The 115,343-nt window shown below is 47.7% G+C and carries 118 protein-coding genes, 10 pseudogenes and 2 riboswitches (2 of these 130 only partly in view); of the genes and pseudogenes, 37 read left to right on the top strand and 91 right to left on the bottom strand.

Annotation, left to right across the window (positions count from 1 at the left end; all coding sequences use genetic code 11):
• Both skT53_RS17365 and skT53_RS17360 read right to left on the bottom strand, forming a co-directional pair.
• Positions 1-38: the beginning of a class II fumarate hydratase gene (locus skT53_RS17365; RefSeq protein WP_404828905.1), read on the bottom strand. 1,366 nt of this gene lie to the left of the window's left edge; 38 of the gene's 1,404 nt are visible here — the first part of the coding sequence; its start codon is at positions 36-38; its stop codon lies off the left edge, out of view.
• A 16-nt stretch (positions 39-54) separates the two neighbouring features.
• The gene (locus skT53_RS17360) at positions 55-591 is read right to left on the bottom strand and encodes a D-glycero-alpha-D-manno-heptose-1,7-bisphosphate 7-phosphatase (RefSeq protein WP_200759026.1); all 537 of its coding nucleotides are present in this window, start codon (positions 589-591) and stop codon (positions 55-57) included.
• Between the two features lie 223 nt (positions 592-814).
• Between skT53_RS17360 and skT53_RS17355 the strand changes: the two are divergent.
• Positions 815-1,257, top strand: a pseudogene (locus skT53_RS17355) (Rrf2 family transcriptional regulator).
• Between the two features lie 176 nt (positions 1,258-1,433).
• Entirely contained in the window at positions 1,434-2,126 is a 693-nt protein-coding gene (locus tag skT53_RS17350; protein WP_404828904.1) for an NmrA family NAD(P)-binding protein, read from the top strand.
• A 109-nt stretch (positions 2,127-2,235) separates the two neighbouring features.
• Here skT53_RS17350 and skT53_RS17345 read toward each other — a convergent pair whose 3' ends face one another.
• Together skT53_RS17345 and map are read right to left on the bottom strand one after the other, a co-directional pair.
• Positions 2,236-3,327: a site-2 protease family protein gene (locus skT53_RS17345; protein ID WP_200759025.1), complete on the bottom strand. Its 1,092-nt coding sequence runs from the start codon at positions 3,325-3,327 to the stop codon at positions 2,236-2,238.
• Between the two features lie 75 nt (positions 3,328-3,402).
• A complete protein-coding gene (map, locus tag skT53_RS17340) occupies positions 3,403-4,689 on the bottom strand; it encodes a type I methionyl aminopeptidase (protein WP_200759024.1) in 1,287 nt (428 codons plus the stop codon).
• A 153-nt stretch (positions 4,690-4,842) separates the two neighbouring features.
• On the opposite strand from map, the pseudogene def reads away from it, so the two are divergent.
• The 3 genes and pseudogenes from def to skT53_RS17325 all read left to right on the top strand — a co-directional run.
• Positions 4,843-5,277, top strand: a pseudogene (gene def, locus skT53_RS18685) (peptide deformylase); the annotation flags it as partial.
• Between the two features lie 345 nt (positions 5,278-5,622).
• On the top strand, positions 5,623-6,921 hold the full coding sequence (locus tag skT53_RS17330; RefSeq protein ID WP_200759022.1) for a phytoene desaturase family protein: 1,299 nt from the start codon (positions 5,623-5,625) through the stop codon (positions 6,919-6,921).
• A 498-nt stretch (positions 6,922-7,419) separates the two neighbouring features.
• Positions 7,420-9,129, top strand: a complete 1,710-nt coding sequence (locus skT53_RS17325) for a class I adenylate-forming enzyme family protein (protein WP_200759021.1) — start codon at positions 7,420-7,422, stop codon at positions 9,127-9,129.
• A 4-nt stretch (positions 9,130-9,133) separates the two neighbouring features.
• Here skT53_RS17325 and skT53_RS18930 read toward each other — a convergent pair whose 3' ends face one another.
• The 10 genes and pseudogenes from skT53_RS18930 to skT53_RS17285 form a co-directional block, all read right to left on the bottom strand.
• Positions 9,134-9,526, bottom strand: coding sequence for a beta-ketoacyl-[acyl-carrier-protein] synthase family protein (locus skT53_RS18930; RefSeq protein ID WP_264175980.1), 393 nt, complete (start codon positions 9,524-9,526; stop codon positions 9,134-9,136).
• Between the two features lie 27 nt (positions 9,527-9,553).
• A pseudogene (locus skT53_RS18925) lies at positions 9,554-10,052 on the bottom strand (beta-ketoacyl synthase N-terminal-like domain-containing protein); the annotation flags it as partial.
• 151 nt (positions 10,053-10,203) lie between these two features.
• Positions 10,204-10,356, bottom strand: coding sequence for a hypothetical protein (locus skT53_RS19040; RefSeq protein WP_318978573.1), 153 nt, complete (start codon positions 10,354-10,356; stop codon positions 10,204-10,206).
• Positions 10,357-10,554: 198 nt separating this feature from the next.
• Positions 10,555-10,722 (bottom strand): hypothetical protein, encoded by a 168-nt coding sequence (locus skT53_RS19035; protein WP_318978572.1) that lies wholly within the window; start codon positions 10,720-10,722, stop codon positions 10,555-10,557.
• 100 nt (positions 10,723-10,822) lie between these two features.
• Positions 10,823-12,103 carry an ArsB/NhaD family transporter gene (locus skT53_RS17310; RefSeq protein ID WP_200759020.1) on the bottom strand — a complete coding sequence of 427 codons (1,281 nt, stop codon included), beginning with the start codon at positions 12,101-12,103 and terminating at the stop codon, positions 10,823-10,825.
• A 66-nt stretch (positions 12,104-12,169) separates the two neighbouring features.
• Entirely contained in the window at positions 12,170-12,364 is a 195-nt protein-coding gene (locus skT53_RS17305; RefSeq protein WP_200759019.1) for a hypothetical protein, read from the bottom strand.
• Positions 12,365-12,689: 325 nt separating this feature from the next.
• Complete coding sequence (locus tag skT53_RS17300) at positions 12,690-13,106, bottom strand: MerR family transcriptional regulator (RefSeq protein ID WP_200759018.1); 417 nt, start codon at positions 13,104-13,106, stop codon at positions 12,690-12,692.
• A gap of 152 nt (positions 13,107-13,258) precedes the next feature.
• Positions 13,259-13,501 (bottom strand): NAD(P)-dependent oxidoreductase, encoded by a 243-nt coding sequence (locus tag skT53_RS17295; RefSeq protein WP_226375273.1) that lies wholly within the window; start codon positions 13,499-13,501, stop codon positions 13,259-13,261.
• Between the two features lie 59 nt (positions 13,502-13,560).
• Positions 13,561-14,832: a Rieske 2Fe-2S domain-containing protein gene (locus skT53_RS17290; RefSeq protein WP_200759016.1), complete on the bottom strand. Its 1,272-nt coding sequence runs from the start codon at positions 14,830-14,832 to the stop codon at positions 13,561-13,563.
• Positions 14,833-15,014: 182 nt separating this feature from the next.
• Positions 15,015-15,779, bottom strand: coding sequence for an IclR family transcriptional regulator (locus tag skT53_RS17285; protein WP_200759015.1), 765 nt, complete (start codon positions 15,777-15,779; stop codon positions 15,015-15,017).
• A 147-nt stretch (positions 15,780-15,926) separates the two neighbouring features.
• Between skT53_RS17285 and skT53_RS17280 the strand changes: the two genes are divergently transcribed.
• The gene (locus skT53_RS17280) at positions 15,927-16,865 is read left to right on the top strand and encodes an amidohydrolase family protein (protein WP_200759014.1); all 939 of its coding nucleotides are present in this window, start codon (positions 15,927-15,929) and stop codon (positions 16,863-16,865) included.
• 227 nt (positions 16,866-17,092) lie between these two features.
• On the opposite strand, the gene skT53_RS18680 is transcribed toward skT53_RS17280, so the two are convergent.
• Together skT53_RS18680 and skT53_RS17275 are read right to left on the bottom strand one after the other, a co-directional pair.
• Positions 17,093-17,794 (bottom strand): methyl-accepting chemotaxis protein, encoded by a 702-nt coding sequence (locus tag skT53_RS18680; protein ID WP_226375272.1) that lies wholly within the window; start codon positions 17,792-17,794, stop codon positions 17,093-17,095.
• Positions 17,781-19,265, bottom strand: a complete 1,485-nt coding sequence (locus tag skT53_RS17275; protein WP_226375271.1) for a methyl-accepting chemotaxis protein — start codon at positions 19,263-19,265, stop codon at positions 17,781-17,783. Before skT53_RS17275 ends, skT53_RS18680 begins: the two co-directional genes overlap by 14 nt.
• 293 nt (positions 19,266-19,558) lie before the next feature.
• Between skT53_RS17275 and skT53_RS17270 the strand changes: the two are divergent.
• A pseudogene (locus skT53_RS17270) lies at positions 19,559-20,112 on the top strand (LrgB family protein).
• Positions 20,113-20,241: 129 nt separating this feature from the next.
• On the opposite strand, the pseudogene skT53_RS17265 reads toward skT53_RS17270, so the two are convergent.
• From skT53_RS17265 to skT53_RS17180, 18 genes and pseudogenes are all read right to left on the bottom strand, one after another.
• A pseudogene (locus skT53_RS17265) lies at positions 20,242-20,499 on the bottom strand (DUF3055 domain-containing protein); the annotation flags it as partial.
• Between the two features lie 198 nt (positions 20,500-20,697).
• Positions 20,698-20,829: riboswitch (cyclic di-AMP (ydaO/yuaA leader) on the bottom strand.
• A 129-nt stretch (positions 20,830-20,958) separates the two neighbouring features.
• A pseudogene (locus skT53_RS19285) lies at positions 20,959-21,081 on the bottom strand (SAM-dependent methyltransferase); the annotation flags it as partial.
• Positions 21,033-21,278: an O-methyltransferase gene (locus skT53_RS19280; RefSeq protein WP_404828902.1), complete on the bottom strand. Its 246-nt coding sequence runs from the start codon at positions 21,276-21,278 to the stop codon at positions 21,033-21,035. The gene skT53_RS19280 and the pseudogene skT53_RS19285, both read right to left, overlap by 49 nt.
• A 60-nt stretch (positions 21,279-21,338) precedes the next feature.
• On the bottom strand, positions 21,339-21,533 hold the full coding sequence (locus tag skT53_RS17250) for a 4-oxalocrotonate tautomerase (protein ID WP_200759011.1): 195 nt from the start codon (positions 21,531-21,533) through the stop codon (positions 21,339-21,341).
• 39 nt (positions 21,534-21,572) lie between these two features.
• Complete coding sequence (locus skT53_RS17245; protein WP_200759010.1) at positions 21,573-22,358, bottom strand: 2-keto-4-pentenoate hydratase; 786 nt, start codon at positions 22,356-22,358, stop codon at positions 21,573-21,575.
• 11 nt (positions 22,359-22,369) lie between these two features.
• Entirely contained in the window at positions 22,370-23,398 is a 1,029-nt protein-coding gene (gene dmpG / locus skT53_RS17240; protein WP_200759009.1) for a 4-hydroxy-2-oxovalerate aldolase, read from the bottom strand.
• 21 nt (positions 23,399-23,419) lie between these two features.
• Complete coding sequence (locus skT53_RS17235; protein WP_200759008.1) at positions 23,420-24,304, bottom strand: acetaldehyde dehydrogenase (acetylating); 885 nt, start codon at positions 24,302-24,304, stop codon at positions 23,420-23,422.
• Between the two features lie 29 nt (positions 24,305-24,333).
• Positions 24,334-25,119, bottom strand: coding sequence for a 2-keto-4-pentenoate hydratase (locus skT53_RS17230; protein ID WP_200761045.1), 786 nt, complete (start codon positions 25,117-25,119; stop codon positions 24,334-24,336).
• 25 nt (positions 25,120-25,144) lie between these two features.
• Positions 25,145-26,617 carry an aldehyde dehydrogenase gene (locus skT53_RS17225; RefSeq protein ID WP_200759007.1) on the bottom strand — a complete coding sequence of 491 codons (1,473 nt, stop codon included), beginning with the start codon at positions 26,615-26,617 and terminating at the stop codon, positions 25,145-25,147.
• Positions 26,618-26,763: 146 nt separating this feature from the next.
• Entirely contained in the window at positions 26,764-27,726 is a 963-nt protein-coding gene (locus tag skT53_RS17220; RefSeq protein ID WP_200759006.1) for a DMT family transporter, read from the bottom strand.
• Positions 27,727-27,738: 12 nt separating this feature from the next.
• Positions 27,739-28,056, bottom strand: a complete 318-nt coding sequence (locus tag skT53_RS17215) for an MFS transporter (RefSeq protein WP_200759005.1) — start codon at positions 28,054-28,056, stop codon at positions 27,739-27,741.
• Positions 28,057-28,063: 7 nt separating this feature from the next.
• Positions 28,064-28,648 carry a non-oxidative hydroxyarylic acid decarboxylases subunit B gene (locus skT53_RS17210; protein WP_200759004.1) on the bottom strand — a complete coding sequence of 195 codons (585 nt, stop codon included), beginning with the start codon at positions 28,646-28,648 and terminating at the stop codon, positions 28,064-28,066.
• A gap of 2 nt (positions 28,649-28,650) precedes the next feature.
• On the bottom strand, positions 28,651-28,878 hold the full coding sequence (locus skT53_RS17205) for a non-oxidative hydroxyarylic acid decarboxylases subunit D (RefSeq protein ID WP_200759003.1): 228 nt from the start codon (positions 28,876-28,878) through the stop codon (positions 28,651-28,653).
• A complete protein-coding gene (locus skT53_RS17200) occupies positions 28,875-30,422 on the bottom strand; it encodes a UbiD family decarboxylase (RefSeq protein WP_200759002.1) in 1,548 nt (515 codons plus the stop codon). The genes skT53_RS17205 and skT53_RS17200 overlap by 4 nt, the downstream gene beginning before the upstream one ends.
• Before the next feature lie 28 nt (positions 30,423-30,450).
• A complete protein-coding gene (locus tag skT53_RS17195; protein WP_200759001.1) occupies positions 30,451-31,275 on the bottom strand; it encodes a DODA-type extradiol aromatic ring-opening family dioxygenase in 825 nt (274 codons plus the stop codon).
• A 205-nt stretch (positions 31,276-31,480) separates the two neighbouring features.
• On the bottom strand, positions 31,481-31,732 hold the full coding sequence (locus skT53_RS17190; protein WP_200759000.1) for a hypothetical protein: 252 nt from the start codon (positions 31,730-31,732) through the stop codon (positions 31,481-31,483).
• A gap of 17 nt (positions 31,733-31,749) precedes the next feature.
• On the bottom strand, positions 31,750-32,013 hold the full coding sequence (locus skT53_RS17185; protein ID WP_200758999.1) for a DUF5132 domain-containing protein: 264 nt from the start codon (positions 32,011-32,013) through the stop codon (positions 31,750-31,752).
• A 32-nt stretch (positions 32,014-32,045) separates the two neighbouring features.
• The gene (locus skT53_RS17180; protein WP_200758998.1) at positions 32,046-33,947 is read right to left on the bottom strand and encodes an HMA2 domain-containing protein; all 1,902 of its coding nucleotides are present in this window, start codon (positions 33,945-33,947) and stop codon (positions 32,046-32,048) included.
• 169 nt (positions 33,948-34,116) lie between these two features.
• Between skT53_RS17180 and skT53_RS17175 the strand changes: the two genes are divergently transcribed.
• Together skT53_RS17175 and skT53_RS17170 are read left to right on the top strand one after the other, a co-directional pair.
• Complete coding sequence (locus skT53_RS17175) at positions 34,117-34,311, top strand: hypothetical protein (protein WP_226375270.1); 195 nt, start codon at positions 34,117-34,119, stop codon at positions 34,309-34,311.
• A 225-nt stretch (positions 34,312-34,536) separates the two neighbouring features.
• Positions 34,537-35,856, top strand: a complete 1,320-nt coding sequence (locus skT53_RS17170) for an MFS transporter (RefSeq protein WP_200758997.1) — start codon at positions 34,537-34,539, stop codon at positions 35,854-35,856.
• Here skT53_RS17170 and skT53_RS17165 read toward each other — a convergent pair.
• The 4 genes from skT53_RS17165 to skT53_RS17150 all read right to left on the bottom strand — a co-directional run bounded on the left by skT53_RS17165 (position 35,782) and on the right by skT53_RS17150 (position 45,225).
• Positions 35,782-38,961, bottom strand: a complete 3,180-nt coding sequence (locus skT53_RS17165) for a cation-translocating P-type ATPase (protein ID WP_200758996.1) — start codon at positions 38,959-38,961, stop codon at positions 35,782-35,784. The genes skT53_RS17170 and skT53_RS17165 overlap by 75 nt on opposite strands.
• Positions 38,962-39,003: 42 nt before the next feature.
• Positions 39,004-41,787, bottom strand: a complete 2,784-nt coding sequence (locus skT53_RS17160) for a cation transporting ATPase C-terminal domain-containing protein (RefSeq protein ID WP_200758995.1) — start codon at positions 41,785-41,787, stop codon at positions 39,004-39,006.
• Between the two features lie 89 nt (positions 41,788-41,876).
• Positions 41,877-42,056, bottom strand: coding sequence for a hypothetical protein (locus skT53_RS17155; protein WP_200758994.1), 180 nt, complete (start codon positions 42,054-42,056; stop codon positions 41,877-41,879).
• Between the two features lie 46 nt (positions 42,057-42,102).
• Positions 42,103-45,225 carry a cation-translocating P-type ATPase gene (locus skT53_RS17150; RefSeq protein WP_200758993.1) on the bottom strand — a complete coding sequence of 1,041 codons (3,123 nt, stop codon included), beginning with the start codon at positions 45,223-45,225 and terminating at the stop codon, positions 42,103-42,105.
• A gap of 439 nt (positions 45,226-45,664) precedes the next feature.
• Between skT53_RS17150 and tatA the strand changes: the two genes are divergently transcribed.
• Positions 45,665-45,847, top strand: coding sequence for a twin-arginine translocase TatA/TatE family subunit (gene tatA, locus skT53_RS17145; RefSeq protein WP_200758992.1), 183 nt, complete (start codon positions 45,665-45,667; stop codon positions 45,845-45,847).
• A 43-nt stretch (positions 45,848-45,890) separates the two neighbouring features.
• On the opposite strand, the gene skT53_RS17140 is transcribed toward tatA, so the two are convergent.
• The 3 genes from skT53_RS17140 to skT53_RS17130 all read right to left on the bottom strand — a co-directional run bounded on the left by skT53_RS17140 (position 45,891) and on the right by skT53_RS17130 (position 48,028).
• Positions 45,891-47,057: an RNA-guided endonuclease InsQ/TnpB family protein gene (locus tag skT53_RS17140; protein ID WP_200758991.1), complete on the bottom strand. Its 1,167-nt coding sequence runs from the start codon at positions 47,055-47,057 to the stop codon at positions 45,891-45,893.
• Complete coding sequence (locus skT53_RS17135; protein WP_200758990.1) at positions 47,041-47,670, bottom strand: IS607 family transposase; 630 nt, start codon at positions 47,668-47,670, stop codon at positions 47,041-47,043. The genes skT53_RS17140 and skT53_RS17135 overlap by 17 nt, the downstream gene beginning before the upstream one ends.
• 106 nt (positions 47,671-47,776) lie before the next feature.
• Complete coding sequence (locus tag skT53_RS17130; RefSeq protein WP_200758989.1) at positions 47,777-48,028, bottom strand: hypothetical protein; 252 nt, start codon at positions 48,026-48,028, stop codon at positions 47,777-47,779.
• 508 nt (positions 48,029-48,536) lie between these two features.
• Between skT53_RS17130 and skT53_RS17125 the strand changes: the two genes are divergently transcribed.
• From skT53_RS17125 to skT53_RS17115, 3 genes are all read left to right on the top strand, one after another.
• Positions 48,537-49,163, top strand: coding sequence for an SCO family protein (locus tag skT53_RS17125; protein ID WP_200758988.1), 627 nt, complete (start codon positions 48,537-48,539; stop codon positions 49,161-49,163).
• A gap of 113 nt (positions 49,164-49,276) precedes the next feature.
• Complete coding sequence (locus skT53_RS17120) at positions 49,277-49,447, top strand: hypothetical protein (protein WP_200758987.1); 171 nt, start codon at positions 49,277-49,279, stop codon at positions 49,445-49,447.
• A gap of 243 nt (positions 49,448-49,690) precedes the next feature.
• Positions 49,691-49,993: an EthD family reductase gene (locus skT53_RS17115; protein WP_200758986.1), complete on the top strand. Its 303-nt coding sequence runs from the start codon at positions 49,691-49,693 to the stop codon at positions 49,991-49,993.
• A 251-nt stretch (positions 49,994-50,244) separates the two neighbouring features.
• Here skT53_RS17115 and skT53_RS18670 read toward each other — a convergent pair.
• From skT53_RS18670 to skT53_RS18920, 3 genes and pseudogenes are all read right to left on the bottom strand, one after another.
• Positions 50,245-50,360 (bottom strand): annotated as a pseudogene (locus tag skT53_RS18670) (D-alanyl-D-alanine carboxypeptidase family protein); the annotation flags it as partial.
• 72 nt (positions 50,361-50,432) lie between these two features.
• On the bottom strand, positions 50,433-51,215 hold the full coding sequence (gene lgt, locus skT53_RS17110) for a prolipoprotein diacylglyceryl transferase (RefSeq protein ID WP_200758985.1): 783 nt from the start codon (positions 51,213-51,215) through the stop codon (positions 50,433-50,435).
• 341 nt (positions 51,216-51,556) lie between these two features.
• A complete protein-coding gene (locus tag skT53_RS18920; protein WP_264175978.1) occupies positions 51,557-51,685 on the bottom strand; it encodes a hypothetical protein in 129 nt (42 codons plus the stop codon).
• Positions 51,686-51,872: 187 nt separating this feature from the next.
• Here skT53_RS18920 and skT53_RS17105 point away from each other — a divergent pair, with 187 nt between their 5' ends.
• Complete coding sequence (locus skT53_RS17105; protein WP_318978571.1) at positions 51,873-52,595, top strand: cytochrome c biogenesis CcdA family protein; 723 nt, start codon at positions 51,873-51,875, stop codon at positions 52,593-52,595.
• 323 nt (positions 52,596-52,918) lie between these two features.
• Positions 52,919-53,111: riboswitch (cyclic di-AMP (ydaO/yuaA leader) on the top strand.
• Between the two features lie 2 nt (positions 53,112-53,113).
• Positions 53,114-53,668, top strand: coding sequence for a C40 family peptidase (locus skT53_RS17100; protein ID WP_200758984.1), 555 nt, complete (start codon positions 53,114-53,116; stop codon positions 53,666-53,668).
• 222 nt (positions 53,669-53,890) lie between these two features.
• On the opposite strand, the gene copZ (skT53_RS17095) is transcribed toward skT53_RS17100, so the two are convergent.
• The 10 genes from copZ (skT53_RS17095) to skT53_RS17050 all read right to left on the bottom strand — a co-directional run bounded on the left by copZ (skT53_RS17095) (position 53,891) and on the right by skT53_RS17050 (position 61,593).
• A complete protein-coding gene (gene copZ, locus skT53_RS17095; RefSeq protein WP_200758983.1) occupies positions 53,891-54,097 on the bottom strand; it encodes a copper chaperone CopZ in 207 nt (68 codons plus the stop codon).
• 18 nt (positions 54,098-54,115) lie between these two features.
• Positions 54,116-56,527 (bottom strand): heavy metal translocating P-type ATPase, encoded by a 2,412-nt coding sequence (locus skT53_RS17090; protein WP_200758982.1) that lies wholly within the window; start codon positions 56,525-56,527, stop codon positions 54,116-54,118.
• A 27-nt stretch (positions 56,528-56,554) separates the two neighbouring features.
• Complete coding sequence (locus skT53_RS17085) at positions 56,555-56,833, bottom strand: metal-sensitive transcriptional regulator (RefSeq protein WP_200758981.1); 279 nt, start codon at positions 56,831-56,833, stop codon at positions 56,555-56,557.
• Positions 56,834-56,948: 115 nt separating this feature from the next.
• A complete protein-coding gene (copZ, locus tag skT53_RS17080) occupies positions 56,949-57,167 on the bottom strand; it encodes a copper chaperone CopZ (RefSeq protein WP_264175977.1) in 219 nt (72 codons plus the stop codon).
• A gap of 205 nt (positions 57,168-57,372) precedes the next feature.
• Positions 57,373-57,966, bottom strand: a complete 594-nt coding sequence (locus tag skT53_RS17075; RefSeq protein WP_200758980.1) for a class I SAM-dependent methyltransferase — start codon at positions 57,964-57,966, stop codon at positions 57,373-57,375.
• A 68-nt stretch (positions 57,967-58,034) separates the two neighbouring features.
• On the bottom strand, positions 58,035-58,193 hold the full coding sequence (locus tag skT53_RS17070; RefSeq protein WP_200758979.1) for a hypothetical protein: 159 nt from the start codon (positions 58,191-58,193) through the stop codon (positions 58,035-58,037).
• A 104-nt stretch (positions 58,194-58,297) separates the two neighbouring features.
• Positions 58,298-59,263 (bottom strand): F510_1955 family glycosylhydrolase, encoded by a 966-nt coding sequence (locus skT53_RS17065; RefSeq protein WP_200758978.1) that lies wholly within the window; start codon positions 59,261-59,263, stop codon positions 58,298-58,300.
• Position 59,264: 1 nt separating this feature from the next.
• Positions 59,265-59,459: a hypothetical protein gene (locus skT53_RS17060; RefSeq protein WP_226375468.1), complete on the bottom strand. Its 195-nt coding sequence runs from the start codon at positions 59,457-59,459 to the stop codon at positions 59,265-59,267.
• Between the two features lie 5 nt (positions 59,460-59,464).
• A complete protein-coding gene (locus skT53_RS17055) occupies positions 59,465-60,889 on the bottom strand; it encodes a sensor histidine kinase (protein ID WP_200758976.1) in 1,425 nt (474 codons plus the stop codon).
• Positions 60,886-61,593, bottom strand: a complete 708-nt coding sequence (locus tag skT53_RS17050; protein ID WP_200758975.1) for a response regulator transcription factor — start codon at positions 61,591-61,593, stop codon at positions 60,886-60,888. The genes skT53_RS17055 and skT53_RS17050 overlap by 4 nt, the downstream gene beginning before the upstream one ends.
• Before the next feature lie 413 nt (positions 61,594-62,006).
• Here skT53_RS17050 and skT53_RS17045 point away from each other — a divergent pair, with 413 nt between their 5' ends.
• Both skT53_RS17045 and skT53_RS17040 read left to right on the top strand, forming a co-directional pair.
• A complete protein-coding gene (locus skT53_RS17045) occupies positions 62,007-62,963 on the top strand; it encodes a multicopper oxidase family protein (protein ID WP_200758974.1) in 957 nt (318 codons plus the stop codon).
• Between the two features lie 96 nt (positions 62,964-63,059).
• A complete protein-coding gene (locus skT53_RS17040) occupies positions 63,060-63,407 on the top strand; it encodes a four-helix bundle copper-binding protein (RefSeq protein WP_318978570.1) in 348 nt (115 codons plus the stop codon).
• A gap of 62 nt (positions 63,408-63,469) precedes the next feature.
• Here the strand turns inward: skT53_RS17040 and skT53_RS17035 are convergent, their stop codons facing one another.
• The 6 genes from skT53_RS17035 to skT53_RS17010 form a co-directional block, all read right to left on the bottom strand.
• On the bottom strand, positions 63,470-64,183 hold the full coding sequence (locus tag skT53_RS17035) for a hypothetical protein (protein ID WP_200758973.1): 714 nt from the start codon (positions 64,181-64,183) through the stop codon (positions 63,470-63,472).
• 2 nt (positions 64,184-64,185) lie between these two features.
• Positions 64,186-64,776 (bottom strand): TlpA family protein disulfide reductase, encoded by a 591-nt coding sequence (locus skT53_RS17030; protein ID WP_200758972.1) that lies wholly within the window; start codon positions 64,774-64,776, stop codon positions 64,186-64,188.
• Between the two features lie 14 nt (positions 64,777-64,790).
• Positions 64,791-65,561: an urease accessory protein UreH domain-containing protein gene (locus skT53_RS17025; RefSeq protein ID WP_200758971.1), complete on the bottom strand. Its 771-nt coding sequence runs from the start codon at positions 65,559-65,561 to the stop codon at positions 64,791-64,793.
• 69 nt (positions 65,562-65,630) lie between these two features.
• Positions 65,631-65,879 (bottom strand): hypothetical protein, encoded by a 249-nt coding sequence (locus tag skT53_RS17020; protein WP_200758970.1) that lies wholly within the window; start codon positions 65,877-65,879, stop codon positions 65,631-65,633.
• A 116-nt stretch (positions 65,880-65,995) separates the two neighbouring features.
• Positions 65,996-67,402, bottom strand: coding sequence for a HAMP domain-containing sensor histidine kinase (locus skT53_RS17015; RefSeq protein WP_200758969.1), 1,407 nt, complete (start codon positions 67,400-67,402; stop codon positions 65,996-65,998).
• A complete protein-coding gene (locus skT53_RS17010; protein ID WP_200758968.1) occupies positions 67,399-68,073 on the bottom strand; it encodes a response regulator transcription factor in 675 nt (224 codons plus the stop codon). The genes skT53_RS17015 and skT53_RS17010 overlap by 4 nt, the downstream gene beginning before the upstream one ends.
• Positions 68,074-68,220: 147 nt before the next feature.
• On the opposite strand from skT53_RS17010, the gene skT53_RS17005 reads away from it, so the two are divergent.
• Entirely contained in the window at positions 68,221-69,927 is a 1,707-nt protein-coding gene (locus skT53_RS17005; RefSeq protein ID WP_404828899.1) for a multicopper oxidase family protein, read from the top strand.
• Between the two features lie 228 nt (positions 69,928-70,155).
• On the opposite strand, the gene skT53_RS17000 is transcribed toward skT53_RS17005, so the two are convergent.
• Positions 70,156-70,761 (bottom strand): DedA family protein, encoded by a 606-nt coding sequence (locus skT53_RS17000; protein ID WP_226375268.1) that lies wholly within the window; start codon positions 70,759-70,761, stop codon positions 70,156-70,158.
• Positions 70,762-70,958: 197 nt separating this feature from the next.
• Complete coding sequence (locus skT53_RS16995; protein ID WP_200758966.1) at positions 70,959-71,165, bottom strand: cold shock domain-containing protein; 207 nt, start codon at positions 71,163-71,165, stop codon at positions 70,959-70,961.
• 405 nt (positions 71,166-71,570) lie between these two features.
• Between skT53_RS16995 and skT53_RS18665 the strand changes: the two genes are divergently transcribed.
• Both skT53_RS18665 and skT53_RS16990 read left to right on the top strand, forming a co-directional pair.
• Entirely contained in the window at positions 71,571-71,780 is a 210-nt protein-coding gene (locus skT53_RS18665) for a multicopper oxidase domain-containing protein (protein ID WP_226375466.1), read from the top strand.
• Positions 71,764-72,282: a multicopper oxidase domain-containing protein gene (locus skT53_RS16990; protein WP_226375267.1), complete on the top strand. Its 519-nt coding sequence runs from the start codon at positions 71,764-71,766 to the stop codon at positions 72,280-72,282. The genes skT53_RS18665 and skT53_RS16990 overlap by 17 nt, the downstream gene beginning before the upstream one ends.
• A 194-nt stretch (positions 72,283-72,476) precedes the next feature.
• Here the strand turns inward: skT53_RS16990 and skT53_RS18660 are convergent, their stop codons facing one another.
• Positions 72,477-72,617, bottom strand: coding sequence for a four-helix bundle copper-binding protein (locus skT53_RS18660; RefSeq protein ID WP_226375266.1), 141 nt, complete (start codon positions 72,615-72,617; stop codon positions 72,477-72,479).
• Positions 72,618-73,402: 785 nt separating this feature from the next.
• Here skT53_RS18660 and skT53_RS16980 point away from each other — a divergent pair.
• The 3 genes and pseudogenes from skT53_RS16980 to skT53_RS16970 form a co-directional block, all read left to right on the top strand.
• Entirely contained in the window at positions 73,403-73,822 is a 420-nt protein-coding gene (locus skT53_RS16980; protein ID WP_200758965.1) for a rhodanese-like domain-containing protein, read from the top strand.
• Positions 73,795-74,232 (top strand): zinc-ribbon domain-containing protein, encoded by a 438-nt coding sequence (locus skT53_RS16975; protein WP_200758964.1) that lies wholly within the window; start codon positions 73,795-73,797, stop codon positions 74,230-74,232. The genes skT53_RS16980 and skT53_RS16975 overlap by 28 nt, the downstream gene beginning before the upstream one ends.
• Positions 74,233-74,246: 14 nt before the next feature.
• A pseudogene (locus skT53_RS16970) lies at positions 74,247-74,441 on the top strand (transposase); the annotation flags it as partial.
• A gap of 102 nt (positions 74,442-74,543) precedes the next feature.
• Here the strand turns inward: skT53_RS16970 and skT53_RS16965 are convergent.
• From skT53_RS16965 to skT53_RS16925, 9 genes are all read right to left on the bottom strand, one after another.
• A complete protein-coding gene (locus tag skT53_RS16965; RefSeq protein WP_200758963.1) occupies positions 74,544-75,236 on the bottom strand; it encodes a DUF4247 domain-containing protein in 693 nt (230 codons plus the stop codon).
• Between the two features lie 11 nt (positions 75,237-75,247).
• Positions 75,248-75,754, bottom strand: a complete 507-nt coding sequence (locus skT53_RS16960) for a DUF4178 domain-containing protein (protein ID WP_200758962.1) — start codon at positions 75,752-75,754, stop codon at positions 75,248-75,250.
• 23 nt (positions 75,755-75,777) lie between these two features.
• Positions 75,778-76,182: a DUF350 domain-containing protein gene (locus skT53_RS16955; protein WP_200758961.1), complete on the bottom strand. Its 405-nt coding sequence runs from the start codon at positions 76,180-76,182 to the stop codon at positions 75,778-75,780.
• A gap of 67 nt (positions 76,183-76,249) precedes the next feature.
• Entirely contained in the window at positions 76,250-76,912 is a 663-nt protein-coding gene (locus tag skT53_RS16950) for a PspA/IM30 family protein (protein WP_200758960.1), read from the bottom strand.
• Positions 76,913-77,591: 679 nt separating this feature from the next.
• Positions 77,592-78,425 (bottom strand): M15 family metallopeptidase, encoded by an 834-nt coding sequence (locus tag skT53_RS16945; RefSeq protein WP_200758959.1) that lies wholly within the window; start codon positions 78,423-78,425, stop codon positions 77,592-77,594.
• Between the two features lie 127 nt (positions 78,426-78,552).
• A complete protein-coding gene (locus skT53_RS16940; protein ID WP_226375465.1) occupies positions 78,553-78,774 on the bottom strand; it encodes a metal-sensing transcriptional repressor in 222 nt (73 codons plus the stop codon).
• A gap of 167 nt (positions 78,775-78,941) precedes the next feature.
• On the bottom strand, positions 78,942-82,208 hold the full coding sequence (locus skT53_RS16935) for an efflux RND transporter permease subunit (RefSeq protein WP_200758958.1): 3,267 nt from the start codon (positions 82,206-82,208) through the stop codon (positions 78,942-78,944).
• On the bottom strand, positions 82,208-83,419 hold the full coding sequence (locus skT53_RS16930) for an efflux RND transporter periplasmic adaptor subunit (RefSeq protein ID WP_200758957.1): 1,212 nt from the start codon (positions 83,417-83,419) through the stop codon (positions 82,208-82,210). Before skT53_RS16930 ends, skT53_RS16935 begins: the two co-directional genes overlap by 1 nt.
• 496 nt (positions 83,420-83,915) lie before the next feature.
• The gene (locus skT53_RS16925) at positions 83,916-85,613 is read right to left on the bottom strand and encodes a methyl-accepting chemotaxis protein (RefSeq protein WP_226375265.1); all 1,698 of its coding nucleotides are present in this window, start codon (positions 85,611-85,613) and stop codon (positions 83,916-83,918) included.
• 962 nt (positions 85,614-86,575) lie between these two features.
• Here skT53_RS16925 and skT53_RS16920 point away from each other — a divergent pair.
• Entirely contained in the window at positions 86,576-87,385 is an 810-nt protein-coding gene (locus skT53_RS16920) for a YitT family protein (RefSeq protein ID WP_404828968.1), read from the top strand.
• Positions 87,386-87,479: 94 nt separating this feature from the next.
• Here the strand turns inward: skT53_RS16920 and skT53_RS16915 are convergent.
• Positions 87,480-88,127: pseudogene (locus tag skT53_RS16915) on the bottom strand (oxidoreductase); the annotation flags it as partial.
• 353 nt (positions 88,128-88,480) lie between these two features.
• On the opposite strand from skT53_RS16915, the gene skT53_RS16910 reads away from it, so the two are divergent.
• Positions 88,481-88,939 (top strand): DUF2642 domain-containing protein, encoded by a 459-nt coding sequence (locus skT53_RS16910; protein ID WP_200758955.1) that lies wholly within the window; start codon positions 88,481-88,483, stop codon positions 88,937-88,939.
• A 53-nt stretch (positions 88,940-88,992) separates the two neighbouring features.
• Positions 88,993-89,919 carry a hypothetical protein gene (locus tag skT53_RS16905; protein WP_200758954.1) on the top strand — a complete coding sequence of 309 codons (927 nt, stop codon included), beginning with the start codon at positions 88,993-88,995 and terminating at the stop codon, positions 89,917-89,919.
• Between the two features lie 102 nt (positions 89,920-90,021).
• Here skT53_RS16905 and skT53_RS16900 read toward each other — a convergent pair whose 3' ends face one another.
• The 3 genes from skT53_RS16900 to skT53_RS16890 form a co-directional block, all read right to left on the bottom strand.
• A complete protein-coding gene (locus skT53_RS16900; protein ID WP_200758953.1) occupies positions 90,022-90,693 on the bottom strand; it encodes a DUF2642 domain-containing protein in 672 nt (223 codons plus the stop codon).
• A 49-nt stretch (positions 90,694-90,742) separates the two neighbouring features.
• Complete coding sequence (locus tag skT53_RS16895; protein ID WP_404828897.1) at positions 90,743-92,095, bottom strand: arsenic transporter; 1,353 nt, start codon at positions 92,093-92,095, stop codon at positions 90,743-90,745.
• Positions 92,096-92,441: 346 nt separating this feature from the next.
• Positions 92,442-93,527, bottom strand: a complete 1,086-nt coding sequence (locus skT53_RS16890) for a CotH kinase family protein (RefSeq protein ID WP_200758952.1) — start codon at positions 93,525-93,527, stop codon at positions 92,442-92,444.
• Positions 93,528-93,652: 125 nt separating this feature from the next.
• On the opposite strand from skT53_RS16890, the gene skT53_RS16885 reads away from it, so the two are divergent.
• The 4 genes from skT53_RS16885 to skT53_RS16870 all read left to right on the top strand — a co-directional run bounded on the left by skT53_RS16885 (position 93,653) and on the right by skT53_RS16870 (position 96,984).
• On the top strand, positions 93,653-93,976 hold the full coding sequence (locus skT53_RS16885) for a hypothetical protein (RefSeq protein ID WP_200758951.1): 324 nt from the start codon (positions 93,653-93,655) through the stop codon (positions 93,974-93,976).
• Between the two features lie 216 nt (positions 93,977-94,192).
• Positions 94,193-95,206, top strand: coding sequence for an ABC transporter substrate-binding protein (locus skT53_RS16880; protein WP_200758950.1), 1,014 nt, complete (start codon positions 94,193-94,195; stop codon positions 95,204-95,206).
• A gap of 34 nt (positions 95,207-95,240) precedes the next feature.
• Positions 95,241-96,203 carry an ABC transporter permease gene (locus skT53_RS16875; RefSeq protein WP_200758949.1) on the top strand — a complete coding sequence of 321 codons (963 nt, stop codon included), beginning with the start codon at positions 95,241-95,243 and terminating at the stop codon, positions 96,201-96,203.
• Complete coding sequence (locus tag skT53_RS16870) at positions 96,190-96,984, top strand: ABC transporter ATP-binding protein (RefSeq protein ID WP_200758948.1); 795 nt, start codon at positions 96,190-96,192, stop codon at positions 96,982-96,984. The genes skT53_RS16875 and skT53_RS16870 overlap by 14 nt, the downstream gene beginning before the upstream one ends.
• A 45-nt stretch (positions 96,985-97,029) precedes the next feature.
• Here the strand turns inward: skT53_RS16870 and skT53_RS16865 are convergent, their stop codons facing one another.
• From skT53_RS16865 to skT53_RS16855, 3 genes are read right to left on the bottom strand one after another with little or no spacing between them, the layout of a single operon-like run.
• The gene (locus tag skT53_RS16865; protein ID WP_200758947.1) at positions 97,030-97,821 is read right to left on the bottom strand and encodes an SDR family NAD(P)-dependent oxidoreductase; all 792 of its coding nucleotides are present in this window, start codon (positions 97,819-97,821) and stop codon (positions 97,030-97,032) included.
• 48 nt (positions 97,822-97,869) lie between these two features.
• Entirely contained in the window at positions 97,870-98,628 is a 759-nt protein-coding gene (locus tag skT53_RS16860) for an ABC transporter permease (protein WP_200758946.1), read from the bottom strand.
• Positions 98,625-99,368: an ABC transporter ATP-binding protein gene (locus tag skT53_RS16855; RefSeq protein ID WP_200758945.1), complete on the bottom strand. Its 744-nt coding sequence runs from the start codon at positions 99,366-99,368 to the stop codon at positions 98,625-98,627. Before skT53_RS16855 ends, skT53_RS16860 begins: the two co-directional genes overlap by 4 nt.
• Positions 99,369-99,586: 218 nt before the next feature.
• Here skT53_RS16855 and skT53_RS16850 point away from each other — a divergent pair, with 218 nt between their 5' ends.
• Complete coding sequence (locus tag skT53_RS16850) at positions 99,587-100,000, top strand: hypothetical protein (protein WP_200758944.1); 414 nt, start codon at positions 99,587-99,589, stop codon at positions 99,998-100,000.
• Between the two features lie 310 nt (positions 100,001-100,310).
• Here skT53_RS16850 and skT53_RS16845 read toward each other — a convergent pair.
• From skT53_RS16845 to skT53_RS16835, 3 genes and pseudogenes are all read right to left on the bottom strand, one after another.
• A pseudogene (locus skT53_RS16845) lies at positions 100,311-100,727 on the bottom strand (MOSC domain-containing protein).
• 114 nt (positions 100,728-100,841) lie between these two features.
• Positions 100,842-102,242: an S-layer homology domain-containing protein gene (locus skT53_RS16840; RefSeq protein WP_200758943.1), complete on the bottom strand. Its 1,401-nt coding sequence runs from the start codon at positions 102,240-102,242 to the stop codon at positions 100,842-100,844.
• Positions 102,243-102,405: 163 nt separating this feature from the next.
• Positions 102,406-103,008 (bottom strand): DedA family protein, encoded by a 603-nt coding sequence (locus tag skT53_RS16835; RefSeq protein ID WP_200758942.1) that lies wholly within the window; start codon positions 103,006-103,008, stop codon positions 102,406-102,408.
• Between the two features lie 58 nt (positions 103,009-103,066).
• On the opposite strand from skT53_RS16835, the gene tnpB reads away from it, so the two are divergent.
• Both tnpB and skT53_RS16825 read left to right on the top strand, forming a co-directional pair.
• A complete protein-coding gene (tnpB, locus tag skT53_RS16830; protein WP_200758941.1) occupies positions 103,067-104,164 on the top strand; it encodes an IS200/IS605 family element RNA-guided endonuclease TnpB in 1,098 nt (365 codons plus the stop codon).
• Between the two features lie 260 nt (positions 104,165-104,424).
• Positions 104,425-104,991, top strand: a complete 567-nt coding sequence (locus skT53_RS16825; protein ID WP_200758940.1) for an NAD(P)/FAD-dependent oxidoreductase — start codon at positions 104,425-104,427, stop codon at positions 104,989-104,991.
• Positions 104,992-105,031: 40 nt separating this feature from the next.
• On the opposite strand, the gene skT53_RS16820 is transcribed toward skT53_RS16825, so the two are convergent.
• The gene (locus skT53_RS16820) at positions 105,032-105,889 is read right to left on the bottom strand and encodes a pirin family protein (protein ID WP_200758939.1); all 858 of its coding nucleotides are present in this window, start codon (positions 105,887-105,889) and stop codon (positions 105,032-105,034) included.
• 145 nt (positions 105,890-106,034) lie between these two features.
• Here skT53_RS16820 and skT53_RS16815 point away from each other — a divergent pair, with 145 nt between their 5' ends.
• The 4 genes from skT53_RS16815 (at position 106,035) to cdaS (ending at position 108,428) form a co-directional block, all read left to right on the top strand.
• A complete protein-coding gene (locus skT53_RS16815; protein WP_200758938.1) occupies positions 106,035-106,307 on the top strand; it encodes a hypothetical protein in 273 nt (90 codons plus the stop codon).
• A gap of 51 nt (positions 106,308-106,358) precedes the next feature.
• Complete coding sequence (locus skT53_RS18915; RefSeq protein ID WP_264175976.1) at positions 106,359-106,649, top strand: LysM peptidoglycan-binding domain-containing protein; 291 nt, start codon at positions 106,359-106,361, stop codon at positions 106,647-106,649.
• A gap of 120 nt (positions 106,650-106,769) precedes the next feature.
• Positions 106,770-107,681, top strand: a complete 912-nt coding sequence (locus skT53_RS16810; protein ID WP_226375264.1) for a glycosyl hydrolase family 18 protein — start codon at positions 106,770-106,772, stop codon at positions 107,679-107,681.
• 132 nt (positions 107,682-107,813) lie between these two features.
• The gene (gene cdaS / locus skT53_RS16805; RefSeq protein ID WP_200758937.1) at positions 107,814-108,428 is read left to right on the top strand and encodes a sporulation-specific diadenylate cyclase CdaS; all 615 of its coding nucleotides are present in this window, start codon (positions 107,814-107,816) and stop codon (positions 108,426-108,428) included.
• Positions 108,429-108,494: 66 nt separating this feature from the next.
• Here cdaS and skT53_RS16800 read toward each other — a convergent pair whose 3' ends face one another.
• The 8 genes from skT53_RS16800 to skT53_RS16765 all read right to left on the bottom strand — a co-directional run.
• Positions 108,495-109,130, bottom strand: a complete 636-nt coding sequence (locus tag skT53_RS16800; RefSeq protein ID WP_200758936.1) for an FMN-dependent NADH-azoreductase — start codon at positions 109,128-109,130, stop codon at positions 108,495-108,497.
• Positions 109,131-109,365: 235 nt separating this feature from the next.
• Positions 109,366-110,436: an MmgE/PrpD family protein gene (locus skT53_RS16795; protein ID WP_200758935.1), complete on the bottom strand. Its 1,071-nt coding sequence runs from the start codon at positions 110,434-110,436 to the stop codon at positions 109,366-109,368.
• A 27-nt stretch (positions 110,437-110,463) separates the two neighbouring features.
• Positions 110,464-111,672: an MFS transporter gene (locus tag skT53_RS16790; protein WP_200758934.1), complete on the bottom strand. Its 1,209-nt coding sequence runs from the start codon at positions 111,670-111,672 to the stop codon at positions 110,464-110,466.
• A gap of 174 nt (positions 111,673-111,846) precedes the next feature.
• A complete protein-coding gene (locus skT53_RS16785) occupies positions 111,847-112,824 on the bottom strand; it encodes a 2-hydroxyacid dehydrogenase (RefSeq protein WP_200758933.1) in 978 nt (325 codons plus the stop codon).
• Between the two features lie 103 nt (positions 112,825-112,927).
• On the bottom strand, positions 112,928-113,686 hold the full coding sequence (locus skT53_RS16780; protein ID WP_200758932.1) for a hypothetical protein: 759 nt from the start codon (positions 113,684-113,686) through the stop codon (positions 112,928-112,930).
• A 21-nt stretch (positions 113,687-113,707) separates the two neighbouring features.
• The gene (locus tag skT53_RS16775) at positions 113,708-114,088 is read right to left on the bottom strand and encodes a hypothetical protein (RefSeq protein ID WP_200758931.1); all 381 of its coding nucleotides are present in this window, start codon (positions 114,086-114,088) and stop codon (positions 113,708-113,710) included.
• A gap of 205 nt (positions 114,089-114,293) precedes the next feature.
• On the bottom strand, positions 114,294-115,103 hold the full coding sequence (locus tag skT53_RS16770) for an alpha/beta fold hydrolase (protein WP_200758930.1): 810 nt from the start codon (positions 115,101-115,103) through the stop codon (positions 114,294-114,296).
• Between the two features lie 28 nt (positions 115,104-115,131).
• Positions 115,132-115,343 carry the 3' portion of an LLM class flavin-dependent oxidoreductase gene (locus skT53_RS16765; RefSeq protein WP_200758929.1) on the bottom strand. The gene runs 1,042 nt beyond the window's last position, so 212 of the gene's 1,254 nt are visible here — the last part of the coding sequence; the start codon falls outside the window, past its right edge — the gene reads right to left on this strand; its stop codon occupies positions 115,132-115,134.

Below are 115,343 nucleotides of genomic sequence, written 5' to 3'. Positions count from 1 at the left end.
GAAATGCGTACTTTTGTATCCATAGTGGTCATGACCATCGCAATTCCCTCCAACTTAAATCAATTGCCGTTCCGGAAAAACGGCTCCCTGCAAGATCAGTTCGACTGCATGCGGCAGATCAGGCGCAGTTGCATCTGCATTTCCATGCTTTGGCCCGATAAAAACCGTCCGGGTGCCGGCCCGCCGCCCCGCTTCCATGTCAAAATCCCTGTCCCCCACTATCACACTCTGCGTCAAATCGATCCCGTTTTGTTTTGCCAAATTCAAAATCATTCCCGCTTCCGGTTTACGACAACGGCAACCGGCCTGCGGTTTGTGCGCACAGTAGCGAATATCTTCGATCACCGCACCGTCTTTCGCCAGCTCATGGACCATTTTTTCGTGAACCTGCCGCAAATCCTCTTCCGTCATATACCCCAGCCCGACGCCGCCCTGGTTCGTCACCACATACACATGGAAACCCGCATCATTCAGCCGTTTCACAGCTTTTCCGACACCTGGCAGCAAAACGAAATCATCCGGATTGTTAACCGGTCGTCTGGCGTCATTGATCACGCCATCCCGGTCAAGAAATACCGCCCGCTCCCCCATCCGCGAATCCCCCCTGTTTCCTTTACCTGCTAGTGTGTGCCGACGGTGATGAGATATACTTTACATATTGGACTGCTGTTGTCGGGCAAAGCGGGGTGATCAACGGAGTGTCCCATTCGGAGGCTAATATCATGAACGAGGCAGTGGGCCGGTTTGAAAACAATAGAAGTTAACGGAACAGTCTCGCTGTAACTATGATGATTACATCAAGAGGGTGACGTACATGAAGAAAATCAGCCGTCGCTTTTCCATTGCAGTCCACATCATGTCACTTATAGCGACGAGTAAAGATACACCCTGTACATCGGAATGGATTGCGGAAAGTGTAAACACCAATCCAGTGATTATACGAAAAATCATTGGTAAGCTGAAAAAAGCCGGTTTGGTGAACGTCCGCCCTGGATATGGGGGGCATACCTCCAACAGGGATTGGAAGAAATCACTCTGCTTGACATTTATCAGGCTGTAGAGGTCGTCGAGAAAGAGGACCTTTCAACTTCCATGATCATCCCAATCCGGATTGTCCAGTGAGGGGCTCATATTGAGTCGGTTTTTCGAACCATTCTGCTCCAGGCGCAGTTCGCAATGAAACAAATATTTGCTCAGGTTACGCTAAAACAGTTTGTAACTGAACTGAGTGAGAAAATTGGCTCGTCTAGGAGCTAATTTTTTCAGGCTTGGTGTAATCGGTTCGGTTACACAAATGTTTGTCTATCGGTTGCACCGATCTGGTTACACTAAAATCCTCTTTGTAATTTAACTGATGAAGGAAATGGAGTTGTTATGTCAATCGTTATCACAGGTGCCACAGGTGGGCTGGGCGGTCTTGTTGTTCAACATCGTTGGAGAAAGCTTTTTCCGGAGCATCCAAGCTTCTTCTCATCTCTGGTCCAAGTTATGACAATACCTTGCGTATTCGTCAGCATGCGTCTGCTGTAGAGGCAGCGAAAAAAGCAGGGGTTGGGCATATACTCTACACGGGGTTTGCCTTTGCGGAAAAGTCATCGATGAGTCTCGCCCATGTCCACCTCGCCACGGAACATGCGATTCGTACGACGGGCATTCCGTTTACGTTTTTACGAAATGCCCTTTATACCCATCTGTTTGTCGATCCAGGGCTCAAAGCTGCTGTCGAGCGTGGTGAACTGGTTACCAGTGCGGGAAACGGCAAACTCAATACCGCAACTCGAAACGACTTAGCCTTAGCGGCTGCAACTGTCCTTGCGGAAGAGGGTCATGAGAACAAAACATATGAACTGACTTCCCCACAGTCGTGGACTTTTGATCAACTCGCCCAAATCCTGTCCGAGGTATCTGGCAAGAAAGTAACGCATCGCCATGCTACAGAATCCGATTTTAAGGAATATTTGTTAAAATCCGGATTACCGGAAGACACCGCAAACTTCCTGGTTTTTGGTATGTATCGTCCGATTTCCCGTGGCAAGACGGCAAGTACTTCGGGAGACCTGCAAAAGCTGATAGGCGATTCACTCACTTCATTGCGCGAGAGCGTGAAAGAGGCTCTAAAGAGCTAAAAAATGTCAACGAGTCATGTCGTTCCAGACTAAAACGGAGCCGTTTCTGCGGCTCCGTTTTTCACGTCTCACCACGTCTTTTGGGAACTAAGAAACTCCTGCGTCCTTTTTATCCAACTGGCGGGGCGGCTGTAACAGCCACTGCCGTAAAACGCATCAACCAGCCAAGCAGTCCGGCCAGACCGAAATATGCGATTCCATATCCGATGCGGGTTACCGGTGTAACCTTGTAATAGGCGTCCTCCCGTATCAGGGCGGAGCGGTATTCCGGATACGGCGCATACTGCACCCGCAATCGCATGACCCCTTGCGTTTCCAGCCAGGTGGTCTTGGCCAGTTCCACTTTCTGGATGAGTCCCACCGGGAATTCGAACTCGCCAATCGGACCGACGCCTGGATAGCTTACCGCGCAGATTTCCTGCTGCCCTTCCAATCGGCAAAACTGAACAAAGGGCAGTTCCCGCCGATGGGATTCCTGCGGCAGCAGACCGGTTTCTTCAAACAGGCTTCGATCCACCTTTATCACTGAGCTGGTTTCCGCCTGACCGAGCTTCGGCTTTTTGCGAAAATACGCACTGTACAATTCCCAGGCGAACAGCGCCCATATAAACAAGAAGACGATTGCCTTCAAATACAGGATGATTACAAGTCCCACGATCAGTCCTACCCACCACAGCCAGCGAGAAATGGCGGTCACAATTCGTCCCCCATCGAGCGGATGGATCGGCAGCAGATTGATCAGGTTCAGGAAAAATCCGACTTGTGCAATCGCAAACAACGGTTTATAACCGGTCGCCATACCTGACAGAAGGGCAACCAGAGCACCTGCACTTCCCAAAATCGGCCCCGCAATCGCGATATAGGCTTCCGTTTTCGCATCACTCGGCATTTTTTTCATCGTCACCAACGCCCCCAGAAAGGGAATAAAGGCAGGCGCGGAAACAGGCAGCCCCTTCTGCCTGGCGGCAATCAGATGACCCATTTCATGAATCAGCAACATGAGTACCAACCCGATAGCGAATGTCCAAGGATAAATCAGCGCATACAGACCGATTGTCAGCATCATGCTCCAGATCATTCCGCCGATTTTGCCCAGCTTCAGCAGGGGGATCAGGAATTTCAACTTACCGCCGAAACTGGCCAGCAACAATCCGATCCCGCCGATCGTTCCCCATTTATTGCCGCGTTTTCTTTTGCTCATTCGTATCACATCCCTGAACTGGATATATGTATTGTACCAAATCAGGGGCGCCGGATGGCAGCCAAAACCGCTTTCTTACGAAATCGTTTCTTCATAACAGACCGGTTTTCGCATTCCGGTCGTATTGAAGTAAGGGGCGGAAATCGGCTGAAAACCCAATTTATCATAGAGCCGGTACGCTTTTCGATTGTTGTTTTGCACCCACAATTCAACGGCGGAAAGCGAACGGGTTCGGGCGATTTTCTCACACTCTGCTATGATTCGCGCAGCCAAGCCCTTACCCTGATAGTCACTGTCGATGATCATCGAACTTATATGGATGGCCTGATTCTGCTGCGTATAGATGTAAAATCCGGCCATCCGCCCCGCCTCGTCTTCAATCACCATGGTAATCGAATCGTCAGCGCACACCACTTCGTCTTCCTGTACCGGCCGTCCCCATGCCTCCAATAAAATGGGATTCATGTGTTTTTTCGCCAATTGGAGCAGACGCTCATGATCCGTATCCTTTTTCGGACGAACCCGAAAGGATTCGTTTGCAACCTGCCAGGTCATCAAACCGGACTCCTGGCCGAACCAAGGGTCACCGCCCAACACAGATTCCCTGCCTGTCCCTTGAATACGGGTCAAAATCTCCGCACCCGTTTCCGTTATCAGAATGGTATGTTCAAAATGGACGCTCAACGAATTGTCAACCGTGGCGGTCGTCCACCCATCTGGCAGCGTTTTGACATAAGGGGAACCGTTTGTGATGACCGGTTCGATGGTGAACACCATGCCCGGTCGCATTCTTGGCCCAAGCCCGGCCGGTCCAAATTGGGGAATTTGCGGATCTTCGTGCAGTTTTTGGCCAATTCCATGGCTGAACGCACTTTTTACGACAGTGAAACCACTGGCTTCCACCGTTTGTTGAATCGCATGGGAAATATCCGATAAATGCCGGTTTGGCTCTGCGCAGGAAACCGCCTGCTGAAACGCCTGTTTGCAGGCAGCCACAAGACTTGCGGCGTTCTGCCTGTCATGTCCGACGATGTAAGTGGAAGCGCTGTCGCTGTGATATCCTTTATACTCAACGCCAATATCGATTTTCACGAGGTCTCCGATTTCAATTTTCCGCTCAGAAGGGACTCCATGTCCGACCTGTTGATTGACGGAAATGCAGGCAGGGGCGGGAAATCCATACAGTTGATGGAACGAAGGGGCTCCGCCTTGTTCGACAATCACCCGTTTTATCGTTTCTGCCAATTCTTTCATAGAAATACCAGGTTCCAGAATTTCACTTGCTGCCTGATGGGCCATGGCGTTGATTCGTCCCGCTTCACGCAGGCAGTCGATCTCGGCTGCTGACCGAATTTTGATCATATATGCTCCCCCTGTGATTTCGCTTTCCTATTTTTATATGAAGCGGGGCCACGGAATGGGACGTAACGACCCGGAATTGGTGCATTCGCTGAGTACGATTTTCTGTTTCGAGGCATTTACTGTTATATAAATGTCCTGTAAGGGGGGATTTGGATGGCTATTTGTCCGATTGTAAAGGGAGACGTGCCCATTTTGCGGCAACCATGCAAACCAATCAGTGATTTTGATCAGTCTGTGAGGCAACTGCTCGACGATTTGACAGACACCATGTGCCATCATGCAGGAGTAGGCCTGGCGGCCCCGCAAATTGGTATCAGCCTGCAGGCAGCGGTGGTGGATATCGGTACGGGCCCTCTGGAATTGCTCAACCCGGTGATCAGGAAGGAAGAAGGGACCCAGAGCAGTGTCGAAAGCTGCCTCAGCTTTCCGGGTACAACCCTTAAACTGGAACGGCCGGAAAAAATCTGGGTATCAGCCAAAAACAGCTCGGGCGAAGACATCCGATTGGAGGCGTTCGGATTTCTTGCCCGTGTGATCTGTCATGAGATTGACCATCTGAACGGCGTGTTATTTTTTGATCGAATGACGGAAGAGCAGTTTTTCAGTCAATTGTTTGATCAGATCGGAACAGGCAATTTTTCCTCTTCCACCGAATCCGGCAACACACAACGATCGACCCGTTCGGAAATGGAAGACATCCGGTTAGCGGCTGACTTTTTTGCAGACTCTATCTGGAAACTGGAATTAGGGCTTGATTTGCTGCGAAACCACGCGGCAAACAGGCGGCAAGCGTGGGAGAGACTTCATAAAATAAGCAAGCAGTTGGCACAAGCGGTTCAAAAGTGGGAAAATGATTAAGAAAAGGGAAACTGCGAATCCTACGAAGTAGCATCCCGGTTGTATTTGCAATAGAAAGCAAGGAGAGGATCGCTCTTGAAACAAAAAGTTGCAGTAATTGGCGGCGGATTGGCCGGATTGAGCGCAGCCGCCCGACTTTCGCATTACGGTTTCGATGTAACGCTGCTGGAAAAAGCGCCAAAGCTTGGAGGCCGGGCCATTACCATTCCCGTCAAGGGATTTCACTTCAATTTTGGCGCCCATGCGATTTACGGACGGGATACATCCATTTTGCGAAAGTATGAACATGAATTGGGTCTGAAGGTAGACTGGGCCGATTTTTCACCTAAAAAAGCGCATTATGACCTGGGCACGTTCACCACACCGGTGCCCGCCACGCTGGAAGGGTTGATGCAGACCAAGGTGTTGGATGCGCAGAACAAGCTGCGCTTCGCTTACGATATATTCAAAACCATTTCGACAATGGAACGGGGCGAAGAAGGGATATTGATCGGTGATTATCTGAAAAAGGAGCCGCCGCAGGTACGCGACTTCTTACTGACGCTGGGTTCGTCCAACTTTTTTACGAACGAACCGGAAAAAATACCTTCCCCGCTGTTCTTCCGCTACTATCGAAGGTTGTTTTCGACACGCAAACCGGTCGCTTATATTCGCGGCGGCTGGCAGTCCATCATTGAAGGCCTGGAGTCGATATTGCTCCGGAATGGCGGAAAAATCGTCAGCAAAGAAAAAATCGAATCGGTTGTCGTCGAGAACGGCGCTGTTCGTTCCGTGATCGGCAAGGAAAATCAGTATGACGCCGATCATTTTGTATTCTGTGTACCGCCGAGCGTCCTGGTATCCCTGTTTGAATCGACGCCCTACAGAGAACTGCTTGCCGAATACAATCGGTACGAATCGAATCAGGTTGTGGTTTACGATATCGGATTGCAAAAACGGATTGAAAGCCCGTTTACATATATCTATCACAAAGGGGAAAGGATTTTTATAACCGACATTTCCTATTACGATCCGACTTGCATCCCGGAGGGCGGCCAATTGATGCAAGCAGTCGCTTACCTCAACAAAGAAGAAATAAACGCCAACAAGATGGACGAGAAACTGGAGCATATTGAATTTGTATACGACAAGCATTTTCCTGGTTGGCGGGATCTGTTGGCAGCCAAGCGAATCTCGAAAAAGGCGACAGTACAGGAAATTAAAACGATTGACGATCAACGTTTGATGCCCGTCAAGTTCTACAGCCTGCTGAATGCGTACTTTGCGGGCGACTGGTGTGAAGGAGAAGGGCAGCTTTCCGAACTGTCATTCAGTTCCGCCTATGAAGTCACGAAACGAATTATGGAACAAACTCCGAGTCCCGTTGTGGTCTAACTGTCTACGAAAAAACGCACCCTATATGTAATAAGGGAGGAACCTATTTTGACGAAATTGAACGTTCCGCAATTTGTCGCTGCTTTGTTTCCGTCATACGAAAAGCCCATCAAACAGTTCAACGTCTCTATCAAAAAGGGCTTTCCCAATTTCGACCACCTATGTGGAAGCACAATTTGACCAGACAAACGATGGAGAAGGCGGTTTTTTCCCCGAAAATCCTGTATCGAAACGGGGTGCCGTGCAGGTCCGGCAAACTGAAATCGAAAATCGTTTCACCGAGCGCCATATGTCATCCTTCCTCTCCGATAAAATTGCAAAACGGTCGGTACTTCCATTTCGCAAGTCCTCTTACTGTACCGCATTTTTGCTTAATCCCTCAATTTTTGTAGATCACCTTACAGAATTTTACGAATACATTTCATAATACTAGTAACAGAATAGTATATACGATTTTAAAGAGATATGTGTGATTCGATTTGGGAGGGGAAATTCTATATGATCGCAAGTGCGGAAGAGCGTCGAAAATGGTTGGAATCGGAATTCCCCGTTTGGCCAAGGCGCACGATTGCAAGTCATTTCGCTCATCAATCTGAAAAATACGCCAAGCACCCTCTACTTTTATTACCCGAACGGCAGTATACATACGAAGAAATTTGGCGGCAAGCACGGGCGATTGCAAAATCCCTGCTGGCCGCAGGCGTCGAAAGGCGCGATCACATTGCGGTTTTAATGGCAAATGAGGCAGAGTTTGTTGCTTTGATGATCGCCATCTGGTTGGTGGGAGCCGTTTGCGTACCGCTCAATACGATGCTCCGCCAGGATGAGCTGGCCTATCTGCTGCGCCAATCGGACAGCCGCTACCTGATTATGCATCAGACAGCAGGCGGTATGGATCATAACCGGTCCGTTTCGCGCGTGTATGATCAACTGCTGACGGAACAGGGAAACAAACTGAAAAAGGTGGTTTGTATTCCGAACGGATCAAGCGCAATCGATGATCGGTTTGAACTGTGGGATACATTTTACAGCAGCGGATTGCGGATCACGGATCAGGCATTGGTTGAACGCTGGCGGGCGTCCGAATATCCGGATGAACTTGCTTTTATCATTTACACATCCGGCTCGACCGGTTTGCCGAAAGGTGTGATGCTGTCGCACGACAATTTTTTGCGATGTGCGTATTCCACTTGTTTAAGCCGGGCGATTGAACAGGGACGGCGGATATTTACCCCCCTCCCGCTTTACCATGTATTTGCAATCGAAGAAGGAATTCTGGCCGTTTCGTTTGTCGGCGGTTCCGTCGTGACCAGCCGCGAATTTTCACCGCTTCAGTCACTCCAGTTGATGGAAAAGTATCAAGTCAACGATTTTCTCTGCGTGCCTTCCATGCTGGTCGCACTGGTCAGCCACCCGGAGGCGGCTTCCTTCCGCCTCGACTCGTTATACGCTCTGATGTGTGCGGCAGCGCCAGCCCCGGTTCCGATTTGGCAGCGAGCGATCGATGTGTTTGGCCTGAAAGAGATTTGCACCGGCTATGGCGGCACGGAAGCGACCGCTTCTACCACACATACGGAGGTGGGAGATCCCATCGAAAGAGTGGTTACCCGCGTCGGCCGTATTAAACCGGGCGGCGTCACCGGATTGCCTGAATTTGGCGGCGCGAATGTTCAATACAAAGTGATTGATCCGTATACAGGGGAAAATTTGCCGTACGGTTCGGTCGGAGAACTCACGGTGCGGGGCAATACGGTCACACGCGGATATTACAACAAACCGGAAGAAACAACCTTGACCATTGATAAAGACGGCTGGCTGCGAACAGGAGACCTGGGACGTTTTGACGAAGACGGATATATCGAACTGCTCGGCAGAAGCAAAGAATTGTACCGGGTATCCGGTGAAAATGTGACGCCAAAAGAAGTGGAAGAAGTGATCAGCAAGCATCCGAAAGTGAATCAAGTTTACGTAGTCGGCGTGCCGGACAAATTAACAACGGAAACAGGCGCCGCCTTCATTGAACTGAGACCGGGAGAAACCTGTACCCGACGGGAAATCATCAATTGGTGCCAAGACAAACTGGCACGTTTTAAAGTACCCCGCCATGTGTGGTTCGTTTCTCCCTCCGATTGGCCTATAACCGGCAACGGAAAAATACAAAAATTCCGTTTGCAGGAAATGGCCGCTCAAAAATTGGGCGGAGCCTAATCTTCTACCGATTGGCTTGCCAAATCAGAACGCCGTTCTGGCCGCCAAATCCAAATGAATTGCTGAGTGCCAGACGGATCGGCTGCTGTCGGCTCGTGCCTGCCACTACATCAGGCGGAGCCGCCGGTTCCCGCTCTTGACAATGTAAAGTGGGAGGCAGCCAACCTGTTTCTATCGATTTAATACAAGCGATCGATTCGATGGCACCTGCTGCCCCCAACAAATGGCCTACCGCTCCTTTTATGGAGCTGACAGGCATTTGCTTTAGATGATCTCCAAATACGGCGCGCAATGCGTTTGATTCTGCCATATCTCCGGCAGGAGTGGATGTTGCATGAGCATTGACGTAATCAATGTCTGTCGGTTGCCGCCCAGCCGATTGAAGCGCCCGTTTCATCGCCAGTGCGGCGCCCGCCAAAACTGCATCGACTTCTCCCCTTTGCAGCCAATAGACAGCCTCGCCGATGGAGTTTGCGGAAGAAGCGCAAGCGGTGGCATAGGTCATTACAGGGCCCCGAATTCCAAACTGCAGCGCTATCGATCCAGCCGCTGCATTGGGCATCGCTTTCGTAATCACTCGCGGACCCAAGCGATATGCCTATCCGATCTGGATCGGATTGCGATAAGGCCAATTTTCCGTCCTCTGACAGCAGTCTGGCATCTGCCAGCGCTTCTTTCGCCGCCACCAGAGCCAATTGGGCAAATCGGTCCGTATCGGCGATCTGTTTTCTTGCCAGATGATCTTCCGGTTTAAAATCAAGAGCTTCTGCCACCACGGGGACCCACTGCCGCAACTGCTCATCTGTTGTTTGCCTGACAGCCGACTTATTCGCCAACAAGGAATCCCAGAAAATCGGAACGCCCGTCCCATAAGGAGTTACGGCGCCAAGTCCGGTAACGGCAACACGAAGGGGGAGGGTCATGTGAATAGCTCCTATCCAATCAATCAACTTCGATCACTACTCGTTTATTATATACGTTACAGCTAGCAGATAAGCCAGTCCGATTTTTGACTGTTCAGTTCCTTTGCCAGCGTTCTGACCATTCCATCCAGGCTCGTCTGAATATTATAAACTATTGCAATAAGGAGGAAAACAACCCTTCGTTAAACGCCTGATCGTACATGTAATAAAATCCGTACACGATGCTGACGGCTCCTGTAACGCGGGCAAGTGCCCGGTTTACCTGGATCTGGCCGCTGCTCAACACAAACGGGAGACCGATCAAAGTGGTAAACAACCAAACCGATGAAAACCGATTTTACATACGACTCATCCGAATGTTCATGCTGGTGCACATGCACCTGTTTTTGCCGAAAGCGGTACATGGATGAAAACCGAGATAAACAAGCAGGAGGCCGACGGTAAACTCCATAGAGGTCGCCCATGCGGAGGGGATTTCCCGTTTTAGCACAATCAGCAGGATTCAGACAGTAAACAATGTGAAAGTGTGTCCGATTCCCCAAAACACGCCCGCCAAAGTTTTCTGCTGTGACTGCGATTGTGGAAACGGCATCACATGATCCGGTTCGATGGCATGTTTAATTCCTAAAATAAACTCCATTGCGATCACCGACAGAAAATGAATTTCCATTTTGGACGCCCCCTGTTTCTTGCAGCTCTTGTTCTTACCATACAACAAACTCAGGGCGGCGGCCTTCTTTTGTTCTTATAATCCTTTTGATTCTTCCTCATCACATCAGATATCGAATGTACACATACGCAGAAGAAATTGCGATTGATAAAATCATTAAAGGAAAACCGATCCACATAAATTTCAGAAACGAAATGTGGTGTCCTTCTTTGGCGGCGAGTCCTGCTACGATCACGTTGGCGCTTGCGCCAATCAACGTACCGTTTCCTCCCAAACACGCACCTAAAGACAGGCTCCACCAGAGGGGTTCCAAATGGGTAACCCCCATGTTCCCCATCTCCTGAATCATGGGTATCATCGTAGCGACGAACGGAATGTTATCGACAAACGCTGATGCAAACGCGCTCATCCACAAAATCAGCATTGCAGTCATGGTTAAATCGCCGCCAGTGAGATCGATCGCCTGTGCGGCAAGCTTCGATATAACCCCCGTTTCGACAAGACCTGAAACAAGAACAAACAACCCGATAAAGAAGAAAATCGTAATCCACTCCACCCGTGCCAACGCTTCTTCCAAATAATGCTCTCCGGTAAGAAGCAACAAAACAAACGCGCCCGCCAACGCGACTGTCGCCGATTCCAGGTGTGCGATTTGATGGACAAAAAATCCTCCGATCGTTAATGCGAGAACCGACAAGCATTTTCTGAGAAGTTTTTTGTCAGTGATTTCGTCCTTTTCATCCAACTGCATGATGCCCTGTTTAAGTTCCGTTGATGTTTGCAGTTGTTTTCGGTACCAAACGGCAAGAAGGGCGAGAGTCACGAACAGGATAAAGAACGAAATCGCGGTTAGATTGTTCACAAAAGACAGGAAAGACAATTCCTTAACCGCACTGCCGATCATAATGTTCGGAGGGTCTCCGATGAGCGTGGCCGTTCCGCCAATGTTTGACGCAAAAATTTCCGTAAGCAAATACGGCAGCGGCGACACGCGCAATTGGCGGGTGATACTAAAGGTGACCGGCACCATCAAAAGTACAGTTGTTACATTATCGAGAAACGCGGACGCAACTGCGGTAATAAACCCCAAAACCAAAAGGATTCTAAGCGGATCTCCTTTCGCCTTTTTAGCCGACCAAATGGCTACGTACTTGAAAAGCCCCGTTTCCGCCGTGACAGAAACGATGATCATCATTCCGACAAGAAGACCCAAAGTGTTAAAGTCGATGTGGTGGATCGCCGTTTCCTGGTTCACGATTCCGAACACGATCATCAGGATGCCGCCCAGCATCGCAACCACGGTGCGGTGAATTTTTTCGGAGATGATGAGCGCGTACGTAACTAAAAAGATTCCAATCGCTAATACTGCCTGTTGTTCCATATATTACCTCCTAAAACTAGCCGTTGTGGTTTCGCATCTGGCTATTGTGATGTCATATCCGCCACGTTACTTGTCTTTGGGACGTGTAACAAACCCGAATAAACATGAAATGCCAATCGTAACAATCACAATTGAGATCATAACCAATGATTGTGTCGATACATCTTCGATGTCTTCCATCTTCGCAATCATCCCGATTACGAAGCCCAGGTAAACCAACATGACGATCCATCCGATGAAAAACTTGCAAATTTCCCTCATAAAGCCCCTCCCTTGTAAATGGTTTATAGCGATACAGCGCTTCAACAAAAGTGAAAAAAGACAAAAAGGAGCCCGTGGTGACAGGCTCCTCCATTGTGAAACAAGTATTCAATTTGTCGCCGGACAATTTCTCCGTCCGCAAAGTGTAACTGCTTTCATGTAAAATTGTACAGTAAAACGTTTTAATGAACAATAAAAAATTTCAACGTTCTTTGAAATAAAAAATTTTCGAATCCCCCCATTTCACTCCCCCACAACTGACACGTGTCCGAAAAAGACAAGAAGGAGCCTGTGGTGACAGGCTCCTCCATTGTGAAACAGATACTCAAGAAATTTCGTTCATGATTTGCGCCACAGAAGCGAACTGAACGGTGATTTGCGCGGTAAGATTTTTCAGATGACTTTTGTCAAAACCGGACAATAAGAGTTTGCATTCCAACAGGCTGTCTTCCAATCGGCGCAGTTGTTCTGAGATGTGATGCAACTTTTGAGCCACTTCTATTTTGGAAACGTCCATTTCGTCCAACACTTTGAAACGTGTTTGAATTTCTACCAACGATAATTTTTCCTTTTTATACATCTCTATGATCTTCATTCGTTCCAACGTTTCTTCGGGGTACAAACGACGATTGGAATCGGTTCTTTCAGACTTGAGCAAACCGAGTTGGGTATAGAAATCTATCGTCCTTTTTGAAACCCTGGTGAGTTTCGACAATTCACCTATCCGGTAAGACTTACTCATCGTCCGCTTTCTCTCCGTAGGTCAGAATGTTTTCTATATTCTCTTAGAGTCTACGGTAAAACGTTATACTTTGCAATATAAACAACTCGCGAACGGCATACACCCGGCTGCTGCAATGCGATTCCTCGCCTCTTTCCATTCTTCCTTTCAGATTACCAAACCTGAATAATATCTGCCTGAGCAACCGCCTCATGCAGATTGAATACTTGAAAACCGTCCTGTTTGGCAGCTTCTTCATTCCAACCTTCCCGGACCCCGATAATGACTTTAATCCCCAGTTCTCTCAGTTTCTTTGCCTGTTCGATGGCAATATTGTCATATCCGAGGAGGGCTACCGTTTTACCTTTCAGCTCCGCGAAGTCTCCCATAGTTTTCTCCCTCCGTGATGGTTGCATCTGTCTGTCAGATTTGGAAAATCAATGATTTAATCGTTACCGGCACTGTTTCGAAACTGTTAAAATTGGGCTGTCATCTCTTCCTTCAGTGCTTCTTTCCAATCGATCCCGGCTGGCAGGATTTTGTCGCATGCCCGCACATTTCGGTACGAATCCGCACGTGTACCACGCGGCGCCTTCCCTTGTTCCACATCCCGGGTGGCTTCCAACAATAAATGCCTGGCTGCAATGATGGCCGCATCTGCCGTTCCTAACCGTTCCAGGGAACGGTCAATAATCGGAGCAGCCGTTTCCTGCAACGCATAATCCTGCGTATTAATGCCCGATATTCCGGTAAACGTTTGGATCCGCTGTACTTCCCGGTCGATCAGGTAATCATTGGAGGGATTCCGTTTTAATCGGTAGCCTGGAAGCAGGTCATTCGGTCCGCGACCAAATGCCGTTTCGTGTTCCAGCACAAACTCGGGCGTAAATGGAATCTGCTTATCCGCCGAGTATATAAAATTCCACACCCAAGTTGATTCATCATCAATCGGCACCCAAATATGACCGGCGATTGCCGGAAATTCTTCACGCGAACCGTCTTTCCATTTCGTCATGGCGCCACGCATCTGCTGCGCTGGCATGATGTACTGATAGGCGCGCACATAATTCCCGTCCTGCCCCAAATCCCGGATTCCTGCATAGCGGAAACCATAGTCCGTTTTGACAACTTCCAGTTTGGGAGAAGGAGCCCGCGTGCGCAGCGCATTCTTGTCCGCCAGGTTGTTGTTGTGCGCGAAGGAAGAATGAGAAGTATCAATGCCGCCTTCCAAACCTTGCAGCCAATTGCATGCTTCAAATGTTTTGGAAACATGGCGGTGTGTTTCTGGTGCTCTTACCCATTCGTAGTCAGGCAGCGGCGGCATCCAATCTTTCGGTCCCATATAGGTCCAGATAACACCCGCCTTTTCCCAGGTGGGGTAAGACGTGATTTTGACTTTTTGTTTAAAATTGCTTTCCGTCGGTTCATTTGGCATGTCTACACAGTTGCCAGCCACATCGAATTTCCAGCCGTGGTAAACACATCGCAAACCGCATTCTTCATTGCGCCCCCAAAATAATTCGACCCGGCGATGCGGGCAGTATCGGTCAAGCAGGCCCACTGTTCCGTTCGTATCCCGAAACGCCACCAAATTTTCCCCCAACAGTCGAACGCGTATCGGCGGACAATCCGGTTCCGGCAGTTCTTCCGATAACAGGGCGGGGATCCAATACCGACGAAACACTTCACCCATCGGCGTACCTGGACCCACCCGCGTCAGTCGTTCATTTTCCTCCGGCTTCAACATGACACAGCCACTCCTTATGAATCATTTACATTCACTATATATACTCGATCCAACACTTGCGTCCGGGTTGTTCTTGCATATGGCACAAAACCGAAAATTCGGAAAGTAATAGGTAAATAAAAAGCTTCTATCGAAGCACACCTTCGGCAGAAGCGTCACTGATTCTATCATCTGCGGTTTGATCACTCGGGACTAAGCTGTTCCGAGATCAATCGGCTGTACATTCTCATTTCTTTTACGTAGCCCTGAGTCTGCACCTGGTAAAAATGTGATTTCGAACCTGTTACACTGATAGCGGCGACCACTTCATGCATGTCGTCAAAAACGGGTACGGCAACAGAACAGATGCCCGGCCTTGTTTCCTCGTAGGTAACCGCATACCCGTTTTTTCTGATCATATCCAACTGTTCATGCAGCTTGTCACGGCTAGTGATCGTATTTGGCGTAACCGCTTTCAATTCTTCCTGCAGCACACGTTCGATCTCCGTTAGCGGCTGGTAGGCCAGCAACAGTTTGCCAATTGCTGTACAATACGCCGGGACCCGGCGGCCGATCGAACTGAATGATCTGGTCTCCTGATCTTCCGGCAGCTTGCTGAGATACACAACGCCGCCTTGATCATAAACACCTAAGCGCACCACTTTATTGGTGGATTTTAACAGCTTTTCCAGGAAAGGAAGAGCGACCTGACGGATTTCCATTTTGTGATACACGGAAGAACCCAGTACGAATACGCCCAATCCCAAGTGGTATTTTTGGGATTTTTTGTTTTGCTGCACCAAATGTGACTCGCTTAAGGTGCGAATCAACCGAAAAACAGTGCTTTTCGCCAGCCCCAGCCGATGACTCAGTTCGCTAATGCCTAATTCCGGTCCCTCTTTTGAAAATTCCTGCAAAATACGCATTGCATTATGAACAGACGAAAGAGTTTCTTGTCCCTTAGCCACGGAAATTCCCCCTTTTTTTCCACGAATTCCGCATAAAAGAACAACCGCCTTTTTTTTTATCTGATTAAACCGTATCATTTTTAAAAAACCAATTCAATATCGAAATAGTTAGAAACATAATAACATTCAAAATAAAGAGGTGTTTTAATGTACGACCTTCATACTCATTTTATTCCTTCTGATGTATATGACTGGCTGAAGGAAAACAGCCGGACGATCCACGCACAGTTTGAACAAAAAGATGCGGCAAAATCCGAATTCCTGACAATCAACGGCAAATGGTCTTTTGAATTGAAACCTCTTTTCTTGCATGCCGAACTTTACCTGAACAGCCAACGCGAAGCGGGTGTCAGCCATTCCCTGGTCTCACCGATTCCCCAATTGTTTTTGTACGAATTTCCGTCAGAGATAACGAATGAATTGGCAGACGTGTATAACAGGTCGTTGGCCGACTGGACAGCTTCACAGCCCGACCGTTTATCGGCGCTCGCCACCGTTCCCCTGCAAAACCCGGCCAAAGCAGCTGATCAATTGAAGGCTGCATGTAAGAACAGATTAAAAGGAGCGATCATCGGTCCCGGTTGTGGGGGGCAGATGCTGACAGACGACTTTTTTGTTCCTTTTTGGGAAGCGGCGGAAGAAACGAATGCAATCGTTTTTATCCATCCGCTGCTGTCTGAAGATGCCCGCTTACAGCGACGGATGATGCCGAACCTGATTGGGGTGCCGTGGGAAACAACCGTCTGTGCAACCGATATCCTGTTAAGCGGCTTACTTGACAAATATCCGCATGCAAAAATTTTATTAGCGCACGGCGGCGGTTTTCTGCCCTATCAAATCGGTCGGCTGGACAAAGGGTACAATCAGTGGAAACCGGTTTCTGCCGCGTTGCAGGCCCCTCCATCCGAATATCTGAAGCGATTCTGGTATGATTCGGTATTGTGGAATCAAGCGGCGCTGGAATATCTGTTGCTGATGGCGGGAGAAGACCGGATTGTGCCCGGATCGGATTTTCCGTTTGACCTGTGTGCCTGGCCGCCCAAACAGTTTAATGAAAAAGGCGTACAGAGCCTGATGGGAAACTGAATGTTGGTTTAACAACAGTTAAAAAACTTGATGCAGGCCTACTCCAATGAGCAGAAGCCCGGCTACAAGCGATGAGTATTTTCCAAGGATTCGAGCGATCAGTTTGGTTCCGACTATGTTGCCGATCCATATCGTCATATACCCCCAAAACGTAAATGCGGACCTCATTTCGTGCGAATTCCCACCCCATTTTTCAAGCCAAAATGATGCGGCCCCCCTGACTTTATTTACTTTTCTGAGAGTTGGAATTTGTCTACCAGGCGGCGAAGATTCGAAACCACGAGAGAACTTTGTTCCGAATCGTTTCTTGCATCCTGTATCGTATGCACCATCTGTTCGGCTGACTGATTCACGTTGTCCACAGTTTTGAAATTTTGTTCATTTGTCGCAGCTATATTGCGTATAATGTCGCGCATCTGATTGGTAACATCAGGATTAGCGGCGGATGTCTGAGACATCGATGTAAGGACGTTCTTAACGGCTTCCACAATATTGGCCCCTTTTTCGACTTCATCGTTGCTTCTCTCGATAGCCATCTGGACCTGTTGGGAATCTGCCTCGATTTCTTCCAACGTGTGACTGATTTCCTGAGTAGCAGACGTTGTTTGGTTCGCCAACTTACGAATCTCTTCTGCCACAACTGCAAACCCTCGGCCGTGTTCCCCAGCTCTGGCCGCTTCAATAGAAGCGTTTAATGCCAGAAGATTGGTTTGTTGAGCCACTTCGTTGATGGTATGAACGATTCGGCTGATTTTTTCGGAATGCTCGGCAAAAGTGTCAGTTAATTTAAGGGCAACCTGAACACGATACACGATGTCCTTCATTTTTTCGTCAATGCTTTCAATTTGTTCCTGCGCGTGTTTTAGTTGATCCTGTGACAGTTGTTCTATACTGTGAAGGGTTTCGCTTACTTGGTCAATTTGAAGCATAGCCTGCCGGACGTCTGTTAGCTGATGCTGTATTCCTTCCAACATTTCTGCCATACTGTGGATCACTAAAGAGGAATTTTGCTCGACCCTGGCTGTTTTTTTCGCGCAACGATTCATTCGTAGTTTCCACGCCCAGAGCAGTTGTCTTTACCTTGCTCATAAGTCCGTCCAAACTATCAATCAGGTTATTTACCCAACGGCCCAATTCACCTGATTCGTCATTTTCGAGCGTAGAATGGTCTATACGCATTGTAAGATCGCCTCCGCCTTCCGCTATTCGACGAATGATCCGAGTCATATCTGTTAAACGGGAGGCGACAGGTTCTACTCCTCTTCGGGAAAACAATAAAACTGCCACCAGACCGTAAATTACTTCGATCAACATTGTCGACCAAAGCGGGAAAATGCCTGGCAGAATCAAAAGTTGATGCAGTATGATTCCCGCTCCCATCCACATGGCAAAAAGCTTGCCAAGTCGCCAAGTAAGCGAACGGCGTCGATAAACTTCCTCGAGATCGCCTTCGCACATCATTCCCCATATATCGGGCGAACCCGGTAACTGGAAAGTGACTCCTTTGCCTATTACCGGAATGTGGCGGTAGTCGGAATAGCCAGGAAAGTGAACGAAAATGTTATTTCCGTTTTGAATTGTGTTCCACACCCCGGGATGCAGTTCGTTGGTCGCCGGGTCCGTAAAACGTATTTCAAATTCAGTATGATCCTTAACCCGGACAATTCCCCAGTGTTTGGTGTGAACCCCGTCTTTCAGATTTTCCCCTAACGTAAATGCGCGGTCTTCGAAACGGCTTCGGGACAATGCGGTTCCGGGGGCGATGGCGGGATCAAAATTGGACTTGGCCATAAACAGATAGTTGTCACCGGAATCGCGGTAAACATGGCCAGCTTCACGTTGGATCAGGTCTCCTAGAACATCGTTGGGAATACGCCCGATTAAAATATGGCTCAACTTGTTCCCTAGCCGAACCGGTTGAATGAACACAATCGTTACTTCGTCATGAAAATTGGAAGTTCGTGGCCCGATCTCCATAGTCAGCGGATCCGAAAATGGACCATAGAGAAGTCTTTCATTTGTATTTAAAACATGCAGGACGGCTCTGTTGATCCCCGTTTTCTGATTGTTATGATAGGAAAATCCCAGATGCTTCGGGTATGTGGCAGCGCATACTTCAAGTTTGGTTGTAAGCAAAAATAACTCTGTAAAATAAGTTGCTTGTTGCAGACGTTTTTTTAAATAGAAATTCCACTCTTCATCGGGTATTCGACTTATTTCTGTTGCGGTGTTCTCTATGTAATCCCATTGTTCATTTGCCCAATCCAAAAGCAGAGATACTCGCGTCCTGGCAATCCCTTCAAACGTTTCTTCCACCGACTGCGCGATTTGGCGGTTAAGCTTATAAGACCACCAAAGCGGAAGACCTTCACGAAAATCCAGCCAACCGAAAAACCCCATCGAATTCTCCTCCTCCTAAAAATGCAACCATATATGTAATGTATATGTAATAATATATAACATGTAATTTAAAAATCAAATAAAATAATTGTGCATCGAGATATTTGTGTAATGTAAACTTACATAAACATAACACTAAGTAGTTCTGTTGTTTTGTTGCAACTACTATTTTTACAATTCTTTCCCGATGCGTTATTCTATGTGTAAAGTATTGAGAACCTAAAATATCATGCAAAAGCAAGGAGGGACGGTATTCCTCTTACAGCTGTATCCGTTAGGATCCAACCATACGAATGAAAATCATGAAAATCATTGCACAAATTGCGTTTTTATACGCTGTTTCATTTGTTGGAGATTGGCTGCACAACTTGCTGCACTTGCCGATTCCGGGCAGTATTATTGGTTTTTTTCTATTATTGGTCGCGCTTGTTGTCATTCTTGTCTGTTTTCAAATCCCGTATAGTACCTATATGATTGGAGGGCAATGGAGTAACCTCCTGTTAGGACCATCCGTTGTTTCTCTTGCCTACCCGTTATATAAGCAAAGGAACATCTTAATCAAAAATTTGCTCCCGGTTTTAGGCGGATTCCTCCACTGGCCGCTGTATTTGTCATGATCGCAGGATTGACTGGTCCCGTCTTTGGCCCCTATATCTTCAACTGGTTCAGAATCAACAATTTTTTGGGTCGGGGAATCGCACTGGGCAGCGCGTCGCATGCGATCGGAATCGCGAAGGCTTTTGAATATGGAGAACAAACGGTATCGATCAGTTCCGTTGCGATGACGTTGAGCGCGCTCTCTGGCTCTGTTTTTGCACCTTTGATTGTTTGGCTGTTTTATTTGTGAGAACTTCCAGAATCAGAGCACATCAAACATGAATTTCGGATCGATTTTTGGATAAATTGAAAACGACCTTCTCGAAAGAAGGTCGGATTTTCCACAGACGTGTGTCTATAGCAGCAAGGTTTCCGATGCTTAATACTCCGAGTGAAGCAATCGATCAGCAAGCGGTTCCTTTAAGAAATTTGATAAGCGAACGGCATCTGCCTTACTCAAGCCAAACGTCGCAACAAGGTGGTCGAGGTTGTCCATGTCGTCAATAGCCAAAATCGCGCTTCGATTCGATTGAAGACAAGTCACCAACGTTTTTCCGAAAAAGTGTCCGGTGTATGTCAACGTAAAATCGAATCGGGTTCCGCCAGATACGAATCCGACATGACGCGTGCGGGTCGTTTCCTCGTGATCTAAAAAAGGCTTCTACCGAAGCATATTCGCGGTCAAGCGGCGTCTATTAGAGGAAACCTTTTTCGACAGCCGAAAGTATAAAAATGGTGATGGAATATCACATTTTTATATTTTCTAAGCTGTTAAAAAACCCCCATAGGAAAAATCCCTACGGGGCGTAAAATTAAGAAATTGGAACAATGTCCTCACTCCTCTCTTAAACACTTACGAGGTTAGCTGTCGGATTCGGGCTTAAGAGATTGCCCTACCGATCGATCGACCGGATTCACCCCAAAATTGTTTCCCCCGCTTCCTTTCGGAATTCAGCGGCCTAGTTAAGCCTCCACTAATATTTACAAGTGAACTCATCGCTTGATCCGATGGTACCGTTACGGTTGCTCCATCGTCCTGCAGTCTTACAAATCCCTGATAGGCCGTAATCCCCAATATTCCTTTATGAGAAAGCATGTTATCCGCTACTATCAGTCCTCCTGACCGGAGTTTCGGCCATACCATCGCGAGGTAAAAAATGTATTCTTCCTTCACTGCATCGATAAACACAAAATCCCACGGGCCCTCGAGTGATGCCACCGTCTGTAAAGATCTCCCTCAATCAACTCAATGTATTTGTCGAGTCCCGCCTTTTCAAAAGTCTGTTTGGCCAATTCAATCTTAAAAGAATCGTTTTCGCAAGTGTACACCTTACCCCCGTTGGCTCTTGCGGCATCAGCCAGAAACAATGTCGGATAACCGCCTGATGAGCCAATCGGCAGATAAAAACCGTCCAATCAAAACAGATCAGACGGTCTTTAAGTCGGATAGGGAACTATCGTCCGGGAGGTACGGAACTATCGTCCAGGAATGTCAGAAACAGGCGTACCCGCGATTCCCCAGTGCGTTTTGGGAACTTCCGAAACCACAACGCGAACGTTTTCTTTCGGTACGTCTAACGTGTTTACGATCGTATCCGTTACGTCACGAATCATCTGCTTGATTTTTTCCTCCGGTCTGCCCTCAAGCATCTGAATTTGTACAAATGGCATATCGCACAGCCCCTTTTTATTGGATTTTTGGCTCAAATTTTACTCGGTCACCTGAAACCCGATTTCTCCCAATCCATCCAGCTTGGCGCTTACCGTATCGCCAACATGCAACAGGATGGCTTCTGTCACACCGCCTGTCAGAATGACGCTGCCAGCTTTCAATGATTCCCCTTTGCGTGCCAGCATATTGGCCAACATCGCCACCGAATGGGCCGGGTGTCCCAATACGGCAGCCCCCGCCCCCAACGCTTTGATTTGACCATTGATTGACAGCGTAACACCGACCAGATCCAGTTCCATTTCATCTGGCCGCACCAGGCGATCGCCCAATATCACTCGCGAAGAAGACGCATTATCGGCTATTACATCCGGCAATGTAAAAGAGAAATTTTCGTAGCGGCTGTCGATAATTTCCAATGCGGACGTCACAAATTCGGTTGCAGCCAGGATCTGTGCGCCCGTTACACCTGGGCCGCTCACATCTTTTCCCATTACGAAGGCGATTTCCGCTTCGACTTTGGGATGAATGAGATCCCGCATACGCAGTTGGCCGCCGTTGGGTATCACCATATAATCAAAAATATACCCGTATATCGGCTCTTCCACCTTCATCTGTTTCATTTTGGCCTGGCTGGTCAAGCCCATTTTGGGGCCGATGACCCGGTATCCCTGTTCCAACTTCAGGTTTACCAGTTCAGCCTGGATTTCGTAGGCCGCCGCCACATCCAGATCCGTATAGTCGGCTGTTATGCGGCCTATTTCCTTTTTTTCCAACTCTGCCCGTTCTAAAAAAGCGGCGATTTGCCTGTAGTTATAATTTCCCATAATCCGCTCCCCTATCTGACCGAAACCGATGTTTTGTCATGCGAGATGGCAGCCGCTACGTCGACAATCATGTCTTCCTGGCCGCCCACCACTTTCCGTTTTCCTAACTCGATCAGAATATCGCGTGCATCCAATCCAAACTGTTTGGCCGCCCGCTGTGCGTGCAGCAGGAAGCTGGAGTACACCCCCGCGTAGCCGAGTACCAGGCTGTCGCGTGTAATTTCCTGCGGTTTTTGAAGGATCGGGGCGACGATTTCTTCCGCCAAATCCATCATTTTGTATACATTGACACCCGTTTGAATGTTCATCCGGTCCAACACGGCAACCAGCACTTCTGTCTGCGCATTTCCCGCGCCTGCCCCCAGACACCGAACGCTGCCATCGATCCGGGTAGCCCCTTCTTCAATCGCTACCAAGGTGTTCGCCATCGCCAACGACAGGTTGTTGTGCGCATGGAATCCGACGTTGACGCGCAGATTTTGCCGTAACGCCCGCACCCGTTCCCGTACTTCATGCGGCAGCAGCGCACCAGCCGAATCCACAACATAGACAGTATCCGCTCCATAACTTTCCATCAACTTCGCCTGTTCGACCAGTTTTTCCGGCGGCGCCATATGCGCCATCATCAAAAATCCGACCGTTTCCAGGCCCAACTCTTTCGCCAGCGCAATATGCTGAGCAGAAATATCCGCTTCTGTCACGTGCGTGGCAATGCGTGCCATTTTGACACCCAATCCGGCCGCCTGTTTCAGTTCTTGCATCGTGCCGACGCCCGGCAACAACAGTACGGCAATGCGCGCCTGTTTACACACAGAGACCGCTGCCTCAATCAATTCCATCTCATTCGTACGAGACAACCCGTACTGCAGCGAAGATCCAGCCAGTCCGTCACCGTGCGAAACCTCAATATAGGGCACGTTGGCTTCATCGAGCGCTCTTGCCACGCTGATTACCTGATCAACCGTGTATTGATGGGCAATTGCATGACTGCCGTCACGCAGCGCCACTTCCGTGATTACAATATCCCGTTCCCTTGTCATCTCTACTGCGCCCCCTTTGCGTTAAACAACCGCTTTTGCAAGCCGGTGTCTGGCAAACTCTTCCGCCACTTTCACAGCTGCAGCCGTCATGATGTCCAGATTGCCGGAATACTTCGGCAGATAATCGCCTGCGCCCTCTACTTCCAAGAATACCGTCAACCTGTTTCCATCAAAAATCGGCTCTGTCCGCAGCCGATAGCCAGGAACATACGACTGGACCGACTGCACCATTTCCTCAATCGAGCGGGCAATTGCCGACTGATCCACGGCTCCCTCCTGCACCAGGGCATGCACCGTATTCCGCATCAAAATAGGCGGTTCCGCCGGATTCAAGATAATGATCGCTTTGCCTTTTTTGGCTCCGCCGATCTGTTCGATGCCGTGTGCCGTCGTTTCCGTAAACTCGTCAATGTTGGCGCGCGTACCAGGACCGGCGCTGCGACTGGAAATGGTGGCGACGATCTCCGCGTATTCAACCGGACAAACGCGGTTAATGGCGTGCACAATCGGGATTGTAGCCTGACCGCCGCAGGTGATCATGTTAATATTCATTTCTTCCAGATGCGATCCCAGATTGACAGTTGGCACCACAAACGGCCCTATGGCAGCTGGAGTCAGGTCGATTGCCAGTTTCCCCGCTTCCCGCAACAGTTTGGCATGATGCATGTGCGCTTTTGCCGATGTGGCGTCAAATACGATATCGGCCAGATCCGGCTGCTCCAAAAAACCGTCAATCCCCGTATCAATCGCTGCATACCCGAATTCTTTCGCTCTTCGCAAGCCGTCCGAATCCGGATCAATCCCGATCATCGCCGTCATTTCCAAAACGGGTGACCGCTGCAATTTAATCATCAAGTCCGTCCCGATATTGCCAGAGCCGATGATAGCCGCTTTCATTTTGCCCATTGTAAACATCCCCTCTCCGTTTTGCCTTCTCAATCAGTGAAACTGACCGACACAGCCCCCAAATGGGCCAGCCTGGCCTGAAAATGGTCTCCCGGTTCGGCGTTGACCGCTGCAGATAGAGCCCCTGACAGAATCACTTCGCCCGCTTTCAACACAATGTCGAACTCAGACAGTTTGTTTGCCAGCCAAGCGACACAATAGGCGGGATGGCCGAGGGCGGCGGCACCCACGCCGGTGTTCATCAGTTCGCCGTTTTTGTACAAAGCCATGCCGATCTGCGCCAGATCTACCCGATCTACCGCAACAGGCTTGCCGCCCAGCACATAGAGTCCGGATGATGCATTGTCGGCGATCGTGTCCTGCAGTTTGATCTTCCAATCTTTTATACGGCTGTCTACAATCTCAAGCGCAGGCAGCACATAATCGGTCGCCTGCAGCACGTCTAGCGTTGTCACGCGGGGTCCTGTAAGATCCCTTTTTAAAACAAACGCAATTTCAGCTTCTACCTTTGGCTGCAGAACCCGATGAAACGGAATGGAGCTGCCATTTTCGACGACCATGCCGTCAAGCAGATGTCCGTAATCCGGCTGATCAACTCCCAGCATCGTCTGCATGGCAAGCGATGTCAGGCCGATTTTCTTGCCGACAATCCGTTGCCCTGTAGCTGTTTTACGTTCGATCGTAACCAGTTGCACCCGGTACGCCTCTTCGGTCGTCAACTGCGGATCCAGTTCCAGCAACGGGGAAACCCCGCTGCGGGTTTCTTCCGCCGCTGCCAGGTGATCGGCAAATCGATTGATTTTATTCTCGTCAATGTGTGCCACGAATCGTCCCTCCAACCTACAACTTAATACAAATATTGGAAAGCTCGGAATAAAATTCGAAACTGTGCATTCCACCCTCACGGCCGATACCACTTTGCTTCATGCCGCCAAACGGTGTACGCAGATCGCGCAGGAACCAGGTGTTCACCCAGATAATCCCTGCTTCGATCTGCCCGGCTACCCGGTGCGCCCGCCGCAGATCGTTCGTCCAAAGACTGGCGCTCAATCCGTAGTGGGTATCGTTCGCCAACTCGATCACTTCCTCTTCCCGGTCAAACGGCGTAATCGTCACAACCGGTCCAAAAATCTCTTCCCGTACCACCCGGCAGCTGTTGTCCAGTCCGGTAATGATCGTCGGTTCCAGATAATATCCCTGCTGCAAACTCTCCGGACGCTTGCCGCCCGTCAGAATTTGGCCGCCTTCCTGTTTCGCCAGCTGAATATAGCTGTTGACGCGGTCAAAATGCTCCTCGCTGATCAAAGCGCCCACCTTCGTATTGGGATCAAACGGGTCGCCAACGGTCAACTGTTTGGTTTTTGCAACAAACTTTTCTACAAATTGGTCATACGCGGTACGCTCCACATAAATTCGGGAGCCGCAGAGGCAAACTTCTCCTTGATTAATAAAGCTTGATTTGATGGTGGTTTCAATCACTTCATCCAAATCGGAGTCGGCGAAAATAATATTTGGATTTTTGCCGCCCAGTTCGTAGGAAAGTCGTTTCAGTGTTTTGGCGGCCGCCGACATAATAATTTTACCGGTCGTCGTTTCTCCTGTGAAGGAGATCGCATTCACATCCGGATGTTCAGTCAAAGCGGCACCTGCCGAATCCGGTCCGAATCCGTGCACCAGGTTGACCACACCGTCAGGCACTCCTGCATCGCGGCAAATTTCAGCCAGAACCGTGGCCGTCATAGGGGTCAATTCAGCCGGTTTCATCACCGTGGTGTTGCCAGCCGCCAAACAGGGTGCCAGCTTCCAAGTCAGCAGCAGCAGTGGCAGGTTCCAGGGATTAATCAATCCTACTACGCCTACCGGCCGGCGAATGGAATAGTTGATTGCCACATCATCCTGTTGAAACGCTTCCGTTCCCAATGCGCGGATATAATCCGCAAAAAAATGAAAGTTATAGGCCGCTCTCGGTATATCCACACTGTTCGAGAGCCACAGCGGTTTTCCTGTGTCCAACGTCTCCAGCATCGCCAATTCATCTTTCCGTTCCAAAATCAGGTCACCAATTCGACGCAAAACAGCACCGCGATCATGGGCAGTCATCTTTTTCCAGGGGCCCTTCAGCGCTTTTCTCGCCGCCTGTACGGCCAAATCGACTTCTTCGCGGCCTCCTTCGGCCACCGTGCCCAATACTTCACCCGTGGCCGGGTTGATGTTGGCAAATGTTTTTCCGTTGCGGGAAGGAACATACTGCCCGTCAATAAAGTGCAGACAATCAATTGCTTTTACCTTTGTTCCTGCAGTTTGCGTAGCCATAGAAACACTCTCCCGTGATAAGTAACAGTTTTGTACCTGCAATCGAGCCGAAAGATCACAGGCATTTTTTTCAAAATACAAAAAGCGGCTTGCAAACTGAAGCTGTTCGTTCTCGTATGTGGAACAACGCCTGAAAACCTTCCATTTTACATCAGCACAATGGCGGTGATCCCAATCAACACCAGCCCGATTCCACTTACGGTTCTGACCGTCAGTCCCTCTTGGTTTTTCAGCAGAAAATAGCTCATGGGTGTCACCAACAGAGGTGTCGACATGGTGATCAAGTTGGCCAACGATACCGGTATGTACCACATGGAGGCAATGACGCAAATCTGCGCCGATATCGTCATCATTCCGCTGACAATATACATGACGAGCCCTTTTCGGTCTGCCCGCTTCACATCACGCCAGATTGTCCGCGTGCCCGAATTGGTCAAAAAATGCAAAGCCAGACCGCTGACAGCTCCCAATAAAGCTCCTAAAATCGGCTGGTTCCAGTCGTGAATCGCCGCTCCCCTCAACACATTTCCAACCGCATAGGAAAACGTGCTGGAAAGAGCCAGGAAGATTCCAGATTGCATGAGCACCGTTTTTTTCCTGCTGATCGTTCCCGGTTGACGCGCCTCCGGCTCCAGATCCATGATGTGTTGATCGGTTGCCGCCACCTCTTTTTTGGCAAATGCGCGCGGTACGTAGCTGATCAGAAACAACCCTGCCAAAACGGTCAGAATGGCAATCCCGTCAAGCAGAGTTAATCGTTCGCCGAGAAACACACATGCAATCAGGACAGTAAATAAGGGGTTGCTGATCTGGAAAGCGCTCGCTTTGGCCGGTCCCAACTTGTCAATCGAGTCGAAGAAAAACCACCGCCCCAGATACGTATTAAAAAAACCGGACAACAAAAACAGTAAAAAACCGATCGTGTTCCAGTTGATTTGATCAGGTCTGAACAAAAACTGAACCAGTAAGATCAATGCGGAAAACAGTACGTTAACCGAAACGGAGATCAGGAAACCCAGGTTGAGACTTAAGCGGGACGCAGCAACCTTTGTCAAAATAATGTTTGAAGAGAACAACACGAGTGCCAAAATAGCCAGTAATTCTCCCACGCCCATCCCCCATCATTTTCTATTTTCAGTTTCGATTTCCGAAAACGCCCAGATGTGGATTTTCTGCAGACCGCCTTCCACATGTTTCGATTGTTCGACCCAGAAATCATCTGCTTGGCTGATTCGCGCCTGTTTCATCGTTTCATACTGTTCCATCCCGCTTACAAAGAACTCTTCCACATACAACAGCGGCTGGTCAGTTCCGGCAAAAAACCGGACGTTCAGAGCGCCGCTGCTTTCAAGTTTCTGTCTCAGCTGCGGCAGGCTGTTCAAGTATTCTTCCCGACGTTCCGGCTTCACCTTATATTCCACGAACACTTTAATCGACAAGCGGCATTCATCCTCTCTCCAACTCCTTCTGATCTTCCCCGCTTTTCCACCGTTTTGTCAGGTGACTGTCAATCCCAAACTGATCCAAAGTGCGGGCTACAATATGGTTGACTAACTCGTCAATCGATGACGGCCGATTATAAAAAGCAGGCACTGGCGGCAGCATGACAGCACCCATGCGCGACAACGCCAGCATATTCTCCAGATGAATATCGTTAAATGGCGTTTCCCTTACCAGCAGAACCAGCTTTTTTCTTTCTTTCAGCATGACGTCCGCCGCCCGTCCGAGCAAATCTCCCGCATAACCGGTGCGGATCGAAGCGAGTGTTTTCATGCTGCAAGGGGCGATCACCATCCCATCGACCCGAAAGGAACCGCTCGAAATGGGCGCCGCTTGATCCATCGGCGAATACGTATAAGAAGCCAGCTTCTTGACTTCCTCCACGCTGTGCGAAGTCTCTAACCGGATGGTAGCCTCCGCCCATTTCGACATGACAAGATGCGTTTCCACACCCTGTGCCTTTAATTCTTCCAACATTCGAATACCAAAAATAGCGCCTGTGGCACCAGACATTCCGACGATGATTTTCATGTCTAAATCAATCCGGGCGGCAGAACGACCGGATATTTATCGAAACGGTCCAGGTCGACTTGAAAAAACGGATCCCTCTTTTGGGGATTAATTGTTTCCTGTGGTTCACTGTCCCGCCAACTGAAAGAACAGTCGTTGCAACAGTAAACGGTCCAAATCACCCGGTTCCCCTTTTTCCCTCGATGTTCCATCCTTGTATTGGAATTTTCACAGCGCGGACAACTGTTCATCTAATTCCCTCCTGCAGCGAACGGATCTGTTTGACCAACCGATCGATTTCAGGGCCGCTGGGCGGCGATACAATCCGCGCATCATGTCCGGTGGTATCAGGCGGCGCAAAACTGGTGGCATCAATAATCAATCGATGACCCTTGCCGGATACTTCCGCTGAAGGGTCAACCGGGACCAAGGGCATATTGGGCAGCACCATAATGTCATTCGCCCGGGTACGTGTCGACAACGCCCACATCACCTGGTTCAGGTCAAACGGATCGACATCTTCATCGACCATAATCAGATTTTTCAAATACATGACGCCGTGCGGAGTGCCCAGAGCACGCAGCGCGACCGATTTGGCAAATCCGCCGAACCGGTTTTTAACCGAAATGATGCCGGTTAATCCGTGCTGGTACAAGGCGTTGACAGCCACCACTTCCGGAAATGTTTCGCGCAATTGGGAATAGATCGGAACCGACGTATGAAGGCCAATCAACGTATCATGCTCCGTCCATCCTTTGCCGATATAGATATTCTCAAAAATGGGATTTTTTCGATGCGACACAGCGGTCACGCAGAAAACCGGTGCGCGTCGAACACCGCTGTAACTCCCCGGAAATTCGCCAAACGGTCCCTCCAAAATGCGCTCTCCATGAACCAGCTCCGCTTCAATCACCATTTCGGAGTTTGCCAGAATATCCAACCCATTGCCCGATTGGGTCAACTCGATCGAGTCCCCCATCATGGCTGCTGCATATGCATATTCCGATTCGGCATAACCAAGCGGTGTTCCTGCAAACAGCGTAATAGCCGGATGATTGCCCAGCATGATGGCAATTTTGAACGGTGTGCCATGCTTTTCCGCCAGCATAATTTGCTTTCCCATATCATGGCTGGGTATGGTCATCAGCGACAGACGATCCGGGCCCTGCACTTGCAAACGGTAGATACCGACATTCTGTTTTCCAAAATGATCCGGATCAAGCGGATCGCGGGAAACCCAGAATTCGTTCCAAAAGCTTTTCGGGTCCTGCAAGGAATGTCCGAAAGCGGGACAATAACGTATCGCAAAAACCGGTTCACCTGCTGCCATAACCGTATCACCGCTCCTCCAACTGTTGAATAGGTTCTCCCTCTTCCGTTTAAACATATACTGGCTGAAACCTCCCCATAGGGAAGGGGGGATCGATATGGGGGCAGCTCCATAGCGGATGCCGCCTGCCCGCGGATCGGTAAACACGCAGGCCCGATACATTCCGGTACGGCAATGGCTGCATTGCCCGCAGGGGATATACTCCTCCATCGCCACCCGGTCGCCTTCCTTTACTCCCCATCTGTTGGCTGCCTCTTCCCCGATTTGCTCAATGTGTCCCACCACATGGTGACCGAGGATTCTCGGCTCTTTCACCATCTTGTAATAGGACACGTCCGTACCGCAGACACCCACGATTTCTACCTTCAAGAGCCCTGCGTGAGACGGAATGGCAGGTATGTCAAACTCCCTCAGTTCGGTTGTCTTTTCTGCTACTGCTACTGCAGACAACGATTTGTGCGTCATCCCCATCTACCCCTTTGTCCAGTTGCGATCAGGAAACTTTCTCGGCGGCCTGGTTCAGTGAAAAAGTCATAATCGCATTGCCGCTCCCGGATGACGGTCCATACCCCAGAAATTGCCCTCGGAATCCCGGCTCCAACACGCCAAGCAGCATGGCAAGGTGGCGTCCACCCGATTCCACTCCGGCGGCGCGGGCAAACTGCGGAAGCATCTCCCTGGCAGAAATCGCCTCACCTTTTACCATATACTCGATAAACTGATTTTCCAACGCCCGTTCGGACAATGTCGGCATTTTCTCAGGACCCCGCACCAAATTGTGCGCCAATGCGCCGCTCGATACAAACACGCACCGCTTCTCACTGTTCCGCATCACCCTGCCGATCGCCTTTCCCCACTCATACGTTTCATCCAAACTGGCCGACCAGTTAATCGACAGCTCGACAACCGGAATATCTTCATTGGGAACCAGATACCGAAGCGGAACCAGTGTACCGTAATCCCAAATATAAGTAGGGTCATTTATGGCAACCACCGGAATTCCCAATTCCTTGCCGGCTTCTGCCAGTTGACTGCCCAACTGATGATCGCCCGGATAGAAATAATGAACATCCGAAATCAATTCCGGACATTCCACCGCTGTCAAAATTCCTTTATGAAGCGGAGTCGCATCGACAAAATGATGGAAGGTTCCCGTCCAATGTGTGGAAACAAGCACAATCACGTCCGGTTTCAAATTGGAAATGGTTTGCGCAACCTGATTCATCGACTCTACCATCTCTTTTTGAAAATCCGGAACTTTATCCTTGTCGCAAATACGTGGCACATGGGCTGTCAGTACCCCTAATTCGATTGTCATTCGGCATCCTCCCCATTTTGATAAATCGATTCTAACTGTCGTAATATTTTAAAATTACACAATGCGGTCATTAAACAGAATAGATTTGTTCCTGTATGTGAAACGCTTTACGTAAGTTCCTCTTACAACGCAAACAGGACCGTCTCGGCAAGCAGCGAAAACCGCTTGCCGGAACAGTCCTGTTTTTCAGGTCAATCCCGCCTGCCTAGCGGAATCTCGGGAAAGAAATCCAACTGAGCAGATTGACACGATGCTGCTTACCCTTTTCCCGAATTTGATTAAAAAAATGGCCGAGAAACTGTTCCCACTTTTGCCCGATTTCCTTTTTTCGGTCCTGGTTTGCCAATACCTCCGTGAGGCTTTTGTCTAAAGCGGTTTCCAAATGGAAGAGCGCAATGCGCAGATGATCGTCAATCGTTTGCTCCGTGCCTGCTTCTATCGTTTGTGTAGTTTCCATTTTCCGGCATCCTTCCGTTATTTATTTTCTTCCGGTGTCAAACCCAGTTCTCTGTCAAATTTTCTTTTCATACGTTCGAATTGCGCTTCCGCAATGAAGTCTTCAATTTCTTCGCGCGTATATTCCATCGCATACCGCGTCCGGTTCGCCAGTTCGGAAGCTCCCTTGCGGCCGAGCACCAACAAAGGCTGCAGGACGTTTTTGGCGATCGGCAAGACGACCGGTGCAGCCAGCGTGAGCGCAACACCTGTCACAACTTTCTTTAGTTTTGTCGATGGCACAGTGAAAACCTCCTGTATGCATATTCAACCGTTTAGATAGCTAACTGGCTGAAGCCAGCTCGTGGCAGCGTTTCATCTGAAGCCCCCGACCGCGGCCCGCCTTTTTCGCAAATCCATTTCGATCGGGCCAGAAACAACAGCATCACCGCATCTGACAGCGCATTTATTACAACAGCCGAAACCCCGTAAAAAAATATGGACAAAAGCCCCAGCAGATTCCAACATTTCGTTGCAGCCAAATGATGCTGAATCATCCGCCCGATTCGGCGGGAATATTGGAAAACCGGACCGGTTTCCCCGATTTGCCGGATCGGGACAGTCGGAACCCGCACAGGTAAAAACGGGGATACATTTCCCGAAACGAGCATCACTTCTTCCCCCCGCTGCCGTAACCGCGCGATTCGCCTGATCGCCCATTCTTCCGGACAGGATAACCATCCGTGCCGAATTCCATGTTTGCGCAGCGTTTGCCTGTCGATGCGCAGACTGTTTTTCCAAACGGCAAGCTGCATTTGATGCTCGCGGCACAAATCGGTCAGCCTGTAATATTCAGGTGTGCAGTTCCCCGTTTTGCGATACAGCACTCCCATGCATACTTTCCGGCGGGCCATCTGTTTTGCCACAAACTGAATCTGGTATCCTTCCTCTTCCAACTGCCTGCTCGTCTGTTCATATTCTTTCCAATCCACATGGTTCTTTATTATGAAATGTTTCTCGCCTATCAAAAACTCGGTTCCGTTAATCATGCCTTTGACGCCTTGCGGTTCTTCCTCCACGTAAAAAGCGGTCCGCATCGTCCGACCGGTTGCTTCCGCATTGCGAATCACCTCCGCTTTCCACGGATGATCGCTTTTGCGCAGAAGAGCGGCCGTTTCGCACCATATTTTTGCCTCATCATCGCCGTCCGCAACACATTCAATTGCCGCTTCCGGATCAATACGAAAAAGAAGCGACGTGTCTTCGACCAAAAGCAATCGGGTACGTGCCATCTGCTCGATCGATCCGTTTTCAGGCAGTGGATACTCCCGTTCCGCCGCTGTTAATGCTGCCTGGTTCCAGGCATATTCTTCAGACATGGCGGCCGGTCGGGGATTCGACGCCAACAGGACAGCCAGGCTGACAAGCGGGCTGCGGGTCAAAAGCAGTGTGGCTGCGGCTAACAGAAATCCTCTTTTTTCGGCTGTTTGACAGTATCTTTGCACAGCCGTGTCCGACTCCGGACGGGTGGTTTGCAAAGTTCCGTTTCGTAAAGCGCACTCCCGTTTCCAATTGAGGTATTGGATGAGACTGAGCGTACCGAGTACAGGCAAATTTTCGCGAAGCAGAGCAAGAATCAGCGCACCTGCAAAAATCGGATTGAATTTCTGATCCGCAACCGGCATGATTCTTTGGATGGTTCGGCTGATCGACGGATAGCCCGAGACAATGGCAACCAGGCCGGACAGATAAAAAAGCGGCAGATTTTGCGCCAATGCGGAGGCTCCGCCGGTCAACAACTGTTTGATGCCGATGACTCCCAATCCGGCGACAGATGCGATCAATGGCACCGGAATTTTTTTTTCAGACGGGACACGATCGCCGTTTGGAAGGGGGGGATGGGTCGGCTGCGGTATAAAAATGGAGCTTGTTTCCGCCACCATCGACTGGCGGGCAACCGCGACTTCCTGCTCCATTTTTGTTACTTGCTCGTGCTGGTTTTCCAACGCCTGTACAGTCTCATACAGTTTACCGAACGAAACGCGATTTTCGTCATAACAGAGCAGCACTCTCCCTGTCACCAGGCACGCCTTTACAGTCGTCACTCCCTCTATCTGGCCAAATCGCCGGGCGATAAGATCCCGTAACAGGGGATTGTTCTTCAATCCATTGATTTCGATTCGAACACGCCCGGGCAGGCAGCGAAGCGAGCGCCCGTTTTCAGAGACGGTCAGCATCGGCTTTCTCCTTATCCATTATTTTGCAGGGTTGTTTAATAGCGGGTAGTATGTACGGCACCACCAATTTTTATGAGTAATTGCCCTGCATAAATTGGTCATAAGCGGGAATGCTTTACTCGATTGGTTGAATCAGCCAGTTGAATCTACCTGTTGGAGGCGTTTGTTCATGATGCGTTTTTTTCGGTCCCCATTCGGTATCGCACTGACTGCGGTGGCTGTCATTCTGGCCGTTTCCCCGGAAGCGCGGAAAGCTACCCGGCGGGCCGCTGTCAAAGGAACTGCCGCAGTTTTGGATTTGGTCGATCAGGTACGGGAAGCGGGAGGAAATCCGAACGCGCCGAACGAACCGCCTTTACAATAATCAGGCACATTACTTTTTTCGAAAACCTCATTAAGTAAACACTTCAGCGAATCAGACAATTCGCAGCTCTATTCGAAAGCCTTTTCGTGAAGGCTTTTTTCCCATGCAAACAAGCTGAACCGCGAGAAGGCCGCTTGCTATTTTCCGTATTGTTGAAATATTATATTGTTATCAGAATATTTATTTTTTAAGTATGCCAATTTTTTTATGTAGGGGGAACCGCCGGTGCAGAGCGTGCAAACAATTGAACAGCGTACCATCAGAAAAATAAGTTACCGCATTATTCCGTATATTTTTGTGTTGTACATCATTTCGTTTTTGGACCGGGTGAACATCGGCTATGCGGCGCTCGACATGAACAAGGCGTTAGGTTTAACGAGTACCGTTATGGGGTTAATTTCCGGAATTTTCTTTATTGGCTATTTCCTTTTCGAAGTTCCCAGCAATATTCTGATGCACCGCATCGGAGCACGCATTTGGATCGCGCGCATTTTGATCAGTTGGGGAATTGTCGTCATCATTACCGCCTGGGCGCAAAACGCGACTCACATGTACATTTTGCGATTTGTACTGGGGTTGGCGGAAGCAGGGTTTTTCCCCGGCATTATTCTGTATATCACATATTGGTTTCGGCGAAAGGAACAGGCCCGCGCGTTCGCTCTGTTTATGACCGCCCTGACAGTCTCCAACATTATTGGCGCTCCCCTCTCCACCTGGATTATGGACCATATCCATTGGGCGGGTATGCCGGGATGGCGCTGGCTGTTTATTATCGAAGGGCTGCCGGCTGTCATTTTTGGCATTATTACCTACTTCTACTTGACCGATCGCCCTGAACACGCCAACTGGCTGACAGAAGAAGAAAAACAGTGGTTGCTGACCGAATTGCGGAAGGAACAAGAGGCAAAGGCGAATCGGAACACCCTGTCTACCAAACAGGTTTTGGCCAATCCGCGAGTATGGTATCTTGCCCTGGTGTACTTTACGCTGGTCACCGGATTATACGGCATCAATTTCTGGATGCCGACGATTATTAAATCATTCTCCAAATTACTGACGAATACTGAGGTCGGTTTAATCGCGATGCTTCCTTATATAGCCGGCGCGATCGCCATGATTTACTGGGGCCGTCGATCGGACCGAACGGGGGAACGGCGCTGGCATACAGCGATTCCTCCGTTCATTGGCGCGATCGGATTGATCGGTTGCGGAATAACAACAGATCCTGTTATTTCGATTCTGATGATGAGTCTGGCGACGGTGGGCATTTTCAGTTTCTTTGGCCCGTTTTGGTCCCTGCCGGCGTTGTTTCTCAGCGAAGCGGCCGCCGCAGTGGGAATCGCCGTTATTAACTCGGTAGGAAATCTGGGCGGTTTCCTGGGGCCTTACGCGATTGGATTCTTGAAGACTTCCACCGGAAAAGTGGAAGCGGGACTTTACTTTTTAGCCGCACTGCTGTTGATTTGTTTCCTATTGGCAGCCGGTATGCGAAGCAGCCGTGTAACGACCGACAGCGGAGCTGAATCGAATCGACTGTCCCAGTAGAGCCACATAACGAACCAGTCCCAATGCCATGCGGGTTAACGGCTCAGCCAGCCGCCTTGCCGTAAATACGGATGCCGCAATCACCGCCCAATGATGGACACCCAATGGAACACTGTTGAACACGCCGCGCAGCTGCGGCAAATAGATCGACGCCAAAAGTCCGGTCAAGGAAACGGCAAGCGTAGTCAGCATCATGTAATCCTGCCGCAAGCTTGCGCTGCCGCTGGCACGCCGCCACTCGGGCACCAGAGCCAATTTTCCCAGCGCCAGAGCAGCCAACGCCATCGTACTGGCGAGCGCCGGGTTGTGGGTGATCGCCAGTACGCCGATAAACAAAGCGGCTGTAGCCAGACCAACAGGCAGCCCGCCTGCTGTGACACGGGTAAGCAGCGTCGAATCGAATACATCGCGAACGGAAGGCAACCGTTCAACCGATTGCTGGTTGCGTCTCGCCGATGGCTGTCCAAGCGTCATAATCAGGGTCGGCAACGAGTCGGTCAGAATGTTCATCAGCATCATCTGCAGCGGCATCAGCGGCAACGGCAATCCGGCTGCCACTACTAACGATGCGTACAAAACTTCAGCCAAGTTGCCTGTAAATATGTATCCGATGGTGCTGCGAATATTGCTGAGCACCGTTCTGCCCTGCCGGATCGCTTTTACAATCGCGCTGAAATGATCGTTTGCGAGCACCAGCGCGGATGATTCTTTTGCCACATCCGTGCCTGAACCAAGCGCGATGCCAACATCCGCTTGTTTCAGCGCAGGCGCATCATTCACACCGTCACCGGTCATCGCCACGACCAGGCCGCGTTTTTGCAGGGCGGACACAATTCGCTGCTTTCCGGCTGGCGAAACACGGCTATATATTTTGATTTGACGGGTGGCTTTCATCAGTTCCTCATCTGACATGCGATCCAATTCGGTACCGGACAAAATCTGCTGATCACTGCACACGAATCCCAGTTCCCGACTGATGGCCTGAGCCGTTTTTGGGTGATCGCCCGTAATCATCACCACTTCCATCCCCGATTGTCTGCATGTTTCGATACTCGTTTGCACATCTTGCCGCAACGGGTCCATCATCGCAAACATGCCGCCAAAAACCAGGCCGCTCTCCCATTCGTTAAGAGGTGTGGACGGCAAATGATCGAGACGTTTGTAGGCAACCCCAAGCACCCGCATCCCCTGTTCCGCCGCCTTGTATTCCTGTTCGATCAGTTTCGTTCGCAAACGGGTATCAAGCGGTCGAGTCGATTCTTCGGTCAATGCATGATCGCATATTTTCAATAATTCATCAACCGCGCCTTTACAGAACAGGTAATATTCGCCAATCTGATTTCGGCAAACAACGCTCATCCGGCGGCGTTCCGAATCAAATGGGAGTTCGTGCAATCTTTGCCATTCGTTGCGGCACACATCCTGCAAAATTCCCGCTTTGGCAGCAGCCACCAAGAGCGCCGCTTCCGTCGGATCCCCTTTGATTTCCCATGTGTGACCGTCAGGCATAATCGATGCATCATTACAGACAGCGGCAATCGTCGCAATCCACCCCAAATTCCGGTTGCTACGGGACTCGACCGACTGCCCGTTTTCCAGAAAGTTTCCTGTCCGTTGATAGCCGTGGCCCGTTACGCTCCATTCCCGTTCGCCGCAAACCACTTGCCTGACAGTCATTTGATTGGTGGTCAATGTGCCTGTTTTGTCACAACAGATGATGTCCACTTTGGCCAACGTTTCCAGTGCCGCCAGCTGCCGTACGACCGCTTTGTGACGAACCATCCGGCGCATGCCGGTCACCAGCGCAACCGTAATCATGATCGGCAATCCTTCTGAAATGGCTGTTGTGGCCACCGATACCCCTGTCATTAATGTATCGATCAACGAATATCCCTGTATAAAGCGGGCGGCGCCTACCGCGCCCGCAATCGCCAAAGCTGAGATGACAAGCGTTCGGGCCACCACGTTTAATTTTTTTTGCAGTGGCGTGGGTCTGCTTTCCACATTCTGCAAAACGTGGGTCAACCGTCCCATTTCAGTCTGTCTGCCTGTTGCGACAACAATCGCCCGGGCCCGCCCTCGCGTCAGCAAGGTGCCCATGTAGACCATATTTTTTCGTTCCGCCAAGGGAGTTTCCGTTTCACATACAATCGCCGCCATTTTGGGAACGGGCAGAGATTCACCTGTCAGAGCGGATTCGTCAACTTCGACATTTGAACTGTCTACCAAAATGGCATCGGCCGGAACCCGATCACCCGCTTCCAACAGCAAAATGTCACCCGGCACCAGTTGATCGGCCAATATCCGGATTTCCTCACCGGAACGGATCGCTTTCGCATGATGCACAGACAGTTTTTTTAACGCCTCCACATCTTTTTGCGCCTTCTGTTCCTGATAGGTGCCGATCACCGCATTGACGGCAAGCACCAGCAGCACGCCCGCCGTATCGCGGATTCGACCCAGGAAAATAGGCAGCGCCGAGATCCCCACCATGGTAAACGTAGTAAAATTAAAAAATTGGCGCAGCAGCGTTCGATACCAAGCTGGACGTTCCACCTTCGGCAGTTCGTTCGTTCCAAAAAACCGACGGCGTTCCATCACTTCGTTGCGATCGAGCCCGCTGCTGCTGTTACTGTGCAGCCGTTCCACAATTTCGCTCGGCGGAAGCGCATGCCAGTCCGTTTCGACTGCAAGGTTGCCGTCTACGGCAGCGGATCCCTCAGCGTTTGACGCGCCCGCGTCCGTTTGGGCCTCCTTTACAGTCACAGGATGACCGTCTGTGGCCGATGTTTCTTTCGCAGCCGCTACCGCCTGTTGGGATACAAACAGTACGTCTGCTTCGAGCAATAGCCCCAGCAACTGGTCTCCGGTAAGTTTCGTTTCATCAAACAGCAGCAACATACGGCCGGTGACAGGATTAACGGTTACTTGTTTGACCCCGTTGATCTGGCCGCAGATGTCACGGATAAGATTGGCCATAGCCTGATTCCCTGGCAATCTGTTTATTTGAAATCGCACTCGTCCAGGCAGCCGGTGGATCAAGCGACCAAACGGAAAATCGGTCCACCCCGTCGGACGAACGGAAATATCTCTGTTACCTTGCAAAACGGAACCCTTCTTTCAACAAATCTCTGCAGCAGCCGACTTTCAGGCAGCTGTCTGCAAGTTTCTTTCCTTTGCCTGCAACCATCCCGCCATTCGTTTGACGACTGGCCAAACTGAATTTTCGCTTTTGGAAGCAAGCGGACCCACCGCGCCCGCAATCGCCATAGCTGCAAGCCAATCCTGCAGGGCAAGCGGCGTTGTCTGCAACAGTTGCGTCACCCCTGGCATATAAACGCTTGCCACTAAAATCGCCAGCGATCCCAGCAGGCTGACTGCCAACACTCGATCCTCGACCATATCCTTCAGTTTTGCCACTCGTGACTGCCGCCGCCAGTGAACGGCTTGCCACAATTGGGACAGAATCAGCGTTGCAAACGCAAACGTGCTTGCAAAAAACGGATCGCCGCTGATCAACAGCCCTCCTGCGTATGAGAGCATCGCAACCGAACCGGACATCAAGCCGTGTGTTACGATCGGTTTGTGCAGTTTGCTCAGATTTTTTCCTTCCGTCGGTTGCTGCCGATCCATCTTTCGCCGACCGGCTGCCAGTCCAATCGAAGCGAATACGTTTGTCAGCAGATTGATGTTGATAGGTGTCAGTGCCTGCTGTGCACCCGTAAGACCGGCGAGCAATGAAAACACCGCTTCACCGACATTTCCGCTGAGGATAAATCCGTTTGCATGGCTGATCCGCGATTTCGCGTGACGTGCTTCCTCAATCGCTTCCAATACGTCATGCAATCCGCGTCTAATCCCCTGTTCCACCGCTGTCCAGGCGGCGCCAAAATAAGCTCTCTCCTGATCGCGGCAACCGACAAAACAGATATGCGAGAAGACTTCCCTCAGTTTCTGGATCAATTTCAACCGTTCCTCCGAATGGGCAGACACGATCCACAAATCGTAATTGTCTATTGCTTCCTGCTCCATCGTCCGGCCCAATTCCCCGGCGGAGACCACCTTGCACCTAATACCATCGAATGAAACCGACCTTCGAAATGCCGGGTCGCTTAACACATGCTCCTGAACGGTCAACAGGACTGGCAGGCCCAATTTTACGAACCGTTCCAATAAAGGAGCGGACGTTTCATATTCGGTTTGGTAAGAGATGGCTCCCAGCCAAATCAGAGAACCTGCTTCCCCAAGCGAATCCGCATGTACCCGACAGGCGAAACCGATCGTTTGTTCATAATGCCGCCGGGTAGTTTCCAGCCAACTTTGCAGCGCTTCCGCTGCTTGGTCATCAGCAAGGGAACTCCCTGTCACATCCAGATTTGCAAGATCGTGCAAGGGAGAGATGACTCGGCTGCAGCTTTCATACAAACGTTCTGCAGGTCCGCGCACCACTTCCACCACACGTCCTGTTGGATCCTTAAACATCCGTGATTCAAACAGACCGTGCGATTCCAAAACACCTTGCCCGATCCACTCCCAATCGGTCCGCTGAGCACCTGACAAGCCGAAATTGTCGTACAAGCGGTTAACCGCTTGATCATAAGGACCGCAATCCCCTTCCGCCCTTGCAAACAGCTTGGCGGCCTGCACAAGGGCTTTACATTCCGGTCTGCCGCTTGGCTCCTGCAAAATCCCATTTTGGTAGAAACGAAGCCTGCCGGTGTGCATATGATCCTGCAGATCCGGTTTTACCTGCCAGCGAGATTGCGGACAGAACAGCTTTTTGATCTGTATCCTTCGTGTGACTGCCTGTTCAGACAGGATGACCAGTTTGGTGTCTTCCAGCCGGTCTGCCGCGTGTAAATCGGGAAGATCCTGAGCTTTTCGGCTTGTTCGATGCATGGCCGTCCAGAACGCCAATACGATCGGCAGCGAAAATCCGCCAGGAATTACAGATGTGCCAATTGCTATAGCTGTCTCCAATGCTGCTGAGCCGGACCATCTGACTGCAAGCACCAAGACCCCTACCGCCAAAATAGCCAGCCACCCGTACTTCGTCAATTTTTCGGCAAACTTGAAATACCGTTGTTCTGTGAATGTTTCATGTTGTTTTGGATGTTGATGCAGCTGCCAATGGTGAGTGGCTCTTCCTGTTGAGGTCACCAACGCCTTTGCAGATCCGCCAACTACCATCGATCCCGCATACAGCCTGTTTGCCTCGGCCACGTTATGAAGCGGCAGAACCTGCGGCAAATGGCCATTATCAAGGGCTGCTTTTGCAACCAGATAAAAATCGGCACGGTTCCCATTTCCCCGAACCTGCTTTTCGCGGACCTTCAGATGTTCGGATCGTAAAACGACCGCGTCAGCGGGCACCACATCACCCTGCCGTACAAATATCAGATCACCGGGCACGACATATGCGGGAGCAATCTCGCAAATTTTTCCATCCCGGAGAACGGACGCTGTTGCTTCCGTTTCCAACATACGGCGATGATTTTGCGCCGCCTTCACCTTTACACGTACAGAAACAGCCCCCAATACGGCAAATGTGACAAAGACGATTGCCGCATCAACATATTTGCCCATTACAAGAGCGAACACGGCTAGCCCCAGCAAACTGAGGGTGGATGCACTTTTCAACGTTTGTCCCAACAACTGGATATGGCTCGGTATCGGTCGATATTCGTTAGAACCGTGCGCTGCCAGCCGTCGCTTGGCCTCCTGCTCAGTAAGTCCGGTTTCCCACCCATCGGCCAATGGAACTTCTTCCGGACGCCGTGCGCTTGCCCGTTCCTCCCGCTCCTGCACCTGTTGCCCCATCATCGAGGATGCAGCAGACGATCCGTTTTGCAACATGTGACGGATAAACAGTCCTGGTATAGCTGCCAACCGTATAGCGAAAATTCCTATGGTTCCAATCGCGCCTGGCAAATGGATCACCTCTTTGTTTGGAAAATAGGCACACCATCTTAGAGAAAGGGCCTTCCAAGCGGAAAAATCCGGCAGAAGGCCCATTGCATTTAACGATTTTCCGGCGAATCCATGGTATTCATCTTCTTTTGTGCAGTCTGCCCCACACCCTCCATCGCCTGGTTGGTTGCCGACTGCAGACCGTTCCATGTTTTTCCTACGGCCCGCCGAACGCCGGGGAATAGAGCATATACCACTGCGCCTGCCAGAATCCATTCTAACGGTTCCATGTAACATCCCCCTTTCTAGCCTGTAGTATCACCATCTCCAATGGAATCATGCGGCAGTCTGCGGTTGCTGAAAACGGCCCGATATTCTGTTGGCGGCTGACGCCTGAATCAGGACCTGGAGTTTTTGACCGGTGATCGCAACAAGCCGGGCAACCGGTCGGGTGAGCATCGAAATCGACCCTCCGATGGCAAGAATAATCAGCCAGTGCAACGGTGATAAGGCAACCGTTTGGAATACACCCTGCAACGGCGGCAGGTATACAATCGATAACAATCCCGCCCAGGAAACCGCTAAAGTTCCTGTCATAAATCGGTCTTGCAGCAACAGACTGCTGTGTTTCTTGTCAGCTTCGTCGTTTCGCCACCAATCAACCGCCTGTATCAGCTCGCTGGCGCAAACGGTCATGAAAGCCATGGTACGAGCCAACATCAGATTGCCGGTCAGTGCCAATGTTCCGGAAAATACGGCCATGGTCGTCAGACCAATCACGACGCCGCGCGCAACAATTTGCGTAATCAGATTGCGATCTGTCACATCGCGCGCGCTTCGCAAAGACAATGCGTTCTGATCCCCGATTGAATTGCCCATCGCAAGCGCAATCGAAGGAAGGGCGTCAGTAAACAGATTAATCAGCAAAATCTGGATAGGCACGAGCGGCAGCGGCATGCCAATTAAAACAGCCAGTGTGGCATAAATCACTTCCCCCAGATTTCCGCTTAACAGATACCCTAATGATTTGCGAATATTTCCGAGTATCGAGCGGCCTTCCTGTACACCCTTGCAAATCGTGACAAAATTATCATCGGTAATAATCATCGAGGACGCCTGTTTGGTTACATCCACGCCGGCTCTTCCCATTGCGATTCCGACATCGGCCTGTTTGACGGCAGGCGAGTCGTTGACACCGTCCCCCGTCATCACCACAATTTCACCCCTTTTTTTGAAGGAAGCGACAATCCGCAGCTTGTGGTGAGGCGAGACGCGAGCATAAACGTCCACACTTGGTACAAGCTCCACCAATTCATCATCGGTTAATTGGTCCAGTTCAGGTCCGGTCAACACCCGGCCGCCATCGGATAAAAGGTTTAGCTCACGCGCAATAGCGGCAGCCGTTTGCGGATGATCGCCGGTAATCATTACGACTTTGATGCCCGCTTTTTGACAGTGGGCGATACTTTCTTTTACCTGATCACGCGGCGGGTCGATCATTCCGATGATGCCGAGAAAAATCAGATTTTGCTCATCCATTTCCCCTTCTTCGCCAACCGGGTCATAATCATCCGGCAGAGGACGATAAGCCACCGCCAATACACGCAGGGCACGCGAAGCAAACTGATCATTTTTCTCCATAATCAGGTTTTTATGGGATTCTGTGAGTGTTTCCAGCTGCCCGTCCACCTGCACTCGATCACACAACATAAGCAAATCTTCAATCGCACCTTTCACAATCAGCTTGCATTGATTGCCAGAATCCCGGCAAACGACAGACATACGCCTTCTTTCTGATTCAAATGGTGTTTCTTTCAGCCGTTCCCACGGTTTCCGGCAGCTTTCCGGCAGGATACCCGCTTTTGCCGCCGCGACCAGAATCGATCCTTCGGTCGGATCGCCCTGAATCGTCCACCCCTCATCAAAACTGGACAAACCTCCTTGCGCCAGTGCCGCTTCCCACTCTTCCGTCCCATTATGAAGCAGTTTTGCATCACTGCAGAGCGTGGCCGCCCTCAGCAGCCATTCCAAATCGGCTTCTTTCTTTACATCCGTAAGTTGTTCGTTTTCCGTAAATTGACCGATCGGCGCAAAACCGTTCCCGCTCACATCCCATGTTTTCACCGCAGTGGATACCGCACGTACAGTCATCTCGTTTTTCGTTAGCGTGCCCGTTTTATCTGTACAGATCACGGTGGCACGACCGAGCGTTTCCAACGCGGACAGTTTGCGGACCAACGCATTTTTGCCGACCATCCGCCGCATGCCGACCGCTAACGCAATTGTGATCATGATTGGCAATCCTTCCGGTATCGCCGATGTGGCGAGACTGATGGCGGTCATCAACATATCGGCAAACGGATTGCCGCGCAAAAGCCCAATCAGCATCACAAACAGACTGATGCCTAAAGACACGTAGACCAGATACTGCCCCAATACATTTAACTTTTTCTGCAGCGGAGTGGATTCTTCCGGCTGCTTCTGAATCAGCGCGAACAATCGTCCCAGTTCGGTTTCCATGCCTGTGGCCACCACCACGCTGCGGGCACGGCCCCGAGTCACATGGCTTCCCATAAACAGCATATTGGTGCGATCCGCAAGAGCGGTATCATTGTTGCACAAGCCGGATTTTTTCCGGACAGGAACGGATTCGCCTGTGAGCGAAGACTCGTCCACTTCCAAATTCCAACAGTCGATCAATCTCGCATCCGCCGGAATTTGGTCGCCTGGATCAACGACAATCACATCGCCAGGCACCAGTGTATTTGCCGGGACTTCCACTTCCTGTCCGTCACGCAGCACCTTTGCGGTTGGCGCAGTCAGTTTGCGGAGCGCCTGCGCTTCGTCTTCCGCCTTTCGCTCTTGAAACGTTCCCAGTGACGCATTCAACAGAAGTACGGCAAAAATACTGGCCGCATCCATCACCCGTCCCAGCAGCAGCGTCGCAAAAGCGGATGCCATCAACGCAATCGTCATAAAGTTGGCAAATTGACGAAAAAATAAGCGCCACCAACCTGGGCGCGGGGCCTCCTGCAAAGCGTTCGGCCCGTGACGAGCCAACCTTTGATTGATTTCGGACGATGGAAGGCCGTTTTCGTTCGTTCTCAACAGTTCAATCGCCGCTTCGATCGGCCGGGCATGCCACTCCTGATACTCACCTGCCTCAAGCCACGCTTCTGCCGTTGAAGCAGCTTCTGCCGCCGCTTTTGTCAACTCGCCAGACTCTTCTGCCATCGCATATATTTCTTCGATTTCTTCCACCCATTCACCAATCTGATCCGCTGTCACAGCCGATTCGTCAAACAGAATCAGTACACGTCCTGTAATTGGATTGGCCTCTACCCCCATCACACCGGCCAGTTGAAGGAGCTTCCGCTCCCATTCCCTTTTCAAAAAATGGTTGTGCTTTAAACTATGTACTTGTATCCGAATACGACCGGGAATTGCACGCCCAAACATCGAATCCCCCTTTCCCAAACAACATAGGGTTATTTTGGGGATTGAACCGTTTTTTATACAACAACAAAATGTCGCAGCGCGGTCACCAAATTCGAACCATTACACTCATAGGGGGCGGTGACGTTGTACCAATTAGGCCTTGAACAGGCCTAAACCTCCAGACAAAACATTTTATTTGTTTCATCAAACGCTTGGGACGTAGCCGGTTCCAAATCGTTCGGTTTTACGGTCGGTTGGATTAACCGGACACATCAAACTTTTGAGGAGCTTGACGCAAGGCCGGATTACGAAGTACGCAATCTGCTTGAATTGGCCCAAATCTCAGTAAAATGATCTGTTTGCTTACTGTTTCGGGACATTCACTCTGTCACAAATTAACTATTCCGTTTTTCCGGCTTGAAGAGGTAAACTAATAGAGTAGATGAGAGGAGGTAGATTTATGTTCTCTGATATCGGTATCCCTGGTTTAATCCTGATTCTGGTAATTGCACTGATTGTGTTCGGTCCCAACAAACTGCCGCAGATTGGGCAGGCTATGGGGAAAAGCATTAAAGAATTCAAGGATTCCATGCAAGGCATCAATAAAGATAAAGAAAGCGAATCAACCGATAGCAAGTCCTGAAAAAGAAGGAAGTTCTCATCCGTTCCTCCAAACTTACTCAAATCTACACATAGGTAGCTTTGACGTTGAATTCCTGCTTCGTTGAGGCTGCCCCTGTGTTAGCAGGTCTTACGCTCTCTCCACAGGCTGTCGCCGTGGAACTCACGGCCAATTTCATCAGATTCCTTGCAGCATTCAAGTCTCGATCATGATGGATTCCGCACTCAGGGCATGTCCACTCGCGTATCGACAGTGGCATGTCCTCTTCCTTTGTGCCACAATCTGAGCATGCCTTGCTCGATGCAAACCACCTGTCTGCGACAATCACCCGTCCGCCTCGCATCGCCGTCTTATACTCCAACTGCCTGCGAAATTCATGAAAACCCATGTCGCCAACCGCTCGCGCCAAGCGATGATTCGTCATCATACCTTTGACGTTTAGGTCCTCGATCACGATCACGCCATATTGGCTCGCCAGGTTGGTCGTCAGCTTGTGCAACTCATCATGGCGAATGTTGGCGATCCGCACGTGGAGCTTCGCTAATTTCTGTTTCGCCTTCGCTCTGTTCTTTGAACCTTTTTGCTTACGCGATAGAGAGCGGGACAGACGGCGCAACCGTTTCAAAAGAGTCTTATGCGGCTTCGCTCCCGACACCATCGTCCCGTCCGACAAGGTGGCCAGACGATTGATTCCCAAATCCACACCGACGATGGCTTGGCTTTCGCTCATCGGCGGTACGTCTTCGGTGTCTACCGTAATACTGACAAACCACTTGCCCGCCTTACGCGAAATGGTGGCAGACATGATTTTGCCGGAAAACCTCAACGCTTCCCGCATCCGTACCCAACCAAGATTCGGGATGCGGATTCGCTTGCCACTGACCGCAAACTGATCGTTGGTCAACGTAAAACTGTCATGGACGCCTTTCTTTTTGAATGTGGGATACTTCGCGCGACCAGAAAAAAAGTTCCTGAACGCCTGCCCCAAATGGATGATCGCCATTTGCGGGGCGTTTTTCGTCACTTCGAGCATCCACGGAAACTGATCTCTTTTAATCGAGTTCAGTTGACGGCGAAGTGACGCTTCTGTCGGCTTTTCACCTGCTTCATACTGTCGCTTCCATTCTGCCAAGCCCCAATTGAAGGCAAAGCGAGCCACACCACACGCTTTTGCGAAGTAGGTGGACTGCTTGTTATTCGGTTGAAGCGCAATCTTATGGCTTCTCAGCATCCTCAACCACCCGCTTCATCCCTTCTATGAGCTTCTGGTTCTTGCGTAAACGCGAACCGTAGAGCCGTGCAGAAAACACCGTGATAATCTCCAAAACATCCTTGGCAAGATCTTCTTCAAACGTAGTGTCTTCGCCCTGGTTGAGAATCACCACTTCCACCTCTTTCGCCTCACAAATGGCGAAGACCAGCTCCGCACCAAAACGAAGGAGACGATCTTTGTGTGTGATGACCAGTCTGCCTACTTCGTCCTGCAAGATGGCGTGTAAGAGGCGTTTCAAACCTTTTTTGTGGTAGTTCATTCCCGATCCAAGGTCAGAAACCACTTCAAACGTCCACCCTTGCGAAGCGCAGTACATTTCAAGGACTTGTTTCTGTCGCTCCAAATCCTCTTTCTGATCGTGGCTTGATACTCTGGCATAGGCCACGGTTGTTCTGTCGCTGCGCTGAAGCCGGAACAATTCAGGCCGCAGTTTCACAAGATCGTATCGCCGATGGCCGCCGGGGGTAATTTCATCCGGTTGCAAACGGCCTTCTTTTTCCCATCGCCGGAGTGTTGTAATCGATACTCCCAACACCTTTGAAGCTTCGCCTATCGTTACTAATCTGTCCATATTGATAGTATACAGTCAGTTTTAGGCAGAATCAATGTTTACAGTTCAAGCCCCTTTACGAGACACTCCCCGTCACAGCGGCGAAGTTCCTTAAGGGGGATACCTGTCAATCTCCATCCAAAAAGAAAAATCCAAACAAAGTGAGCAGCACCAGTCCTCCCAGCACGCTTAGGATTACGAAACCGATTCCGCCTACCACAAACAACATCCCGGGAGCAATCAACGCCACTATCAAACCGATCAGAACCAGCCATACGATCGTTTTAAATGAAATCTTCAACAATTTCCAAAGAACAAAGGCTAATAGAAGCCCTAAAAGAATGTGTACGATCATATACATATCGCCCCCTTTCTCCACATTATATACCCTCCCTGTCATGCCAGAGACAAAACTTTCGCAGCTTCCCAGAACTCCTGCTCGCTGATTGTTTCATTCACACTTTTGTTGCTTATCATTTCTTGTCCGGTCAAATATAATAGAATTAACATTTACTACAAGGAGAATTTCAACTAAGGCTTCGACGCTCACTTATAGCTATTGCGGTCTTAGCTGCGGCGCTTGCAACAAGCGGCTGCTGCACGAATCAGCAGCCACAGTCAGCCACTCCCATTCAGGTCACGTTTCAACCGCAACCTGCTTCCCCCGTAAAAATCGGGCAACCGGTTACATTGTCCGTTAAGAAAGTCAAATGCTCGAAGCGACAAAAGGGGCTTCCGGCGAATATTACGTGAAACATGTGTTTTCCGATGCAGGTACTTACCATGTGATGTATCACGTCACGGCAAGAGACCAACATTCTATGAAGGACATGAAGATTGACGTTGTAAAGTAGGACCATCTTCAGGGGAAAGGAGTTCGTTTTTTAATGCGGGGAAACCTTACACGAATTGCGAACAAACGAATTTTGACCCTCATCATTGTTATTCTTAGCCTCGCATTTGCAGGCGGCCTGGCTTATTGGATTGCGTGGGGATTCACGCGGCTGCCCGTGGTCAACGCGGCGCCCAACTGGACGTTGCAAAATATTAACGGACAGCGGCAATCGTTTCAGGATCTCGCGCCAAAAGTCAAACTGGTGGAGTTTATCTACCTGAACTGTCCGGATATTTGCCCGACTACCACGATCAATATGGTATCGATCCAGGAACAGTTGAAAAAACGCCACCTGTTCGGAAACAAAACGGAATTTGTCACCATTACGTTTGACCCAACACGGGATACACCGGCCAATCTGAAAAATTACGGCAACAAGCTGAAGGTCGATTGGAGCGGATGGAATTTTTATACCGGAACGGAACAAGAAATTCAGGAAGTTTTGAAAAGCTATAACCTATTTGCCGAAAAACAAGACGACGGATTTTTCACGCATCCCACCAAATCCCTTTTCCTGATCGACCAGAACAACAACATCCGGAAAATCTATACGATGGGAAAAAATATGGACAATCAACAAATTCTGGAAGATATTTTGGAATTAACCAAATCAAGTTAAGCAGAAAACAGGCCGCCAAGGGCAGCCTGTTTTCTGCTGGGCAAATACTGCAATGTGGATGATCATTGTTTCCAGTGGAAAAACTATGCCTACATTTTGCAGGAGGTGTCATGATGGCGGAAAAAGAGCCGTTGTTTCAGGTTGGCGAGGATGTAAAAGACAAGGCCAAAGGTCTGTACGGAAAAAATCCTAAATTGAGCCTTCAGTCGGTCAATTTTTCACCAGGGGAAAACAGCTATTTGAGTAAACATTACGAACAGAAAGTAACGAATAGCGAAGAATAAGCCTAGCCTACCGGGGACGATGGGTTCAGCCTCAGTCTCAAAATTTAAATGTAGAGTAAAGGGCTGGGCTTACCAGCCCTTTACTCTACAAATACAGTGATGCCGGAAGCAGCTTCACAATATTTGACTCACGAATAACTCTGAGAATTCTTCCAGTGCCTGCAATTGTTGATGCAGTTCATACTAAAACGGGAATATATCGCATATACCTTCTATGAGGACGTTAATAGGAGGGCATTAGAAATGGCGAAAGTAATTGTAATTTATGAAGAGCCGAAAGACAAAGAAGGATTCGAAAAGCATTATTTTGATGTGCATATTCCTCTTGCCAAAAAACTCCCCACTCTTAAAAATGCAGCGATTAATCGAGTGTTGCATGGCGAGAACACCGACCAAAACATGTATTTAGTGGCGGAGTTGGAATTTGAGGACGTAGACACATTGAATCAATCATTGTCCTCGGCTGAAGGGCAAGAAGTACAGGGAGATGTCGCAAATTTAGTTCCATTCCTAAACAAGCCCCCGATCATTTTGATCGCAGAATAGGCAACTACCTGCATATGTTTTTCTCAGAGCCGAAAGGCTCTTTTTTATTGGCCTCCACCGAATCTATCTAGAGATGCCCATGGTACTCGCTGACATTTGCTCGGTGATCTACTTTCACAAGTAACCGCGTGGTAATGAACCATTTTTTAGATGAGGAATCACAAATGTTAGCTTCCATACAAAAAGTTGAGGGTGGCTATGTCGCTCGATTTGATCGTCCATTAAAACATTCAGCAGAAAAAGCATGCGGCGACCGACTCTTTTCCTTTCGGATACCGGATAATGAATCCGTAATCCGCGCGTGGTCGGCCAACCATTTGGCTTCAGGCGTATTGGCGAAACAGTCCTCTGCCGCACATGTACCTTTGGTGGCGGAAAGATCAATACTGGAGAGAGGATGGTGCAGGGGTTGAAACGTCAAGTTTTTTCTTCAAGAATCTCAAACACCTGCTGCATGTTTTGTAACCTCTTTTCTTGTCACCAGCAAACCAAGAATTGTCACCGCGAAAGCAACTACACTTGTCCATTGAGCAGCTGTCCATCCAAACAAGTAATGCGGGCTGTCCCCTCTTAAAAACTCGAGAGCAAACCGTCCTACAGAATACAAGCCTATGTAAGACAGAAATAGAAATCCTTTCGACCGGGTTCGACTTTTTAAAATAAGCAGAACAGCGAAAACAATCAGGTTCCACTGACCCTCCCAGACTTCGGCTGGCCACAACGGCTGATTCCCGTATTGATCGTAGGCTACAGTTCCGGGCGGGTAAACGATACCAAAGGAACTGCCCGTCGGTGAACCATATGCATCACCATTCAGGAAACAGGCAATACGTCCAACCGCTTGTCCTAAAATCAAACCAGGTGCAAATAAGTCAGCTGTATCCCAGAATTTCCATCCGAGTTTTCGGATGTACCAGACAGCCGTTATAACACCGCCTGCTAGTCCTCCCTGAATTGACATGCCGCCCTTCCAGATGGCAACAATATCAATAGGGTGGCTCAAATAGTATTCAGGTTGGAAGAACAGAACTTCCCAAAGTCGAGCACCCACTAAGCCCCCTAGTACGGCGATGAGGGAAAGGTTTAGAATCTGTTCACTTTGTTTGTTCGCTTGCTTTGCAAAATGCAAAGTCACTCCAATTCCCATCAAAACAGCAACTGCTACGACTAGACCGTAGGATCGAATCGGAATCCCCCAAAATTCAAATAAGATAACTCGCATAATTTCTCCTCACATTAAAAAATTTAGTGTCTTCGGAAACGGTGTTCCACTAACACATCTTTATATTTGATATCACGGATCTGTATTTCGTACTGCTTTGTAGTTCGGATGGCAACTGCTCAAAAATGTGATATCTGGCCAAGGTTTACAGGTCTGAAACCTCTCCGGGTTGAGGCTAAAATACAACTTGCGGCCGATCCTTTATCTTTCAATTTCTCCTTGCCAAGTTTGGCAAAGTCTACACCTGTTTCGATCTGTTGAATAATCACTTTTACTTAGTCCCTTTGTCTACTAGAAGTGACGGTTGTTCAAACTATTCTTTTTCGCTGGGCTCACCACCCTTACATATTGCTCATATTGTGCATTCCATTGCCTGCAAAGATGATCATGAGTAGGATAATGATCATCAATAGACCAAAGGCAGCGAATGCTATTTTTAGAAAAGTACTGAACCAATCTTTATCTTCCATGAAACTACTCCTCTCATGGAACTAAGATAAAACAAAAATGTGTAGTTTCAATGAAGAAACAACAAAAAGGCTCCTCATGCATACGTCCATGCATCCTGTTTAAAATCTCTATCTCTTGTATCTTCACAAACTCGTCACTTTGTCATTGTATAATTGGGTCGAACTCGAATTAAAGAGGTGGCTCATAGTGTTCGATACGAGTAATCCGAATATGCTAATGGCATTTGTAGCAGGAGTTCTGTCCTTTTTGTCCCCCTGCTGTCTGCCTTTGTATCCCTCCTATATTTCTTATTTGACAGGAATTTCTTATGAGAAATTGCAAGGAGAACGAGACAATTTTCGAATAAGACGAACGGCACTCGTCCATTCGATTTTCTTTGTAATTGGCTTTTCAATAATTTTTGTAGCACTTGGATTTGGAGCAGGGGCGGTCGGGAAAATATTTAACCAGTATAAAGACCTGATACGTCAAATCGGTGGAATTATAATCATTGTTATGGGGCTGTTCCTTACGGGGGCAATTAAGTGGGAATCCTTACTGAAGGAGAGAAAATGGCATTTACGAAACAAACCGGCCGGATACATTGGTTCAGTACTAGTTGGGGTTAGTTTTTCCGCTGGATGGACACCTTGTATTGGACCAATTTTGGCATCTGTGTTAGCCATAGCAGCAACCGACCCGGCCAACGGAGTAGGATTGATGAGCGCTTATTCGTTAGGGTTTGCGATACCATTCCTTATTTTGGCATATAGTCTTGGCTCCGTACGTTGGCTGTTGAAGTATTCTTCCGTAATCAGCCGTATCGGAGGCATTGTGATGGTAATTATGGGCTTTTTACTTCTAACGAATGCAATGACGGTAATCACGATCTATATGATTAAACTATTTGGCGGATTCACAGGGTTTTAGGAACCTGTTTCAAATTAGTTTCATGATGCGAAATAGACTGACAATTATCAGGTCATGAAGTATAAAAAATCCTGATGCGATTCTTCCATAGGTGGTGTTTTTCGCTTTACGAGAAGACTCAGATTCACCCCGGAAAAAAGGAACTAATTCCCGAATTCATCGTCATCTCCACAAGAGAGTTGCAGGAAAAATATTCAAAAATGGCTTAAAAAAGTGAGCTTTTGAACATAGTCAAAAGCCGCCGTGAGGCGGCTTTTTTATTGGTTTTGTAGCAGTTTACCACAATTTACAGGATGAAATCGGTTGGAAACTATGTTAAGGTTGTCCTACATCAGCCGAAGCCCAAAAACTGGGCGCGGGGGAACCAGTTATCTGGGGTGAAATCAGACTGCAAGTGCTATTCACAGTTTTGTGTTTTTGAAACAACACCTTGAAGAAACACTTTGCAGTTCAGTCGGGTAATCCCTTTTATCCGAACCCGTCAGCTAACCTCGCAGGCTTTACAAGGGAGGTACTTCATGTTTAAAAAGAAAGTTGTTTCTTTGTTGACCATCGGAATGCTCAGTGCGGCATTTGTTAGCCCGTCTTTTGTGTCTGCGCAAACGACGGCCACCCAATCAGCATCATTCAATTTGCCGCCTGGTGTCACATATGACCCGTCGATTCAACCAATTGCACCGCTCGATGCAACGCGGGAGGATAAAACAAATGCGGTACTGATGGTGGCAAAAAGCCAACTGGGTACTCCTTACATTTGGGGAACCAGCAAAGACCGAGGCGGCAGCGGGTTTGACTGTTCAAACTACACTGCCTATGTGTACCGCCATGCATTGGGCTATAAAATGAGCGGGGCATCCAGAGTACAGGCATCTTCGGTCGGGAATCCTGTCCCGAAAAGTCAGATGGAAGTAGGAGACCTTGTCATCTTCGACAACGGAGCACACATCGGGATTTATGCTGGTAATGGACAAATGATCCAAGAAGGCGGCGGACTTAAGAAAGTGGGTTATTTGCCGCTGAAACCCGGTTCCTACTGGTACAACCACATTACGTCCGTAAAACGGATGTACTAAACTCGTATTTCGAGCTCTGTGTTAGCCATTGAAGCTGCGTCCCTCTTTCCGGCAAGCTGAGTCGCTGCAAATTTCCTACACCCTCTTCTCTGACCGTCGATGTGATTGTGACGCTATGTATCACAAACGTCTAACAACTGAACAGTCCCCTTGAGTTTTGGGGCAATGGGGATTAAAAAGGGGATACATTTGATATGTATGCCCCTTTTTCCATCTCGTGTGTTACACTACATCGTATCCTTGATCCTCAATTGTTTCTTTTAATTGATCTACACTCACGACCGTGTCATCAAATGAAACAGTCACTTGGTTAGCTGAGAGATCCACTTTTGCGGAGCTAACGCCTACCAATTTTCCCAGCGCACCCTCCACTGAATTGACACAATGATTACAAGACATACCTTGAACGTTTAGAGTGATAGTACTCATATATTCTCCTCCGCTGTTTTATATTTTTACCCGTTTTAATCGCAATGCATTCAATACAACCGACACGGAGCTGAACGCCATCGCCGCTCCCGCCACCCAGGGTGCCAACAACCCGGCAGCCGCTACCGGAATGCCGATCGAATTGTAGAACAGTGCCCAGAACAGATTTTGCTTGATATTGTTCATTGTCTTATGGCTGAGTGAAATCGCGTCTGCAATGCTGGTCAGTTCTCCCCGCATCAGTGTGACATCGGCCGCTTCCATCGCGACGTCGGTACCGGTGCCGATCGCCATACCCACATCGGCTGTTGCCAAAGCGGGCGCATCGTTTACACCGTCTCCCACCATGGCCACCTTTTTGCCCTGCGCCTTAAAAGATTCCACTTCCTTTGCCTTGCCTTCCGGCAGAACTTCCGCCCGGATTTCCGAAATGCCGACCTGTTTGCCAATCGCTTCAGCGGTACGCCGATTGTCTCCTGTGATCATAACCACTTCCAGACCCAGCTCTTTCAATTTGGCGATCGCCTGTCTGGAACTTTCCTTGACCGTATCGGCAACTGCCACAATACCCGCCAGCTTTCCGTCAACAGCCACCAGCATGGCTGTTTTCCCTTCGTCTTCCAGCCGTTCCATGCTGGCTTGCGCGTTGCTTGCATTAATCTGTTCGCGTTCCATCAGTTTGCGCGTGCCGATGAAGAGCTTCCGTCCGTAGACTGTTGCAGACAATCCGTATCCCGGGATTGCCTCAAACTGTTCGGATTGAGACAAATCGAGATTTTTCTCTTTTGCTCCATTGACAATCGCCTGGGCCAGCGGATGTTCCGAATTTTTTTCGGCGCTGGCGGCAAGCGCGAGCAGCTTGTCTGCCGGGATATCCGCAAGTACGACCACGTCGGTCAATGCAGGCTCCCCTTTGGTAATGGTGCCTGTTTTATCAAGAATAATGGTGTTCAATTTATGGGCCGCCTCAAGATGCTCGCCGCCTTTAAACAGAATGCCCAATTCAGCGCCTTTCCCTGTTCCCACCATAATGGAGGTGGGAGTGGCCAGCCCTAACGCGCAAGGGCAGGCGATCACAAGAACGGCAATCGCATTTTCCAACGCATGCGTGAAGTTGCCTGCATCAACGGCCAAATACCAGATGAAAAAGACAATAATTGCAATCCCGACCACAATCGGCACGAAGATACCCGAGATCACATCCGCTGTCCGCTGAATCGGAGCTTTCGACCCCTGCGCCTGTTCCACCACGCGGATAATCTGTGCCAACGCCGTATCTTTTCCGACTTTTGTCGCTTTGAATGTAAGCGAACCGTTCTTGTTGATCGTCGAACCAATCACCGAACCACCGGTTGTTTTATCGACAGGAACGCTCTCACCGGTCAACATCGATTCATCCACAGCGGATGTGCCGGACAGAACCACCCCGTCCACCGGAATTTTTTCTCCCGGTTTGACGATCACGGTATCGCCGACCAGCACTTCTTCTACTGGAATCACCGTTTCCTTGCCGTCCCGCACTACGAGTGCCGTTTTCGCCTGCATCCCCATCAGTTTTTTGATCGCTTCCGAAGTGCGCCCTTTCGCAACGGCTTCAAACAGTTTGCCGAGAATGATCAGCGTAATTAGAATCGCACTTGTTTCAAAATAAAGTTTTTCCGTGTTCCCTGTAAGAATCGCCGCCAGACTGTAAAAATAAGCGGCCGACGTGCCCAGCGCCACCAGAACATCCATATTGGCGCTGCCGTTTTTCAACGCTTTGTACGCGCCTCGATAAAATGGCCAGCCGATGACAAACTGTACCGGTGTCGCAAGCGCAAACTGCACCCACGGATTCATCAGAACATGCGGCATGTACACACCGCTCCAGCCAAAATGGGCAAACATCGTATACAAAAGCGGCAAGGAAAGGATGGCCGACACGGTAAACCGCAGTTTCTGACGGCGAATTTCCTTTTCCCGGCTGTCCTCCTGCTGTTCCGCATCTTTGTGCAGAGCAGCCCCATATCCAAGATCCTTCACTTTCTGGATCATATCGGCTGCACTGATTTCGCCAGGATTATACTGAACAGTCGCCCGCTCCAATGCCAAATTGACGTTAGCCTGGGTGACTCCCGGAAGCTTGTTAAGGCCTTTTTCAATCCGGTTGGCGCATGCCGCACAGGTCATCCCCGTAATGTCAAGCTCCAGCTTGTCGATCGATACGCCGTACCCAAGGTCAACCACCTTTTTCTGTAAATCCTGCAAATTGATTTTGTCTGCATCGTATACTACAGTTGCTTTTTCCAACGCAAAATTGACGTTTGCCTGTTCGACTCCATCCAGCTTGGCAAGCCCCTTTTCGATCCGGTTGGCGCATGCCGCACAAGTCATCCCTTCAATTTTCAGGCTGGCTGTGGACCCGGTTTTCTCTTGAACTGCAGTGCTCATCAAAATCACCTCCACACTTATGCAATATCACTTGGTAAAAGCCCGGACTACATCCATCAATTCCTGAATATGGTGTTCCCCGCCATCGTCGTTGTTTTGAATCGCTTTGGTTACGCAGCCCCGCGTATGATGTTCCAAAAGCGTTAGCCCGATTTTGTTGGTAGCTGCCTTGATTGCCGCCAACTGTGTCAAAATGTCCACGCAGTAGCGGTCTTCCTCAATCATCTTCTGCACGCCTCGAACCTGCCCTTCGATTTTCCGAAGGTTGCGCAGCAATTGATCTTTATCGCTGTGATAGTTGTACATCGCTTGATTCACCTCTTTGACTACCTTACCCCCCTAGGGTTTTATTGCGTAAAAAAATATATCTCATTGTCGCATTATGATAGAAAAAGCGGCCTTCCAGCGGCCGCCTCCAACGTTACACGTTGCCGACCACGTCGTACCCCGCATCCTCGATCGCTGCTTTCATGGCATCCACTTTCACTTTTGACGCATCATATTCCACTTTAACCGATTTGTTTTCCAGATCGACGTTTACGGAAGCAACCCCATTCAATTCATTCAGAGACTTCTCCACGGAAGCCTTGCAGTGGCCTCAAGTCATGCCCTCTACCTTCAATGTTACAACGTCTGCCATTCCAATCGCCTCCTCATAATCTTTTTCCTCACACACAATACCCATACCCTGTATGTGTATAAAATTATATTCAACTAATTCAAATCAGTCAACCGCCATTCGCCCAAAATCTGCAAAATCCTCATATAAGGCTTTCGCCCGGATGGGGCAAATGGCATTTATATGGTTCCCCGTTCACAAAATCACAATACGGGCATACCACCGGTTATTTACTGTTCACAGCTTCAATCACCAGAAAAATGTCCTTTAAATGTTTTTCAACAGATACCACCTTAAGCCCGGACTGCCGAATCAATTCCAGCGTCTGCCGATTCAGATGACAGTTGTCACACAGCCGTTTCCAGACGGGTGTCAACCAATCCTGCAATCGTCCAAGAACCGCATGGTCCAATCGAACATGTTCAAAAAACAGGACCTGTCCTTGCGGCTTGCATACCCGCCTGATCTCTTTCAATGTCAGAAGAGGATCCGGGATGGTGCATAACACCAAAGTTCCAACAACCGTATCGAACGAGTCATCGCGAAAAGGCAACTTCTCCGCTCCGGCTGCCAGCACTTCGATTGGTACATGTGCCTCTGCCGCACGTTGTATTGATTGTTGCCGCATCAACGGTTCCGGTTCAATCGCCACAACCTGTTCCGCCTGTTGATAAAAAGGGAAATTGAAACCGGTGCCGGAACCGATCTCCAGTACATGTCCCCGCGCCTTTTCAATCAAATTTTTACGAATGGCGCGAAACGCCCGTTCTTCCAGAGGATTCATCAGCGTATCATACAGTTTAGGAAACCATTTGCTCATACCATCACCTGCCCTTCCTGCAGCAAAACCGCCATACGAAATGGCGGCTTGCTCGGCTTTTGTCGGTTTTACTGTTGATTGTTTTGCGGCTGGTTATTCAGCGTTTGGTTGCCGTTGCTTGCATTATACGACTGCATGAATTTAACACATGCGTTCATCATGTTTTGCCCTTCCGGTGTATTCATCGCATTCATCATGTTCTGCATGTTGCCACTATTTTGCATCATATTCTGCATACCATTCACATTGAATTTAAATTTTCCTTCGCAGTTTCAGTATAGAAAACGAGTTTGTTTAATCTTTGATGATTCTGAGTGGTATTTATGAAGTTTTATTTCGAAACCGTTTTCCCGAGGTTTGCGATTTTGGTCCAACTTTTTCCGGCGTCGGAAGAAGTGTAGACATTTTTGTTGTAGGTGGCAAATGCGATCTGCTGTTCGTTCTTCTGATTTTCCGCAACATAAGCGACAGCGTCATTGTTCAGTTCCGGGATATTTATTTCAGTGGTTTGCTTCGTGTCCGGGTTCAACAGCAGGAGAACAGCTTTTGTTTTAGTTCCTCCCACATACAGATTTCCTTGTTTATTGAAATATAGCGTGGTTACCTGTACATCCGAAAGAATTTGTTCGAACGTTTGTCCATAATCTTTTGACAGATAAACACCTTTATCGGTCCCCAACGCAACAACCGATTCCTTTGCAGGATGTACTGCCATACTGGTTAATGTTCCGGTTGCGCCTTGTGCTTCGCTTTGTGTCCATGTTTTGGCTTCATCCTTTGAATAAAAGAGTCCGGATCCTTTCATTTTTGAATTCGGATGCTCATTATCCACATAAATCGCATGCGTTTGGTAGCCGACACTCATAACGTGAAAATCCGATTCCCCCGACATGCCTAACGTTTCAACCGTTTTTCCGTCATCTGTGCTTTTCACAATCCCCAACGGATTCTTCAGATCGGATCTGGTCCCCGGATGACCGCTGCTGTAAAAACCTTTATCTACTATCGAAAACCCCATGTAATCGTTTTTGGGACCCTCCGCTTGTTTCCACTGACCATTCTCATAAATTTTAATCCCGTCATGAGAGGGAACCCACAGTTGTTTCCCATCAGAAGAAAAGGCAAGTCCGTGAATATCTTGCAAAGTCATATCCCCGCCGCTGCCCGTACCTGTATTGTTGCCTGCAGCAGCATTGTTTCCTGTGTTCGTGCTGCTTGTCCCGCAGCCCGCCAACAGGATGGCACCTCCCAGCAACATCGCTGTAAACAAATGAAAAACCCGTCTGGATTTCTGCATGTTAAGAATCCCCTTTCTTTCGGATAATCAGATAAATTACGACTGCAACAATCACCGGAATAACCGCCCAGACGCAAATTTGAAGCATCGTGTGCAAATAGGCGTGAAACGAATTAAGACCACTTATAACGTTTGCCGACATGGTCAGACAGGACAGCCCGATGGCAACGAGGATGAGCACAAACAACCATTCCATGCGTTTCACGCGGACCCCTCCCCCGTTTGATTGTCAGATTCAGTGGGAAACCGCATCTCAAAACAGGTGCCAAGTCCCTCCTGACTGGATACCGTGATGGTTCCGCCTTGCAGTTCAACCAAATTTTTGACAATCGCCAATCCCAATCCGCTTCCACCATACTCTCTGGAACGGGATTTTTCAACCCGATAAAACCGTTCAAAAATATGGGGAAGTTCGCTTTCCGAAATCCCCATGCCAGTGTCCGCCACCGTAACCATCAATTGATTTGGCTCAATCCGTTTCAGTTGGATTTGAATACTGCCTGCTTCCGTATATCGAACCGCATTGTCAATCAGATTGATAAAAATCTGTTCCATTCGTAAACCGTCCGCATAAACCAACGGCAAATCGCCTTCCATGTGCCTATTTATTAAAAGCCCTTTTTGTCTCGCTTTCAAGGCCGTTTTGCGAAGCGAGTTTTCCAGAACTTCTCCCAGATCAATCCACTCCAGCTGCAGTTCGATTTTTCCTTCTTCCATCTTGGAAAGCTCGGACAGGTCATGAATCAGCCGGGACAACCGGAGCGATTCCTGATACATGATATCCAGGTACTGTTCCTTCTCCTGCTCTGTCTGGTACAGACCTTCTTTCAACACTTTTGCATATCCTTCCAGATAGGTTACCGGCGTTCGCAACTCATGGGAAATGTTGGCAAAAAACTCGCTCCGAGTGTCACGATACATCTGCAAATCCTTTGCCAAATCATTAATCGCGTGTGCAAGCGAACCCACCTCATCCCGAGACAGCACTTCCACCCGTGCGTTCAAATCTCCTTTCGCGATCCGCCGAGTAGCCTGCTCCATCTGAACCAGCGGATCGGACAATTTGCGCGAAAGGACATACGTGAATCCGAGTGCCAAAAAAACGGCCCCGATACCGGAAAGAATGATCAGCCCTCGCACTTTTGTGAGTGATTGGTCAATCCCTTCCACAGATGCCAGCACATATACACTCCCGTAAAAGTGGGTTCCAGCCATGATCGGTTTTCCAGATACGAGGAACCGGGTTTTCAATACGGGATCTTCATACTCTTTATGTACCGTTCCGCCAGCCAACAACGTTTTCCTGTCTGCATCAGGCAAAACGCTTCCTTTCGGCATGCCTGGTACACCGGAATTCGCAACTACTTGTCCATCCGAATCGGTAATATACAGTTTAATATCGGAAAATCCGGCCATCATTTCAATCATGCTAACCGTCATCATCTCACCGGAAGCAGCAATAGATTGCGCATATCGGCCTGCCAGCCGGTCGATTTCCGATTGGACTTGACCTGCATAGAATCCGGTAAAGATCCGGTCCATAACAAATTCCAAAGGCAGCAGCACAACAAAGAAAAGAAGCAAAATGAGACCGCTTATTTTAAAAACGATTCGGTTCCATCTCATCTGCTGTCCTCAGGTTCTTGAAATTTGTACCCGACCCCCCACACGGTCTGAATCGGAACATAAGACAAGCCTGCCCTTCTGACTTTTTCCCGTACATTTTTGACATGTGTATCGATTGTCCGGACGTCTCCCAAATAGTCGAGATCCCAGATCCTTTCCAGCAGATTGTCGCGGGTGAATACTCGCTGCGGATTGGCGGCCAGCACATACAGAAGGTCAAATTCTTTTGGCGTAAATTCGACAGGTTTATTTTTTACTAACACCTTACGGCCTTCCAGATCAATTTTCAAATCCGGATGCAGGATTGTTCTCGCCTGTGAATCGTCAGTTTCCGTCACACGGCTTCTTCTTAACAAAGCGAATACACGGGCGACCAACTCTTCCGGATCGAACGGCTTCGTTAGATAATCATCCGCCCCAAGCCGCAGTCCATGCACCTTGTCTTTCGTTTCCGTACGGGCCGTCAGCATTAAAATCGGGATATTTTCTGTCTCGCGGATCTTGCTGCAGACCTGCCATCCGTCCATATTCGGCATCATTACATCCAAAACCACCAAATCAAAGGATTGTTTGCCGATCCATTCCAGCGCTTCCTCTCCATTTGTCGCATCTGTCACTTCAAACCCGTTCTTTGCAAGATAAATTCGCAGCAGGTTTCGCATATTCCATTCATCATCAACGACAAGCACTCGTACCTTGTTCATGACAACTCCTCTTCTAGATCACCGCATTGCCGACCTCGTTATTTCAAATCACCATCAGTCCAGTGGTGATCAAGATACGACCACACTTGCCACCTATGTCGTACGCAAATCGATAAATGTAAAGCAAATCAGTCCCCCTCATAAATTCATGGAGGAACCGGGGCAACCGAATACAGCGTGATCATCAACCGAAATAAGAACCCGTATATCGTTTTTTATATTGTAGTCCAGATTTGTGATGAATTTGTGATGACGACTGACTTATCAAATAAAAAGTTACCCATACGCATACACCTTTGACTTAATCTCCCCTTCATTATCCTATTTTCCAAAAATGGGCTGGTGTTTTCGGTTAATAAATAGGCCACTGTCAGATCTTTTGCATAGATGTAAATCAAAAGGAGGTTTCATCAATGATTGTGGCGCCCAATTTATCCTTCCTCCCGTTTCAAACGTATTACGGGATTAAACGATTTCATCTGATTGCGGAAGAGATTCACCAAACCTTGACAAAGGGGGTAACCATTCGTGCTTGGGGATATAATGGTTCAACACCCGGTCCGGTCATTCTCATCAACGAAGGGGACCGCGTCCAGATTGCACTGGAAAATCGCCTGCCAGAAGCAACCTCCATCCATTGGCACGGACTTGTGGTTCCTGAATCGGTCGATGGCGTACCTGATATTGGTGCCGGTCCGGTTGTAAAGTCTGGTGAAACGTACGTATATGATTTTGTAGTGAACCAGGCTGGCACGTACATGTACCACTCCCACGCAATCGACGCCAAGCAGGAGATGATGGGCTTGGTGGGCATGCTGGTTTCACTCCCGCGCAACCGCAAACTGTCCGATCGCGAGTATCTGATCCTGCTGCAGGAATGGAGTGTAAAAACGGGAAAACAAATGGCCGACATGCAGATGGGTGGAATGCAAATGGGCGATACGCAAATGAGGCAAATGGACATGAAGCCCGCTGTTTCCGAACCAGCATCGGGTATTTTTGATATTGACCCGACCAGCATGGATTTTAACTATTTTACGATGAACGGCAAAGCATACCCGGCTACAGCCCCTCTCCCTGTAAAATACGGGGAAACGGTTCGAATCCGGCTGGCCAACCTGAGTATGGACTCCCATCCAATGCACCTGCATGGGCACGTATTTCAAGTCGTTGAATCGGACGGTATGCCCCTATCGATCCCCTACTACAAAAACACGATCAATGTAGCTCCCGGGGAAACGTACGATATTGAATTTAAGGCCAATAACCCTGGTACTTGGGCGTTTCACTGTCACAAACCGCATCATATGACAAATGAACATCAATCCGACATGGGAGGGATGTTTACCATCGTGCGGTACACCAGGTGATGAATTATTTTCGATTTAAACGGGTGAATAGCCCTCCTGTAATTGCAAACCATAAAACGTGTTCAAACACAACCTACCATTGAAGGAGGGAAATTCATGCCCGAAGCAACAACGATGAACATGACGGCCATGCAATCCTGTATCGAAACTTGCAATACTTGCGTAGAGGCTTGTGAAGCATGTTTGACCGCTTGTCTCAATGAAGCTGACATGCAAGCGAGAACGCGTTGCATCCAGCTTTTGCGCGACTGTGCGGACATCTGCTCCATGGCATCTCGGTTCATGTCCCGCAACAGCGAGTATGCCCATCAACTCTGCAATCTCTGCGCAACCATCTGTGACGCTTGTGCAACCGAATGTGCAAAGTTCCAGGACGCTCACTGCCAGAAATGTGCAGAAGCATGCCGTAAGTGCGCGGAGAATTGTCGTAAGATGACAGCGTAATGTGTCGCAAGCTTAGCATGTGACCTGCTACACATTAAACTGTGAAAAAAGTAGGACAGTATCTAAACCTGGGCTGTCCTACTATATAATAATCCCCCTACCACTGCGCAAACCAAATATCCCCATTGGACAGGAGTCAAAAATAACCAAACGGTTGGATTATAATCCGCCAAGGAAATAAGGAATCCCACCAACCCTAAACAGACAAGGCCGAATGCGGCTCTCAGCCCGAATGGCTGCAAGGGTATTTTTTTGACAAGAAACCAAACGGTTACTGTGTACAGGATTGCCCGATAGAGATTGACAGGGTGGTAGATTCCATCCGATAAAGGCACACCCCAAAACAGATTGGTGCGTGTTCCGTAATCGGCCACCAGCAAGGAGTACAAACTCCACCCGAACAAAAATGCCGGTACTAACGCATCCATCAGCACAAGTAACGGAACCTGTTTTGTGCGCAATCGGAATGCGAAATAGGCAATGCCAACTCCCGCACCGATCCATCCGGCGTAAGGAATAAAACCGCCAAGCAGAACCTGAAAAGGCCGCTGCCAAACTGCTTGCGGCATGACGAACAGCGGCAACAGGAGAGCAGCCAGAAAACCGTAAAATATACTGTTAAAAATGGTATCCGAAACTTTCCCTCCGTCAAATCCGGCCCCATTTATTTGCCGTTTGATAAACCAGAGCGCGCCAATAAGTCCTATGATTAATCCAAGCCATGCCGCAGGGATTGTCAACAATCCCAATTTCACATAACTGTTTAGAATCGCCATGCTTACCTCTCTACCAGTTTCTGTATCATGCCTTCCATCGCTGCCCGTGACAATTGTCCGTCGCGTCGGTCCACAATCATACCATTTTGATCGATTGTGACAGTCATCGGAATGGCGTTGGTCTGATACTGTGTTCCCACCCGACCATCCTGATCCAACAAAATCGGATATTGGATCTGATACTGACTGACAAACCTTCTAACCGATTCCTCATCATCCGTCACTGTCAGATTGACACCGTAAAAAGCAACTTTATCCTTGTATTTCTGACTCATTTCGACCAAATCCGGTGTTTCCGCTTTGCAAGGCGGACACCAGGAAGCCCAGAAGTTGATCAAAACTTTTTTGCCTTTCAGGTCGCTTAACTTCACAGCAGTCCCGTTCAGATCGTGCAATGTAAAATCAGGTGCCCGATAACCCGGCCGGGGCATCGCGGCAACTTCCTGCTGCGATTTGCCAGACTTTGAATCGGCAGAGGAAGAAACCCCACCCTTTGTTTTCGATGAATTCTGCCATCCGGCCCCGACTATTAAGATCAACACAGCGGCAAATAGGATGCCGATCGACAGACGACCCCATTTTTTCCGTTCCAATTCCTTTTCCCTCCTCACAACATCCAGTATAAGAATGTATCATTAATCCCTACCAGAATAAAAATGATAGCCACCACTTTAACAACGATTCGATTGATTTTGCCCGCCTGTCTGACAAACTTCCTCTTTAGCGCATCGCCGCCTATCGCCAGGAAATAAGCCAGCAACAAGAGCGGAAGTGCGGTTCCAAGCGCGAACACCGCCGGAAATAGAACGCCCCCATTTGATTGAATACCCAATGGAACCAACAATCCAAAGAACAGTAAAAACAAAGTGGGACAAAAAGCAAGCGAAAATATGATCCCCAACAAGAGAGCTCCCCACGCCCCCTGTTTCGGCACTTTTTGCAGCAGCTTGTTTTTAATCCCTTCCCCCACCGTTTTCCGAAACGAAAAGACGCCGAGCATGACCAGTCCGCTCAGCACAAACAATGGTCCCATGCCTTTTCGGATCACGCCAATCACCGGAATCAAATTTTGGGAGATCACATTCATTTTGGTTCCAAGCAAGATTACGGTACCGCCGATCAATGTATAAGCCAGAATCTTGCCTATCACAAAAGCGAACGTTTGCCTGAACGTGGCCTGCTCATCCCCCGTATAACGCGCGATATAACCGATCGCGCCGATATTCGTTGAAATCTGGCAGGGCGCCGTCGCACCGGCCAATCCCAGCAGCAACGCAGCCAAAATCGGAATCGGAATTCCCCTTGAAATCTGCGCGATCGGGCCCACAATCGAGTTTGCAAATTGCGAATACCAGATATAGAAATCAGTCCATTTCATAATCGTTCAAATCCCCCGGTTATCGTAATGAAAAGCCCACACAAAAAAGTGTGGGTCGACTCAACGAAGTTATTTTGAATTGTTGTTCATACCCGGCATTTTGCTGTGATCCATACCTGGCATATTATTGTTGTTCATGCCCGGCATATTGTTCATGTCCTGTTGTTTTTGTTGTGGTTGATTGGTCGCGGGTGAGTTGTTCGAATTCTGCTGCTGATTCTGGTTGTTCGTAGCAGGTGTTTTTCCGGAACAAGCAGTCAGAGCTCCTGCCACAACAAAAACAAGCAGAATCGAGAAAATTCCTTTTCCTTTTCTCATATAATGAACCTCCTGTACTTCAGATTAGGGTTTATTTAAAATCATTGCTCGCGACAATTAGGATAAAATAAAATTGTGCATTTTTTGTGAAGATCAAGAGAAATAATCTCGCGATCTTAATCTTTCGGCAATCTGACAGTAAACACACTGCCTTTACCCAATTGACTGTCTACTTCGATTGTCCCGTTATGCAACTCCACAATTCGTTTGCTGATCGACAACCCCAATCCGGCTCCGCCATATTCGCGTGAACGGGATTTTTCCACCCGATAAAACCGCTGCCAAATCTGCTTCAACGCTTCAGGCGGAATGCCGTTTCCCGTATCCCGTACTGTAATTTCGACTTCGTGCGGCAAATCAGCCATTTCCACCTCAACACGACCGCCAGCAAGTGTATATTTTCGGGCATTGTCAAGCAGGTTGAAAATGACCTGCCGAATCCGCATCGCATCCGCAAAAATAATCGACTCTTTTTTATCCGGATATGTCGCAGTCAGCGCCACCTTCGAATCGGCAAAACCGTTCTGCATTTCATTGACCACCTGCTTGACAAGCTGGATCAGATCCGTTTTCTGCTTATGGACCCGGTAGTTCACCTGATCCAGTTGAATCAGTTCAAATAGTTCGTTTGTCAGTTGGTAAAGCCGATTTGTCGCATCCTGAATGAATCCTATATATTTGCTCCGCTCGTTTTCATCATCAATCACGCCTTTACTCAGAACATCCGCATATCCTTTGATGTACGTGATGGGAGTCCGCAGTTCATGTGACACTTCCGCCAAGAATTCCTGCCGCTCCGTCCGATAATGCTTTAACTCGTCCGCCAACTCCAAAAGCGAGCGGTTTAATTCCGCAATTTCGTCTTTCCCTTTTATCGTCAGGGACAACTGGTAGGAGTTATGCGTCAATCGCTGTACGGCATTTTTCATATTGACGAGCGGCCGGGTAATTCCCTTTGCAATTACAAAGATCAGCAAAGCAGAGGCAAGCAAAGCCGCCAATGTGATGCCAAACAAAACCTGCTGCATGGATTGAACGGCAGAACGAATCGGTTCGGTTGGCGTGAACATCACTACCGTAGCCACTGTTTTATCGTCTAAGACGGCGGGCGATTTGGCAACCAAATAGGGGTTGTTGATCCAATCCGCTGCGACCAATTCATACGAACCTTTCTTTCCATTTTGAATCGGTTGCAGATAAGGGCGTTTCGCATCTGTAACCGGTTGCGATTGTGCGATAACGGCACCAGCAGCATCGACTACCGCTACAGAACTGACGGAATACTTTTCCATCATCTCCACATGATGCAGTGTTTCGGGCGTAAAATCCTGACTTAAAACGGAAGCATAGGAATGGCCTCTGTGTATCAATTCATTAACAACCTGCTGGAAATAAAATTTCAGAATCAGAGGATAGAGGACCAGCCCGAGAACCAGAATCAAAATCAGGAAGAGAGCAAAAAAGAGGAGTCCTAATTTATGGTGGACATGATATACATGCGGCAGCAACAGTCTGTTTTTCATTTCAGTTTATAGCCCACTCCCCACACCGTTTTGATAAAATCGGCTCCTCCAGCACTTTTCAGTTTCGATCGCAAATTACGAATGTGAGAATCCACCGTTCGATTGTCCCCTTCAAAATCAAATCCCCACACATTTTCAATCATCTGCTCCCGGCTCAAAACTTGTCCTACATGTTTCATCATAAATTTTAACAACTCGAACTCATGGGCGGTCAATAAAACAACTTGATTACGATAAACGACTTCATAAGATTTCTCGTTCAGCGTCAGATCCTTATAACGAAGGATCGGATCCTGCTCAGCTTGTTGGGATCGAGCGCGTCGCAACAACGCTTTAATGCGGGCGATCAGCTCCGCTTCTTCAAACGGTTTCGACAGATAATCATCCGCCCCTTTTTCAAATCCTTCCACCTTATCTTCCAATTGGTTGCGGGCTGTCAGCATAATGATCGGGATCTGACTGAAGCGTCGAATTTGTTGGCACAATTCAAGACCATCCATCTCCGGCATCATCCAGTCCACGATCATCAGATCGTACGCATTTTCCAGCAACTGCGACAGCGCTTCCTTGCCGCTAGCCGCCAAAACCGTTTCAAATCCGTTTTGAACTAGATAAAATTGGATCAATTCTCGCATCGGTTGTTCGTCATCGACAATCAGTATACGTGCCATCGATCAACTCTCCACCCATTAGATTACTGACTGGCTTTTATGTTAACAGATTTTTTAAAGGTTCTGCACAATTTTTGCATACTTTCTCCTTATCATGTGTTTGATGGGTAAAACCAATTAACCAGATCAATCAGAAAGGGGATCGTTATGAACAAAAAGAAACCGATTATTTATACGATTGTGGCCGTCTTGGTCCTTGCAGTCGTTGCCATCTATTTCGGTAACAAACAAGTACAGTCGGCCAAAATGGCGGGCATGGGCGGCAGTATGACCACGCCTGGATTGCAGAACGTTTCCACAAAGCCGCCGTTTGACGTTTTGACCGGCAACAAATTTACGCTGACAGCGAAACCGGCCAAATTGCAAATCGACGGTCAGACAACAAAAGACGTATGGACGTTTAACGGAACTGTTCCTGGACCGCAAATCAGGGTCAAACAAGGGGAACAGATTCAAGTCGTTCTGAAAAACGAGTTAAGCGTGCCAGTGACCATCCACTGGCACGGTGTGCCTGTCCCCAATAGTCAGGACGGAATTCCAGGCGTGACCATGAACGCGGTGCAGCCGGGACAAAGCTTTACGTATCAATTCAAGGCGGACGTACCGGGCACCTACTGGTACCACTCACATCAGGACTCTCTGAACCAGGTGGACATGGGCCTGTACGGCTCGTTTATTGTCGAGCCGAAAAACGAACCGAAAGTGGACCGCGACTACACAGTTGTACTTGATGAGTGGATGCCGGGCAATGGCATGCCGGGAATGAGCCACGGCGGAATGAACATGGGAACCTCCCAGTCAGGCTCCAACGATTCAAAAGGTAGCACTAACATGGGCGGCATGAACATGGATCACAGCAATATGAACATGGGTGGTAACTCCCAATCAGGCATGAATATGAACAGCGGCGGTTCCACTGCAAAAGGCGGTCATGGCGGCATGAACATGGGGGGCATGGACATGAGCGGCATGAGCGATTCCGAAATGATGCCCCTGATGTATACCATTTACACGGCGAACGGCAAGTCGGGCTCTGCCATTCAACCGTTGCAAGTGAAAAAAGGCGATAAAGTCCGAATCCGTCTGATCAACGCCGGATACATTTCACATCCGCTGCACCTGCAGGGTCACGATTTTAAAATCGTATCCACCGACGGGCAGCCGGTCAACAATCCTCCCTTGGTGGGCGGGCAATTGTTGAACATTGCACCAGGCGAACGGTATGACATCGAATTTACCGCCGATAACCCCGGTAACTGGTTGTTGGAAGAACACAGCAAAAACCCGGGCGCAAAAGGATTGGCGATTCCGATTATGTATGAAGGCGTAAGCGGACAACAAGCAAAGCCTGATAATACAGAAATTCCAGTCTTGGACATTACCAAATACGGAGAAGCAAGCAAAGGTCAATTCAGTCTGAACGACAAATTTGACGTCGAGTACAATATGGAACTAAACACTGCTACGGGGCCGAACGGAATGAAATTTACGATTAACGGAAAAACATTCCCGGACGCTCCACCCGTCAATGTAAAAGAGGGGGATCTGGTCAAAGTGACATTGGTCAATAAATCACCGAAAGACATTCACCCGATGCACTTGCACGGTCACTTCTTCCAGGTGTTGAGCAAAAACGGCCAACCGGTGACAGGCGCTCCGTTAATGAAAGACACGCTTAACGTGCTGCCGGGCGAAGAGTACGTGATCGCGTTTAAAGCAGACAACCCCGGCGACTGGATGTTCCACTGTCATGATCTCGGCCATGCGGCAAACGGCATGGTAACAGAAGTCAAGTATTCAGGATACAAACCTAATTTTACAGTCGATCCCAACGCGGGCAATATCCCGGAATAAATGATGACAAACAACCGCCTTTGCGCGCAGGCACCTGCGACAAAGGCGGCTTTTTTATATCTGATACCCCGAGTCATTTGAGATTCACCGAAACGGCTATAAATAAGACCTTGCGGCCCAATCCCTTCTTCTTCAACAATGTAAGAGCGTTTCTAAAACGCCACAAACAGTCCGAACGTTAGACCAGTCACAATTCAGGCAAACCAAATGGCTGTTTCCGAATAAAAATTATCCGGCACGTCGTTTTTTTAACCGCCTTTGTATTCTCCATCCGACCATGGCCAGAGCCACCACAACAATCACAATCCCCCAAGTGAATTTCCGGACAATTCCCGCAACAATACGCCAATCTTCTTGCAAGTGGATGCCCAGTGGAATAAAAGTGAACACCCAAATCAGCGCCCCTGGGAAAGCATAAAGAAATAATGTACCGTAAGACCACTTGCTGATTCCCGCAGACAACGAAGTGATATGACGAATGCCAGGGAAAAAGTAACCGAAGGTGACCGTGAATTTGCCAAAGCGACTGAACCACCGCTCGGCTTTCTCAAGTTTCTCCGGGGTCAAATGAATTCTCCGGCCATACTTCTCAAGAAGGGGAAAGCCAAACCGATATCCGATAAAATAGCTGAGGGATATCCCAATCATGCTTCCGGAAAGCGCAACCAGCACTGTGGGAACAAATCGGAGTTCACCTTTCGAAACCATAAAACCGGCAAACAGCATCAACAACTCGTCTGGCAAAGGAAGTCCGACAATGCCAAGAATGAGAGCCGCAAATAATCCGATATATCCATAGTCAGCAAAGAAACGCAATAGCAGGTCTTGGATCAAATGATTGTCCTCCATCGCCTGGATGTGTCATACCTGAATCCCCAAAATAAAAGGGATCCTTCAAATGATGGTTTTCGAAAGATCTCCTGCAATTGTAAAGGAAGACAGAAAATGATTGTATGGCTCTTTTCATAAAATAAATACCTTGTTTTCCATTTGCGCTTTGACCCTTGTCATCTCTGACACCATCAGTTGGATTAGATTGGCCATAAATTCACAAGGTTGACAGCAAATTTCCCCTTCTTACTCTGTTGCAACTCGAACTCAATCTTTTGGCCTTCGTCAAGCTGACGCATTCCGCTTTTCTTCACTTCCCGCAGATGAACAAACACATCATCGCCACTATTTGAACGTATGAATCCGTATCCCTTGTCTGGACAGAACCATTTTACTATTCCCTTCATATTCGCGTTCGCTCCTTCCCATCGCATCCGAACATGTATACGTCTCAGTGTGTAAAATATTTTTTATTATAGAATCACTATATGTAGAAATTATGAAGACTCGTGTGAATTCACAATATATTCACTACAGATTCACAGTAATTATGCCGATCTTTTCGGGTCTTTGTTTGTTCGGTCAGCCAACGTAGCGTTCTCCCGGATCAACGCAAAAGGGTACTGTATGGGATCACTGTTTTTCGTGCAAATTTATGTGCGAACAAATGATCAAAAAATGGATAAAAACATGGCGGGTATGGATATGAATCAGGATCAGAACCAGAACCAGAAAAAATAATGTACTCGCCCACACTCAATGTGTGAGTTTAGATTTGATGCCCAAGTAAGAAAGGGAGTTCCGAAGGAGATATCATACGAGTTATCCTAAAAAACAGTTTACCGGAAGAGACTGCAATTCACTGGCACGGTTTGCATGTTCCGAACAAGATGGATGGTGTGCCTTCCTTCACGCAGAATGCAATCAAACCCGGTGAGACGTTTACATATAAATTTATTGCTAAGACATATATGTATCATTCGCACTTTAGGAGTATTCCACAGATTGACAAGGAGTTATAGGGGCCTTCTGATCATCGATCCGCAAAATGAAACCCAGCGGTTGAAACACGACCGGGAGTATATCATGTTATTTGGGGGATGGAACATTCCAAACCAGCCCGCTGGACAACGAACAGGTCAAGAACGAATGCCTAGCATGTCAAAGGGACAACTCGATCCGCTGAAAAAGAAAGGCGATATTCGCAGTATGATCGAACACAGTATGGAAAACAAAGATCCCCAGAAACCTCCGTTAGGCGGCATGAATATGCCCTCGAAGCAGCCTGGTGAAAATGCAGGAAGCTCAATCTCGGGAATGAATTACAATTATTGGACCATCAACGGAAAGTCTTTCCCGGATACGACTCCCTTTGAAGTGAAAGAAGGGGAACTGGTTCGGATCCGTCTGGCCAATATCAGTAATGGCATCCATCCTATGCACCTGCACAGGCCTGATTTTCGAATGATTGCAAAGGACGGGCATGCTTTGAAAAATCCACTAATTGTAAATACAGCTCGGTGAATCCGGGGGAAACCTATGATATTGACTTTATTGCCGACATCCAGGCTAGTGGGTGTTCCACTGCCACGAACCCCATCATACGACAAACACCGATGTAGAGCCGGGAGGGCTGATGGTAGTGGTTAAATATGTGAAATGAGTGAGCGACGAACTGCGAAATATAAGGCAGAGCGTAACTTCTAAGGGGTTCCGTTTTAGGGTTCAATACACATATTGTAATGAAAATGGCGTGCAAACCGGTGACAGTTTTGGCACGCCATTTTACGGCATTCTTCCGCACACCGCCGACACGCCTCCGCACAGCTTTGGCAAGTCGAATTGTCTGTTTGCCACATTCAACCGCATAGGCATCGCAGATGGTTGCGCAAAGTTGGCAGACCTGTTTCGCAAAGCGACTGTGTCTTGACATGAACTGGGTCGACAACTGGCAGATGTCAGCGCAATCCCGGCAGAGTTCAACACAGGCGCTAAAGTGGGAAGCATTCGGCAACAGGACGTAGCGCATTTTTCACATTCGGTGAGGCACGCTCTACATGCCTCAATTCAGGCCTGATACTTTTCAGTGGAAACCATGGTCATTTCGGGGGTTATGTTCTCACATTCCTTTCTGTAATTGGGTACGTTGTACAGAATTCCTATGTTTGACCAAGGTGATAGTGTTAAGAAATCATTTTTGATCATAGAATCTTCATATTTGTTTATTATACTGAAACTAAAGCATTCCGTTACTAAATAGTCCAAATCGAAATGTGAGGCGGTGAGATTCTTGAAACCGAAAAATCAATTTGTCTCCAAGATGGCGCTTGTTTTGTCATGGTTTTCTTGTCTGGCATGACTTGCCCCCCTATTGATTTTGCCGCTCGGTCTGAGTGGTATAGCATTTGCTACGACAGCATTTTTCTTTCAATATCAATATTGGTTTTTGGGGCTTTCGATCGGATCTCTTCTTCTGGCGTATATGATGGCGTGGAAATCAAAATCGTGGAAACGGAAGTCCGGCTTGGTAACGCTCATACTGTCAACGATTATGACATTATTTTCGATTGGTTATCTTGCCTATGCAAATGGGGTATTCAGGGGATAAAGCCTCGCCCATAATAGATGGAAGGAGTGGAAGACCGTGAAACGCAGTGCAGTGATTCTTGGATTGGTTGTGGTTCTTGGTGGAGGGGCAATCGTCGGGTGGAATCAATGGTCGAGTTCACAGGAAGCGAAGTCTGTTTCCGGGGAAGGATATGCGATGGTGACCTCTGCTGAGTTGGTTCCCTTAGTGAATCAAAAGAAGGACATGCAAATCATCGACCTTCGTGAGCCATTCCTGTATGCAAAGGGTCATATTCCAGGTGCTATCAATATACCGTTTCAAGATTTCGAGAAACGCATAAACGAAGTTTCCTCGAACAAGCCAGTCGTCTTTGTTTGCCACACAGGACCGATGGGCGATGTGGCCAGTCAGATGCTGGTGCAACGAGGGGGTCAGAATGTCTCCAATCTGAAAGGCGGAATGGCGGCATGGAATGGACCGCTCACAACAAACTGATTGAACATGCCGAATTCAAAAGATCCCAAGAAAGATATGTTAAACGAATCAAACACAAGGAGATACTAAATTGTATTAAAAACACTTATCATAATGTGAGAGAAGAGGTGCTAGCAATATCAGATTTTTCCCGTCATTTAGTTGGTCATGGAGGTCATAATTACGGACACGATAATGATCATTATCGAGAACCCGATTATGCGCCGCCCCAACCACCTGCTTCCATCCCGAAAACGGGTTCGACCATTATCTGTCCAAATTGCGGGGAAGAAAATGGTTCGACTCATAAGTTTTGTTACAACTGCGGTTCAAATCTTCAACCGCAACCGGCAACCTGCCCCAACTGCAATGCATCTGTACCGAAAGATGCTACCTTTTGTCCAAATTGTGGCTATAAGTTGAAAAGTTGAGGAAAAGGCGCAAGATCCGGCTCAGAGGCCCTAAACGGGGGCGTCCGTCAAGAAACGAAGAGGCAAAGGAACTGAAACGGATTGCCTATCAAGATGCAACGAAGAGAAATGCCATAGAAGGCAAGTTTGGCGAGGAAAAGCGCAAATATGGACTCAACCGGATCCGGGCACGCCTCGCACAAACGAGCTTTACCGTGGTTGCACTCCAAGTATGGGTCAAGAAACCTGTAGACCTTGTTCCTTGCGGAACTTTGTCTACAGGCTGGACCTCTCCGATAAACACGGAGAGGTCGGTTGCTTCAAGTTGTCCCCTATCTTCTTTTTGTGATTTTCCCAAATCCCCCTACCCTGGTTTTCGGGGGTGAGTTGTTGCGCGGAACAGTTGTACTCGGGGATTTTTTCAAAACATTCCCGTCTGCTCCAATTGATATTCCGGATCCGCTCAGCTTGTCGCTACGCTTGATGATTGATCCACCTCGTTCGACCGTGATCGGAGGAATTGCTTTTTTCTCCTGTGTTGTAGGCGAGCGATAGTCAACGTTTGGCTTGTAAATGTCTTTACTTGTGTATCCACGGTACGTCCCCGGATACCGATTCCAGGAATCAAACAGATTACTTAGAACGCTTCCAACAATGTACCCCTCCAGGAAGGATGGGGCGTAATTCTGGCGGACGAATTCCTTGCTGTCGACCTCAATCAGCGTATCGCTTGGTTTCTGGGGGTCTTTCTGCAGATGGTACCACTCATCCGGGTACACAAGAAACATCCGATCAGGATCTTCTTTGGAAATCTCCTGCGGCTTCCGTTGTTCTGCAAGTTCCTGCGCCACTTGCGGGACCGTCTTGTTCTCGGCGCGGTAAACCCGGGAAGCTTCCGCCCCATTTTGCGTGACCGATTCCAATGGATATGAGGCGCTGACCGGTTGGCTTCCGCATCCGCTAAGAAGGGAGACCGATAGGGCGAAGGCAACCAATAACTTCAGATATTTAGACAGCCGCTGCATGATGACACCCCCTAGCTTCCACGTAGGACCTGCACGTCTGCAGGAAGCACCGACTCTCCTTCGTATAACATGGACCGACCATCTTGCCACTCGATACGCAGCAGCTTGCGATCATCCGACTGAAACTGCCAAACGTACTGCTCTCCCCCATTTGAAAAAGGGGTCCTCCCCACCACCGTTACATTCCCGGAATACTGTTCCTCCAGGTGGTAAGCGGTACCCTCCATCTCAATCGTTGTGGGCACTTCGTTGAAGGAGTCCAAACGGCCGTCAATCGGGCTGTACAAAGCAAAAGATGTTCGTTCCCGCTCTTCTATACTCAAATACCGAATGCTATTCCCGTCCTGTAAAGTCAGAAAAACCGAATTGCGATGCGTATTCCGGGTACGGCCGGTGATCTGGTAAGTTATCAGGGAAACTTCGATCACATCGCCAGGTCCCACCGTCAGGATGTTTTTCTCAGACTTTGGCGGTTCCGGTTGTTTCAGGATATTTTTGATGCGATTGAACAGACTCACAATCCGTTCTCCCTTCCTTTGACTTACAAGGTGGCCGCCAGAATGGAGGCACCCGCAACATGCAACGATCCTGCGAAAAGCGCATAGGCCACTTTTCCTTTCTGCGTACCCTGGTCAAGATCCAGCGACACACCCTTTTTCAGCGCAAAACGAACGGCCATTTCAACAATAAATAAAATCACAAATGAGACCGCCGAAGCCAGCAGCGCTTGCCACAAGTCATTCGATTTGGCAATCGAATGTGACAGAATATACCCTTGCGCAAACAGCTTCATCACGAACCGGGTCGTTACAGCCACATTCCCGTTGCGAATCTCCGCAATATCTTTGTACTTTGTGAACAGGGAATCGATCGACATCAGAATGAACAACAGCAGAGCTCCGGCGGCTGTCCAAACAAACATGGCCTGCACATTAATCCAAGTCAAGCAAGATTCCTCCCCCGCCTTCATTCAACCCAGTAGAAAAGGAGAACCGCCGCAAGCGGTTTGCCCCTTATTCGTATTTCTTCATCAACTCGGCCAACTCGTCCTCAACTTGCTTGTCTTTGCTCAGCTTGGTGAATTCTTCGTCGAGCGATTTTTCTGTCTTATAGATTTCACCGCTGGCCTCCGCTTCCGCTTCCATCTGGAGGACCTTTTCCTCCATCCGCTTCAGGCCCGCCATTGCGGTGTCCGAGCCAAGTCCCGCCATTGCTTTGTTGATGTCTTTTTGCGCTTTGGCCGCATTGGCCCGCGCCACCAGCGTTTCCCGTTTGTTTTTCAGCTCCGTAATCTGCTTGCGCATATCTTCCAGCTTCCCGCGCAGATTGTCGGCCGCCATTCTGTTTTGTTCATAGCTCAGCTTGTATTCGTTCATTTTCCGTTCGGCAGTTTTTTTCTCTTCCAAGGCGCGCCGGGCAAGATCGACATTTTTCGCCTGTGCCGCCAGATGCGCCTGCTCATCGCGTTTCTTGACCAATGCTTCCTGCTCTTCAAACAACTGCTTAAATTTCTTTTCCAAAGCGATTTGCGCAGCCACCGCTTTTTCCGCTTCTTCCAAATCATCCTGCATGTCACGCAGATACTGATCGGTCATTTTCACCGGATCTTCCGCTTTTTCAATCAAGGCATACACATTAGACAATGTCAGATCCCGCAAACGTTTAAACAATGACATCGTAGTTCCTCCTTCAAATCGAAATTAGTGAAAATCTGTCCCCACAATCACATTCTAATAAAAAATTATGAAGAACCAATGAAGTAAGTTGGATCGTTAATAAAAAACTTATATACGACTTATAAAGAAGTTATGAAATCCCTCATCCCCGATCTTCCCCTATCAGCGCTATGTTTCTTCACTAAGAGTAAAGAAATTGACTGAATTCTTATGAGTCAAACCTTAGAAAATCATAAGAGTTGAAAATACGGATAAAAAAGTAACCCTTGCAGGATAAAGGCAAAATTTGTGAAACCTTCTTTAGGCGGTTTGCCTCTTTGATTTAACTGGCAAGAGTACGGGTTCCTTTCCACAACAAATGCAACATCATTGCAATGTATAGCACATACCTAACCAATTGGAGAATAGTGGGGGCAGCCATATAACCGGTAAAAGCGTGCAGCAGCTTGCCTGGCAGACTTTCATCGGGAATACATCCGCTAAAATCCCATGCGGTTTGGTCAAGCAGCAAAATCCACCCAAGCTCTTGTAGAGACATTGTTACATGGGACAGACATAAAAGCGCAGTTGCTGCGTCCCTCTTTCCGGCAAGCTGAGTCGCTGCAAATTTCCTACATCCTCTATCGACCAAAAAAGCTGACGGAAGCTTACACCCGGCAGCTTTCAATTATTGATTCTGTCAATTCGAAACCATCGCTTTGTGATCGTAATATTCTTCCAAAGTCAAACCTTTCGAAGTCAATTCCTTGGCCAACTGCGTCCCCACATAACGAATGTGCCACGGCTCATAATTATACCCGGTGATCGATTCTTTTCCTTTCGGGTACCGGATAATGAATCCGTAATCAGCCGCGTGGTCGGCCAACCATTTGGCTTCCGGCGTATTGGCGAAACAGTCCTCTGCCGCACATGTACCTTTGGTGTCGGAAAGATCCATAGCGAGTCCCGTCTCATGCTCGCTATGGCCTGGTTCAGCGCTGTATTTACGTGCCAATTCTTGACCTTGCACACTGATGTAATAATTAAACAGCGTTTTTTGCGTTTGATACGAACGGTAGCCGGAAACTCCCGCTAAATGGATCCCTTCGTTCTTAGCGTCCGCCACCAACTTCTCAAGTGCTTCTGCCGCTACCTTTCGCATCAATCGTCTATCGTCTTTCTCCGTAAAAATAAACGGGATCTTCGGTTCGACCAAGTCGGGCGGATTGTAATCGTCAGGCAATTTTACCTGCTTGTTTACCAATACGGCAATATCGTCCGGCTTGGCGGCGATTTCCACCCCATTTTCAAGATGAACAATTTGGTGATCTGCCCCCCCCTGCTTCTCCTCCTGCGTCGAACCTTGCTTTGCGGTAGAGGAGTCGTTTGTCGGCAGGTTGGCTGAGTAAACCGCTTGTGCCGTGGTTTCCGGGGAGGGGACCGGAACTGCTTTCTTGTTGCTGCATCCGACCAGTAAAATCATTGCTCCGAGAACGGATACAGATGTGAGAGTGACAAACCGAATTTTGCGCATAAATTCCTTCTCGATTTTCATAGTAATGTAAGCATGTAAATTATAGCACTTTATTGTTGAAATTTATATGTGAAAACGACCAATGACTAATGAAACATAGGAAGCCTCTCTTTCTGAATTTTGGGGATCACCGACTTTTAACCAACAGATCGACCGCTTCCTTGATGACATGATCCGGCACATGTCCCTGCTCAATCTCAAGCCGGACGCACTCTTCCAGATTGCTTGCCACCATCAGCCCTACAGTACCATCCACGGCGGAACGGATAGCGGTCGGTTGGGTGACCACTTCCCGGCAGTTTTTCTCCCGCTCCATCATGCTGATGACGCCACGCACCTGACCTTCAATACGTCACAGACGATTTTTCATTGGATTCGTATATTCCATGTTCTACACCCTTTTAGTCTATTTTTCCGCTCCATACCCCATCCGGTATAACTTTGCAAAACAGCAACATCAGGTGATCGTGCTCCCCCTGGTATTTAATGCGACCCTCCGGTATGATTTCACCCAAATTAAGCCCCAAGGTCCGGTCCGGAACGAGAGACCTCCGCCACTGCTTCCCGTTTCGCTCCGCGCCTTTCCCGTCTGCTTTCGACTGCGTAAAATAGAACCGGTACAACGAATAAGGTCAATCCGGTAGCCGCGACCGTTCCAAACATCATGGAAATAGCCAATCCCTGAAAAATCGGATCAAACAGAATCACGAACGAGCCTGCCACAACGGCGGCTGCCGTCAAAACGATCGGCTTTGCCCGAACCACACCCGCTTCCATCACCGCTTCCGCCAGAGTGGCTCCTTCTTCCCGGCGGCGAATGGAAAATTCCACAAGCAAAATCGAATTGCGAACAATAATTCCAGCCAGCGCAATCACACCGATCATCGAGGTAGCCGTAAAGAATGCGCCGAATATCCAATGACCCGGTATGACCCCGATTAACGTCAACGGAATGGGTGACATAATGACCAGCGGTTTGATAAACGATTGAAACCAACCGACAATCAGCAGGTACATAACCACCATTGCAACCGCAAACGCAGCTCCCAAATCACGAAATACTTCATAAGTGATCTGCCATTCTCCATCCCACTTCATTTTGACTCCGTTTTCCAGCCACGGCTGATGCGTCAAATACTGCTCCACTTTTACACCGTTTGCGGTTTTGATGTTGGCGATGCGGTTCCACATATCAGCCATCGAATAGGCAGGACTTTCCGTTCCCCCCGCTACATCCCCGAATACATACACAACCGGTTGCAGATTCTTGCGGTATAACGTCTGCTCCGCCGCCCCCTGTTTGATGGTGGCAATTTCCCTTAACGGAATCAGTTTTCCGGTCGGCGTCGGGATCTGAATGTTTTGCAGATCGGTCAGGCTGGAACGTTTGTCGCGCGGCGGCTGTAGCTTGATCACAACCGGTTCCAGTTCGTTTGGCGGGTGCAGCAACCCCACTTCCGTTCCGTCAAGCATCGTCTGCAAGGTTTGCACGACTTGCTGGTCAGTAATCCCGTTTAGACGTGCCTTTTCATTGATTACAAACCGATATTCCGTCTGCTGGGATTCGATCGACGTGTCCACGTCAACGACCCCTTTTGTATCTTTAAAAATCTGCTCGGCCTGTTGCGCGGCCGCCATCTGCTGCTGCCGGTCATTTCCGTAAATTTCAAGCACAATCGTCGACATAACAGGCGGCCCTGGCGGCACCTCCACCACTTTCACGTTTGCGCCATAAGCGGAACCTATCTTTTGAACCTCGGGCCGGATCCGTTTGGCAATCTCATGGCTTTGCTGTTTTCTTTCCTTTTTATCGACAAGGTTGACCTGAATATCAGCCTGATTGGCCTTGTCGCGCAGAAAATAATGACGCACCAGACCGTTAAAATTAAATGGCGAGGCCGTTCCGACATATATCTGATAATCGCTTACCTCATTGACCGTCGACAGATATTCCCCGATCGCTTTTGTAGCTGCCGCCGTCTTTTCCAGCGTGCTTCCTTCCGGCATATCAACCACGACTTGAAATTCGCTCTTGTTGTCAAACGGCATCATCTTCATCGGAACCGCTTTTGTATAGAAAAACAGCATCGACACAAGCATCAGCCCGGTCACACCAAATACGAACAGGTACCTCTTTTTTCGATTGTGCAAAAGTTTCGAAATGGTTCTGATGTATCCAACCACCCACCGGCTCTGTTTTCCCGCTTCGTTGGATACGAAGGAAGCGCCGTGCGGTACACTTTTCTTCAGAAACCGCAAAGCAAACCAAGGTGTTACAATAAACGCCACCAGCAAGGAGAAAAACATCGCCACCGAAGCGTTGATCGGAATCGGTGACATATAAGGCCCCATCATACCGCCGACAAACGCCATAGGCATCAAAGTGGCGATTACTGTAAAGGTCGCCAGAATGGTCGGGTTGCCCACTTCATCGACCGCACGCACGGCTGCTTCCCAGGGAGGCAGTTTCCCGACTGTAAACCAGCGGTGAATGTTTTCCACCACGACAATCGCATCGTCCACCAGGATACCGATTGCAAAAATCAACGCAAATAACGTGACACGATTGAGCGTATATCCGTACATGTAACTTAGGAATAAAGCTAGTGCCAGCGTCACCGGCACGGCAATTCCGACAACAAACGATTCACGGATGCCAAGCACGACCCCGATCAGCAGAATGACAGAGACAGTAGCAATCAGAAGATGCTCGATCAGCTCATTCGATTTTTCGGCTGCGGTAGCGCCATAATCGCGCGTAATCGTTACCTGCACATCATCCGGTATGACTTTCCCTTTCAAATCCTGCACTTTCCGCTCCACGTCATTGGCAATCCAGACCGCATTCGTGCCTGGTTTTTTGGAAACCGCAATGGTGACTGCCGGAAACATACTCCCCGCTGGTTGCGTGATCCCTTTTTTTGGTGCCTGCTGTCCGGTGCCGAACAACACGTAATTGTCTGTCTCGGCGGGGCCATCGATTATATTCGTCACATCTTTCAGAAACACGGGACGGTTTTGATAGACGCCCACAACCAGATTCGTAACTTCATCCGCATCAGCCAAATAAGTCCCGGCCTGGACTTTAAACTGCTCATTATTGTGGGCAAATTCTCCGGCAGGCAGGGAAACGTTTGAATGTTTCAAAGTCTCTGCAAGCGATAGCGGAGAGATTCCATAAGCGGACAATTTGTTCGGATCCAATTGCACCCGAACCTGCCGTTGCTTGCCGCCAATCAACTGGACCTTTGAGACATTTTGGATTTTGCTGATTTCGTCGGCGATGACGGCTGTCATCCTGCGCAGCGCATAATCGTCCTGCTTTCCGCTCCATACCGTCAATGATAAGATCGGCACATCATCAACCGTCTTCGGTTTGACCAGTGGCTGAAGTACGCCGGGCGGAAATTGGTCCTGATTGGATATGAGCTTGTTGTATAACCGAACCAGCGACTGATCGAGATTCGATCCGACTTTAAACCGTGCCGTAACCATGGCGATACCGGGTGATGTTGTGGAATACACATATTCCACACCGTCAACTTCCCATAATTTTTTCTCAATCGGTTTTGTCACCCGGTCTTCGACATCTTGCGCCGTAGCGCCGGGATACGGAATGAACACGTCAACCATCGGAACTGAAATTTGCGGTTCTTCTTCTTTCGGCGTATTCATTACGGCAAATATGCCAAGCAGCAAAGAAGCCACCACAAGCAACGGCGTAAGTTTTGATTTGATAAACAGTTTGGCCAGCCGTCCTGATAACCCCATATTTTTGCCCATCAGTTAGTCACCTCAACTCCGTCGGCTAACCGGTCTGTTCCTTCTATCACAATTTGGTCTTGCGGATTGAGGCCGCTCAACACCTCAATTCGGTCGCCTTGCTGTTTACCCAATGAAACATAGCGCAGATGAGCTTTGTTCTTCGAATCAACTACATACACTCCCGTAAACTGTGACCATTTCACAATCGACGAAACCGGGACCATCATCACGTTTGAAGTCCCGTCGGGAAAAATTACCTTGCCAAACATGCCCGGAACCACCCGGTCATCCTTCGGAATCTGAATTTTGACGGTAAATGTCCGGCTGGCCGGATCCACCCGCGGTGTTATTTCTGTCACTTCTCCGGTCAACTCGCTTTGCAACGCATCGATCGTGACAGGCACCTTGTCGCCTGTTCGAATCGATTTCGCCAACCTTTCATCCGCATAGACCTCCAGCAGATAGGGCTCTTTCTCGATCACAATCAACGGGGAGCCAGGTGACGCCATATCTCCCGTTTCAACCAGTTTGTTGGTGACAACTCCATCAAACGGCGCCGTGATGGTTGCCTGGTTTAAATTGTCCACAGCCGCTCCATAGGAAGCTTGCGCCTGATCCATTTTGGCGGAAACGGCCTGCTGCATAGCCTGTTCTGCTTTTAAAGCAGCCTGCGCCTGATCCAGTTGCGCCTGTGCCTGTTGATAAGCCATTTGCGTGTCTTCAAAATCTTGCTTGCTTACAGCCCCGTTTTGATAAAGATTCAGCATTCGCCGATAAGAGGACTCTACATTTTGAAATTTGGCTTCCGCTGACTGAACGTTCGCCATCGCCTGTTTGACCGACTGCTCACTTTGACTCTTGGCTGCAACCGCTTCCTGTACAGCCGCTTCGGCCAAATTTGAGTAAGCGCCTACTTGTGCGGAATCCAGCAAAATCAAGGGATCCCCTTTTTTGACGCGGTCCCCTTTGGCAACCAGGATTTGTTTTACGGATGCCAAAATACGGCTTGCCACCTTTGCCTCTTTGTCAGCCACAATCGTCCCCGGCAATGTAACACCGTTTTTGGCAGCAACTTTCTGCGCTTCCTCCCACTTGATCCCGGAAACTTTTTGTGTTACCGGCTCTGTCATTCCGGGCGCTATTTTCGAAGAAAAAGCACCTGTCAGAACGGCCAGAAAAACCCCTATGGGTATTACGAGGAACAAAAAAATTTTTTTTGCAAATGCCACACAAATCCCTCCCGCCATATACCTATAGGGGTAAGTTTACGACCTAATCTGTTTATCTGTCAAGAAATAGATATTTTGAACTGACATAGCACTCCTCCGCCTCACGCAAATCAGATCCCCCTACTGAGCAGTGGTCAAAAACAACTAAACGATGGACCATCATCCAGTAAGAACACCAGGAATCCGGCGAATCCAAAACAGACAAACCCCGAATGCGGTTTTTGACCCAGATGGATGCAATCCATCCAATCCGGGTGGAGGGGATTGTGAATCCCTCAATTTGACGGAATAATCTTTTGAAACAGGATAAAGAAAACTTGGCTTTCGCCGAGCCTTTGGCGCAGGCGGAAGCAAAGTTCCACCCACCAAAGTGGCAAGCACTTTGGTGGGACCCTCTTGCACTTATGTCGATAGGATAAAGTTTATTAATTCCTATCGACTAAAAGCAAGCCGCCTGCGCAAATGCACAGGCGGCCTCTTATCGTCAAGCTTACTGTTACACTCTGAATCTGCTGACATGCTGCTGCAGTTCGCCTGCCATCTTGGCAAGAGCTGCGGCAGAAGCTGTAATTTCCTGCATCGATGCCAATTGTTCTTCTGCGGCAGCCGAAACATTTTGGGTGCCTGCCGCAGTCGCCTCTGAAACTTCCGAGATCTGGTCGATGGAACGGACCACTTGGGTGGCTCTTTGTGACATCTGTTGCGTAGCTGCGGAAACCTCCTGAATCTGTCCTGTCACGTCGTTAACAGAATTTTGAATTCGGTTGAATGACTCTTCGGCCGAGTTCACAATTCCTATGCCGACCGCCACTTCTTTCGTTGTCGACTCCATAGAATCAACCGCCTTCCCAGTCTCTACCTGGATGGTGCTGATCAAATCGGTAATCTGATGAGCCGACTCAGCAGACTGTTCCGCCAGTTTACGCACTTCATCCGCTACGACCGCAAATCCGCGTCCATGTTCACCGGCTCTTGCCGCCTCAATCGCAGCATTTAAAGCCAACAGGTTGGTCTGTTCCGCAATGCCGGTAATCACTTCCACAATATTTCCGATTTCTTTTGATCGATCACCCAGCTCTCGGATGACCTGCGCCAAATTATTAACCGTATTGCTGATTAGATGCATCTGGTCAATCGCAGATTTGATGGATTGCCGTCCCTCTGTAGAGGCTTTCGAAGCATGTTCCGCGGTTGCCGCCACCCGCTGTGCATTGACCGAAATCTGCTCAATCCCGGCAGACAGATCGGCCATCGCCTTCACACTGTGATCCACATTTACCGCTTGCGTTTCCGTTCCGACTGTCACTTCCGAAATGATGGCTGTGATCTGTTCCGTCGCTTTACTTGTCTGTTCCGCACTGGCCGTCAATTGTTCGGTGGAAGCAGCCACTTGCTCTGAACTTTCGCCCACTTGGCGAATCAAAAAGCGAAGACTCGACAACATTTTGTTAAAGGAAGCAGCCAGATCGCCCAATTCATCTTTCGTCTTGATCTCCAGCTGTTTGGTAAGATCCCCTTCTCCTTCCGCAATATCTCTCAATTGCCGGTTCACTAATCCGATCGGACGGACAATCGTTGCGAATAAGAAGATGATCGAGGTGATTCCGAAAACAACAGCAATCCCGCTGACAACGAAAATAATCGTCTTCGCCTGCTGGGTTTGATTTTTACTGTTATTCCAGGCATCGTTCGTCAGTTTCTGAACGTCCGCCTGGATTTTGGCATATACATCGCGAAAGTTGTCCATTTCCACTTTGCCATCGTTGATTTTCGCCCTTGCTTCCTCAATTTTACCTGTTTTTACAAGGTTAATCTGACTTTCAAAATAGTTTTGTATCTGTTGAATATGAGGAAGTGCCTGATTTTCCATCAAATCTTTCATGATCGGATGTGCAGCTTCATGTTTACGAATGGTATCCAGGTCTTTTTGCAGTTGGGCTTTTCCCGCATTATACGGTTCCAGAAAACTTTCCTGTCCGGTTACCAGATAACCGCGTACGCCCGTTTCCTCGTTTATAAGATCTGTCAATATGTTTGAAGCGGCATCACCGATCGGGATCGTATCAAGTACGATCGCATCGTTTTCCTGTCCGACCCGATTAAATCCGATATAACTGGCGACTCCTGTAATAATGAGCAATAACACCATAACGGAACTGCTTAGTGCGAGCTTTGTTCGAATTGTGAACCGCATCAAAGTTCCTCCTCTTTTAGTTGAAAAATATAGCAAACATAAAAAGACCTTGATTGGTCTTTGCATAGAAAGTCCCCTCGTGATAAGCGGCTGACTTATTGAAACAGAACGTACCAACCGTTTAACTCCACCGCGTATTCTACTGAGGGTAATTTTACCATTTAAATTTATTTTAGCCTTATAATAACTGATTGAGTCAACCATCCCAACCTGTCAAAATGTGACGATTCACCAATAATTTCATCGGTTTATGTCGAATTAGTACGATTTTTTAGCCTATCCATCGGCTGCAAACTGGCACCTTTGACCGCATACGATCCTTTCTCATAAAAGAGTTCGATCACTTCCAAGACACCTTCGGTTTGAATCGGTTCTGCCTGAATGGCGATAAACGTCGCCCCTCCCCGAAATTATTCAAACTGTTCAAATTAATTTGGTTATATCAGAAATTATGGAAATAAATTCTTACCTGTCCTCCAATTTGAGGTCTGTACCAACTAAAAAATGTTTGGTAATTAAGGTATGGGTCAATCAACATTTTGGAAAGGACTGGTAGAGGGTAATATAAATGGAATTACGACAAAATGTCTAACATTTTATACAATTACTTATTATTATTGGTTAAAGTGGACTTCATCGTACTTTTCATAAAATGGAAAGAACACGTCTTTTTGCAAACAAAACTGTGGCTCAGAGAGGTAATCCCGATTTTTTCACAGCAGCATACCCGGCACTTCATTTCGGTTAGTGTATACTTATTAAGAGAAAGTATTTTTTATAGTTACTTTCTTTTTTATGTTATCGGGAAAAATAGCATCCAGCGTTTTCCGAGTCACTTGCTAAAACTTCATGGATGAGGAGGAGCAATGGGAGAACTGCAAACGGAAGTACGCACAGAATTTCAAACGGGAATCAGTCATAAAAAACTTAACAAAATCCAAATTGCGAAACGGGCATTTTTCATGTTCTTGGGAGCCGTTCTGGTTTCAGTAGGTTTGGAGATTTTTTTGGTCCCCAATCACATTATTGATGGCGGCATTACCGGCATATCGATTATTCTGGCTCACCTGACGGGAGCCCAGTTAGGTCTGTTTCTGTTTCTCCTCAATTTACCCTTCCTGTTTATCGGCTACAAACAAATTGGCAAAACATTTGCCATCTCCACCCTATTTGCCGTTGCCGTCATGTCTGTCGGCACAACATTACTGATACCTGTGCCTGTCTTAACTCAAGACCTGCTCCTATCTGCCGTATTTGGCGGCATTATATTGGGCACCGGAGTAGGGTTAGTGATTCGGTATGGCGGTTCGTTGGATGGAACAGAAATCGTGGCCATTTTATTGAATAAGAAAACGCCTTTCTCTGTTGGAGAGGTAGTTATGTTTTTAAATATTTTCATTCTTGCCAGCGCCGGGTTTGTATTCGGATGGGACAGAGCGATGTATTCCCTCATCGCTTACTATATTGCGTTCAAAATGATTGACATCACCTTGGAAGGAATTGATCAATCCAAATCGGTATGGATCATCAGCGATAAGCATAGCGATATAGGTGATGCCTTGTTAGCACGTCTCGGTCGAGGAGTCACCTATTTAAATGGTGAAGGCGGCTACTCTGGGGATGACAAGAAAGTGATTTTCTGCGTGATTACCCGATTAGAAGAGGCAAAACTAAAATCCATTGTGGAGGAAGTCGATCCTTCTGCTTTCCTTGCGATTGGCAATATCCATGACGTAAAGGGAGGAAGATTTAAAAAGAAAGATATTCACTAACAAAACGCTCAGCATATCTGCAGCCCCCCAAAAATAAAAAGTCGCCGTACCTTACTTAAAGGCGGCGATCCTAAATTATCCTGTTTATGTAGCTTTAAACCAGTGTACCTAAATGGACTTTCGGATTATACTCCACTAACGGTTCTCCATTCTCAATCCGGGACAAGAAACCAGGGTTCGAGATCAATGGCCGTCCAAAAGCGGCCACATCAATAATTCCTTCATTTAATGCACGCTCTGCCGTATCTGCATCCAGGTTCCCAACACCCACGATGGCGCCGTTCCAGTATCTGCGCACCAACTGATGCAAGGTCTTTCCTTCAGCGATTACTTGCGTAAAATTCATCGTTGACGGATGGATCATCTTCACACCGACTTCCCGAAACGCTTCCATAAATGTCCGAATCGCCTCGTCAGGATTCCCCCACATGTAGTCCGGATACCCTACCTTTAATGCCGAAAAGCGGATCAAGGTACGGTCGGCACCAATCGCATCGATGACGGCAGCCAATACTTCTTTCATGAAAGTAAGACGCTGAACCAAGTCCCCGTCGTAGCGGTCAGTTCGTTTATTAGTGATATCGGAGTTGAACTGGTCAATCAAATAGCCGTGCGCACCGTGAATCTCTACTCCATCGAAACCAGCAGTCATAGCGTTTTTCGCAGCCTGCGCATATTGACGTATCACTTCCTGAATCTCTTCTATCGACATTTCTTCTGGCATGTCATAGGGTTGCAAGTAATGCAACCGTAAAGACACTGCAGATTGTCCTTGCTAGATACTGTCTGATCTCTCTCCCCTTTCTGGGCCACGATACTGTTGTTGCATCTTACTTAATTTTATACCTCATCCGCACAGAAATAAAGAAAACTTGGCTGCTCCAAGCCCAAGCGCAGACGAGCCAAAGCAGGCTTCAGTGAAACCCAAATACAAGCTTTTCACGAATCGATTACACGAATAACAGCTAAATTTAATAGCTGTCCACAACAAAGTTAGACCTTTGCCCAACACTAAACTTTTCACCAATTCATATCGTGGTAGCACCTAGAAATATTAAGGATTGTGTACCTACGATATTAAGGGGAGGAATTATAATGGACTTTCGCTTTCTGGAAAAATCTTGTGGAAAGATGATACAAATCGAGCGAGGGGGTCCCGATCAATTAGAAGGCAAGTTACTTGAAATACGTCCCGACCATCTTTGTATTGAAACCCAAGACGGCGTCATGTATGTCAATTCAAATCATATTAAAACCATATCAGAGCCTATTTTAATGGAAATTACAAATCAGGGTACTGAAACTGAGGACTCGAAGCCTCTCGTTCTTGTTGAAGCGGAAAACTTTCATCAATTATTGAAAAATCTGCAACACAAACTCGTTAAAATCAACCAGGCCGGACCTAACTCGTTAGAGGGGGTTTTGATGTCCATTCGGGATGATTCTGTCACCATCGTGCATAAGATGAAAGATTATGTTCACTATCCCCTTTTCCATATTAAGACGATCACCTGGATTATCAATTCACACAAACAGGAAGAAAAGAAAAAATAAGACAATCAATCCGAGGCGAACGGAGACCGAGGGGCTAAAGAAAGGGTGAGATTGTGTTCAAGCTTCTGGAAAAATGGCTTAGTCATACTGTCAGGTTTGACCAAACAGGTGATACAGGGGTAGTCGGACTGCTTGTGAATGTGCAGTCTGACTACGCAACGTTGTATACCCAATCGAAACAATTAATAAACTATCCTTTTTCACACATCAAATCTTTCTCTTCAGATATCACGGAACATATCGTTGATGAGTCGACTTTAGACGAGACGTTTCCAACCAATTTTTACGAACTGCTTGGTTCACTCAAAAACCGTATGGTTCGAGTTGAAAATGGGGACAGTTCAAAAAGCGGCGTGCTCTTGGATGTTAACGAAGAGTATATTCAGATCATGCTGAGTATGAAAGAGATGATCTATTATCCTATTAATCAAATTAAAAACATATCTCCTGTTTTGGTATATAAAAAATCAACGGAAAATACCGATTCTGACACTGAAAAAACAAAAACCACTGAAAGTAAAAACGAAAACGGAAAACCGGATTCCCCACAAAATACAAATACCGAATCAAAGGACAGTTTCAAGGGGATTTCGAACGATAAGGGGATTTCCAGAGACAATCCTAAAGTTCTGTTTAAAAAAGATCAGGAACAACGTGAAACGTTTCCTGAATTTCGATTCCCTTTCAAGCACGAATCAATTCGCAGAAGCAAGTTCGAGTTGAAACCGATTGCGAAATTCAATTTAAAAAGTGCAATACAGAAGGCAGCACACAAAGCGGAACCCAAAACGGAACACAGAGCGGAACCCAAAACATTACCAAAAATAGTACAAAAAACTGTACAAAAAGCAGAACCTGTTAAATCGAACCCTAAGCCTTCGCTTTTCAAAAAAAGATCGAAACGTAAGAATCAAAGAAGTGGCAAAACGCTAAATTGGAGAAAAAAATCTTTCGCACATGACATTGAAGAAGAAGAATAAAATATCTTACGAGGCGAAGTCAAAGCAGCCACTCTATTTAAGAGCGGCTGCTCCTTAGGGGACATATACGGATTTTATCACCCGCCCTATATTTCCTCCCATTTAGGCTATATTTACAGTCTTCAGATGCTGAAGATTCCAATAGACTTTTGCTCCATTTGCTGTGATTAACTCAAGCATATTATTGTTGTTATTAACTGTCTGAAGCAGTCCGATTTTATTTGGATTATCTCCCAGATCAAAAACAACCATGTTTCCCTGTAATTTTGTGCATTGTTCCTTAAATGTTCGGGAAAGCGTGGTAGGTGGAGGATTAAAAGGAATCGACTGGCGGTTTAAAGAATATGGTGTTACATCCGGATGATAAGGAATTAACCATTTTAAGTGGTTAAGGGAAACAAATATTGACTTATATACGATCGAATGGAAGACGAAATAGTCGTTCATCACACTTGTTAGATACCCATGAATTGCTTTATTCCCTGTCACATAAATCTCTAAAAACCGTCCCTTCGCATTATTCAAGATCTTCCGATATGAAATGTTTTCTGCTTGGTTGTCAATGGGTGCTTCTGGCGGACTGACAATATCACTTTCATTCGCTGAGCTAAGAGTGAGATTCTGTATGTGGACCAGAGGGATATATAAGAATTGTTTTTCGTTATAGATGACAACAATATCCAATCCAAAATCGATAAAATTTCCTCTAAAACATTTTCCACCAGAAATCTCGACATTAACGAATTGCCCAACAAAATCCTTGAAATATTCCATTTAAAAATTCCCCCCTCTTTCATTAATATACATATGCTCATACATATGCTCAGAAAATCCAAGAAACCCAATAAGCCAGAATTACCAACGTGAACAGTAAAGTGACCGGGATAACGAGCACAGTCACATTCAGATATTCACTCCAACGTAATTTGACTTTACCTTTTTTGATTATGTGCATCCACATCAAGGTAGCCAGAGTTCCGATTGGCAATAACAGGGAACCAACGTCGCTGCCGATTACGCTTGCAAGATAAGAGATCTTTAGCGTGAGTGGATCAAGCCCCATACTCGTCAAGGTAATAGTTCCAACCATCAAGGCAGGATGATTGTTGAATAAATTGGAGAGGATCGACACAAGAATCCCCATCACAATACTTGCATGCAGTAGGCTTCCAGAAGCGATAGGCTGGAGAAAGCGGATCAGCCATTGGGTCAATCCAATGTTATGCAAGCCATAGATAATCACATACATACTGAAGGCAAACACAAGGATATACCACGGTGTTTTTTTCAACATATCAGCAGGAGAAATCCCCAAACGATACCAACGCCAGGTGAGCAGCACAAGGGAACCGGAAACGGCAGATAGTGAAACGGGAATTTGGAAGTAGGAGGCTACGAATAGACCGACTCGTACGCAAAATACAAAGATCAGGATATTTCGCATAAATTTGAAGCGGTTTTCCATTGGAATGGATGATATGTCTTCTTTTAGTGGGTGATTTCCTTTGGCTGGGGAAAAGCTCCTTAATCCTGTTATCGTTCTGGGCACTGTATGTGGCAAGACCCGATAAAATTTGACAAACAGCAAAATTACAAGGAGAACAAGCCCAAGTGTAGCGGGAATAAACATCATCGCCGTGTGCATATAAAGATCCATGTGAATAATTTTTAAGGCAATCAAATTCACGATATTGCTAACTCCTATGGGTGCACTAGAGGCAGTTGCGATTAAAGCACCTGAAAGTAGATAGGGTATTTTTTGATGATTTTTCAGGCCCATATGCTGAAGTACAAGTAACAAGATAGGTGTCGTAATTAAGATGCTTCCATCATTATTGACGAAAAGAGTCATGAGAAAACAAAGAAGGTTCACGTACCAGAAAAGACGTATTCCTGATCCTTTCGCTTTTTCTACCAACTTTTCAGCAGCCCAATGAAAGACCCCAAAACTTTCTAAAACAATCGCCATGACAATTGTAGCCATGATCGTGATCGCTGCTCCACCTATCGTTTCAGTGATTTTGCCCAAATCAGATAAGGTAACACTTCCACTCAGGATGACAAACGCAGCTCCCACTGTCGCGGGTATCGCCTCATTCACTTGAGGACGTGTGAAAATAAACAAGATGGTACACAAAAAAGAGAGAACGGTAATGGGGATCATTAATTCGTGCACTTCTTCTCTGTCCCCCCTTCTATTTTTTAGGAAAGTACGGTAAAGATAGTTTCTTTGCTCCCCCTTTCATTTGTCATTGATGTACATTTGGCATTGAAGTGGATTCGTACTGCATGTATACGTGTCAAGCCAACAGCATGACCTAAACCATTACCCCAATTTCTATTAATTCCACTACTATCAAGTAACATCTAACTATCAACGTCTAACTATCAACATCCAATAGTCGTGACAGTATAATGCGATTTGTGAAAAAACGAACTAAGGCGGTCCAAAACACAAAAAAATGTTTTGGATCGCCTGAGTAATTCTTCCTTATCGATCCCCAAAGTTCAATAACCTTGTTTTATTTAAGGCTGGCTATGTTTTTTACCAAGTACCGATTGCGGTCCTCAATGTAGCGCAAAATCAGTTCAAATTCAGCCTCAAATGCATCCAGTTCGTTCTTTTTTTTGAAAGGATCCATTTTAAGGTAGGGGCGCAACGTATCAAACCATTCAAGCAACACAGGTTCCAATTCATTTTTTGTAAAAGCTGTTTCCAATATCTCGGTTATCATTTCACGGTACCGTTTTCGAAAGTCGTAAACATCGAGGATACGAGCCGTTAGTGTATTATAGCCCGTAATTGGAATATAGTCGGCACTCATCAACTCACCGTTAATATCGCGTCCCCAGGTGGCATCATAATCCCAGGGAAGAATCTCGAAAATCCCCGTTTCGCTGTTGCGGTACAGGGCGTAATTTTGAATAAACCCATCAAAATTTTGGGTGCAAACCACGCCTATCAACCAGCGAAGATAAGGTTCAATGGCAATATGCTTTACAATTTCATTCGGAAAGTCAGATTGCGGGGTTGAGTTGATTACATAAATCAATTTCCGCAAATAACCAAAATCTTCTTCCTTCCCGCATTTCAACTCGTACCCTTTTTCAAGGCGGCTTTTTACCTCATTCATAATCGGACTAATCAGTGAAAAATTGGCATTGTCGTTGATCGCATAATAAATGTTGCCAGGTGGAAGCCCCCTTTTTTTAAGAAAAAATTCGTCGACTGATTCGATTTGCAAATATAGGCCTGCCGGTTCCCCGTTTACTTTCAAAAAAATGTGTGAGGCTTCCGGGGCGAGCGCGCCAATCCTTTTAAAGAAGTGGAATGATAGCCTGTTTCGAATAAGAGAGGGGTCATTATATTCTGCGTTCAGGTGAAATTCCGGTACGGGAGACTTTTTTCGTGAACTTTTAAATTGAATCAGGTAGGACTTTTTGGGAAGTTTACGGATATGAGAACCACGGTAACAAATTTCAACGGGAAATATTTTTTCACCTTTCTTCAAACGCGCTGCAATCAGTTCGTCAGACCATATATCGGCACGGAGATCCCTGAGATCATTTGGGTGGATAAACAAGGAGTAGGTAGGCAAAGCAGTCATCCTATTTTCCCCTTTCCAGTGATTTCTATAGTGTATGGATCACACGGGAAATATGTATATGTCTACAGCAAAAGCAGTGTTTTTGTCATATGATACACCACCTAAACTTAAGAGGTGGGGTTACAATGATAAACATAACTCAGGAGGAGATACTCACACTTTATCAGCAAGCGGCGGAAATGGGCTTGGCAGATCAGTATATGAGAAACGATCCTGTTGAGATTGACATGTTTGCCGACGAAATCAAAATGAAAAAGAAATCATCCGGCAAGCACAAGTCATCCGGTAAGCACAAGTCATCCGGTAAGCACAAGTCATCCGGTAAGCACAAGTCATCCGGCAAGCACAAGTCATCCGGTAAGCACAAGTCATCCGGTAAGCACAAGTCATCCGATAAGCACAAGTCATCCGGTAAGAAGTCATCTCATAAGAAATCATATAGGCACTAGTCAAACAGCTTCAAATCCCTTAAATTCAATAAATATAAGTAAGAAGTAATGGGATGCCCTTTATTAGGCACCCCAATTTTTCATGTGGAAAAAGTGCGGGAATCGTCAAGGAGACATGTGAAAAAAAGCTTCTTGTCATAAGGCAGGTGATTTTTGAGTAAACAGCGAATACATAACAGAATGCATATTTTTTTATAGCAATAAGGGGGAAATCAAATGAAAAAAGCAATTTTACCAATCGCTTGCAGCTTGCTGCTCTTAACCGCTTGCGGTTCACCGTCTGCCGGTAATAAACCTGCAGACAATAACCCTGGAAGCGACAGTAAGAAAACAGTGAAAATCGGCATTACGCAAATTGTCGAGCATCCTTCTTTGGACGCAGCACGCAAAGGATTTATAGCCGCGCTTAAAGACGCCGGATATACGGATGGCAATAATTTAAAGCTGGATGTGCAATTTGCGCAGAATGATCTGACTACTAACACCACAATCGCCCAAAAATTTGTGTCTGATAAAGATGATTTGATTTTGGCGATATCGACACCAAGCGCACAGGCGGCAGCGAAAGCTACCAAGGATATTCCGATCCTGTTTACAGCCATCACAGATCCACTGGGTGCCAAGCTGGTGCAAAGTTTGGATAAACCGGGCGGCAATGTTACAGGTACTTCGGATACGCATCCTGACGCCATTAAAAACACGATGAAAGCGATTAAATCTTTCTTTCCAAATACGAAGAACGTAGGCATCATTTACAATTCGGGTGAACAAAACTCCGTAGTAAACGTAAAAAATGCGGAAAAGGCCATGCAGGAACTGGGACTTACACCGGTAGAAGCAACAATCACAAACAGCTCTGAAGTAAAGCAGGCAGCCGATTCTCTGGTGGGTCGTTGTGAAGTACTATATATTCCCAAAGACAATACGGTAGTTTCTGCGTTAGAATCTGTAATAAAGGTGGCAAATGACAAACACATTCCATTGTTTGTCGGCGAATCAGACTCTGTAAAACGGGGAGGATTTGCCGGATACGGTTTTGAGTATTACGATTTGGGTTACCAGACGGGAAAAATGGCTGTCGATATTCTGAAAAACGGCAAAAAACCGGCTGATATTCCAGTAGGATTTCCAAGCAAATTGGGTCTCGTAATTAACAAAAAGGCAGCCGCTGACGAAGGTATTACCTTAACCGACGCGATGACAAAGGATGCCACCATAGTTGGTGAATAAAGTCATAGGCTAGAAAGCAGGAGAGATTAAAATAATGGGTTCCGCTTTAGTTGGTTCATTAGAGGCAGGAGTCATATTTGCGTTAATGGCTCTTGGTGTTTACATGACATTCCGAATATTAGACTTTCCTGATTTAACGGTGGACGGGAGCTTCACAACAGGTGGAGCACTGGCAGCTACCATGATTGCGATGGGATATCAACCGCTGCTTGCCACATGTGCAGCGCTGGTGCTGGGGTGTATAGTTGGAAGCGTTACCGGATTGCTTCATACAAAGGGCAAAATCAACGCCCTCCTTTCCGGAATTCTGTCTATGATTGCACTCTACTCGATCAATTTACGCATTATGGGACGTGCGAACGTCCCTCTTTTAAGCGAAGACACTCTGATCACACAAATTAACACTTCCCTTTCTTCTTTTTTGGGGAATTATTCAACTTTAATCACGATGGCAGTTTTGACTATCGTTGTAAAATTGCTGTTGGATTGGTTCCTGTTCACCGAGATTGGGCTGGCGGTCCGTGCAACGGGCGATAACGAAAAGATGATTCGGAGTTTTGGCGCCAATACGGATAACACCAAGATCGTTGGACTCGCCCTTTCGAACGGGCTGGTTGCGTTATCCGGCGCGCTATGGGCCCAATACCAGGGATTTGCCGATGTCAATATGGGAATTGGCATGATCGTAATTGGACTTGCATCCGTCATTATAGGAGAGGCTATCTTTGGCCATTCGACAATTCGCCGCGCAACCCTTGCCGTAATCGGCGGCTCAATCGTATACCGCATTATCGTGGCGCTTGCTTTGCGCGTCGGGTTAGATCCGAGCGATATGAAATTGATTACCGCTCTTATCGTGATTGTCGCGCTTATCTCGCCAAAAATGATCGGAAATTGGAAAGAGAAACAACGCAATCGAAATCTGCGGAACCATAGATCAACCACATCTGCTTTGACAAACCAAGGGATGGGAGGTGAAAGTCGTGTTGACTCTTAAAGGAATCAACAAGATTTTCAATCCCGGTACCGTAGACGAGAAAATCGCCCTTTCGGACATTCATCTATCCCTCAACCCAGGCGATTTTGTTACCATTATCGGCAGTAATGGGGCCGGTAAATCGACACTCATGAATTTGATATCCGGCGTCTTTGAACCGGATGAGGGTACAATTGAAATCAACGGCCGGGTTGTCAACGGGCTATCTGAGCATAGACGTTCGTCACTGATTGGCCGCGTTTTTCAAGATCCGATGGCCGGGACCGCTCCCACGATGACAATTGAAGAAAATTTGGCCATTGCATTTTCACGGGATAAAAGTCGAACCTTGCGAAAAGGGGTGCATCGCACTCGCAAAGAATTGTTTCGTCAATACCTCAGTTCGTTAAACCTCGGTTTGGAAAACCGCTTAACCGCTAAGGTAGGGCTTTTGTCAGGTGGTGAGCGGCAGGCGCTCAGTTTGTTAATGGCAACGTTTACCAATCCAAAAGTATTGCTGCTGGATGAACACACAGCCGCACTTGATCCGGCTCGCGCGCAACTGATCACCGATTTAACAAAACAAATCGTGGAGCAGGCTGGATTGACGACTTTGATGGTCACCCATAACATGCAGCAAGCGATTGATTTGGGGAACCGGCTGATTATGATGGACAAGGGTCGGATTATTCTGGATATCCCCTCGGAACAAAAGAAAGGCTTAACCTCTCAGGATCTGCTGAAGGAATTTGAACGCATTCGGGGAGAACAATTTGCAAGCGATCGTGTAATGTTAGTTTAGCGGAGAAACGCCACAAGGGTTATTGTCTGACCCCTGTGGCGTTTCTTAAAATGCTCGAAGTGAGCCGCCGTTCACTGTGTACTCCGCCCCGGTAACGAATGCAGCCTGTTCGGAAGCAAGGAAGACGACCACAGATGCGACTTCTTCCGGAGTACCGAGTCTCCCAAGCGGCAGTTGACGCACATTCCTTGCAAAATGTACGATGGCCTCTTCTTTATCCATTCCAAATTGAGCTGCTAACCCTTCGGCGAAACCTCCCGGATTGTCCCAAAGCGGAGTCCTTGTAGGTCCCGGCGAGACGGCATTCACACGGATCCCCATCGGACCATACTCGTTTGCAAGTGCTTTTGAAAGGCTCAGCATGGCGGCTTTCGATACGCTGTAATCGACCAAAATAGTATCCGGTTGGCGTCCGCTCTCGGATGAAATGTTTAGAATCACTCCGCTTTTTTGCTTGATCATGTGCGGGAGAGCCGCACGGGAAGCACGGACCATACTCATAAAGTTTGTTTCCAGCACATCCTCCCAATCCTCGTCACTCACACTCAAGAACCCTTCTCTGGCAGGAGCGATTCCGACATTGTTAATTAAAATGTCGATCTTGCCAAAAGCTTCAATTGCCTTATCAACTATCAAGTCAGGTCCCTCAGGCGTACTCAAATCGACCGACACCGGAATCAGATTTTCAGCATGGCCAAGCTTCTCCAAGTTGTCAGGCCGTCGGCTTCCCCCCACAACCTTCGCACCCTCACGTAAAAACTCCCTTGTTATGGCAAGACCGATTCCCAAGCTGGCCCCTGTCACCACAACCACTTTGTCTTTAAGACCCAAATCCATTTTTGCAACCTCCCAACAATAATAAATTCCCAACAATAATAAGTTTCTTCAGTTCGAACTGCCCACAACGAGCTGTTGATGTTCATTAAACAAACAGGGGGATGCCAGAAACCCCAGGATAATGCTGGTTAGCGCCGCAGCCGCCAACAAGGAAAACACGATCAGCAACTGGTATCTGACAGCCTGAATCGGATCCGCGCCCGCGATGATCTGCCCTGTCATCATGCCCGGCAATTGTACCAATCCGATCGTTTTCGAGCTGTCGATCGTTGGAATCATGCTTGCGCGGAGCGCTTCCTTAAGAACGTGGCGAATCGACTGTTTGGGAGTCCCGCCCAACGATAGCAAAAGCAAAATCTCCTGCTTGCGCGTTGCCACTTCCGACTGCAAACGATTGAGAAGCAGCCCCGCAACAATCATCGAGTTTCCTACTATCATGCCGCTGATTGGAATCACGTATTGCGGTGTCGGCGGAACAATATGAAATACAATCAGGAAGCCTTGAATGACAGCTTCTGACAAGGAGAGTGCGGCCAATATCCGCCAGGTGATCCCCCGCAGCCCTTTCCCCCGCTTTACCACATTTTGGGTAGCAACTCCAATCATCAGCATGACCATGATCAGATTAAAAATCGGATCTTGCAATGCAAAAACCGCTTTTAGCACATAACCCACAATCAGAAGCTGTATAGCGGAACGAAAAGTGGCGATCACCAGATCCCGTTCCAACCCAAGTTTCAACCATAGGGAGAGAAGCAATGCAAGAACGATAAATCCTAAGCTCAAAGACAACGCAACAAGGCTCACCGGGTTCCCCTCCCTGACAATTCTCCCTTTAAAAACCGGCGGGTGAGTTCTTCCCTTGGCTCAGCAAAAAATGTGGCCGTATCCGCCGCTTCGACTATTTTTCCGTCAACCAAAAGCCAGGTCAAATCGCCTACTTTTCGGGCCTGCATCAAATCATGCGTCACCCACAAAATTGTGGTTTTCTGCTCCCGATTGACTTGAAGAACCAACTCCTCCACCTCTCGTGCAGATGTGATGTCAAGCGCAGATGTAATCTCGTCCAACAACAAGACGGATGGCCGATTGACCAGGGTGCGGGCAAGTGACAACCGCTGTTTTTGACCTCCCGACAGGTCTTGGGCGTTTTGCGACATGATTTCTTCAGGAAGGCCTACACGCAACAGAAATTGCTCCGGTTTTTCCAGTTCAAGACCGTGCAGATGGGCGCCAACCTCCAGATTGTCGCGAACCGTTCCCGGAAGCATCGTCGGCGTTTGAAACACCATGCCGACCTGGCTGCGAAGCACTGGAATGTCCCATTCCCGCACTTCCTTGCCATGGATTCGAATCTCACCGTCATCCGGGGTCAGCAGCAGATTGCAAAGCGACAACAACGTACTTTTTCCGGATCCGGAAGGTCCTACAAGAGTAAGAATGGCTCCTGTCGGAACCTCCCCGCTTATATCCGCAAGAACAGGGACTCCGCCTTCCCGGTTTGGGAAATATTTGTTTACATGTGTAAAACAAACCGCATGCCGCATGCTTCGAAATCACTCACTTTTCCCGACTCAGCAACCAGATCGCCGGGGGATGAACTATGGTTACCTTTAATAATAGTTCTTGCTGAAGAACGAATGCAATACGTTATGAGAACCGAAAACATGTTCACCCGCCGATAACAAAATACCTGAAACCGAATATAGTGAAAGCTATAAGCCATGTTCTTTTGCACCATGAAAAAAGCAAGGGGGATTGTTTATTGAGAATATTGGTAGCAACCTATTGGCCCCTTCCGCATATTGGAGGGGTATCCACTTATGTAGATACTTTGCGAAGCGGTTTGGGAAGACTGGGACATGTCGTGGAAATCCTAGCGCAACACCCTGATTTGACAGGGTTCTATTTGTTAAAAGCCCGGTTATACAAGAAAAGCAAAGGGCAGGAAGACTATTTGCGTTATTTGGTACACAACGTCACCGATGTGACTTCCGGCGGCACATTATTTTCACAGGGTCTGTTCCGCTCATTTCGCTTCGGAATCTGGAACTGGAACCGATCCCAACCTGGAAAGGCCATGCCACATGGTAAACCGGTATTTCTCACCGGACTTCTAGGGAGATGGAGAACAAAAAAGCCTATCATCAGTTGGGGTGGCGTCCCGCATATGATATAGTTACCGGGTTGCAAGAAACCTATAATTTCGTCATGCAAAAAGCTTGAGCTAACACGCTCAAGCTTTTTGTCGAATACCCCTCCCTTGTCACAGCCCAAAATGCCGGGTGTCGTGTTTTTAATATTTCTCCACATCGCCCCAAGTGGCGCCGTCTTTACGTAGCTTTGTCCTTTTAAAGCTCTTAGTCTTTCGGGTGTCCCTGTAACTACCACCCCGAGGATTCGTACGTCGGTAACAGCCTCTTGAACATATCTTCTGCATCAACCGGGTTGGTTCCTGTCAATCGTTAATCTTACCTTTCTCATTGTCTTTATTGCATCGGGTTACTAAAATCATTGATAAGGATCCGCACGTGATCTCCTTCCCGGATTTTCCCCGGACGCTCAACTGCACACACAATCCCTCGTCGCTTGTATGCGGCACGAACAAATTCTTTGGCCAAATAACATATTGGCGCCTAACCATTCGGGCAACACCCGTTCAATCCCCAATTGCTCCGCTACAATTTCACATTCTTCTTCAGATAGGATTGTAATCTGGCGTCGGTTGAGGATTTCTGTCTGGGATACATAGGTTGACGTGAATCTGAAGGTGCTGTGATTCCAAAATGGCGGTCACCCGGAATCCCTCCAAATTCCAGACTCACTTCCGGAATGCGGCGCGTTACAAACGATTCAGGATCATCAGCGAGGAGTATCGCTTTCACTTTCGCTTCAGCAGTCTTCATCGTAGTACCCCTTTTGAACATATACTCTTAACTTATAACGATTACTTCCAGTTTCTGCTCCATACAAAAACAGCTGCCGTTTGGCAGCCACATGTCTTGACAGTTCTTATCCTCTTATTTTGTAAAATTTACGCTTTGATTGATGGAATTTCCGACTGTCACCTTCACTTTATAATTTCCGGACTGCAGGCCAGCGGGGATATCCAACGTAACAGTCCCGGAATTGTTATAGATGGTCGTCTGTGCAGTGAGGGAAGGATTCAAGGAAGACCCTCCGCTGGTAACCAATTCTGCTACCGCTTGTGTGTTATTGCTGACATTGGTCGTTTGGATATTAAGCGTTAAATGAACGGCCCCAGAAGAATCGGTCGTATTGGATTGTAACTGTACGCTTGATATAGCAGCCGATTGGGAAGACACCAACTGAACCGTATTGTTCAATTTTGTAATGTTTCCATACAGATCAGCAGCATAAATGGAATAGTATCCACCAGCAAGATTCGCAGTACTCAACGCAACAGATGTATTTGCTTGTGTGACGCTCGTTTTCGATCCAAGATTTGCGTTAACAAAATCATCCAAAGAACTTACACTATTGGGCGCTGTATAGTTGTTCGGAATTAAATAGACGGATCCAAACTGGCTGCTGCTCACATAAATCGGGTTCCCAATGGACACGACATAGGACGGTGACTGATACGTTACGGTAAGTGTTCCATTTGTGCTTCCGGGATTTGAACTTGGAGTTCCCGGCGGCACCTCAGTGACCGGATTCCCGTTGCTGTCGATCGGCGGTATCTGAAGCTGGTTCTGCAAACGATATAATAATGCAGCAGCCTGAGCTCGATTTAAAGTAGTCAAAGGATCAAAACGATTCGCTCCGATACCCTTCATCAAACCTGCCTGAATGGCTGTTGCCACATGAATCCGAAGTTGTTGCGGGATCAGATTTGCATCCGTATAACCGCTTAAAATTTGATTCGCTTGATCCGCGGATACAAGCTGAATGGCATTTTGTTTCAACAACACCTGTACAAGAGTTACCGCCGCTTCTGCACGATTGATCGGCAGATTGGGTTTGAAATCATAGCCACCGCTGACATTCGTAAACATAGTCATATAGTCTTTGGAAGCCTCCACCGCCTTGAAATACCAATCCCCGACATGTACATCCTGAAAGTCTTCTTGATTGGAATTTGCCGGTTGCAGCGAAAAATAATTGCTGACAAGCGCCGCAAATTGAGCTCGAGTCAATTGACCGTTCGGTTGGAAATGTTTGGCGTCTACTCCGTGTACAATTCCTTCTTTTGCCAGTTGTTGAATGGCATCCTTGGCCCAGGAGAAATCTCCATCAATATCATCAAAACTGACAGAATACTGTTGTTTATACCATCCGAGATGCTTACCGTTATCGTGTTGTCCATGGTCATCCTTCTCAGCAAGGGCCGGTACTGCACTCAAACTTGCGATTAGTGAAAACGCTGTTAATCCAATTGCCGTTTTACGCATTTTCATGGTAATTTCCCTCCGTAAATTAGATGGTTGTCTATTAATTTGCGTTTCTATCAAATCTATTCGGAGGAGAGATTTTCTTTTTTGGGGTCGTTTTACCAAGTTTCTACTTTCTTCTTTCTAAACAGAAGATGGACTCAAGCATCCTTTAGTCAAAATTTTGACTTCAATCTGCTAAGAATCGAATTCGTATCCGATGAGCGAGCCAGTAGACAAGACCTAAAACAGTACTGCCGACCAGGATATACCATCCATACGTATGAACAGCAGATCCAATTTGTTCTACATGATCGCCCATAAAGTACCCAAGCGTAAAAAACATAGAAGTCCAAATCAATCCCGTTATATACGAAAACAAGGCATATCGTGGAAACGGCATGTTGCTAATGCCCACCAAATAGGGAATCAAGTGACGCACCACAGGAAAAAAATAACTCACGCAGAGTGCGTAACTTCCAAAACGAGCGACTATTTCATGAGATTTTGTTAAAAATTTCTCTGCCTTTTTCTTTTGAATCAAGCGATTTAAAGCAGGAACTCCCGCCTTCTTTCCCACCACATACCCGAGCGTCAACCCTGATACCACACCTGAGTATGTGAGAAACAAGGCAGGCAGCGGCTTAAGAATGTGCAGTGCGGATACCATACCTCCGGTCATGACGATCACTTCATCTGGGACGGGCATTCCAACTATTCCCAACCAAAGAGAAAAAAACAGCGCCGCATATCCAAACTGATGAATAAAAGATATCAATATATCATAATTCATTACGGCAATCTCCTTTTATCATATAAGTCGAGAAGACTCCTACCTCTACAGGCGGGGGATGAATCGACTTTTTCTTTTAATTCTAACGTACGAACATACGTGCTATAATGATGGAAATGTTTTTAACCACTTCCTTGCACAGTGGAACGACGCTTATAAAGAAACAGGAGTAGGCTTATCCTACCACACTTGTGCAATACAGCTTCCTGTTTTAAAGCAAGACTTTGCTTGGCTCAAGGAAGTGGACAGCACTGCGTTGCAATCGGCTGTTCGCAATCTGGCAGATGCGTTCGATCGCTTTTTTCGCAATCAAAACGAACCCCCTCGCTTCAAGAGCCGCAAAACCCCCGTACAATCGTATACCACCAAATCTACCAACAACAACATTGCCGTCGTGGGAAACAAGCTGAAATTACCCAAACTGGGTTGGGTTCGATTTGCCAAGTCAAGAGAAGTTGAAGGTCGCATCCTTTCGGTTGCGGTACGGAGAAATCGGACAGGCAAATACGTTGTTTCCCTCCTCTGTGAAGTCGACATTCAACCACTTCCGCAAACAGATGCATCCATCGGGGTTGACCTTGGCATCAAAGAGTTTGCCGTTTGCTCCAACGGACAAGTGGTTCCCAATCCAAAGCACCTGCGTAAATATGAGAAGCAACTCGCCAGTTGGCAACGCATTTTGGCAAGACGCACAAAAAGCGGAACACACTGGTATCAAGCCAAACGAAAAGTGGCTTTGATCCATGAGAAAATCGCCAACTGCAGGCAGGACCAAACGATCTGCTTGGAAGATCTGCAAGTGTCCCACATGGTCAAGAATCATAAGTTGGCAAAAGCAATATCCGAAACGGCATGGGCCACCTGCCGCAGGATGCTGGAATACAAGGCGAACTGGTATGGAAGAACCATTACAGCAGTGGCCAAAAACTTCCCATCGAGCCAACTGTGTTCGACACCTGCCTGCGGTTATCGCAATAAAGACGTGAAGAATCTTAAGTTGCGTGAGTGGACCTGCCCGAAATGTGGTACTCTGCATGATCGTTACCACAATGCCAGTCAAAACATTTTGCAAGAAGGATTGCGTTTGTTGGCTGAGGCCAACTCAACTGTCGGAACGGCAGGGGTCGCTTGGTCAATTTCACACCAGAAGGTGTGATTACCCAAGAATCCGCTACCTCAACAGCAATTCCGTAGTTGGAAGGAGTGTTCAAAGAGCAAGTTTGGAACTCACGCAACCATGATATAGGAACAAGATGAAAATTTGATGAAAAAGGAACTGACTCCATCTTCACGGTATTTTCATCGAAATGGAAGCGCTTTGGTTTGCTCCTGTAACAGAAATCACTTTACATACATAACTTACTTATTTATAGTGAATAATATATTGGAATAACTTTTTTAAAGGAGGTTTTCAATATGTACGATGTGATCGTTATCGGAGCCGGACCTACCGGTGGAAGTGCAGCTCTTTTCACCAGCAAAGCGGGCAAGAAAACCCTGGTCATTGACAGCAATCAAAGTGTCACCAAGCGAGCATGGATGGAGAACCATTATGGGGTAGACGGAATTTCAGGTCCTGACATGATTGAAATTGGCAAAAAACAGGCTGCCAAGTTTGGCGCAGAATTTATTGAAGACGTAGTGTCAGATATTCGTACGGAAAACGGCAAGCATACCGTTGTTACAGAAAGCGGCAAATCGTTTGAAACTACATATGTGATCTTCGCCACGGGGATGTCGGTTCAACTGGCCGAGAAAATCGGACTTAAAATCGTTCCGGGGACAGAACCAAGGATCAAGAGCATTATTGAAGTCGATGCTCAAGGGAAAACAGGCATTCCAGGAATCTGGGCAGCCGGAACTGTAGCAGGGGTATCGATGCACACCATCATAACGTCAGGTGACGGCGCTAAAGTGGCTATTAATATCATCAGTGAGATGAACGGGGAACGATATGTGGACCATGATGTGCTGAAAGCATAGGGAGTCGAATTTATCGACTCCCCCTTCTCTTTTCTAACCCTTAATTTCTTTCGGGGCCGAATTTTCCTGCATGGTAATCGTGAAAAGCTTGTCTGATTTCTTCTTCTGAATTCATCACGAATGGACCATATGCGACTACAGGTTCACCAAGAGGCCGTCCTGCTGCAAGTATGGCTCGTAACGGTTTCTCTGCCCGGATAGTGATTTCACTCTCCTCTGCACCGTTAACAGACCCCAGCCATAGAACCTGGCTTTCTTCTCCTCGTGTATGATGTACACCGAAGTAACCGCTCCCCTCAAGCACATAGATAAATCCATTATAGCTTCCAGGTATGTCTTGAGTTACGGTTGCGCCCGCTTGTAAAACCAACTCCACATAAGTGACCGGTACATGATTGAGCGTATTGGCTGTAATATCTGCCGACGAACCGGAAAAGACACGGACAAGCGCCCCTTCTTCATGACGTACCGGCATTTCTGCTGATCGCAGGTCCTGATAACGGGGCTCCGTCATTTTCTGATCACGGGGAAGATTGACCCAAAGCTGCAAGCTATGTACCGTTTCTCCCGGCAAGGGATCCTCTGAGTGAATGATCCCTCGACCTGCCGTCATCCATTGCACATCTCCCGGTTCCAATACGCCGTATCCCCCATGATTGTCTTCGTGCCTCAGCTTTCCTTCGATAACAAAAGTTACCGTCTCTATCCCCCGATGGGGATGAAAATCAAAAGTTCCTTGCTGAAACCAGTCTTCCGCCATAAACAGGAAAGGATCAAATTCTTTCCAATGTCCCGGTTCCAAAACCTGACCGACACGGATATGGGGGCCTCCTCCAGGTCTAGCTACCACATCCCAAACCCGATCAATACCGCGCTGTGTAAAGGATTTATGATTCATAGTGATATCTCCTTTTTTCCGATCCTGCAACTTATTTTAACATTATAGGGACAGGGATAAGCTCCGCTATTTTGAAGAATTTTTTCCATAGGGTAAGGAGAAGATATTCCCGAAGAAAATTTGTTATAGAAGGGATATTTTTACAATGGGATCTTATAATGGCGATTTTCTCTCCGGAGAAATAAGTCCGGATAGAAAAGAATTCATCATAAAGACGATCAGAAATACTCCCACATATTCTGTCTGGAACGAAGAACAACTACACGAGATGTATGAGCAGCTGACTAAACTGAAAAATAGCGGCGAAGACTCTATGGTGATAACCTCTGGCATGCTTCCAATTCTGTTAAATCGTAATGAGATTGAAAAATTGCATAAAGATCTGGGCGAGGTTATCGCACAAACCCATCAACTGTAGGTAGCCGGAAGCAAATTCACTTACCTGCAGGGTTAAACAGGAGGATGCACAATGATTAGGAAATTAACCGCCATATTCGGAACTATGATTCTGATTTTGATTTCTCCTCTGGTTGCTCATGCCCAAGTGATTCATGCTGTTCGTTACGGAGACAGTTTAGAAAAGATTTCTAAGCAATATAAGTTTCCACTTGAGGAAATCGCCAAATTAAATGGGTTAACAAAGATGCACACCTTGTGGTGGGACAAGCTCTCTTGCTTCCCGGTTCTACTTATATTGTTCAACCCGGGGAAAGCCTTTTGGAAATCGGGAAACGCCATGCAACCACAGAGGAATCGATAATGAGTTACAATGATTTAAAAAGTGCCGTTCTTGTTCCTGGGCAAAAGTTGAATATACCTCGTCTGCCGAAAATGGACGTTTGGACCGGAACCTATTTTGTCCCAAAAGATAAAGCAAACAATGAATTCATGCCAAACAATTATAAAAATGCGCTTTCAAGTTTGTTTCTATTCGATATCGCCCAGATTATCAAGGAAATTTAAGCAATCTTCTAGAAAATCAAGCGCACACAATTGCCCTGGAAAAAATTTACCCCCCTATGCAACCATTACCAACTTAAGTGAAAAGGGATTTGATCCTGATCTTATTCATCATTTAATGAGCAGTGCAAAGGTGCGCAAACGATTCATTAACAATATCCATTCACTTTTACACAACCATGATTACAAAGGTGTAGTGATTGATTTTGAACGGATTCACCCGAAAGACCGTAACCATCTAAATCAATTTATAAAAGAAGCAACCCAGGAACTTCATCCATCAGGAATGCAAGTTCTTATCGCTGTACCTCCCAAAGAAGGAGATCAGAATCCATCCTATGCGGCTGGTTATGATTACAAAACGTTTGGGAAATACGTGGACAAGATGTTTTTGATGACTTACGATTGGCACTGGCTTGGCGGTCTTTCCGGTCCGATTGCCCCCATAAACAGAGTAAGGTCCACAGTAAATTATGCGGTATCTGTTGTGCCAAAATCAAAACTTATGCTTGGAATACCACAGTACGCGTATGACTGGACGATTTCGAGAAATAAGAGAACGGACACAGCGTACTCCACTCTACAAGCGATTTCATTGTATATTTCACATAAAAGTGAAGTCCATTTTGATGAAACAGCGGCCTCACCATGGTTCCGTTATATAGATGATCAAGGGGCTTTGCATGAGGTATGGTTTGAAGATCCCCGCAGTCTCCTGGCCAAGTTTCGTCTGGTCAAAGAATTTGGACTGGCAGGGATGGGATGTTGGCATTTGGGATTGACGACACCCCAAACAGACAAAATTTTGCTTGAAGAGTTCAATATCCGCTAATCTGACGAACCGGGTGGCGATACAAATCGCCGCCTTTTTAGATATGGTTTACAACAGGGAACGTAGAAGAATGGTGTTCGCTTTGTATGGCTACATTAAAAAGCAAAGGGATACCGAAATGAGGTGTACCATATGGAGCAGCAAGACTGTGACTTTTCTCCGATGAAACTGCAGGTGAAAGAAAATTTGAGACAAATTGTGCAAAAAATGAACCAAAGCATACAATCCATGGATAATGAAGACTACTGTCTGCTTGGTACTTTTGAACAAATTAAGGAACGCTTCGCGTGGGTCGAATCTCAAGCCGCGTCATTTTACTTAATGTGTTATTTGTCTCCCTATACGGATAAATTTATTGACTTATCGGTGACTGTAAAGAACCTTTCGGAACGGCGACAAGGTGCTTTAATCGTGATACAACGGGAGGATTCACTTGCCAATTTGCTTACTCCGGGAACGCCCATTGGTGCAGCATTAACATCCCCCTTGTTGGAATCGATTTTTTTTACAGGGAGCCCGTTGCATGATGGAGCTGTATTGATTCAATCCAATCAGATCGTTTCAGCAGCTAACGTTCTTCCTCTCTCAAATGCGAGAATTGGAGAGAAAAAACTCGGAACTCGTCATCGTGCTGCCATCGGTCTGACGGAACGGAGCGATGCCCTCGTGCTGGTTGTTTCCGAAGAGACCGGAAAAGCGTCTTTCGCTTTAAATGGAAGACTGTACCCGATCCATTCAGTTGAATAGCAACTTGCAGAGATAAAAAAGGGGGCAATCACGCCCTCTTCTTTTATCTCCAAATTCGGTTTCTTTTTAAAAGGTTTTCGCCAGTTGACGTGCGCGGGCTATCGCTTCTTCTTTAATTTCCTGGGCACGCTCCGGGAATTGGTTATGGCCTTCAATGAACAGCCCTTCAAATGAAGGAATGCCAAAAAATTGCATTATAACTCCAAGGTACCGATGTCCCATTTCCATTTCCGCTGCTGGACCTTCTGAATAAATACCGCCTCGCGCTTGGATGTGCAACGCTTTTTTGTCCGTCAAGAGGCCTACAGCACCTTGTTCCGTATATTTAAACGTTTTTCCTGCGGTGCAAAGCGAATCGATATAGGCTTTCATCACAGGCGGAAAAGAAAAGTTCCACATAGGAGTTACAAACACATACTTGTCTGCGGCAACAAATTGATCTGTCAACTCAGCCAGGCGACCGACCTTTGCCTTTTCGCTGTCGGACAGTTGGTTAAAATCACTGCCAGAACGAAGTTTTCCCCAGCCACTGAATACATCTGTGTCTATGTAAGGGATATTTTGTTTGTAAAGATCCAAATAAATCACTTCATCGTTCGGATTCGCTTCGCGGTACGATTCGATAAAAGCTTTCCCGACCGCCATGCTGTAAGATTGCGTTTCGTCATGAGGATGAGCTGTAATGTAGAGAACAGTTGCCATAAAAAGTACATTCCTTTCTGAGTTCATAAGTTTAGTATTGGAATGTGGATAGTATGTACATTTTGACTTCGACACTATCCACTTGTCCCCGACTTTAATTCCCAAACCTTTTTAGCGATAGTCTTTAAAATAACTTTACGATAAAAATGAAAATAAAAATGTAATCTCCCGTACAATTGAGTACAAGTAGTACACGTAAATGGTGCGCTGTAATACTCGGTGCTATCGCCCAAGCTTAAATCCGTAATGGGTAACAGTATAAATGTGGCATTGGGTGACAGGAACCTCCAGCCCTTGGATTAGTGATTATGCTTGCCGGCATGAATTGAGGCATTAATGCTGAATATCTGGAGTTCTCTATGACCTCGATTCGAGAAAACACCTCTTCAAAAAACGGATCGGAACGGTTTTGTTCAGCATTGAATCCGTCTACTGCGGCACCACCTTTTATCCATGCCAATGCGCAGCAGTAAGCAATGCTGAACTTCGCTTCCTGGGGCGTTTTGGGATCACGGTGTCCCGCCACCCGGATGGCCGTGTCAAATGTTTCCACAACCGCACGCTCAAACGTTTCAGCAGCCCCCTCTTTCCGAGCTTCCAGTACGGCGTCAATCGGCGGATGCGTAAATCGGCAGGATGCCCATCTTTTTCGGGATATTCCCCAAATCGCCGGTGAAGCATCACCAAGCCCTTCCACCAAAGCTTCCGGCCTTGGATCAGTTGACATTGCCGCTAAAAACCCCTGATCCCCTTCAAGAATCCGATGGGCCCCTGTGAGACCCTCTTGAGCCGCCATGGCCGCCAAAAGTCCGTGAACCGCAGCCATTCCGATATGATAAGGTTTGGTCAGTGCACCGTCGGGGTTAAATTGCCACAAGCCAGCGGCTTCAGTGCCTGCGTTTCCAAGTGCCCATGCCGTCTGTTCAACAGTAAGCCCCAGTATCACCGCCGAGGCCGCTGCGGCTGCGAATGCACCCGCCGTCCCCGACGTATGCCATAAACGATAATGTGAAGGATTAACGGCACGCCCGACACGAATCCCAACTTCATATCCGACCACAATCGCCCGCAAAAAATCTTCTTCCGAGACCGCGGGATTGATCGAATAAGCCGCTAAAGCTGCACTGATCGGCGCTATTCCGGGATGCAAATATGCCGTTCTCTCGATATCATCAAGTTCGATGACATGAGAGTATGCACCATCCAGCAGCGCTTCCTGCGCCATGTTCAAAACAGCAGAATCATTTAACAACCCGCGGCTGCCTGCCACGATATATTCCGCGAGCTGCATTGTCTCACAAGCCACTGACATCTTCCTCTCTATAAATTAGTTTCATTTTGAAATAGTCTCGAGTGCCCGCTTCGCCGTTCGTTCACCAAATATACCGATCAGAAAACCACCCATAAGAAATGCTGCCGCCACATAGATGAATACCGCCGCATAACCAAACGCATTGAAAATTGCGGCTACCAATAAACCGCCGGCCACATTACCCAGTCGCCCCAGTCCTCCGGTAAATCCTGTACCTACGGAACGTATTCTGGTTGGGAAAATCTCTGGAGAGTAGGAATACAACAGCGCGGTCTGGGTTTGAAGAAGCATAGCGGTGAGGAAACCGAATATGATGACGGTTGTTTCATTGAAAGCCAATCCGTACATGATGACACAGAAGGCCACGATAAACATGATTACAAATAAGCTTTGCTTGCGCCCGAACCGATCGGTAATCGGCCAGGCGAGAAGCGCTCCCGGGACAGCGCCAAGACTGATAATGAACGAGTAATTCAAGCTTTTTACGACAGAGTATCCGTGTTGTACCAACAGCGTCGGAACCCAGGCGGAGAAACCATAAAAGCCTAAAATAACGAAAATCCATGCGAGTGAAAGAACAATCGTCCGTTTTCGCAATTCTTTACTAAACAGTTCCGCTACAGGTACCTTTGCAGATTGCTGGACAGGTTCGAAATCTCTCATTTCGGGTAATGAGCGCCCCAGGTACGTTTCCACTTCGGTTTCCAAATCATTGAGTATTTTCTCAGCTTCCTGACTGCGGCCTTTAATTTCCAACCATCGGGGCGATTCCGGTAAATATCTCCCTCGAACATCCTTGGGAAACATTTCACTGATGTAGGTGAGTCCGGTCACAGACATGGCCTGCATTCCAATTCCGGTCAGAAATCTTACAGTGGCTAATTCTGTTGTATCTGTTGTAAAAGCGTTTACAAGTGACATGATAGAATAAAACGCAGTGGACCATATCAATGCCTTGCGGCGGCCTACCAAGTCTGAGAACCAACCACCAAGCCAAGCCCCAAGAAACATGCCGAAAAACGATGCAGACACGATTACACCTACCGAACTTACAGACAGATTCCAGTATTTGATTAACCCTGGCGTGGCGTAACTAAACGTGTTCAAATCGCCAAGTTCGAACAAGAAAATCAAAGACAATGCTACAATCATTCGAAAGTGCAATCGAGTGATAGGCATCCGATTAAGTCGAGCCGCAATCGTTCCCGTACTTAAACCCGGCATGGACATCAAAAACACCTCTTTTCTGAATTTTTTATAAATTCTATCTACGGTAATTATAGGGATGGCAAAAGTAAGGCGTCAATGTAAGCGACGCAAAATTCCACTGAGTGAAATTTTACGAAAAAAATTTCGCCGTGCCCTACTATGGAACACGGCGAAATGAAACACCATTTGATCTCCCTATTTCCCCAACACCTCAGGATTAATCAGACTCGGCGGATGTTCGCCTTGCAGTCCTTTGACCAGATTTTCAGCGGCCAGTTTCGCCATAGCGAAACGGGTCTCGTAGGTGGCCGACCCGACATGCGGAAGCAGCACCACATTCTCCAGCTTTAAAAGCGGGTGATCCGGATCGATTGGTTCTTTTTGAAAAACATCCAGTCCGGCCGCCAGAATCTCCCGGTTTTCCAGCGCACGTACCAAGTCCTGCTCGTTAACCGTTTTCCCGCGTGACCCGTTAATGAAAATGGCCGTTTTTTTCATCAACCGAAACTCTCTTTCCCCGATCAAATGCTCCGTGTGAGGAGTAAGCGGTGTCATCAGACAGACGAAATCAGATTTCTGCAGCAACTCGTCAAGACTGCAATATGTAGCCCCGTATTGATGCTCCGCTTCCTGATGGCGGCTCCGGTTATGATATAAAATTTCCATGCCGAAGCCCAAATGGGCACGCTTGGCAATCACGGTACCAATCCGCCCCATGCCAATAATGCCGAGCACTTTGTGATGAACATCAACTCCAAACAAATCCTCGCCGATGATTTCCTTCCAACGCCCATCCTTTACATAATTATGCAGTTCCGGAAATCTTCTTGCCGTTGCCAAAAGCAAGCCAAATATCGTATCGGCCGTTGTCTCGTTCAAAACATCGGGCGTATTGGTTGCCAGTATATGACGCTTTGTGAGTTCCTGAACATCCAGATTGTCGTACCCGACAGACATGTTGCTGACGATTTTTAATGCGGGCATCTGATCCAACAGTTCCTTGTCCACTTTTAAACCGCTTCCGATTAATCCTGCCGCCTCCTGTATTTTTTCCAGAAAATCAGCTCGGTTTTCATCGTTCAAATTGCCGCAAAATGTGATTTCACACGTTTCTGCAATAAACTCTTCAATTTCCTTTGGAATCTTTTTATAAGCGACTACTTTAGGTTTCATCTTCCTGCTCCTTATCTAATGAATGAGATAAACAAATAGAGAACCGGCGATCAGCATAGTACGCAAATAAATCCCGTGCCATCGAAGTCCGACCGTAATCGCGTTATGTTCGACAAAACATTTGATGAACTCCAACAAACGTTAAAACCAGAATGATCGCTATCACCGCAACAATCAAATACACAAATGATGCAGTTGCCACCAGATTGAGGAACGATTTGATGCCAGCGGCAAATGTAGTGCCTGCCATCGCTTTGCCGAACAGACCGGCGCTAATAAAAAGCACAATTTCATTGTTCATCGTACGGACCGTCGAGATTTTGAAGTCCTGAAAATGCGGTGCCGCTTCCTTCCACTCCTGTTTCCCGGTCAACCAGAGGACCGGATAGAAAATCGAAATCAGACTGACCAGATACATCATCGGCCATTTCGTTACATGTTCCAACAGAAAAATCAACCCTACCAACAACACCAGAAAGCCGCCCAAATGGCGGAGCTTTTTTCGATGCAACGCGGTATCCTGATATTCGGCTTCGAGGGAGCGCACCCCGCGTTGCAGCATGCCTTTTTTCCGAAACCACAGGCCAAACAACAGGTTACCGATCACCAATTGAACAACCGCCAGGGTAAGTCCCAGCGGAATATAATGGGAAACCGGGACATTGAGATAATAAAGGACAAGGGCGACAGAAGCAAAATAGGGCGACCATAAAATCACGGTCGAAAAACCTGCCAAATTTGATTTCGCCACCAGCACCGGAGCTAATTTGAGATCTTTGATCATGTCATGCAGGACACGAATCGATCCCAGATTTAAAATAGGCCCCAGAGTGAACACAAACAACGACATGCTGCCAAACATTTTTCTCGCATCCGCAATCCATTATTTCAGAAAAAAATGGATCGACGAGAAGTATCCGGCCATTTTCAACGGAATCGAGACTAAAGGCACTAACAGAACCAACCACAAAAGCGGTAAATTGGTCAAAATTCCGTTAACCGTTCCCACGATCCCATTGCCTTTTACGAAATTCAGGAGCACTCCGACGACAAACATACAAATACTAAAAAAGCGGGGCACCGGTTTGGCGTCAGACAAACTGAGCAGAAAGACGGTTACTGACAGAAGACAAAGAAGCAAAGTAAACAAGCGGATGTGCACAAAAAACGATATCATATACAGCAAACACATCCCGAGAATCAACACGCTCTTTACTTCAACGGCTTCCCTGGGCATATGCATATAGCGGGTTTGCAATTGCATGAGGGCACCTACTTTATTTCTGACGCTGGGAGACCTTCTCCATTTTTATGTCTCTATCATACGGGAAAAACCAACAAATTTGTTAATCTTCTTTCCCGAATACTCTCTATTCGTTGCACATGAGAAAAGGACAGGCAGATTGGAACATTCGCGTGTCCTTTCGATCGTGAAATTTATCAATAATTTGTTTAGATTGCTATCGGTCTTATTTGTTATACGAAGCCTGGTGGGTTGTAAGGAAATCCCGAATACAGGATATCGCCTCAGCCGTCTGTTCGAGGGTCACCAGGTGGGATGCGTTGTCGATGATTTTTAATTCCGACCCTTGGATGCGGTTATGAAATTCTTCTGCATAAACGAGCGGAATCAAACGATCCTCTCTTCCCCAAATTATTAGAGTAGGAGACTTGATACGGTGGATTCGGGACTTTAAACCCTTGTCAGGAATCGGCCACAAAAATTTGGCAGCTGCCTGCATATTTTGAATTTGATGAATCATAAGCTCCAGTCTTTCATCCAAATCTTCCGGAACGTATCGCAGCATTTCGGCAGCAGGAGAGCTCGGATCAGCCACCACAAGCGGTACCATTTCCTCCGGAAGCATGGCGAAGATATCAGGGATAGGGTGATCTGCCATAAACAATCCTGCCGGAGCAATCGTGATTAATCGACTCACCCGGCTCTGATCAGTTGCGGCCAGTTCGGATGCAATCATTCCACCCAGCGAATGACCCACTACGTTGGCCGATTCAAGGCCGAGTTTATCAAACAGATCATAGTAACAAAGAATCAGATCCCAAAGATTTGTTATATTCTCAAGTCCTGTTGACGTCGCCGTTCCCGGCAGGTGCGGCGCATATACCGTATAATGATTTGATAATTCATCTAAAAACGGGTCCCACGTCAAACCTCCCGCTCCATGCAGAAACACCAACGGTTCTCCTTGACCGGCGATTTTTACGCCGAATGTCACATGATCGTTCACCTGGTAGATTTCATCGATCGGGCTTGCCATTGTATTCCCCCCTAAACTGGAAAATGATTTAAACTTGAGCGACGGAACCCGATTGTTCTTCTTCCGCAAAACCAGTCGGCCAATAGTGGCTGTGATCCCATTCGCTGTAAATTTCTCTTAAATGGGGCATCACTTCTTCCGCGAACAATTGCAGATTTTTGATTGCCAGCCAGTGAGGCATCGAACCAATATGGAGGAGACACATAATGTTGCCAACCCGGAGGTCCTTTGCCCCCTCAG

The sequence above is a fragment of the Effusibacillus dendaii genome (assembly GCF_015097055.1).
GTDB lineage: Bacteria > Bacillota > Bacilli > Tumebacillales > Effusibacillaceae > Effusibacillus > Effusibacillus dendaii.
The sequence above is the reverse complement of the archived record's forward strand: the minus strand, read 5'-3'. Positions and strand labels throughout refer to the sequence as shown.

Excerpts from the sequence above, each read along its gene's own strand:
- skT53_RS16935 (WP_200758958.1), bottom strand. The coding sequence starts at position 82,208 with ATGGGCAAAAATATGGGGTTATCAGGACGGCTGGCCAAACTGTTTATC.
- skT53_RS16855 (WP_200758945.1), bottom strand. The coding sequence starts at position 99,368 with ATGCGGCATGCGGTTTGTTTTACACATGTAAACAAATATTTCCCAAAC.
- skT53_RS16825 (WP_200758940.1), top strand. The coding sequence starts at position 104,425 with ATGTACGATGTGATCGTTATCGGAGCCGGACCTACCGGTGGAAGTGCA.
- skT53_RS17150 (WP_200758993.1), bottom strand. The coding sequence starts at position 45,225 with ATGTTTGGGCGTGCAATTCCCGGTCGTATTCGGATACAAGTACATAGT.
- skT53_RS17290 (WP_200759016.1), bottom strand. The coding sequence starts at position 14,832 with ATGTTGAAGCCGGAGGAAAATGAACGACTGACGCGGGTGGGTCCAGGT.
- skT53_RS16780 (WP_200758932.1), bottom strand. The coding sequence starts at position 113,686 with ATGTTTGGCAGCATGTCGTTGTTTGTGTTCACTCTGGGGCCTATTTTA.
- skT53_RS17200 (WP_200759002.1), bottom strand. The coding sequence starts at position 30,422 with ATGACGCACAAATCGTTGTCTGCAGTAGCAGTAGCAGAAAAGACAACC.
- skT53_RS17175 (WP_226375270.1), top strand. The coding sequence starts at position 34,117 with ATGATGCGTTTTTTTCGGTCCCCATTCGGTATCGCACTGACTGCGGTG.
- copZ (WP_200758983.1), bottom strand. The coding sequence starts at position 54,097 with ATGAGTACTATCACTCTAAACGTTCAAGGTATGTCTTGTAATCATTGT.
- skT53_RS17210 (WP_200759004.1), bottom strand. The coding sequence starts at position 28,648 with ATGAAAATCATCGTCGGAATGTCTGGTGCCACAGGCGCTATTTTTGGT.
- skT53_RS16790 (WP_200758934.1), bottom strand. The coding sequence starts at position 111,672 with ATGTCCATGCCGGGTTTAAGTACGGGAACGATTGCGGCTCGACTTAAT.
- skT53_RS16775 (WP_200758931.1), bottom strand. The coding sequence starts at position 114,088 with ATGCAATTGCAAACCCGCTATATGCATATGCCCAGGGAAGCCGTTGAA.
- skT53_RS17090 (WP_200758982.1), bottom strand. The coding sequence starts at position 56,527 with ATGAGCACTGCAGTTCAAGAGAAAACCGGGTCCACAGCCAGCCTGAAA.
- skT53_RS17050 (WP_200758975.1), bottom strand. The coding sequence starts at position 61,593 with ATGAACAAGGTACGAGTGCTTGTCGTTGATGATGAATGGAATATGCGA.
- skT53_RS17205 (WP_200759003.1), bottom strand. The coding sequence starts at position 28,878 with ATGAACAGTTGTCCGCGCTGTGAAAATTCCAATACAAGGATGGAACAT.
- skT53_RS17235 (WP_200759008.1), bottom strand. The coding sequence starts at position 24,304 with ATGGGCAAAATGAAAGCGGCTATCATCGGCTCTGGCAATATCGGGACG.
- skT53_RS17310 (WP_200759020.1), bottom strand. The coding sequence starts at position 12,103 with ATGGAACAACAGGCAGTATTAGCGATTGGAATCTTTTTAGTTACGTAC.
- skT53_RS19035 (WP_318978572.1), bottom strand. The coding sequence starts at position 10,722 with ATGGAAATTCATTTTCTGTCGGTGATCGCAATGGAGTTTATTTTAGGA.
- skT53_RS16900 (WP_200758953.1), bottom strand. The coding sequence starts at position 90,693 with ATGGAATATTTCAAGGATTTTGTTGGGCAATTCGTTAATGTCGAGATT.
- skT53_RS17120 (WP_200758987.1), top strand. The coding sequence starts at position 49,277 with ATGGCGGAAAAAGAGCCGTTGTTTCAGGTTGGCGAGGATGTAAAAGAC.
- skT53_RS17190 (WP_200759000.1), bottom strand. The coding sequence starts at position 31,732 with ATGGAAACTACACAAACGATAGAAGCAGGCACGGAGCAAACGATTGAC.
- skT53_RS16785 (WP_200758933.1), bottom strand. The coding sequence starts at position 112,824 with ATGAAACCTAAAGTAGTCGCTTATAAAAAGATTCCAAAGGAAATTGAA.
- skT53_RS16835 (WP_200758942.1), bottom strand. The coding sequence starts at position 103,008 with ATGAATTATGATATATTGATATCTTTTATTCATCAGTTTGGATATGCG.
- skT53_RS16995 (WP_200758966.1), bottom strand. The coding sequence starts at position 71,165 with ATGAAGGGAATAGTAAAATGGTTCTGTCCAGACAAGGGATACGGATTC.
- skT53_RS17345 (WP_200759025.1), bottom strand. The coding sequence starts at position 3,327 with ATGAGCAAAAGAAAACGCGGCAATAAATGGGGAACGATCGGCGGGATC.
- skT53_RS16770 (WP_200758930.1), bottom strand. The coding sequence starts at position 115,103 with ATGGCAAGCCCGATCGATGAAATCTACCAGGTGAACGATCATGTGACA.
- skT53_RS18680 (WP_226375272.1), bottom strand. The coding sequence starts at position 17,794 with ATGCTTCAAATTGACCAAGTAAGCGAAACCCTTCACAGTATAGAACAA.
- skT53_RS17005 (WP_404828899.1), top strand. The coding sequence starts at position 68,221 with ATGAACAAAAAGAAACCGATTATTTATACGATTGTGGCCGTCTTGGTC.
- skT53_RS16945 (WP_200758959.1), bottom strand. The coding sequence starts at position 78,425 with ATGCGCAAAATTCGGTTTGTCACTCTCACATCTGTATCCGTTCTCGGA.
- dmpG (WP_200759009.1), bottom strand. The coding sequence starts at position 23,398 with ATGACAAGGGAACGGGATATTGTAATCACGGAAGTGGCGCTGCGTGAC.
- skT53_RS16810 (WP_226375264.1), top strand. The coding sequence starts at position 106,770 with ATGAATTCATGCCAAACAATTATAAAAATGCGCTTTCAAGTTTGTTTC.
- skT53_RS16875 (WP_200758949.1), top strand. The coding sequence starts at position 95,241 with ATGGGTTCCGCTTTAGTTGGTTCATTAGAGGCAGGAGTCATATTTGCG.
- skT53_RS17040 (WP_318978570.1), top strand. The coding sequence starts at position 63,060 with ATGCCCGAAGCAACAACGATGAACATGACGGCCATGCAATCCTGTATC.
- lgt (WP_200758985.1), bottom strand. The coding sequence starts at position 51,215 with ATGCGAGTTATCTTATTTGAATTTTGGGGGATTCCGATTCGATCCTAC.
- skT53_RS17295 (WP_226375273.1), bottom strand. The coding sequence starts at position 13,501 with ATGCAACCATCACGGAGGGAGAAAACTATGGGAGACTTCGCGGAGCTG.
- skT53_RS17250 (WP_200759011.1), bottom strand. The coding sequence starts at position 21,533 with ATGCCATTTGTACAAATTCAGATGCTTGAGGGCAGACCGGAGGAAAAA.
- skT53_RS17125 (WP_200758988.1), top strand. The coding sequence starts at position 48,537 with ATGCGGGGAAACCTTACACGAATTGCGAACAAACGAATTTTGACCCTC.
- skT53_RS17225 (WP_200759007.1), bottom strand. The coding sequence starts at position 26,617 with ATGGCTACGCAAACTGCAGGAACAAAGGTAAAAGCAATTGATTGTCTG.
- skT53_RS17360 (WP_200759026.1), bottom strand. The coding sequence starts at position 591 with ATGGGGGAGCGGGCGGTATTTCTTGACCGGGATGGCGTGATCAATGAC.
- skT53_RS17300 (WP_200759018.1), bottom strand. The coding sequence starts at position 13,106 with ATGAGTAAGTCTTACCGGATAGGTGAATTGTCGAAACTCACCAGGGTT.
- skT53_RS18915 (WP_264175976.1), top strand. The coding sequence starts at position 106,359 with ATGATTAGGAAATTAACCGCCATATTCGGAACTATGATTCTGATTTTG.
- skT53_RS17045 (WP_200758974.1), top strand. The coding sequence starts at position 62,007 with ATGATTGTGGCGCCCAATTTATCCTTCCTCCCGTTTCAAACGTATTAC.
- skT53_RS17140 (WP_200758991.1), bottom strand. The coding sequence starts at position 47,057 with ATGCTGAGAAGCCATAAGATTGCGCTTCAACCGAATAACAAGCAGTCC.
- skT53_RS18920 (WP_264175978.1), bottom strand. The coding sequence starts at position 51,685 with ATGGAAGATAAAGATTGGTTCAGTACTTTTCTAAAAATAGCATTCGCT.
- skT53_RS16925 (WP_226375265.1), bottom strand. The coding sequence starts at position 85,613 with ATGCGGTTCACAATTCGAACAAAGCTCGCACTAAGCAGTTCCGTTATG.
- skT53_RS17020 (WP_200758970.1), bottom strand. The coding sequence starts at position 65,879 with ATGAGAAAAGGAAAAGGAATTTTCTCGATTCTGCTTGTTTTTGTTGTG.
- skT53_RS17085 (WP_200758981.1), bottom strand. The coding sequence starts at position 56,833 with ATGTACAACTATCACAGCGATAAAGATCAATTGCTGCGCAACCTTCGG.
- tnpB (WP_200758941.1), top strand. The coding sequence starts at position 103,067 with ATGAATCGACTTTTTCTTTTAATTCTAACGTACGAACATACGTGCTAT.
- skT53_RS17325 (WP_200759021.1), top strand. The coding sequence starts at position 7,420 with ATGATCGCAAGTGCGGAAGAGCGTCGAAAATGGTTGGAATCGGAATTC.
- skT53_RS17065 (WP_200758978.1), bottom strand. The coding sequence starts at position 59,263 with ATGCAGAAATCCAGACGGGTTTTTCATTTGTTTACAGCGATGTTGCTG.
- skT53_RS16920 (WP_404828968.1), top strand. The coding sequence starts at position 86,576 with ATGTTCTTGGGAGCCGTTCTGGTTTCAGTAGGTTTGGAGATTTTTTTG.
- skT53_RS17195 (WP_200759001.1), bottom strand. The coding sequence starts at position 31,275 with ATGACAATCGAATTAGGGGTACTGACAGCCCATGTGCCACGTATTTGC.
- skT53_RS17155 (WP_200758994.1), bottom strand. The coding sequence starts at position 42,056 with ATGGAACCGTTAGAATGGATTCTGGCAGGCGCAGTGGTATATGCTCTA.
- skT53_RS16865 (WP_200758947.1), bottom strand. The coding sequence starts at position 97,821 with ATGGATTTGGGTCTTAAAGACAAAGTGGTTGTGGTGACAGGGGCCAGC.
- cdaS (WP_200758937.1), top strand. The coding sequence starts at position 107,814 with ATGGAGCAGCAAGACTGTGACTTTTCTCCGATGAAACTGCAGGTGAAA.
- skT53_RS17275 (WP_226375271.1), bottom strand. The coding sequence starts at position 19,265 with ATGGGGTTTTTCGGTTGGCTGGATTTTCGTGAAGGTCTTCCGCTTTGG.
- skT53_RS16910 (WP_200758955.1), top strand. The coding sequence starts at position 88,481 with ATGGACTTTCGCTTTCTGGAAAAATCTTGTGGAAAGATGATACAAATC.
- skT53_RS17305 (WP_200759019.1), bottom strand. The coding sequence starts at position 12,364 with ATGAGGGAAATTTGCAAGTTTTTCATCGGATGGATCGTCATGTTGGTT.
- skT53_RS17075 (WP_200758980.1), bottom strand. The coding sequence starts at position 57,966 with ATGAGCAAATGGTTTCCTAAACTGTATGATACGCTGATGAATCCTCTG.
- tatA (WP_200758992.1), top strand. The coding sequence starts at position 45,665 with ATGTTCTCTGATATCGGTATCCCTGGTTTAATCCTGATTCTGGTAATT.
- skT53_RS16975 (WP_200758964.1), top strand. The coding sequence starts at position 73,795 with ATGGAATGGACCGCTCACAACAAACTGATTGAACATGCCGAATTCAAA.
- skT53_RS17280 (WP_200759014.1), top strand. The coding sequence starts at position 15,927 with ATGTACGACCTTCATACTCATTTTATTCCTTCTGATGTATATGACTGG.
- map (WP_200759024.1), bottom strand. The coding sequence starts at position 4,689 with ATGATCAAAATTCGGTCAGCAGCCGAGATCGACTGCCTGCGTGAAGCG.
- skT53_RS16885 (WP_200758951.1), top strand. The coding sequence starts at position 93,653 with ATGATAAACATAACTCAGGAGGAGATACTCACACTTTATCAGCAAGCG.
- skT53_RS16965 (WP_200758963.1), bottom strand. The coding sequence starts at position 75,236 with ATGCAGCGGCTGTCTAAATATCTGAAGTTATTGGTTGCCTTCGCCCTA.
- skT53_RS17245 (WP_200759010.1), bottom strand. The coding sequence starts at position 22,358 with ATGGGAAATTATAACTACAGGCAAATCGCCGCTTTTTTAGAACGGGCA.
- skT53_RS16820 (WP_200758939.1), bottom strand. The coding sequence starts at position 105,889 with ATGAATCATAAATCCTTTACACAGCGCGGTATTGATCGGGTTTGGGAT.
- skT53_RS16840 (WP_200758943.1), bottom strand. The coding sequence starts at position 102,242 with ATGAAAATGCGTAAAACGGCAATTGGATTAACAGCGTTTTCACTAATC.
- skT53_RS17015 (WP_200758969.1), bottom strand. The coding sequence starts at position 67,402 with ATGAAAAACAGACTGTTGCTGCCGCATGTATATCATGTCCACCATAAA.
- skT53_RS17180 (WP_200758998.1), bottom strand. The coding sequence starts at position 33,947 with ATGCTGACCGTCTCTGAAAACGGGCGCTCGCTTCGCTGCCTGCCCGGG.
- skT53_RS16815 (WP_200758938.1), top strand. The coding sequence starts at position 106,035 with ATGGGATCTTATAATGGCGATTTTCTCTCCGGAGAAATAAGTCCGGAT.
- skT53_RS17100 (WP_200758984.1), top strand. The coding sequence starts at position 53,114 with ATGTTTAAAAAGAAAGTTGTTTCTTTGTTGACCATCGGAATGCTCAGT.
- skT53_RS17055 (WP_200758976.1), bottom strand. The coding sequence starts at position 60,889 with ATGAGATGGAACCGAATCGTTTTTAAAATAAGCGGTCTCATTTTGCTT.
- skT53_RS18930 (WP_264175980.1), bottom strand. The coding sequence starts at position 9,526 with ATGAAACGGGCGCTTCAATCGGCTGGGCGGCAACCGACAGACATTGAT.
- skT53_RS17060 (WP_226375468.1), bottom strand. The coding sequence starts at position 59,459 with ATGGAATGGTTGTTTGTGCTCATCCTCGTTGCCATCGGGCTGTCCTGT.
- skT53_RS17070 (WP_200758979.1), bottom strand. The coding sequence starts at position 58,193 with ATGATGCAAAATAGTGGCAACATGCAGAACATGATGAATGCGATGAAT.
- skT53_RS17135 (WP_200758990.1), bottom strand. The coding sequence starts at position 47,670 with ATGGACAGATTAGTAACGATAGGCGAAGCTTCAAAGGTGTTGGGAGTA.
- skT53_RS17010 (WP_200758968.1), bottom strand. The coding sequence starts at position 68,073 with ATGGCACGTATACTGATTGTCGATGACGAACAACCGATGCGAGAATTG.
- skT53_RS17035 (WP_200758973.1), bottom strand. The coding sequence starts at position 64,183 with ATGGCGATTCTAAACAGTTATGTGAAATTGGGATTGTTGACAATCCCT.
- skT53_RS16890 (WP_200758952.1), bottom strand. The coding sequence starts at position 93,527 with ATGACTGCTTTGCCTACCTACTCCTTGTTTATCCACCCAAATGATCTC.
- skT53_RS17025 (WP_200758971.1), bottom strand. The coding sequence starts at position 65,561 with ATGAAATGGACTGATTTCTATATCTGGTATTCGCAATTTGCAAACTCG.
- skT53_RS16950 (WP_200758960.1), bottom strand. The coding sequence starts at position 76,912 with ATGTCATTGTTTAAACGTTTGCGGGATCTGACATTGTCTAATGTGTAT.
- skT53_RS16800 (WP_200758936.1), bottom strand. The coding sequence starts at position 109,130 with ATGGCAACTGTTCTCTACATTACAGCTCATCCTCATGACGAAACGCAA.
- skT53_RS18660 (WP_226375266.1), bottom strand. The coding sequence starts at position 72,617 with ATGTGGCAAACAGACAATTCGACTTGCCAAAGCTGTGCGGAGGCGTGT.
- skT53_RS17115 (WP_200758986.1), top strand. The coding sequence starts at position 49,691 with ATGGCGAAAGTAATTGTAATTTATGAAGAGCCGAAAGACAAAGAAGGA.
- skT53_RS16880 (WP_200758950.1), top strand. The coding sequence starts at position 94,193 with ATGAAAAAAGCAATTTTACCAATCGCTTGCAGCTTGCTGCTCTTAACC.